Source organism: Enterobacter cloacae complex sp. 2022EL-00788, from assembly GCF_026627565.1.
Lineage (GTDB): Bacteria > Pseudomonadota > Gammaproteobacteria > Enterobacterales > Enterobacteriaceae > Enterobacter > Enterobacter pasteurii.
The window spans coordinates 57,672-171,594 of record NZ_JAPNMC010000002.1 but is presented as its reverse complement, the minus strand read 5'-3'; the positions used below and the strand labels follow the sequence as shown (position 1 = coordinate 171,594).

The 113,923-nt window shown below is 56.0% G+C and carries 108 protein-coding genes, 1 other RNA gene and 1 other annotated feature (1 of these 110 running past the window's edge); of the genes, 53 read left to right on the top strand and 56 right to left on the bottom strand.

Annotation, left to right across the window (positions count from 1 at the left end):
- Positions 1–66 precede the first annotated feature (66 nt).
- A complete protein-coding gene (gene fimZ, locus OWK27_RS03290; protein ID WP_148419380.1) occupies positions 67–699 on the top strand; it encodes a fimbria biosynthesis transcriptional regulator FimZ in 633 nt (210 codons plus the stop codon).
- A 50-nt stretch (positions 700–749) separates the two neighbouring features.
- Here fimZ and sfmF read toward each other — a convergent pair whose 3' ends face one another.
- The 6 genes from sfmF to fimA form a co-directional block, all read right to left on the bottom strand.
- Complete coding sequence (gene sfmF, locus OWK27_RS03285; RefSeq protein ID WP_267589808.1) at positions 750–1,271, bottom strand: fimbria assembly protein; 522 nt, start codon at positions 1,269–1,271, stop codon at positions 750–752.
- A 9-nt stretch (positions 1,272–1,280) separates the two neighbouring features.
- Positions 1,281–2,288, bottom strand: a complete 1,008-nt coding sequence (gene fimH, locus OWK27_RS03280; RefSeq protein ID WP_242173337.1) for a type 1 fimbria D-mannose specific adhesin FimH — start codon at positions 2,286–2,288, stop codon at positions 1,281–1,283.
- Complete coding sequence (locus OWK27_RS03275; RefSeq protein ID WP_267589807.1) at positions 2,281–4,839, bottom strand: fimbrial biogenesis usher protein; 2,559 nt, start codon at positions 4,837–4,839, stop codon at positions 2,281–2,283. The genes fimH and OWK27_RS03275 overlap by 8 nt, the downstream gene beginning before the upstream one ends.
- Positions 4,840–4,853: 14 nt before the next feature.
- Positions 4,854–5,546, bottom strand: coding sequence for a type 1 fimbria chaperone FimC (gene fimC, locus OWK27_RS03270; protein WP_176610997.1), 693 nt, complete (start codon positions 5,544–5,546; stop codon positions 4,854–4,856).
- Between the two features lie 34 nt (positions 5,547–5,580).
- Positions 5,581–6,123: a type 1 fimbrial protein subunit FimI gene (gene fimI / locus OWK27_RS03265; RefSeq protein WP_148419384.1), complete on the bottom strand. Its 543-nt coding sequence runs from the start codon at positions 6,121–6,123 to the stop codon at positions 5,581–5,583.
- A gap of 69 nt (positions 6,124–6,192) precedes the next feature.
- Positions 6,193–6,756: a type 1 fimbrial major subunit FimA gene (gene fimA, locus OWK27_RS03260; RefSeq protein ID WP_148419385.1), complete on the bottom strand. Its 564-nt coding sequence runs from the start codon at positions 6,754–6,756 to the stop codon at positions 6,193–6,195.
- A 310-nt stretch (positions 6,757–7,066) separates the two neighbouring features.
- On the opposite strand from fimA, the gene folD reads away from it, so the two are divergent.
- The 5 genes from folD to OWK27_RS03235 all read left to right on the top strand — a co-directional run bounded on the left by folD (position 7,067) and on the right by OWK27_RS03235 (position 11,582).
- A complete protein-coding gene (gene folD, locus OWK27_RS03255) occupies positions 7,067–7,933 on the top strand; it encodes a bifunctional methylenetetrahydrofolate dehydrogenase/methenyltetrahydrofolate cyclohydrolase FolD (RefSeq protein WP_148419386.1) in 867 nt (288 codons plus the stop codon).
- Positions 7,934–7,935: 2 nt separating this feature from the next.
- Positions 7,936–8,148, top strand: a complete 213-nt coding sequence (ybcJ, locus tag OWK27_RS03250) for a ribosome-associated protein YbcJ (RefSeq protein WP_023334767.1) — start codon at positions 7,936–7,938, stop codon at positions 8,146–8,148.
- 233 nt (positions 8,149–8,381) lie between these two features.
- Complete coding sequence (locus OWK27_RS03245; RefSeq protein ID WP_193355948.1) at positions 8,382–9,881, top strand: PTS transporter subunit EIIC; 1,500 nt, start codon at positions 8,382–8,384, stop codon at positions 9,879–9,881.
- Between the two features lie 83 nt (positions 9,882–9,964).
- Entirely contained in the window at positions 9,965–10,981 is a 1,017-nt protein-coding gene (gene malI / locus OWK27_RS03240; protein ID WP_176611000.1) for a Mal regulon transcriptional regulator MalI, read from the top strand.
- 73 nt (positions 10,982–11,054) lie between these two features.
- Positions 11,055–11,582, top strand: coding sequence for a metal-dependent hydrolase (locus tag OWK27_RS03235; RefSeq protein WP_267589806.1), 528 nt, complete (start codon positions 11,055–11,057; stop codon positions 11,580–11,582).
- Between the two features lie 88 nt (positions 11,583–11,670).
- Here OWK27_RS03235 and cysS read toward each other — a convergent pair whose 3' ends face one another.
- Entirely contained in the window at positions 11,671–13,056 is a 1,386-nt protein-coding gene (gene cysS / locus OWK27_RS03230; RefSeq protein ID WP_176611001.1) for a cysteine--tRNA ligase, read from the bottom strand.
- A 175-nt stretch (positions 13,057–13,231) separates the two neighbouring features.
- Between cysS and ppiB the strand changes: the two genes are divergently transcribed.
- The 5 genes from ppiB (at position 13,232) to mnmH (ending at position 17,302) form a co-directional block, all read left to right on the top strand.
- Entirely contained in the window at positions 13,232–13,726 is a 495-nt protein-coding gene (gene ppiB, locus OWK27_RS03225; RefSeq protein WP_000256009.1) for a peptidylprolyl isomerase B, read from the top strand.
- 3 nt (positions 13,727–13,729) lie between these two features.
- Positions 13,730–14,452, top strand: coding sequence for a UDP-2,3-diacylglucosamine diphosphatase (gene lpxH / locus OWK27_RS03220; RefSeq protein ID WP_267589805.1), 723 nt, complete (start codon positions 13,730–13,732; stop codon positions 14,450–14,452).
- A 119-nt stretch (positions 14,453–14,571) separates the two neighbouring features.
- Entirely contained in the window at positions 14,572–15,081 is a 510-nt protein-coding gene (gene purE / locus OWK27_RS03215; RefSeq protein ID WP_148419392.1) for a 5-(carboxyamino)imidazole ribonucleotide mutase, read from the top strand.
- Entirely contained in the window at positions 15,078–16,145 is a 1,068-nt protein-coding gene (purK, locus tag OWK27_RS03210) for a 5-(carboxyamino)imidazole ribonucleotide synthase (RefSeq protein WP_267589804.1), read from the top strand. The genes purE and purK overlap by 4 nt, the downstream gene beginning before the upstream one ends.
- 86 nt (positions 16,146–16,231) lie before the next feature.
- The gene (gene mnmH, locus OWK27_RS03205; protein ID WP_267589803.1) at positions 16,232–17,302 is read left to right on the top strand and encodes a tRNA 2-selenouridine(34) synthase MnmH; all 1,071 of its coding nucleotides are present in this window, start codon (positions 16,232–16,234) and stop codon (positions 17,300–17,302) included.
- 96 nt (positions 17,303–17,398) lie between these two features.
- Here mnmH and OWK27_RS03200 read toward each other — a convergent pair whose 3' ends face one another.
- From OWK27_RS03200 to ybbA, 3 genes are all read right to left on the bottom strand, one after another.
- Positions 17,399–18,544, bottom strand: a complete 1,146-nt coding sequence (locus OWK27_RS03200) for a porin (protein ID WP_148419395.1) — start codon at positions 18,542–18,544, stop codon at positions 17,399–17,401.
- Positions 18,545–18,726: 182 nt separating this feature from the next.
- Entirely contained in the window at positions 18,727–21,141 is a 2,415-nt protein-coding gene (gene ybbP, locus OWK27_RS03195) for a putative ABC transporter permease subunit YbbP (RefSeq protein ID WP_267589802.1), read from the bottom strand.
- Positions 21,138–21,824 carry a putative ABC transporter ATP-binding protein YbbA gene (gene ybbA, locus OWK27_RS03190; RefSeq protein WP_045339436.1) on the bottom strand — a complete coding sequence of 229 codons (687 nt, stop codon included), beginning with the start codon at positions 21,822–21,824 and terminating at the stop codon, positions 21,138–21,140. The genes ybbP and ybbA overlap by 4 nt, the downstream gene beginning before the upstream one ends.
- On the opposite strand from ybbA, the gene tesA reads away from it, so the two are divergent.
- The 3 genes from tesA to OWK27_RS03175 are packed head-to-tail and all read left to right on the top strand — an operon-like array spanning position 21,795 to position 24,130.
- Positions 21,795–22,427, top strand: a complete 633-nt coding sequence (gene tesA / locus OWK27_RS03185) for a multifunctional acyl-CoA thioesterase I/protease I/lysophospholipase L1 (protein ID WP_148419398.1) — start codon at positions 21,795–21,797, stop codon at positions 22,425–22,427. The two genes, ybbA and tesA, sit on opposite strands and share 30 nt — an antisense overlap.
- Complete coding sequence (locus OWK27_RS03180; RefSeq protein WP_176611010.1) at positions 22,408–23,217, top strand: SDR family oxidoreductase; 810 nt, start codon at positions 22,408–22,410, stop codon at positions 23,215–23,217. Before tesA ends, OWK27_RS03180 begins: the two co-directional genes overlap by 20 nt.
- A 58-nt stretch (positions 23,218–23,275) precedes the next feature.
- The gene (locus OWK27_RS03175) at positions 23,276–24,130 is read left to right on the top strand and encodes a co-chaperone YbbN (RefSeq protein ID WP_148419400.1); all 855 of its coding nucleotides are present in this window, start codon (positions 23,276–23,278) and stop codon (positions 24,128–24,130) included.
- Between the two features lie 40 nt (positions 24,131–24,170).
- Here OWK27_RS03175 and fetB read toward each other — a convergent pair whose 3' ends face one another.
- A complete protein-coding gene (gene fetB / locus OWK27_RS03170) occupies positions 24,171–24,953 on the bottom strand; it encodes an iron efflux ABC transporter permease subunit FetB (RefSeq protein ID WP_252004936.1) in 783 nt (260 codons plus the stop codon).
- On the bottom strand, positions 24,946–25,617 hold the full coding sequence (gene fetA / locus OWK27_RS03165; RefSeq protein ID WP_148419402.1) for an iron efflux ABC transporter ATP-binding subunit FetA: 672 nt from the start codon (positions 25,615–25,617) through the stop codon (positions 24,946–24,948). Before fetA ends, fetB begins: the two co-directional genes overlap by 8 nt.
- Positions 25,618–25,759: 142 nt before the next feature.
- Between fetA and OWK27_RS03160 the strand changes: the two genes are divergently transcribed.
- The 3 genes from OWK27_RS03160 to OWK27_RS03150 all read left to right on the top strand — a co-directional run bounded on the left by OWK27_RS03160 (position 25,760) and on the right by OWK27_RS03150 (position 28,132).
- On the top strand, positions 25,760–26,614 hold the full coding sequence (locus OWK27_RS03160; protein WP_252004937.1) for a hypothetical protein: 855 nt from the start codon (positions 25,760–25,762) through the stop codon (positions 26,612–26,614).
- A 154-nt stretch (positions 26,615–26,768) separates the two neighbouring features.
- Entirely contained in the window at positions 26,769–27,683 is a 915-nt protein-coding gene (locus OWK27_RS03155) for an SPFH domain-containing protein (protein ID WP_148419404.1), read from the top strand.
- Entirely contained in the window at positions 27,680–28,132 is a 453-nt protein-coding gene (locus OWK27_RS03150; protein WP_193355938.1) for an NfeD family protein, read from the top strand. The genes OWK27_RS03155 and OWK27_RS03150 overlap by 4 nt, the downstream gene beginning before the upstream one ends.
- Here OWK27_RS03150 and cueR read toward each other — a convergent pair.
- Positions 28,129–28,539, bottom strand: coding sequence for a Cu(I)-responsive transcriptional regulator (gene cueR / locus OWK27_RS03145; protein WP_267589801.1), 411 nt, complete (start codon positions 28,537–28,539; stop codon positions 28,129–28,131). The two genes, OWK27_RS03150 and cueR, sit on opposite strands and share 4 nt — an antisense overlap.
- A gap of 108 nt (positions 28,540–28,647) precedes the next feature.
- Between cueR and copA the strand changes: the two genes are divergently transcribed.
- The 3 genes from copA (at position 28,648) to ybaK (ending at position 32,669) form a co-directional block, all read left to right on the top strand.
- Positions 28,648–31,146 carry a copper-exporting P-type ATPase CopA gene (gene copA, locus OWK27_RS03140; RefSeq protein ID WP_267589800.1) on the top strand — a complete coding sequence of 833 codons (2,499 nt, stop codon included), beginning with the start codon at positions 28,648–28,650 and terminating at the stop codon, positions 31,144–31,146.
- 50 nt (positions 31,147–31,196) lie between these two features.
- On the top strand, positions 31,197–31,991 hold the full coding sequence (locus OWK27_RS03135) for a TraB/GumN family protein (RefSeq protein WP_267589799.1): 795 nt from the start codon (positions 31,197–31,199) through the stop codon (positions 31,989–31,991).
- A gap of 198 nt (positions 31,992–32,189) precedes the next feature.
- On the top strand, positions 32,190–32,669 hold the full coding sequence (gene ybaK, locus OWK27_RS03130; protein WP_176611017.1) for a Cys-tRNA(Pro)/Cys-tRNA(Cys) deacylase YbaK: 480 nt from the start codon (positions 32,190–32,192) through the stop codon (positions 32,667–32,669).
- 122 nt (positions 32,670–32,791) lie between these two features.
- Here ybaK and ushA read toward each other — a convergent pair whose 3' ends face one another.
- Positions 32,792–34,444 carry a bifunctional UDP-sugar hydrolase/5'-nucleotidase UshA gene (gene ushA, locus OWK27_RS03125; protein WP_267589798.1) on the bottom strand — a complete coding sequence of 551 codons (1,653 nt, stop codon included), beginning with the start codon at positions 34,442–34,444 and terminating at the stop codon, positions 32,792–32,794.
- Positions 34,445–34,608: 164 nt separating this feature from the next.
- On the opposite strand from ushA, the gene OWK27_RS03120 reads away from it, so the two are divergent.
- Positions 34,609–35,817 (top strand): MFS transporter, encoded by a 1,209-nt coding sequence (locus OWK27_RS03120; RefSeq protein ID WP_193355648.1) that lies wholly within the window; start codon positions 34,609–34,611, stop codon positions 35,815–35,817.
- A gap of 232 nt (positions 35,818–36,049) precedes the next feature.
- Positions 36,050–37,726, top strand: coding sequence for a YbaL family putative K(+) efflux transporter (ybaL, locus tag OWK27_RS03115; RefSeq protein ID WP_148420320.1), 1,677 nt, complete (start codon positions 36,050–36,052; stop codon positions 37,724–37,726).
- Positions 37,727–37,841: 115 nt separating this feature from the next.
- Here the strand turns inward: ybaL and OWK27_RS03110 are convergent, their stop codons facing one another.
- From OWK27_RS03110 to OWK27_RS03070, 9 genes are all read right to left on the bottom strand, one after another.
- On the bottom strand, positions 37,842–39,146 hold the full coding sequence (locus OWK27_RS03110) for an inosine/guanosine kinase (protein ID WP_148420319.1): 1,305 nt from the start codon (positions 39,144–39,146) through the stop codon (positions 37,842–37,844).
- 62 nt (positions 39,147–39,208) lie between these two features.
- Entirely contained in the window at positions 39,209–40,171 is a 963-nt protein-coding gene (hemH, locus tag OWK27_RS03105) for a ferrochelatase (protein WP_267589797.1), read from the bottom strand.
- Positions 40,172–40,295: 124 nt separating this feature from the next.
- Positions 40,296–40,940, bottom strand: coding sequence for an adenylate kinase (adk, locus tag OWK27_RS03100; protein ID WP_022647279.1), 645 nt, complete (start codon positions 40,938–40,940; stop codon positions 40,296–40,298).
- 229 nt (positions 40,941–41,169) lie between these two features.
- Entirely contained in the window at positions 41,170–43,044 is a 1,875-nt protein-coding gene (gene htpG / locus OWK27_RS03095) for a molecular chaperone HtpG (RefSeq protein WP_148420317.1), read from the bottom strand.
- A gap of 110 nt (positions 43,045–43,154) precedes the next feature.
- Positions 43,155–43,760, bottom strand: coding sequence for a recombination mediator RecR (recR, locus tag OWK27_RS03090; RefSeq protein ID WP_006809843.1), 606 nt, complete (start codon positions 43,758–43,760; stop codon positions 43,155–43,157).
- Entirely contained in the window at positions 43,760–44,092 is a 333-nt protein-coding gene (locus OWK27_RS03085; protein ID WP_003858972.1) for a YbaB/EbfC family nucleoid-associated protein, read from the bottom strand. The genes recR and OWK27_RS03085 overlap by 1 nt, the downstream gene beginning before the upstream one ends.
- 53 nt (positions 44,093–44,145) lie before the next feature.
- Positions 44,146–46,074: a DNA polymerase III subunit gamma/tau gene (dnaX, locus tag OWK27_RS03080; RefSeq protein WP_267589796.1), complete on the bottom strand. Its 1,929-nt coding sequence runs from the start codon at positions 46,072–46,074 to the stop codon at positions 44,146–44,148.
- Positions 44,752–44,816, bottom strand: a sequence feature (DnaX frameshifting element). It overlaps the preceding gene by 65 nt.
- Before the next feature lie 88 nt (positions 46,075–46,162).
- Positions 46,163–46,714 carry an adenine phosphoribosyltransferase gene (gene apt / locus OWK27_RS03075; protein WP_000127359.1) on the bottom strand — a complete coding sequence of 184 codons (552 nt, stop codon included), beginning with the start codon at positions 46,712–46,714 and terminating at the stop codon, positions 46,163–46,165.
- Between the two features lie 151 nt (positions 46,715–46,865).
- Positions 46,866–47,243: a DUF454 family protein gene (locus OWK27_RS03070; protein WP_148420315.1), complete on the bottom strand. Its 378-nt coding sequence runs from the start codon at positions 47,241–47,243 to the stop codon at positions 46,866–46,868.
- Between the two features lie 50 nt (positions 47,244–47,293).
- Here OWK27_RS03070 and priC point away from each other — a divergent pair, with 50 nt between their 5' ends.
- The gene (priC, locus tag OWK27_RS03065; RefSeq protein ID WP_252004945.1) at positions 47,294–47,821 is read left to right on the top strand and encodes a primosomal replication protein N''; all 528 of its coding nucleotides are present in this window, start codon (positions 47,294–47,296) and stop codon (positions 47,819–47,821) included.
- A 14-nt stretch (positions 47,822–47,835) separates the two neighbouring features.
- Positions 47,836–48,009: a pleiotropic regulatory protein RsmS gene (gene rsmS / locus OWK27_RS03060; protein ID WP_023334736.1), complete on the top strand. Its 174-nt coding sequence runs from the start codon at positions 47,836–47,838 to the stop codon at positions 48,007–48,009.
- A 32-nt stretch (positions 48,010–48,041) separates the two neighbouring features.
- Here rsmS and mscK read toward each other — a convergent pair whose 3' ends face one another.
- Positions 48,042–51,398, bottom strand: a complete 3,357-nt coding sequence (gene mscK, locus OWK27_RS03055; RefSeq protein ID WP_267589795.1) for a mechanosensitive channel MscK — start codon at positions 51,396–51,398, stop codon at positions 48,042–48,044.
- A 113-nt stretch (positions 51,399–51,511) separates the two neighbouring features.
- Entirely contained in the window at positions 51,512–52,165 is a 654-nt protein-coding gene (acrR, locus tag OWK27_RS03050) for a multidrug efflux transporter transcriptional repressor AcrR (protein ID WP_148420312.1), read from the bottom strand.
- Positions 52,166–52,306: 141 nt separating this feature from the next.
- On the opposite strand from acrR, the gene acrA reads away from it, so the two are divergent.
- The 6 genes from acrA to OWK27_RS03020 all read left to right on the top strand — a co-directional run bounded on the left by acrA (position 52,307) and on the right by OWK27_RS03020 (position 59,142).
- Positions 52,307–53,500, top strand: coding sequence for a multidrug efflux RND transporter periplasmic adaptor subunit AcrA (gene acrA / locus OWK27_RS03045; protein WP_148420311.1), 1,194 nt, complete (start codon positions 52,307–52,309; stop codon positions 53,498–53,500).
- A gap of 22 nt (positions 53,501–53,522) precedes the next feature.
- Positions 53,523–56,669 carry a multidrug efflux RND transporter permease subunit AcrB gene (acrB, locus tag OWK27_RS03040; protein ID WP_148420310.1) on the top strand — a complete coding sequence of 1,049 codons (3,147 nt, stop codon included), beginning with the start codon at positions 53,523–53,525 and terminating at the stop codon, positions 56,667–56,669.
- A 509-nt stretch (positions 56,670–57,178) separates the two neighbouring features.
- A complete protein-coding gene (gene tomB / locus OWK27_RS03035) occupies positions 57,179–57,553 on the top strand; it encodes an Hha toxicity modulator TomB (RefSeq protein WP_267589794.1) in 375 nt (124 codons plus the stop codon).
- A gap of 27 nt (positions 57,554–57,580) precedes the next feature.
- Entirely contained in the window at positions 57,581–57,799 is a 219-nt protein-coding gene (locus OWK27_RS03030) for an HHA domain-containing protein (protein ID WP_015571250.1), read from the top strand.
- A gap of 207 nt (positions 57,800–58,006) precedes the next feature.
- The gene (gene maa, locus OWK27_RS03025) at positions 58,007–58,558 is read left to right on the top strand and encodes a maltose O-acetyltransferase (protein WP_267589793.1); all 552 of its coding nucleotides are present in this window, start codon (positions 58,007–58,009) and stop codon (positions 58,556–58,558) included.
- Positions 58,559–58,674: 116 nt separating this feature from the next.
- Entirely contained in the window at positions 58,675–59,142 is a 468-nt protein-coding gene (locus tag OWK27_RS03020) for a YlaC family protein (protein ID WP_242173387.1), read from the top strand.
- A 35-nt stretch (positions 59,143–59,177) separates the two neighbouring features.
- Here the strand turns inward: OWK27_RS03020 and ykgO are convergent, their stop codons facing one another.
- Together ykgO and OWK27_RS03010 are read right to left on the bottom strand one after the other, a co-directional pair.
- The gene (ykgO, locus tag OWK27_RS03015; RefSeq protein WP_034458060.1) at positions 59,178–59,318 is read right to left on the bottom strand and encodes a type B 50S ribosomal protein L36; all 141 of its coding nucleotides are present in this window, start codon (positions 59,316–59,318) and stop codon (positions 59,178–59,180) included.
- A 2-nt stretch (positions 59,319–59,320) separates the two neighbouring features.
- Entirely contained in the window at positions 59,321–59,581 is a 261-nt protein-coding gene (locus OWK27_RS03010) for a type B 50S ribosomal protein L31 (RefSeq protein ID WP_148420306.1), read from the bottom strand.
- Positions 59,582–59,808: 227 nt separating this feature from the next.
- Here OWK27_RS03010 and OWK27_RS03005 point away from each other — a divergent pair, with 227 nt between their 5' ends.
- Entirely contained in the window at positions 59,809–61,377 is a 1,569-nt protein-coding gene (locus tag OWK27_RS03005) for an EAL domain-containing protein (protein WP_267589792.1), read from the top strand.
- Positions 61,378–61,417: 40 nt separating this feature from the next.
- Here the strand turns inward: OWK27_RS03005 and OWK27_RS03000 are convergent, their stop codons facing one another.
- The 3 genes from OWK27_RS03000 to OWK27_RS02990 all read right to left on the bottom strand — a co-directional run bounded on the left by OWK27_RS03000 (position 61,418) and on the right by OWK27_RS02990 (position 66,371).
- Positions 61,418–64,507, bottom strand: coding sequence for a beta-galactosidase (locus OWK27_RS03000; RefSeq protein ID WP_267589791.1), 3,090 nt, complete (start codon positions 64,505–64,507; stop codon positions 61,418–61,420).
- 104 nt (positions 64,508–64,611) lie between these two features.
- On the bottom strand, positions 64,612–65,682 hold the full coding sequence (locus tag OWK27_RS02995) for a LacI family DNA-binding transcriptional regulator (RefSeq protein ID WP_267589790.1): 1,071 nt from the start codon (positions 65,680–65,682) through the stop codon (positions 64,612–64,614).
- A 77-nt stretch (positions 65,683–65,759) separates the two neighbouring features.
- The gene (locus tag OWK27_RS02990; RefSeq protein ID WP_242174431.1) at positions 65,760–66,371 is read right to left on the bottom strand and encodes a YczE/YyaS/YitT family protein; all 612 of its coding nucleotides are present in this window, start codon (positions 66,369–66,371) and stop codon (positions 65,760–65,762) included.
- Between the two features lie 85 nt (positions 66,372–66,456).
- On the opposite strand from OWK27_RS02990, the gene OWK27_RS02985 reads away from it, so the two are divergent.
- Positions 66,457–67,878, top strand: coding sequence for a PLP-dependent aminotransferase family protein (locus OWK27_RS02985; protein ID WP_267589789.1), 1,422 nt, complete (start codon positions 66,457–66,459; stop codon positions 67,876–67,878).
- Between the two features lie 70 nt (positions 67,879–67,948).
- Here the strand turns inward: OWK27_RS02985 and OWK27_RS02980 are convergent, their stop codons facing one another.
- The 3 genes from OWK27_RS02980 to OWK27_RS02970 all read right to left on the bottom strand — a co-directional run bounded on the left by OWK27_RS02980 (position 67,949) and on the right by OWK27_RS02970 (position 69,273).
- Complete coding sequence (locus tag OWK27_RS02980) at positions 67,949–68,164, bottom strand: hypothetical protein (protein WP_148420302.1); 216 nt, start codon at positions 68,162–68,164, stop codon at positions 67,949–67,951.
- A complete protein-coding gene (locus tag OWK27_RS02975; RefSeq protein ID WP_148420301.1) occupies positions 68,161–68,412 on the bottom strand; it encodes a hypothetical protein in 252 nt (83 codons plus the stop codon). The genes OWK27_RS02980 and OWK27_RS02975 overlap by 4 nt, the downstream gene beginning before the upstream one ends.
- 291 nt (positions 68,413–68,703) lie before the next feature.
- A complete protein-coding gene (locus tag OWK27_RS02970; RefSeq protein WP_267589788.1) occupies positions 68,704–69,273 on the bottom strand; it encodes a hypothetical protein in 570 nt (189 codons plus the stop codon).
- 352 nt (positions 69,274–69,625) lie between these two features.
- On the opposite strand from OWK27_RS02970, the gene OWK27_RS02965 reads away from it, so the two are divergent.
- From OWK27_RS02965 to OWK27_RS02955, 3 genes are read left to right on the top strand one after another with little or no spacing between them, the layout of a single operon-like run.
- The gene (locus OWK27_RS02965; RefSeq protein ID WP_040236487.1) at positions 69,626–69,904 is read left to right on the top strand and encodes a type II toxin-antitoxin system HigB family toxin; all 279 of its coding nucleotides are present in this window, start codon (positions 69,626–69,628) and stop codon (positions 69,902–69,904) included.
- Positions 69,894–71,102: an ImmA/IrrE family metallo-endopeptidase gene (locus OWK27_RS02960; RefSeq protein ID WP_040236485.1), complete on the top strand. Its 1,209-nt coding sequence runs from the start codon at positions 69,894–69,896 to the stop codon at positions 71,100–71,102. Before OWK27_RS02965 ends, OWK27_RS02960 begins: the two co-directional genes overlap by 11 nt.
- Before the next feature lie 20 nt (positions 71,103–71,122).
- The gene (locus OWK27_RS02955; RefSeq protein WP_040236483.1) at positions 71,123–72,250 is read left to right on the top strand and encodes a beta family protein; all 1,128 of its coding nucleotides are present in this window, start codon (positions 71,123–71,125) and stop codon (positions 72,248–72,250) included.
- 251 nt (positions 72,251–72,501) lie between these two features.
- Here the strand turns inward: OWK27_RS02955 and OWK27_RS02950 are convergent, their stop codons facing one another.
- From OWK27_RS02950 to ffs, 3 genes are all read right to left on the bottom strand, one after another.
- Positions 72,502–73,455, bottom strand: a complete 954-nt coding sequence (locus OWK27_RS02950; protein WP_003847560.1) for a hypothetical protein — start codon at positions 73,453–73,455, stop codon at positions 72,502–72,504.
- 183 nt (positions 73,456–73,638) lie between these two features.
- Positions 73,639–74,727, bottom strand: coding sequence for a site-specific integrase (locus tag OWK27_RS02945; RefSeq protein WP_267589787.1), 1,089 nt, complete (start codon positions 74,725–74,727; stop codon positions 73,639–73,641).
- A gap of 108 nt (positions 74,728–74,835) precedes the next feature.
- An RNA gene (gene ffs / locus OWK27_RS02940) (signal recognition particle sRNA small type) lies at positions 74,836–74,932 on the bottom strand.
- A gap of 84 nt (positions 74,933–75,016) precedes the next feature.
- On the opposite strand from ffs, the gene OWK27_RS02935 reads away from it, so the two are divergent.
- The gene (locus OWK27_RS02935) at positions 75,017–75,415 is read left to right on the top strand and encodes an MGMT family protein (RefSeq protein WP_148420300.1); all 399 of its coding nucleotides are present in this window, start codon (positions 75,017–75,019) and stop codon (positions 75,413–75,415) included.
- A 36-nt stretch (positions 75,416–75,451) separates the two neighbouring features.
- On the opposite strand, the gene OWK27_RS02930 is transcribed toward OWK27_RS02935, so the two are convergent.
- The gene (locus tag OWK27_RS02930; protein ID WP_148420299.1) at positions 75,452–75,979 is read right to left on the bottom strand and encodes a YbaY family lipoprotein; all 528 of its coding nucleotides are present in this window, start codon (positions 75,977–75,979) and stop codon (positions 75,452–75,454) included.
- 203 nt (positions 75,980–76,182) lie between these two features.
- Between OWK27_RS02930 and tesB the strand changes: the two genes are divergently transcribed.
- Positions 76,183–77,043, top strand: a complete 861-nt coding sequence (gene tesB, locus OWK27_RS02925; RefSeq protein ID WP_148420298.1) for an acyl-CoA thioesterase II — start codon at positions 76,183–76,185, stop codon at positions 77,041–77,043.
- A 75-nt stretch (positions 77,044–77,118) separates the two neighbouring features.
- On the opposite strand, the gene amtB is transcribed toward tesB, so the two are convergent.
- The 5 genes from amtB to OWK27_RS02900 all read right to left on the bottom strand — a co-directional run bounded on the left by amtB (position 77,119) and on the right by OWK27_RS02900 (position 83,008).
- Positions 77,119–78,405, bottom strand: coding sequence for an ammonium transporter AmtB (amtB, locus tag OWK27_RS02920; RefSeq protein ID WP_148420297.1), 1,287 nt, complete (start codon positions 78,403–78,405; stop codon positions 77,119–77,121).
- Between the two features lie 35 nt (positions 78,406–78,440).
- Positions 78,441–78,779, bottom strand: a complete 339-nt coding sequence (glnK, locus tag OWK27_RS02915; RefSeq protein ID WP_006809867.1) for a P-II family nitrogen regulator — start codon at positions 78,777–78,779, stop codon at positions 78,441–78,443.
- Positions 78,780–78,990: 211 nt separating this feature from the next.
- Entirely contained in the window at positions 78,991–80,772 is a 1,782-nt protein-coding gene (locus OWK27_RS02910) for a SmdB family multidrug efflux ABC transporter permease/ATP-binding protein (RefSeq protein ID WP_267589786.1), read from the bottom strand.
- Positions 80,765–82,519, bottom strand: a complete 1,755-nt coding sequence (locus OWK27_RS02905; protein WP_193355663.1) for a SmdA family multidrug ABC transporter permease/ATP-binding protein — start codon at positions 82,517–82,519, stop codon at positions 80,765–80,767. The genes OWK27_RS02910 and OWK27_RS02905 overlap by 8 nt, the downstream gene beginning before the upstream one ends.
- Before the next feature lie 30 nt (positions 82,520–82,549).
- Positions 82,550–83,008 (bottom strand): Lrp/AsnC family transcriptional regulator, encoded by a 459-nt coding sequence (locus OWK27_RS02900; protein WP_023310581.1) that lies wholly within the window; start codon positions 83,006–83,008, stop codon positions 82,550–82,552.
- Positions 83,009–83,123: 115 nt separating this feature from the next.
- On the opposite strand from OWK27_RS02900, the gene OWK27_RS02895 reads away from it, so the two are divergent.
- Positions 83,124–84,170, top strand: coding sequence for a PLP-dependent cysteine synthase family protein (locus tag OWK27_RS02895; protein WP_148420331.1), 1,047 nt, complete (start codon positions 83,124–83,126; stop codon positions 84,168–84,170).
- 40 nt (positions 84,171–84,210) lie between these two features.
- On the opposite strand, the gene cof is transcribed toward OWK27_RS02895, so the two are convergent.
- Positions 84,211–85,029, bottom strand: coding sequence for an HMP-PP phosphatase (gene cof, locus OWK27_RS02890; RefSeq protein ID WP_267589785.1), 819 nt, complete (start codon positions 85,027–85,029; stop codon positions 84,211–84,213).
- Positions 85,030–85,130: 101 nt separating this feature from the next.
- On the opposite strand from cof, the gene OWK27_RS02885 reads away from it, so the two are divergent.
- Complete coding sequence (locus OWK27_RS02885) at positions 85,131–86,831, top strand: SgrR family transcriptional regulator (RefSeq protein ID WP_267589784.1); 1,701 nt, start codon at positions 85,131–85,133, stop codon at positions 86,829–86,831.
- 66 nt (positions 86,832–86,897) lie between these two features.
- Positions 86,898–87,593 carry a 7-cyano-7-deazaguanine synthase QueC gene (gene queC / locus OWK27_RS02880; RefSeq protein WP_267589783.1) on the top strand — a complete coding sequence of 232 codons (696 nt, stop codon included), beginning with the start codon at positions 86,898–86,900 and terminating at the stop codon, positions 87,591–87,593.
- Position 87,594: 1 nt separating this feature from the next.
- Here the strand turns inward: queC and OWK27_RS02875 are convergent, their stop codons facing one another.
- The 11 genes from OWK27_RS02875 to bolA all read right to left on the bottom strand — a co-directional run bounded on the left by OWK27_RS02875 (position 87,595) and on the right by bolA (position 98,673).
- On the bottom strand, positions 87,595–87,924 hold the full coding sequence (locus tag OWK27_RS02875) for an addiction module antidote protein (RefSeq protein ID WP_242173413.1): 330 nt from the start codon (positions 87,922–87,924) through the stop codon (positions 87,595–87,597).
- A complete protein-coding gene (locus OWK27_RS02870) occupies positions 87,911–88,264 on the bottom strand; it encodes a type II toxin-antitoxin system RelE/ParE family toxin (protein ID WP_148420290.1) in 354 nt (117 codons plus the stop codon). The genes OWK27_RS02875 and OWK27_RS02870 overlap by 14 nt, the downstream gene beginning before the upstream one ends.
- Before the next feature lie 47 nt (positions 88,265–88,311).
- Positions 88,312–88,710, bottom strand: coding sequence for a YbgC/FadM family acyl-CoA thioesterase (locus OWK27_RS02865; RefSeq protein WP_063451689.1), 399 nt, complete (start codon positions 88,708–88,710; stop codon positions 88,312–88,314).
- A gap of 97 nt (positions 88,711–88,807) precedes the next feature.
- Positions 88,808–89,185 (bottom strand): helix-hairpin-helix domain-containing protein, encoded by a 378-nt coding sequence (locus OWK27_RS02860; RefSeq protein WP_252004955.1) that lies wholly within the window; start codon positions 89,183–89,185, stop codon positions 88,808–88,810.
- A 148-nt stretch (positions 89,186–89,333) separates the two neighbouring features.
- Positions 89,334–91,205: a peptidylprolyl isomerase gene (ppiD, locus tag OWK27_RS02855; RefSeq protein ID WP_267589782.1), complete on the bottom strand. Its 1,872-nt coding sequence runs from the start codon at positions 91,203–91,205 to the stop codon at positions 89,334–89,336.
- A gap of 212 nt (positions 91,206–91,417) precedes the next feature.
- Positions 91,418–91,690 (bottom strand): nucleoid-associated protein HU-beta, encoded by a 273-nt coding sequence (gene hupB, locus OWK27_RS02850; protein WP_002444653.1) that lies wholly within the window; start codon positions 91,688–91,690, stop codon positions 91,418–91,420.
- Positions 91,691–91,900: 210 nt separating this feature from the next.
- Positions 91,901–94,255, bottom strand: coding sequence for an endopeptidase La (gene lon, locus OWK27_RS02845; protein WP_148420287.1), 2,355 nt, complete (start codon positions 94,253–94,255; stop codon positions 91,901–91,903).
- Positions 94,256–94,439: 184 nt separating this feature from the next.
- The gene (clpX, locus tag OWK27_RS02840) at positions 94,440–95,714 is read right to left on the bottom strand and encodes an ATP-dependent protease ATP-binding subunit ClpX (RefSeq protein WP_148420286.1); all 1,275 of its coding nucleotides are present in this window, start codon (positions 95,712–95,714) and stop codon (positions 94,440–94,442) included.
- Positions 95,715–95,841: 127 nt separating this feature from the next.
- On the bottom strand, positions 95,842–96,465 hold the full coding sequence (gene clpP, locus OWK27_RS02835; RefSeq protein ID WP_006809880.1) for an ATP-dependent Clp endopeptidase proteolytic subunit ClpP: 624 nt from the start codon (positions 96,463–96,465) through the stop codon (positions 95,842–95,844).
- Positions 96,466–96,725: 260 nt separating this feature from the next.
- A complete protein-coding gene (gene tig / locus OWK27_RS02830; RefSeq protein WP_148420285.1) occupies positions 96,726–98,024 on the bottom strand; it encodes a trigger factor in 1,299 nt (432 codons plus the stop codon).
- 331 nt (positions 98,025–98,355) lie between these two features.
- A complete protein-coding gene (gene bolA, locus OWK27_RS02825) occupies positions 98,356–98,673 on the bottom strand; it encodes a transcriptional regulator BolA (protein WP_148420283.1) in 318 nt (105 codons plus the stop codon).
- Between the two features lie 303 nt (positions 98,674–98,976).
- Here bolA and OWK27_RS02820 point away from each other — a divergent pair, with 303 nt between their 5' ends.
- The 8 genes from OWK27_RS02820 to OWK27_RS02785 all read left to right on the top strand — a co-directional run bounded on the left by OWK27_RS02820 (position 98,977) and on the right by OWK27_RS02785 (position 107,851).
- Positions 98,977–99,555 carry a lipoprotein gene (locus OWK27_RS02820; RefSeq protein ID WP_176611046.1) on the top strand — a complete coding sequence of 193 codons (579 nt, stop codon included), beginning with the start codon at positions 98,977–98,979 and terminating at the stop codon, positions 99,553–99,555.
- A 45-nt stretch (positions 99,556–99,600) separates the two neighbouring features.
- Positions 99,601–101,076 (top strand): muropeptide MFS transporter AmpG, encoded by a 1,476-nt coding sequence (gene ampG / locus OWK27_RS02815; protein WP_267589781.1) that lies wholly within the window; start codon positions 99,601–99,603, stop codon positions 101,074–101,076.
- A 479-nt stretch (positions 101,077–101,555) separates the two neighbouring features.
- Positions 101,556–102,503, top strand: a complete 948-nt coding sequence (gene cyoA, locus OWK27_RS02810) for a cytochrome o ubiquinol oxidase subunit II (protein ID WP_003859054.1) — start codon at positions 101,556–101,558, stop codon at positions 102,501–102,503.
- A gap of 16 nt (positions 102,504–102,519) precedes the next feature.
- Entirely contained in the window at positions 102,520–104,511 is a 1,992-nt protein-coding gene (gene cyoB / locus OWK27_RS02805; RefSeq protein ID WP_148420280.1) for a cytochrome o ubiquinol oxidase subunit I, read from the top strand.
- Positions 104,501–105,115, top strand: a complete 615-nt coding sequence (locus tag OWK27_RS02800) for a cytochrome o ubiquinol oxidase subunit III (protein ID WP_063451697.1) — start codon at positions 104,501–104,503, stop codon at positions 105,113–105,115. Before cyoB ends, OWK27_RS02800 begins: the two co-directional genes overlap by 11 nt.
- The gene (locus OWK27_RS02795; RefSeq protein WP_148420279.1) at positions 105,115–105,441 is read left to right on the top strand and encodes a cytochrome o ubiquinol oxidase subunit IV; all 327 of its coding nucleotides are present in this window, start codon (positions 105,115–105,117) and stop codon (positions 105,439–105,441) included. Before OWK27_RS02800 ends, OWK27_RS02795 begins: the two co-directional genes overlap by 1 nt.
- Positions 105,442–105,452: 11 nt before the next feature.
- Complete coding sequence (cyoE, locus tag OWK27_RS02790; protein WP_003859062.1) at positions 105,453–106,340, top strand: heme o synthase; 888 nt, start codon at positions 105,453–105,455, stop codon at positions 106,338–106,340.
- A 149-nt stretch (positions 106,341–106,489) separates the two neighbouring features.
- Positions 106,490–107,851: an MFS transporter gene (locus OWK27_RS02785; protein ID WP_148420278.1), complete on the top strand. Its 1,362-nt coding sequence runs from the start codon at positions 106,490–106,492 to the stop codon at positions 107,849–107,851.
- 29 nt (positions 107,852–107,880) lie between these two features.
- Here OWK27_RS02785 and OWK27_RS02780 read toward each other — a convergent pair whose 3' ends face one another.
- A complete protein-coding gene (locus OWK27_RS02780; protein ID WP_267589780.1) occupies positions 107,881–108,372 on the bottom strand; it encodes a YajQ family cyclic di-GMP-binding protein in 492 nt (163 codons plus the stop codon).
- 125 nt (positions 108,373–108,497) lie between these two features.
- Here OWK27_RS02780 and panE point away from each other — a divergent pair, with 125 nt between their 5' ends.
- Positions 108,498–109,409: a 2-dehydropantoate 2-reductase gene (gene panE, locus OWK27_RS02775; protein ID WP_176611052.1), complete on the top strand. Its 912-nt coding sequence runs from the start codon at positions 108,498–108,500 to the stop codon at positions 109,407–109,409.
- Entirely contained in the window at positions 109,372–109,962 is a 591-nt protein-coding gene (gene yajL, locus OWK27_RS02770; protein ID WP_267589779.1) for a protein deglycase YajL, read from the top strand. The genes panE and yajL overlap by 38 nt, the downstream gene beginning before the upstream one ends.
- An 89-nt stretch (positions 109,963–110,051) precedes the next feature.
- Here yajL and thiI read toward each other — a convergent pair whose 3' ends face one another.
- A complete protein-coding gene (gene thiI / locus OWK27_RS02765; protein ID WP_148420274.1) occupies positions 110,052–111,500 on the bottom strand; it encodes a tRNA uracil 4-sulfurtransferase ThiI in 1,449 nt (482 codons plus the stop codon).
- A 189-nt stretch (positions 111,501–111,689) separates the two neighbouring features.
- Here thiI and xseB point away from each other — a divergent pair, with 189 nt between their 5' ends.
- The 3 genes in view from xseB to dxs are tightly spaced (at most 24 nt apart) and all read left to right on the top strand, a layout consistent with a single transcriptional unit that may run on beyond the window.
- On the top strand, positions 111,690–111,932 hold the full coding sequence (xseB, locus tag OWK27_RS02760; protein ID WP_008503331.1) for an exodeoxyribonuclease VII small subunit: 243 nt from the start codon (positions 111,690–111,692) through the stop codon (positions 111,930–111,932).
- The gene (gene ispA / locus OWK27_RS02755; RefSeq protein ID WP_267589778.1) at positions 111,933–112,832 is read left to right on the top strand and encodes a (2E,6E)-farnesyl diphosphate synthase; all 900 of its coding nucleotides are present in this window, start codon (positions 111,933–111,935) and stop codon (positions 112,830–112,832) included.
- A 24-nt stretch (positions 112,833–112,856) separates the two neighbouring features.
- On the top strand, positions 112,857–113,923 hold the 5' portion of the coding sequence (gene dxs / locus OWK27_RS02750) for a 1-deoxy-D-xylulose-5-phosphate synthase (RefSeq protein WP_267589777.1). It continues 796 nt past the right edge of the window; only the first 1,067 of its 1,863 coding nucleotides appear in the window; its start codon is at positions 112,857–112,859; its stop codon lies off the right edge, out of view.

The following is a 113,923-nucleotide window of genomic DNA, read 5'->3' as shown; positions in this document are numbered from 1 at the left end:
CTTCCGGCTTTTCGAGAGTTTTTACAAAACTCAGCATAACGCTTTTAACAATCTGAGGCATAAAAAATGAAACCGGCATCCGTTATCATTATGGACGAACATCCTATCGTCAGAATGTCGATAGAAGTCCTGCTACAGAAAAATAAAAATATCCAGGTAAAGCTGAAGTCAGGCGACAGCCACGAAGTGCTTGACTGTATACGTAACCACCCTATCGACCTGGTCATTCTTGACATTGAAATGACAGGCACGGACGGGTTCGTTTTACTCAAAAGAATCAGGAACTTAAATAAAGATATTAAAGTGCTTTTCCTCTCTTCAAAATCGGAAGCCTTCTATGCCGGCCGCGCCATTCGCGCCGGGGCCAACGGTTTTGTCAGCAAGCGAAAAGATTTGGGAGAAATTTATAACGCGGTGGAAATGATCCTGATGGGCTATTCTTTTTTCCCGTCAGAAACGTTGAGCTTTATAAATCATCTGGGCTCCCGAACAGGTGCCGCTGCGGATATGCCATTATCGAACCGTGAGGTGACGGTGCTGCGATACCTGGCGAACGGATTATCAAATAAGGAGATTGCGGATCAATTATTACTTAGCAACAAAACAATTAGTGCCCATAAGTCTAATATCTATTCCAAGCTGGGTGTGCAAAGTATCGTTGAATTAATTGATTACGCGAAAGCGCACGAATTACTCTAACCGGATCCTCTCCCTGCAGCGAATAACCGTTACAGGGAGAGCTAACGTGATTAATTATAATTAATCATAAAGGTTGCATCCGCGTCGGCGCGGCCCGGCTGCGGGTTATCTGCCGTGGCGATATAATTGGCATAAAACGACAGCTCAGCATTTCCCTGCGCATCGATCGCTACCGGCTGGCTGGCCTGCTGCATCGCGAGGCGCGTCTTATCCCTGTCACGGATCTCCACCGCAACGTTGCTGGCCGCGCTGGCATCATTTAACGCGAGCAGGCTGCTGTCGCGCCCGTCAACCTTACCCGTAAACGTTACCGACGCCGCCCCGGGCGGACAGCCGGTTAGCTTAAGGGTGAACGGCACGGGCTGCGTTCGGCTGCCCGTGGTGCTGAGCTGTTTCGTCGGCCAGGTGCCGAGCGTGACGGTTTTATTGCTGTCGTCCCCCTCCGCCACGCAGGTAAAATCCACAATATTGCCGTAGAGCTGAATGTTAATTTCCCCAAGCGCCGTCTCTGCCTGCGCCTGCGCGCAAAGCGTCAGGAGCGCCAGAGAGATATACCGCATCCCGTTTCGCATACCTGCTCCTTAGTCGTAATCGACGCGCAAATAGCCGCGAGAGGTGAAGCGTCCCTCGGCCGGTTTTTTACCCGTGACGCTGACGGGCCACGCGCGGATCCCCACCTTTGCCTGAGCGCTGTCGTCCAGGCGGAACGGGATTTTGCTGGTCAGGTTGTTTGGCGTCAGCGGTACGCCATTTTCATTGGCTATCACAAACCCCACGTCCGCGTTATCGGAGACCAGCGTACTGCCCGACACCTTCTCCGCTTCGACGCGCATCGTGAGCATGGCGTTCGCCTCAACGTTGGTGCATTTGATGGCGATGGTTTTGCTCTGCGCCGAGACCCCCTCCGGCTTGTTCCCGATGCCCGCCTTGCTGAACAGGGACGCGCCAATATCGCCAAAATCGAACTCCACCACGTTCCCGGCATTAATTTCACAGCTCTGCGGCACCTGAATGATGCCGCTGTAGCTGATGGTATAAACCGGCGTGGTGAGCGGATCCGACGCCGTCGTCGTGACGTAGACCCGGAACATGGTCGCATGCGGAATAACCACCATATTGATAAAGCGCCGGGTGACCTTCAGACGGAATACGAGGCTGGAATCCTGTACGCCAAATGGTCTGTTTTTGGAAACATTTGGGTGGCTACCCATCTGAATATATTTTTTTGGGGGGTAAAAGACGCCAGCGTAGCTGTCGGTAATTTTCATGGCCCCGTCCAGATAGTCGTTAAGCTTCAGATACTGGTAGCCGTCGCTGGTGCTGGTGATCGGGTAATCGGTAACGTAGCTTCGCTTGGTGGTGTTCCCTGACGTTCCCTTGGGGCAGACGGCGTTGACGCCTACCCACTGAGATTTCTCGCTAAGCGTGACGACCTGCCCCACCTGGTTATTGGAGCTATTGAATTTGTCCGTCAGGTCGTAATGCACCTCGGTTGGCACGCCTTTTTCATTGACGCAGACGGTGGCGAAGGCGTTAGTCACGGGCATTAACGCCAGAAGGGATAACCCCAGATAACGGATTTTAATCACAGCGGATCCCCTTAAGTGTGATCGCCTGTTGCAGGCTCTGTTCCGGCAAGCTGTAAGGCGCACGGCACTGGGACTGCTTCCCGTCGCCCCACTGAATCAGCAGTTCCCCTTCCAGCGGCAGCCCGCTCAGGTAAATCTGCCCGTCATCTCCCACCATGCTGGTTACGCCGCTTTGCGTCTCGCGCACCACGGCGCCAAACGGCACGGGCTGGTTATCGCGCTTCACGGTGAGCAGCGCGCGCACGCCGATGCGGGTATCGAAGCTGGCGCGCACCAGCGCCCCGTTCGTCGGCACGACGCTGGAGACGTTATTTTCAATGTCGGTATTGTTGCTCATGGTGTTGGTGTCGAGCGCCACGCGGTTGTAGCGGTACACCGTGGCGTACGGCATCACCGCATAGCCACGCCAGTCCGTTTTGACCCCGGTCTGGTTTTCGACGCTTACCCCTGAGGCGCCCGGCGCTTTGATCAGCACGTTGGTATCCCCCAGCGGCTGGCTGAACGTCACGCCGTCTGCGTGCCCCACCACGCCGCCGGAAAGCTGCCAGTTGAAATCGTGACGGTCGCGGGAGTAGTTGTAGCCCGCGCCCAGCGTGCCGTACGTTGCCTGCCAGCTGGCGCTGGCGCTGCCGCTTGCGCCGTTGTTGCTGGTGTGGCCCTGCGTGACGCTGTAGTTCAGGTTCCGGTCTTCGAGCAGGGTGCCGCTCACGCCGGTCTGCCAGCTGGTATCGCCGTCGCTGCTACGGCTGGCGGATGCGGTGGCATAGGCCCGGTCGATCGCGCTATCGCGGCGGTAGCCGTGACGGGTGAACAGGCTGAACGGTACCGAGACATTGAACGAGGCGATACGGTCGGTTCCGTCAATCCCGACGGCCTTGTTCCACGACCACGACAAGGAGTAACTGACCCCCTTCACCCCGCCCGCATAGCCGAGCTGGTACCAGACGTTAGACTCGCTGGTGCCCCAGTAGCTTTGCTGGCTGCCTGACACGTAAACCGAGCCGTAATCCCCGAGCGACTGAGAAATGTTGAGCTGGAAACGTCCTTTTTTATTCAGCGTCAGGTTATGGTAGCTCTGCACGTCCGGCACGCCGTCATCATCCCGATCGTCGCCATACTGATAGCCTTCCATAGAGCGCCAGGCCACGTCGTCGAGGGTATAGAAGCCTTTGGTAGAGTAGCGGTACCCCAGCAGCTGGAAGTTGGTGCCGAATCCGTTAAGGGATTTGGCGTACAGGAAACGCAGGGACTGCCCTTCATGGCGGCTGTCGTCTGCCAGCTGGCTGCGGGCGTGGGTAAGATCGAGCGAGACCGCGCCCCAGTCACCGAGGTTTTTCCCGGCACCAATGGCAATCGCCGTATAACGCGAGGCCAGCTGCGTCCCGCCGTACAGCGTGTAGCCGTCGGCAAGACCCGCAATCATTGTCCCCTGCGCGAAGAACGGGGTGTCCTGCTCGCTGTTACCGCTGCGATAGTCCCCCGCCACCAGATCGTACTTCCAGCGTCCTTCACGCTGGAGCAGCGGAACGGTGGAGTACGGGACGGTGTAGCGCTGCTGGCTGCCGTCCTTCTCTTCTACCGTCACCTCCAGGTCACCGCTTGAGGAGGTCGGGTTAAGATCGGTAATGGCAAAGGCCCCCGGCTGCACGTAGCTCTGGTAGATAACGTATCCGTTCTGGCGGATGACGACCTTGGCGGGGGTGCGGGCGATCCCGCGCACGGTAGGCGCGTAGCCCTGAAGGCTGTCCGGGTACATGCTGTCGGACGAGTAGAGTCGCCCGCCGCGAAAACCGACGCTGTCGAAGACGTCGTTACCGGTGTTGCTGTCGCCGAGCACCAGCTCGCTTTTCAGCGGAATAACCGTACGCTGCGCCCAGGTGCCGATATTTTGCCAGCTGCTGTGCCGCTGGCCGTTGCTTTCGGTGTAGCGCCACGCGCCGTTGTTGCGTAATCGCCACGCACCGTAGTTCAACCCGCTTTGCAGGTTCAGATAATAGCTGTCGTCGTCGCTGCCGCGGTTGCCGGTAAAGCTGTAGTTTACCAGCGCGGCAGGAATGCCTTCATCCCACTGCTCGGGCGGGATGTAGCCCCGGGCGCTGTTTTGCATCGCCACCTGCGGCAGGCTGACGTTCAAACGCTGCGACGCGAAGTTGAACGCCGTTTCGCTGCCGGGAATAGCCGTGGCAAGCGGAACGCAGGTATCGCCCTGCACGTTGCTCAGCTCCGGGAAGGCGGCGATATTGACGCCAAAGCGGTCGAGCATCGCGCGCGTAATACAGGGCGCCAGACCGCCCGCGACCGGCGGCGTGTTGTCGGCTTGCTCAAAACGCACGTCCTGGGTGCCGATAAACTCATCGTTACGCCAGATATCGACGCGATAGACGCCCGGAGCCTGCTGGTGGCCCTTTTCAAAGCGCGACAAATCCGCCACGCTCGCCGCGTCATCGGAGAGAAACGCCGGGTTAAAGTAGCTCTCGCCCCAGCCGGCATGCGGCCAGAGCGTTGCCATCAGTGCCAGTGCAACCGGGCAGTAACGCCATTGAGTGTTCATCGCCCTGTCTCTGCTCACAGGCTGACGCTACGCGCCGGCGTAATGGCGCCATAGTCGTTTACGCTCTGCCAGGAGAGCGTGCCGCTGGCCGCGGACGGCAGCACCTGCTGGGCCGAGCTTTTCGGCGCGACCATCAGGTTGTCCAGCGTCTTACCGCCAAGCTTCAGATTGACCAGCGTGACGTAATACGGCGAGGCATTGCTCACCTTCAGGTGGTTGCCGGCGCGCTCAAAACGCAGCTGCGAGAGCGCCTCTTCTGGCGGCATCGCCAGGTTAGCCGGGCGAACAAACAGCTTGATGCGTGACAGAATGGCCAGCTGCAGTACGTTGTTGCCGTCCTGATTTTTTTTGCTGACGGACGGAATCGCTTTGACGTTCATGTAAAAGAGCGATTCGCGATCGGCGGGCAGCGCCGGGCCGGCGTAAATAATGCGCAGCGTGTTTTCGCTGTCCGGCTCGCTGACAAACAGCGGCGGCGTGACGGCAAAGGTTTTTTCTTTTTGCCCGTTCGCATTTTCAATCCACGCGTTAATTAAATAGCGCTCTTTTTTATTGCTGTTGGTGATCGCCAGGGACGTTTGTTTTGCATCGGCCGGATAAATAACGCGCGTCGCGCCCAGCGCAATTCCGCCGGACGCATTCGCGCTGGCAGAGATCGTCATCAAAATAAAAGTTAAAAACAGTCCAGGTTTAATCAGGGTGTTCATCACAACCGTACCTTTAATAATGGGTTCGCAGGCGTCAGGGATAAATTAGCGTAAACCAGACATTCGACTGAATATTGCCTGGCACAAGGTGTTCGGAAATTACGCGGTAGCGGGCGCTAAAATGAAATGCCAGCTCCGGGGCGTTAACGGGTAACCAGCTGACCGCCGTCGCGTTCGGGATGATCTGACGCTGTTGGTCGTCAAAAAGCGCCAGCCCGACCCCGCTGCTGACCGCGTTTTCTCCCGGCCGCGATGTCGCCAGGAAAACCTGCGGATCTTCTGCGGGCGTCACCCCCTGGAACTGGATCCCCACGGTGCGGGAGACATCCACGCTGCAATCCAGCAGCCTTACGGTGAAGGGCACGTTAACCGTGGAAAAACTGCCGACGCCGGAAAATGAGTTTGTGCGGTATTGCCCCATATCCACGCGCATGTTCTGGCTGTCCGGAGCCACGGCGCAGCCGCCGTTGACCAGTTCTCCTCTGAGGTGCACTTTGCCGCCGTCAATCACAACGGTATGTGCGTTTACCGCTGGGGCAATCGCAAGGGCAAACAGCAGTATCCCAGTCCTTGTCATCCTTCGCTCCCGGTATCAGCGATTAAAAGACCTCCTCCCTGAGGCCAGCCACGTCCCTGTAAACAGGCATTACTCGTATTTCATTACGAAAGTAGCGTCCGCGTTTGCCTGGCCTGGCGCGGTGGTCGCAGCCGTGGCTTTATAGCGCGCGGTGAAGTTCAGGATGTTGGTCCCTTCGATCAGGCTCTGCGCCGCAGAGAAGGAGGAGCCGTCTGGGGTCAGCGTGGTGGATTTGCTGTCGAGGATCTCAATGCCCACGCCTTTCGCGGAGTTGTCGTTGTTACCGGAGCTTACCGCCAGCAGGGTTTTGTCGGTTGCGTCGATCTGACCGGTGAACGCAACAGCAGCGGTTTTCGCTACCGCAGGATCGCAATCGTTCAGCTCGATGGTGAACGGAACGTTGGAAGAGGTATCACCGACTTTGGTGAATTTCGCGGTACGGTACTGACCGAGCTTAACCGTCTGCTCGGAAGAGTCAGTATTTACTGAACACGCGGCATTCACTAATTCACCTTTAAAATGCACGGTACCACCGTTAACGGTGACAGGGGTAACAGGATCTTCTGCGTGAGCGGCACCCGCGACCAGGGCCAAAGTTGCAATAACAGTAGAAGCAATGTTGCTGAGTTTCATGTCTATTCCTTTAAAATGTAAATAACCCTTCCCGTAAACGATCGGGAATAAGAAATACGTTCAATTAAAAAATTGAAGGCTTATTTCGGAGGAAACAAAGTAGCTCAGGAATGTATTTTGTAATATGTCAAAACGCTGCCATTTAGCCAGGTCACATCCTAATCCCGACTAAGAAATTGACCATGCCCCAGGAAGGGATTTTGCGGTTCGTTGATGAAATCTGGCAAAGGGTGACTGACAGCGGCCCTCGCTTCTGACAAAATACGGGCAATCCCCCCTTTCTAACGTTACAGACGGAATCTTCTCTCTGATGGCAGCAACGATTATTGACGGTAAAACGATTGCGCAGCAGGTGCGCTCTGAGGTCGCGGAAAAAGTGAAGGCGCGTAAAGCGGCCGGATTTCGCGCGCCCGGGCTGGCCGTTGTGCTGGTTGGCAGCAACCCGGCTTCGCAAATTTATGTCGGCAGCAAGCGCAAAGCGTGTGAAGAGGTGGGCTTCGTCTCCCGCTCTTACGATCTGCCGGAAACCACCAGCGAAGCGGAACTGCTGGAACTTATTGACACCCTGAATGCCGATAAAGCAATCGACGGCATCCTGGTTCAGCTGCCGCTGCCTGCGGGCATCGACAATGTGAAGGTGCTGGAGCGCATCGCCCCAGACAAAGACGTTGACGGTTTTCACCCGTATAACGTCGGCCGCCTGTGCCAGCGCGCGCCGCGCCTGCGTCCGTGCACGCCGCGCGGCATCGTAACGCTGCTGGAGCGCTATAACATCGACACCTACGGCCTGAACGCCGTGGTGATTGGCGCCTCCAACATCGTGGGCCGCCCGATGAGCATGGAGCTGCTGCTGGCGGGCTGCACCACCACCGTCACCCACCGCTTCACCAAAAACCTGCGCCACCACGTTGAAAACGCCGATCTGCTGATCGTCGCGGTCGGCAAGCCGGGCTTTATTCCGGGCGAGTGGATCAAAGAGGGCGCAATCGTCGTGGACGTGGGCATTAACCGTCTCGAAAACGGCAAGGTGGTCGGCGACGTGGTATACGAGGATGCCGCCGCGCGCGCGTCCTACATTACCCCGGTCCCGGGCGGCGTAGGCCCGATGACGGTAGCAACACTCATTCAGAATACCTTGCAGGCGTGCGAGGAGTATCACGACGTAGAGGACGCGTAATCATGGCAACTTTTTCTTTAGGTAAACACCCGCACGTTGAGCTGTGCGATCTGCTGAAGCTGGAAGGCTGGAGCGAAAGCGGCGCGCAGGCGAAAATCGTGATTGCCGACGGCCTGGTGAAGGTCGACGGCGTGGTGGAAACCCGCAAGCGCTGCAAAATTGTCGCGGGCCAGACCGTAAGCTTTGAAGGTCAGAGCGTGACGGTTACGGCCTGAGCTGTCTGATGCCCTCACCCTAACCCTCTCCCCCAGGGAGAGGGGATAGACATCCCCCCACACTCATCGCGGTTAATTATCGATCAACTTCAAATAATCACTTTTCCCTCTGGCGAAATGTGAAAATTAAGTTGCACGATTTTCAGACTTTCCCCACGATAAGTAGAACGTTCTACTAAAACGTTCTACTTACAATAACGGCGCTAAAAAAGCGCTACTCGGGGGAAGTCAGCATGAGTCTGATATCAGGGTTTGTTAAATCGTTGTCTAAGCTATCGATGATTGGTCGCGCCTTAATGCTGCCAATTTCACTGCTTCCCGCCGCTGGCCTGCTGCTGGCCTTCGGCGACAAGTTCCACCTGCCGCTAATGATGAACGCTGGCGGGGTTATTTTTGATAACCTGCCGATGCTCTTTGCTATCGGCTCTGCCGTGGGACTGGCATCGGAATCGGGCATCGCTGCCCTCTCTGCGGCGGTCTCGGTGTTTGTCACCAACATCACCATTAGCACGGTGCTGAGCATTACGCCGGAAATGGCCGCTCAGGGCGGGAAATACGCCATGGTGGTCGGGATACCGACCTTGCAGATGGGCGTCTTTGGCGGGCTGATCTGCGGTATTCTCGCCGCAGGGTGCTATAACCGCTTTCATACCATGCAGCTGCCGGAGTTTCTCGGCTTCTTCTCCGGCAAGCGTTTTGTGGCAATTGCGACGGCGTTTCTGTCGTTCCTGCTTGGCCTGCTGCTGCCGTACGTCTGGCAGCATATTCAGTCCGGGATAGACGCCCTGTCCGTAGTGGTGAATGGTGATAACCAGGCGGCCTCGACCTTTATCTTCGGATTCGTGGAGCGCGCGCTGATCCCGCTCGGCCTGCATCATATCTGGTATCCGTCCTTCTGGTACTCGTTTGGCGATTACACCACTCAGGCGGGACAGGTGATCCACGGCGACCAGACCATCTGGTTCAAGATGCTTGAAGAGGGGGTGAAATCGTTCAGCAGCGACACCTACCAGAACGCCGGTAAGTTCATGCAGGGTGAGTTCCCGCTCATGCTGTTTGCGCTCCCTGCGGCGTGCCTGGCGATGTACCACGAAGCGCACACTAAAAACAAAAAAATCGCGGCCGGTATTCTGTTCTCGGCGGCGCTGACCTGCTTCCTGACGGGGATCACCGAGCCGGTAGAGTTCACCTTTATTTTCGTGGCCCCGATCCTGTACATCTTCAACGCCGTCATGGCGGGCCTGGCGTACATGACCATGTACCTGATGCACGCGCATATCGCCAAATCCTTCTCGGCGGGCTTTATCGACTACCTGTCGTTCGGGATCCTGCCGTCGTTTAACGGCTATCAGACCAACTTCCTGAACGCCATCATCATCGGCATTCCGATGGCGCTGATCTACTACTTCACGTTCCGCTTTGTGATCCGCCGTTTCGACGTAAAAACACCGGGTCGTACCGAAGTGACCGCTAACGTGAATGACAAGTCCGATTCCGAACTTGCCACCGAAATCATCACACTGCTTGGCGGCGCGCAGAACATCGACTCCGTCGGCGCCTGTATCACCCGCCTGCGTCTTGAAGTGGCGAAGAGCGAGGCGGTGGATAAGGATGGTCTGAACGGGCTTGGCGCGCGCGGCGTGGTATTCGTCGGCGACAACGGCATACAGGTGATTTTCGGTGCCAGAGCACAGTTTATCGCCCAGACCATGTCCACGATGATTGGCAAATAATAAGATGCCTGAAGGAGGCGTCTCCTGTACGCTGGGGGACGCGTCTTATCCGGCTGATATTCGGTACATTTCAGGGAGCGGTTTTGAAGAAAGTCAGCATTATTGATGTTGCAAAGCATGCGGGCGTGTCGGTCTCCACCGTCTCGCTGGTGCTGCGCCAGAAAGGAAAAATCTCAGAAGCGACGATCGGGAAGGTCAATGCTGCCATCGATACGCTGGGCTATGTTCATAACGTCGCCGCTGCCAACCTCCGCGCCAACACCTCCAACGTAATCGGCCTGATCCTGCGAGACTTTAGCGACAGCTTTTCCATCAAGGTGATGGCGAGCATCGTCCAGGAGCTGGAGAAGCAGGGCTATATGGTTTTTCTCGGTCAGCCGCTGAACGACGGTGAACACCTTGAGCGGACCCTGCTCTCTTTTAAGCAGCAGGGCGTGGCGGGTGTTATCTACCTGGCGTCGGATACCCGCACCGCAGCGCTGCCGGAACACATTCGCCAGTGCCCGCTTCCGCTTGTCGCGGTGTCGCAGTCTTTGCTGGACGAGAAATGCAACCTGGTCATGCGCGATAACCGCCAGGCGGCGAGCCTGGCCGCTCGTTACCTAATCGGGCGCGGGCACCGCAACATCGCCTACATCGGTGGGCGCGACGGCTGCCGCATCCGCGAGGAACGTCTGCTCGGTTTTCGCAGCGCGATGACGCAAAACGGGCTGGTCTGGCGTGACGACTACTCCCCGGCCTGCACCGACGACACGCGGGCGGCTGCACTGGTGACTCGCCAGCTGCTGGAGAAGAACAATACGATTACCGCCCTGCTCTGCCACTCGCCCGATGCGATGATCGGCTCGATAACCGGCATTCACCAGGTGGGGCGTACGGTGGGGAAAGATGTCTTCTTGACGCAGCAGGTGGCGCTGATTGGTTTTGAAGATATGCTCCACGTTAACCTCACGTCACCGTCGTTTACCTACGTTTCGTCTGCCAGTGAAGAGACGGGCCGCCAGGCCGCGGGGTTGATGATCCGCAAGCTAAAAGCACCTGAGCTGCAAACCCAGCGCATTACCCTCTCCGGGCAGCTTATCGCGCGCGAGTCGGCGTAAAATCAGAATTTAGCACGGGTTTGCCGGAAGGCAACTGCTGCTATATTTCCATGATTTGCCATGGATAAATGCAATGCCTACCGTTATCACCCACGCCGCTGTTCCCCTGTGTCTGGGCTTAGGGCTCGGAACAAAAATCATCCCTCCCCGCCTGTTGTTTGTCGGGATCGTCCTCGCCATGCTGCCGGATGCCGACGTGCTGGCGTTTAAATTCGGCGTTGCCTACGGCAATATTTTCGGCCACCGGGGCTTTACCCATTCGCTGCTGTTTGCCTTTGTGGTGCCCATACTCTGCGTGCTGGCGGATCGACGATGGTTTAGGGCCAGCCTGACGCGCTGCTGGCTGTTTTTAACCGTGTCGCTGCTGTCGCACAGCCTGCTGGATTCTGTTACCACCGGCGGGAAAGGCGTCGGCTGGCTGTGGCCATGGTCAGATGAACGCTTCTTTGCGCCGTGGCAGGTCATAAAAGTCGCGCCGTTTGCGCTGTCGCGCTATACCACGCCGTACGGGCATCAGGTCATTATTTCGGAACTGCTGTGGGTGTGGCTGCCGGGGGCGGTACTGATGGGATTGCTGTGGTGGAGAAAGCGTGCGCGCTGATGCCCTCACCCCGGCCCTCTCCCACGGGGAGAGGGAGAAAACCTAACAATTCCCTCTCCCTGTGGGAGAGGGTTAGGGTGAGGGGAAATTACTTACGACGCCAGGTGGTACCCTGCGGGCCGTCTTCCAGAATAATACCCATCTCGGTCAGACGGTTACGCGCCGCATCCGCTGCCGCCCAGTCTTTCGCCTGACGCGCCTCGAAACGCGCCTTAATCAGCGCTTCGATTTCCGCCACTTCGCCGTCGTCCGCCTGCGCGCCGCTTTGCAGGAACACGTCCGGCTCCTGCTCCAGCAGGCCGAGCACGGAAGAGAGCTTACGCAGATGAGACGCCAGCGCATTGGCCGCTGCCATGTCCTCTGACTTCAGGCGGTTCACCTCACGCGCCATGTCGAACAGCACCGAGTAGGCTTCCGGCGTGTTGAAGTCGTCGTTCATAACCTCAATGAAGCGGGCTTCGAACGCCTCGCCGCCTGCGGCCGGAACAGACCGGTCGGTGCCGCGCAGGGCGGTGTACAGACGTTCCAGCGCAGAGCGCGCCTGCTTCAGGTTCTCTTCGCTGTAGTTCAGCTGGCTGCGGTAGTGGCCGGACATCAGGAAGTAGCGCACGGTTTCCGCGTCGTAATACTTCAGCACGTCACGCACGGTGAAGAAGTTGCCCAGCGATTTAGACATCTTCTCGCGATCCACCATCACCATCCCGGAGTGCATCCAGTAGTTCACGTACTCGCCGCCGTGCGCGCAGGTAGACTGCGCGATTTCGTTTTCGTGGTGCGGGAACATCAGATCCGAACCGCCGCCGTGAATGTCGAAATGGTTACCCAGCTGTTTGCAGTTCATCGCTGAACACTCAATGTGCCAGCCCGGACGGCCTTCGCCCCACGGGGATGGCCAGCTTGGTTCGCCCTCTTTGGACATCTTCCACAGCACGAAGTCCATCGGGTTACGCTTCACGTCAACCACGTCAACGCGCGCACCGGCCTGGAGCTGCTCCAGATCCTGACGGGAAAGCGCACCGTAGGTTGGATCCGTCGGCACCGAGAACATGACGTCGCCGTTGTCCGCCACATAGGCGTGACCGCGCGCGATCAGCTTTTCGGTGATCTCGATAATTTCATGGATGTGGTGGGTTGCACGCGGCTCGCTGTCCGGGCGCAGAATATTTAAGGCGTCAAAGTCCTTGTGCATTTCAGCGATCATGCGATCCACCAGCGCCACAAAGCTTTCGCCATTTTCATTAGCGCGCTTAATGATCTTGTCGTCGATGTCGGTGATGTTGCGCACATACTTCAGGTTATAGCCCAGGAAGCGCAGGTAGCGTGACACCACATCGAACGCGACAAAGGTACGGCCATGGCCGATATGACAGAGATCGTAAACCGTAATACCACACACGTACATGCCGACTTCCCCGGCATGGATAGGTTTAAATTCCTCTTTTTGGCGCGTCATTGTATTAAAGATTTTTAACATCGAAGATTCCATGTAAACACGTGTGTGGATTGTTTGTTCCTTATAATACCCATAATTGGGAGCACGGTCAGCACACAATGCAAGGTGATCGTGTCCTGTGGTTATGCTATAACAAGCCCCTATATGTGACCCGAGCACGGGTCGACGCACCACAATAACGGAACAGGATGCAAAAATGGTTACTTTCCACACTAATCATGGCGATATCGTAATCAAAACCTTTGATGACAAAGCGCCTGAAACAGTTAAAAACTTCCTGGACTACTGCCGCGAAGGTTTCTACAACAACACCATCTTCCACCGTGTGATCAACGGCTTTATGATCCAGGGCGGCGGTTTCGAGCCTGGCATGCGCCAGAAAGAGACCAAAGAAGCGATCAAAAACGAAGCGAACAACGGCCTGAAAAACACCCGTGGTACGCTGGCAATGGCCCGTACTCAGGCCCCGCACTCTGCAACCGCACAGTTCTTCATTAACGTGGCGGACAACGACTTCCTGAACTTCTCTGGCGAAAGCCTGCAGGGCTGGGGCTACTGCGTATTCGCAGAAGTGGTTGAAGGAATGGACGTGGTCGACAAGATCAAAGCCGTTTCTACTGGCCGCAGCGGCATGCACCAGGACGTTCCTAAAGAAGACGTTGTGATCACAAGCGTGACCGTCAGCGAGTAATTCGTGGCGACACTCTTTATTGCGGATCTGCATCTGCAAACGGAAGAACCGGCGATAACCGCCGGTTTTCTGCGTTTTTTACGCGGTGAAGCGAAAAGCGCCGACGCGCTGTACATTCTGGGCGACCTGTTTGAAGCCTGGATCGGCGACGACGATCCGAACCCGCTGCACCGTGAAATGGCAGCCGCCATCAAAGCGCTGGTTGATGCCGGTGTGCCCTGCTATTTCATTCACGGCAACCGTGATTTTCTGATCGGCAAGCGCTATGCCCGCGAGAGCGGCATGCTGCTGCTGCCGGAAGAACAGGTGCTCGACCTCTATGGCCGCAAGGTGTTGATCATGCACGGCGACACGCTTTGCACCGACGATACCGGCTATCTGGCGTTTCGCGCCAGGGTCCACACCCCGTGGATCCAAAAACTGTTTCTCGCTCTGCCGCTCTTTATCCGCAGCCGCATCGCCGCCAGAATGCGCGCGGGCAGCAAAGCCGCCAACAGCAGTAAGTCGATGACCATCATGGACGTTAACCCGCAGGCGGTGGTTAGCGTGATGGAGAAGCATCGCGTCCAGTGGCTGATCCACGGTCATACCCATCGTCCCGACGTGCACTCCCTTGTCGCCAACGGCGAGCCCGCCCATCGCGTGGTTTTAGGCGCGTGGCACAGCGAAGGATCGATGGTAAAAGTCACGCCGGAAGGTGTGGAGCTGATCTCCTTCCCGTTTTAACGGCTTCTCGTCTTTTCGCCCATTTCTCAACTACGCAACCGTTTTCCTTGCCGGTATTACATGCTATTCTCTGTGCCCTCGAAAGCAGTGTGTTCCGCACCACAGGAGTTTTAAGACGCATGTCTTCCCGCAATAATCCGGCGCGTGTCGCCATCGTGATGGGGTCCAAAAGCGACTGGGCTACCATGCAGTTCGCCGCCGAAATCTTTGAAATCCTGAATGTTCCGCACCACGTTGAAGTGGTTTCCGCACACCGTACGCCGGACAAACTGTTCAGCTTCGCCGAAAGCGCCGAAGAGAACGGTTACGAGGTGATCGTTGCCGGTGCGGGCGGCGCAGCACATCTGCCGGGCATGATTGCCGCTAAAACGCTGGTGCCGGTACTGGGTGTGCCGGTACAGAGCGCCGCATTAAGCGGAGTCGACAGCCTCTATTCTATCGTCCAGATGCCGCGCGGCATTCCCGTCGGCACGCTGGCAATTGGCAAAGCGGGTGCGGCAAACGCCGCGCTGCTGGCGGCGCAGATCCTTGCCACCCACGATAAAGACCTCCACCAGCGCCTGGCGGACTGGCGTAAAGCCCAGACCGATGAGGTGTTGGATAACCCGGATCCGCGGGGTGCGGCATGAAGCAGGTTTGCGTTCTCGGTAACGGTCAGCTTGGCCGTATGCTGCGCCAGGCCGGTGAACCGCTGGGTATTTCCGTCTGGCCGGTCGGGCTGGATGCCGAACCGGAGGCCGTGCCGTTCCATCAGAGCGTGATCACCGCCGAGATTGAACGCTGGCCGGAAACCGCCCTTACGCGTGAACTGGCGCGCCATAACGCCTTTGTAAACCGCGACGTGTTCCCGATCGTTGCCGACCGCCTGACGCAAAAGCAGCTTTTCGACAAGCTCGGGCTGGCAACCGCGCCGTGGCAGCTGTTGTCCGATAAAAGCGAGTGGAGCGACGTCTTCGCGATGCTGGGCGAGCTGGCGATTGTGAAGCGTCGCGTCGGCGGCTACGACGGTCGCGGGCAGTGGCGTCTGCGCGCGCACGAGACCGCAGAGCTGCCGGATGACTGCTATGGCGAGTGCATCGTTGAGCAGGGCATTAACTTCAGCGGCGAAGTGTCGCTGGTTGGCGCGCGCGGCTACGACGGCCGTACGGTGTTTTATCCCCTCACGCACAACCTGCATCAGGACGGCATTCTGCGCACCAGCGTCGTCTTCCCGCAGGCCAATGCTGACCAGCAGGCGCAGGCGGAGGAGATGCTTTCAGCCATCATGCACGAGCTGGGCTACGTGGGCGTTATGGCGATGGAGTGTTTCGTCACGCCGTCGGGTCTGCTGATTAACGAACTGGCCCCGCGCGTGCACAACAGCGGACACTGGACACAAAACGGCGCCTCCATCAGCCAGTTTGAGCTGCACCTGCGCGCCATTACCGACCTGCCCCTGCCGCAGCCGGTGGTAACCAGCCCGTCGGTGATGATCAACCTGATCGGCACCGATCTGAACTACGACTGGCTGAAGCTGCCGCTGGTGCACCTGCACTGGTACGACAAAGAGGTTCGCGCGGGCCGTAAGGTGGGTCACCTCAACCTGAACGACACCGATACCGATCGCCTGAGCGCCACCCTGGAAGCGATCGTCCCTCTGCTGCCGCCAGAGTACGCGAGCGGCATTGTCTGGGCACAATCAAAGCTCAGGTAAGCCCTATCTGCGCCGGGGAGTTGACCTTCCCCTTCCCCGGCGTACAATTCCCGCCCATTGCTGCTCAGTTTTCTTCTGGAATCACCATGAACGATGGAACGGACTATCGCGCGATCCTCGCGTCTGATACCCCATTAATCGACGTTCGCGCGCCGATCGAATTTGCCCAGGGTGCGATGCCTGGCGCACTCAACCTGCCCTTAATGAACGACGACGAGCGCGTCGCCGTCGGCACCTGCTACAAGCGTCAGGGTCCCGACGCCGCGCTGGCGCTCGGCCATAGCCTGGTAAACGGCGAAACGCGTGAGGCGCGGATCGGCGCCTGGCGCGAAGCCTGCCTTGCTCACCCTGAGGGCTACCTGTGCTGCGCGCGCGGCGGCCAGCGCTCGCATATTTCACAGGCCTGGCTGAAGGAGGCGGGTATCGACTACCCGCTGATCCGCGGCGGCTATAAGGCCCTGCGTCAGACGGCGATTCAGGTCACCGCCGAGCAGTCGCAAAAGCCGATGGTGCTTATCGGCGGCTGCACCGGAAACGGAAAAACGCTGCTGGTGAAGCAGCATGCGCAGGGTATCGATCTGGAAGGGCTGGCGCACCACCGCGGCTCATCGTTTGGCCGCACGCTCACGCCGCAGCTTTCACAGGCGAGCTTCGAGAATCACCTTGCCGTCGAGCTGCTGAAAAAAGATGCCGCGCGCTGGGTGCTGGAGGATGAAGGCCGGATGATTGGCTCTAACCACCTGCCGGAATGCCTGCGTGACCGCATGGCTGAAGCCCCTATCGTGGTGGTCGAAGATCCGTTTGAGATCCGTCTTGAGCGCCTGCGCGAGGAGTATTTCGACCACATGTGGGCGGATTTTTCTGCCGCCTACGGTGAAGAAGCGGGCTGGAAGGCGTACAGCGAGTATCTGCACCACGGCCTGTTCGCCATTCGTCGCCGCCTCGGGCTGCAACGCTTCGCGGAGTTTACGGCGCTGCTGGACGCAGCCCTAGCCGAGCAGCAGCGTACCGGCAGCACTGACGCGCACTTCAGCTGGCTTGTGCCGCTCCTGAACGACTATTACGATCCGATGTACGGCTATCAGCTGGAGAAAAAGGCGGAGAAGATTGTCTATCGCGGGACGTATGGCGAGGTCGCTGACTGGCTTAATCGCTAAAAGACGGCAACCACGTTGCCGCTTTAAGCGTTTGTTCCCTCTCCCCGTGGGAGAGGGCCAGGGTGAGGACGTCAGCCCATACCCTGTGGTTCGACCTTAGAAGTCGTAACGCAGACGCACCAGGTTCATATCGCCCAGGTTGTCGGTGCTGGACGTGAACACGTGTTCGTAATCCACGCGGAAACCGTAGTCCAGCTGGAAGCTGATGCCCACGCCGTTGTCGGTGCGCTGGTAGTTACGGCCGTTCACGTACTCAATGCGGTCGCCCATGAAGTACGGCTGGATGGATTTCACCGCGTACTGACCGACCGGGAATTTATAGCCGGCAAAGTATTCAATACCCCATGCGTCACCGGCGAAGTAGTCGTTAACCGACACTTTTTTGGTGGTCATAAAGTTCTGATACCAGCCGCCGCCCGCGGAGAAGGTCCAGTTATCCGGCGTCCAGCTCAGCGCGGTACCGAGGATATTCTGGTCGTAGGTTTTGCTGTCGCCGTTGTCCGGGTTACGCATGTCGGCACGGGTGTAATTCCACGCGGCGCCCCAGGTCAGATCGGTGGTCAGGTGGTAATCGATACCCAGTGAACCGCCGCCTTTACGCTTGTAGCGCAGGCCGTTGCCCGGCAGGTATTCGCTGTCCTCAAACAGGTAAGAGGCATAGATATCTGCATCGCCGACGGTTTTCTTGTATTTCAGCATCTGACGTGAACGATAAGAGCCGTCGTAGTCGCCGTTGATCCCGTTACCCGGTGCCTGACCGATCATGTCGTAGTCCCAGATATCGGTTTTTGCGCCCACCACGTCATAGTACACGCTGTTCTGCTGGCCGAAGGTCAGCGTACCCCAGGTGTCGCTTTTCAGGCCGGTATAGAGCATGCGGCGAGAGGTGTCGTGCGCGCCGTCGGCGTAGTGATTATCCCAGTTAAACTGCGCCGGAATGTTCACACCCAGCTCGTAGTAGGTGATCCAACTGATGTCATCAAACAGGTAGTAGTCCGCTGCGAAACGGAAGCGAGTGCCGCCGTCAAAGCCGTTACGCTTGTAGCTGTTTTTGCCGTCATCGCCGGTCATGTTCTGGAACTGTGGACGGATACTGCCGCCAACGGTGAAGTTCAGTCGGCTCAGCGGGTTACCCGCCTGCGGATCCTGTTTCAGAATGGTGATTTCCGCCTGAGATGCGAAAGAAGCCAATGCCACTGCTGCGCCGATCGTTGTCGCCAGCGCTGTTTTTCTTATAGTCATTATTTTTCCTTGATAGACACGCTGCTAAATATTTAGCTGGTGAATATTAACCGGAAATATTCGCGCCGTGTGGGCGGGTTTTTAATGTTTTGTGCTACTAAACGTAGGGTGATTAACGATTTGTGCCGTTAAAGGGTTACGCACCAGCACATAAGCCGGCGCGTAACCATCACGAGGGTAAACTAGCTCACAAACTGGCGGAACAGCGCTTTTCCTTTTAACAGGCGCGTACCGAGCCAGCCGCCGCACAGGGACAGCAGAACGGCGCCGCAGACAGGGAGCGTGAGCCACAGCCGCCAGTCAGGCTCCCACGGGAAGTCGAACACTTCCGACTGGAGCACCGCCAGCGCGGTTTCCGCGCCGATGGCCGCCACCAGGCCCGCCACCAGCCCAAGCAGGGCGAACTCGCTCCAGAGCGTGGCGCGCAGCAGTCGCTTGCCCGCGCCCAGCGTGCGGTAGACCACCAGCTCCTGGTGACGCTGACGCATGCCGACCTGCACCTGCGCCAGCAGCAACAGCACGCCGCAGACCGTCACCAGCACCACCATCACCTCCAGCGCGCGGCTCACCTGCTCCAGCACCTGCCCGACCTGTCTGAGGATCGCGCCGATGTCCAGCAGGCTCACCGTCGGAAACTCCCGGTTAAGCTGCGTCAGCATGCCGTTGCCGTTTTCCCAGCGGAAGCTGGTCAGCCAGCTCTGCGGCTGCCCGTCCAGCGCGCCCGGCGGGAAGATGAAGAAAAAGTTAGGCCGCAGGCTTTCCCAGTCGACCTTGCGCAGGCTGGTAACCCTGGCGCTGAAGTCCTGCGTGTCGCCGGTAAAGGTCACGGTATCCCCCAGCTTCACGTTCAGGCGCGTCGCCAGCCCCTCCTCCATTGAGACTTCTCCCGCTTCAGGCGGCCAGCTGCCGGCGACAATCGGGTTGTGGTCCGGCCGCTTCGCCTGCCAGGTCAGGTTCAGCTCGCGGTTGAGCGACTCATCTTTATTTCCCTCCGTCGACTGGCCGTTGATCTGCGTCAGCCGGGCACGCACGATCGGGTAGAACGACTCGGGAATAATGTGATGCTCGGACAGGAAGCCCTTCAGCGGCGTCACCTGCTCAGGAGCGATGTTGATCAGGAAATAGTTCGGGCTTTCCGGCGGAAGCTGCTGCTGCCAGCGGTCCAGCAGATCCCCGCGCAGCACCAGCAGAAGCGCCAGCAGCATAAACGACAGCGAAAACGCCGAAAGCTGGCTGAGGGTGGACCACGGCTGATGCAGCAGACGGTTCACCGCCAGCCGCACGGGCAGCGATTTCACGGTCAGCTTTTTGAGCAGGCTGAGCAGCAGCCAGCCCAGCGCGCCGCACAGGAGCGCCAGCACCACCGCGCCCGCCAGCACCGCCCACAGCAGCGTGCTGCCGCCCATCAGCCAGGCCAGCAGCCCGACCGCCACCGCAATAATCACCGGCAGGTAAAACTTCAGCGGCCAGACGTTCGCCACCACATCGCGGCGCAGCACGCGCAGCGGCTGCGTTGCAAGCAGCAGCCGGTACGGGCGTAACCCCACCAGCAGGGAGATCACCGTCATCGCGCCGATGGCCCAGAGCCACGGCCAGAGGCTGGCCGGGGGCAGCGCGGCGGGCAGCACCGGCTTGAGCAGCACCATCAGCAGCTTTTCAAACAGCAGCCCTATCGCCCCGCCGGTAACGGCCGACAGCGCCAGCACCATCAGCCACTGGCCGACGATCAGCCTGCGCAGCTGCGCACGTCCCGCGCCGAGGGTTTTGAGGATCGCCACCAGATCGTAACGGCTGCGGCAGTAGTGCCCCATTGCCACCGCAACGGCCGCTATGGCCAGCAGCAGGGTCAGGAGTGCCGACAGCAGCAGGAACTGCTGAGAACGTTCGAGGGATTTGCCGAGCGCCCCTTCATCCTGCTCCAGCCCGTACCAGCGGTGTTCCGGCTTGAGCTGGGGCAGGAGCCATTTTTCATACGCCTCCAGCTGCGCAGGCGTGCCGCCAAACTTATAGCGCCATGTAACGCGGCTTCCCGGCTGAACGGCACTGGTTTTCGCCACGTCGGCGGTGTTCATCAGCAGACGCGGCGCGAGCTGAAACGGGTTAAACCCGGAGTCGGGCTCCTGCACTACCTCCCCGGCAATTTTGAGGGTTGCGTCGCCAACGTCGATACTGTCGCCGGGCTTGAGGTTCAGCAGCGCCATCAGGCGCGATGCCAGCAGCACCGTACCGGTGGTCGGTTTTAGCCCCGGCGGGCTGGTTTGTAATTCACCGTACATCGGATAGATGTCGTCCACGGCCTTCACGCTGGCAAGCTGCGGCGTATCACCGGCGAAGGTCATGGTCTGGAAGGTGATCTGCTCCCCTACCTTCAGCCCCTCCTTGCGCGCTGCCTCGATCCAGCCCGGCGGCACGGGGCGAGAGCTTTGCAGCGTCCTGTCCCCGGCCATAAATTCCCGGCTCTGCTGGCTGAGCCCTTTTTCCATGCGATCGCTTACGCTGCCGAGCGCCAGCACGCAGGCTACCGCCAGGCTTAACGCCAGCCAGACAATCAGCAGCGAGGGCGAGCGCCATTCGCGCCAGAACCAGCGGGCAATCATGCTTCCTCCTGAAGAATACCGTTCACCAGCCGCAGGCGGCGGTCGCAGCGGGCGGCCAGCTGCGGATCGTGGGTGACCAGAATCAGCGTGGTGCCGTGCTCGCGGTTGAGCGAAAACAGCAGGTCGGCAATCTTATCGCCGGTTTTACGGTCGAGGTTCCCCGTAGGCTCATCGGCAAACAGCACCTCCGGGCGTCCGTTAAACGCCCTGGCCAGCGCCACGCGCTGCTGCTCACCGCCGGAAAGCTGCGCCGGAAGGTGGTCGAGACGTTTCCCCAGCCCCAGCTGTTCCAGCAACGCTCTGGCGTGGTCGCGGCTTTCACGGGTATTTTCACCGCGCAGCAGGCCCGGCAGCTCGACGTTTTCAAGCGCGTTCAGGGTTGGGATAAGCATGAAGGACTGAAACACAAACCCGATATGCCGGGCACGCAGCGCGGCGCGTGCCTCTTCATCCAGCGCGTGAAGGGGCTGGCCGACAAGGTTCACTTCCCCACTGCTGCCGTCGTCCAGACCGGCCAGGATCGCCAGCAGCGTGGACTTGCCGGAACCGGATTCACCAATGAGGGCGATGGTTTCGGCACGTTTGACAACGAGTTCAACTCCGGTGAGGATGGAAAGCTCGTGTTCTCCCTGACCGACGGACTTCTTAAGACGATGAACTTCAACAATGTTTTCCGCTGGCATTTGCCCTTCCTGTTTTTGATGCTGATGACCTTCCGCGCGGCGGCTGCGGACACGTTATTGATTCTGGGCGATAGCCTGAGCGCGGGCTATCGCATGGCTGCCAGTGCGGCCTGGCCCGCCCTGCTCAATGACAAATGGCAGTCCCGGACGTCTGTCGTTAACGGCAGCATCAGCGGCGATACGTCGCAGCAGGGCTTATCGCGCCTGCCTGCCCTGCTTAAGCAGCATCAACCGCGGTGGGTGCTGGTTGAACTGGGCGGCAACGACGGCCTGCGCGGCTTCCAGCCGCAGCAGACGGAGCAAACGCTGCGTACCATTCTGCAGACGATTAAGGCCGCTAACGCCCGGCCGCTGCTGATGCAAATTCGCCTGCCCGCTAACTACGGCCGTCGGTATAATGAGGCGTTTAGCGCGATCTATCCTAAGCTTGCCAAAGAGTTTGATATTCCGCTGCTGCCATTTTTCATGGAGGAGGTCTACCTCAAGCCCCAGTGGATGCAGGACGATGGCATTCACCCCAATCGCGATGCCCAGCCGTTTATTGCCGACTGGATGGCAACCCGGCTGGCACCTTTAGTAAAACATGACTCGTCAAACAGCTGAGAACCTGACAGGTAAAGTTATGCAAAAATCGGTCTTAATAACAGGATGTTCCAGCGGAATTGGCCTTGAAAGCGCCCTTGAACTGAAGCGTCAGGGGTTTTGGGTGCTGGCAGCCTGCCGCAAACCCGATGATGTGGAACGCATGAGAGGGCTTGGCCTTACCGGCATCCTGCTGGATCTGGATTCGCCAGAGAGCGTGGACCAGGCCGCCGATGAGGTCATCGCCCTGACCAACAACCGTCTTTACGGCCTGTTCAACAACGCGGGCTACGGCGTGTACGGTCCGCTACAGGCCCTCTCACGGGAACAGCTGGAGCAGCAGTTCTCCGCTAACGTCTTCGGCGCGCATCAGCTCACCATGCGCCTTCTCCCCGCCATGCTGCCGCACGGCGAAGGGCGCATCGTGATGACCTCCTCGGTCATGGGCCTGATCTCCACGCCGGGCCGCGGTGCTTACGCTGCCAGCAAGTATGCCCTTGAAGCGTGGTCCGATGCGCTGCGCATGGAGCTGCGCCACAGCGGGATCAAGGTCAGCCTGATTGAGCCAGGCCCCATCCGCACCCGCTTTACGGAAAACGTTAACCAGACGCAGGCGGACAAACCGGTCGAAAACCCCGGTATTGCCGCGCGTTTTACGCTTGGGCCGGAAGCGGTTGTCGCCAAAGTACGCCACGCTTTCGAGAGCGACAACCCAAAAATGCGCTATCCGGTCACGCTGGTGACCCATGCCGTCGGCTGGTTAAAACGCCTGCTGCCGGGACGGATGATGGACAAAATTTTGCAGGGTTGAGTTGAAGCGACGACGCTTACCCCCATGTAAAGAGTAAACCGACAAAAGAGAATGCCGCATGTCCGTACAGAATATCGTCAACATCACTGAAGCTAACCTGCAACAGACGCTCGAACAGTCGATGACTACACCGGTGCTGTTCTACTTCTGGTCTGAACGCAGCCAACACTGCCTGCAGCTGACGCCAGTCCTGGAAAGCCTTGCAGCGCAATACGGTGGTCAGTTCATCCTGGCGAAGCTGGATTGCGATGCCGAGCCGATGGTGGCCTCCCAGTTTGGCCTTCGTGCGATCCCAACCGTCTACCTGTTCCAGAACGGGCAGCCGGTCGACGGCTTCCAGGGGCCGCAGCCGGAAGAGGCGATCCGCGCCCTGCTGGACAAAGTCCTGCCGCGCGAAGAAGAGCTGAAGGCGCAGGAAGCCATGGCGCTGATGCAGGAAGGTAAATACGACGAGGCGCTGCCGCTGTTAAAAGACGCGTGGCAGCTATCGAATCAGAACAGCCAGATTGGTCTGCTGCTGGCTGAGACCCAGATTGCGCTGCACCGCCCGGAAGACGCGGAAGCGGTTCTGAAAACGGTGCCAATGCAGGATCAGGACACCCGTTATCAGGGGCTGGTGGCGCAGATTGAACTGCTGAAGCAGGCGGCCGATACCCCGGAAATTCAGCAGCTCCAGCAGCAGGTGGCGGATAATCCGGCGGATGCCGCGCTGGCAAGCCAGCTTGCGCTCCAGCTGCATCAGGTCGGCCGCAACGAAGAGGCGCTGGCCCTGCTGTTCGGCCATCTGCAAACGGATCTGGCCGCCGCAGATGGGCAGGCGCGTAAGGTATTCCAGGATATCCTGGCCGCGCTCGGCACCGGCGACGCGCTGGCGTCGAAGTATCGTCGTCAGCTGTACGCGCTGTTGTACTGATGCCGAATGCCCGGTAGCGCTCGCGCTTACCGGGCACCCCTCACCGCACTTTTTTCAACGATGACGCCACCAGCTGGTGACGTGAGTTGTAGAATTTCCGATAGGTTAAGTAGCAGGCAACGATCGTCGACAGGCTCGCCGTTGCGAGCAGCATGAACGTTACCATAATCTGATACTTAATCGCTTTGACCGGATCGATGCCGGCAAAAATCAGCCCTGACATCATCCCCGGTAAGCTCACCAGCCCCACCGTTTTTGCGGAATCCACGGTTGGGATCAGCGATGAACGAATGCTGTCGCGGATCAATTGCGCCGAGGCCACCTTCGGCGTTGCCCCCAGGCTCAGCTTTTCCTGAAGCTGCTGCTGCTCGCTGCTGAAGCGCTGCCCCAGGTTGTTGTAGCACAGCCCCACCGCTACCATCGCGTTACCCGCAATCATCCCGGAAATGGGGATCACCTGCATCGGGGTAAACTCAATCGATCCGGACAGTACCAGCACGGCCAGCGTTAATGCGGTTCCGGTAGTAATGGCGATAAGCGAAGAGATAAAGGCTTTATCGATATATTTACTGCGCTTTTGCGCGTTCCACGCCGCGTTAAAGCAGATAAACAGCACCATCAGTAGGGTCAACACCGCATGGTTGACGTTGAAGATGTATTTCAGCACATAGCCAACGATGATGAGCTGGATCACCGCGCGGGCGATACTCCACAGGATGTCTTTTTCCAGCCCCAGCTTTTCCCGGTAGCTCACCACAATCGCCACCAGCACCAGCACCATCGACAGCGCCAGCGATTCGTTTGTTATATTATGTTCACCCACGGCCAGCCTCCTGCATTTTTCCGCCCTGCGGCACGAGCGTGATGACGTCATCCGCATGGGTAATTTCGTTAGAATCGTGCGTCACCCAGAGCACGGCAATATGCTGTTCCCGGGCGTAGCGATGAATAATGTCGTTGACGTTGCGCTTGTTGGCGTCATCCAGCGCGCTGGTGATCTCGTCCAGCAACAGCACCTTCGGCAAGAACTGCAGGTTACGGATCAGCGATACGCGCTGTTTTTCCCCGCCCGACAGTTCATTGATCGATTTGGTCAGCGTCTCCTTCGAAAGCCCAAACCGGGCCAGATCGGCGGTAAACTTTTCAGGTTCAGGCGTTTGGCTGCGGATTTGCCAGGGAAAAATCAGATTGTCGTAAACCGTATTGCCAAACAGCGACGGCGTTTGCACGCAGTAGGACACCTGCTGGCGATAGCGTTCCGGTGAAAGCGTAGCGATATCCTTGCCTTCAAACAGGATCGTTCCCTCCGTTGGGCTCAGTAACGACGCCACGATTTTGAGGAGCGTGCTTTTGCCGCAGCCGGATGGCCCGGTAATAAGCTTGAACTCACCCGGTGAAAGGCAAAAATCGACGTGCTGAAGGATCGTGTTGTCCCCCACGCGAAACCCAACGTCCCTGATATCCAGAAGATTTTTTTTATTATCCATTCCGATTCCATTAACCGCTTTTGTATGAACAGCCTGTAGCATAATCCTTTCAGGTTCACAGTGCGAATAGCCTTAAGCTATGGCTAGTGTTAAACTTTTTGTTTGCTAATTGTCACCTCTATCACTACAGGTAGTAAGCCGCATGACACATATCTTTTACGAGTTTTCTTCCCTGAAGCCAGGCGTTCCTGATGTCGAAACATTAATGGAAGTCATCAATTCTTCGGAACTCACGCGTTTTGTTATGGGTGCAGAGGTGGTCGATTTTGTTAAGAAGGCGCTCATCGTCAACACCACGATTGGCAGCTTTAAGAACTGCTATTTTGCTTTCGATGACGGGGCCTACTTTCTGGAATTTGACGGCAAGGGTAAATCCAGGCGCTTTACCGACGTGCCGGACTGGTTCGTCACGCCTGCGGAATTTGCCCGCTCCCAGTGGCTGATCAACCATGACCTGGCCGAGGTAAAGGCGACCGAGTTTATCGAGGTGCTGATGTCCTACCCGCTCAAAGAGCGCCGCGCGCACTGCAACCTGCTGTTTGGTCTGGACCTGCATAAGGTCAACGTGGTGCCGGCACCCGCGGCGCCTGCCGGAAAAATGGGGAATAAAAACGGCAAAACCACCAAGCCTCGCGTTACGGATCTCGGCTCATTCGAGCTTTTCACCGCGTTCTTCGCGCGTATGAAAGCGGCCGTTAACGCTAACGAATTTCCGACCCTACAGGTGCTGACCGGCCGGGAGGATCTCGCCAGGGCACCGCACAGCTTAAAGCAGGGGATCAGAACCTGGTTTAAGGCGATCGCGGGGGATCTGCCGCCCAATAACAAACGCGTCGGCGCGGGTAACGCAATCCTGTTTTGCGCCCCCATTCGCGAGCAGATCCGCCAGATAGAGGCCATCGGGCTGGAAAAATACTATCAGGGGTTGTCGAAAGCCATTGCTGACGCCGGTGACGGGTTTATCAGCGACTTCAGTTACACCCACTCAGAAAACTAATATTCTGCGCCCTGCTCTCCGGGCGGGGCGTTTTATTTTTACCAGTCCGGTTCCCACCTCTTTACAGGGGCGAAATCCAGCCCGTTAGCCGATATACTTACGTTCAACAATTACGCCGTTTTTCTCGTTACAGCATGCAAAACAGGAGGTTTTTATGCTCATCGTTATACCCGTACTTATTTTCGTTGCGCTGGTTATCGTTGGCGCAGGCGTCAAGATTGTTCCGCAGGGCTACCAGTGGACCGTTGAGCGCTTTGGCCGTTATACCACCACCCTTCAGCCTGGGTTAAGCCTGATCGTCCCGTTCATGGACCGAATTGGCCGCAAGATCAACATGATGGAGCAGGTGCTGGATATCCCTTCGCAGGAAGTCATTTCGAAGGATAACGCCAACGTCACCATCGACGCGGTCTGTTTTATTCAGGTCATTGACGCGCCGAAAGCGGCCTATGAGGTGAGCAACCTGGAGCTGGCCATCGTCAACCTGACGATGACCAACATCCGTACCGTGCTTGGCTCGATGGAGCTGGATGAGATGCTCTCCCAGCGCGACAGCATTAATACCCGCCTGCTGCATATTGTCGATCAGGCAACCAATCCGTGGGGGATTAAGGTCACCCGCATTGAGATCCGCGACGTGCGCCCACCGGCAGAGCTGATCGCCTCCATGAACGCCCAGATGAAGGCCGAGCGCACCAAGCGTGCCTATATTCTGGAAGCCGAAGGGGTGCGTCAGGCCGAGATCCTCAAAGCGGAAGGGGAAAAACAGTCGCAGATCCTGAAAGCCGAGGGCGAGCGGCAGTCCGCCTTTCTGCAGGCGGAAGCGCGTGAACGTTCGGCAGAAGCAGAAGCGCGCGCCACGCAGATGGTGTCAGAGGCGATCGCCGCCGGGGACATTCAGGCGGTGAACTACTTCGTCGCGCAAAAATATACCGATGCGCTGAAGGAGATTGGCTCCGCGAACAACAGCAAGGTGGTGATGATGCCGCTGGACGCCAGCAGCCTGATGGGCTCTATCGCGGGGATTACCGAACTGATCAAAGACAGCGGAAACGAGCGTAAAAAATGATTGAGCTCATCGTTGCACATCCTCATGCGTTCTGGCTAAGCCTTGGCGGCCTGCTGCTGGCCGCCGAGATGCTTGGCGGCAACGGTTACCTGCTCTGGAGCGGCGTTGCCGCGGTGATTACCGGGCTGCTCGTCTGGCTGCTGCCTGTCGGCTGGGAGTGGCAGGGCGCCCTGTTTGCCGGCCTGACGCTGGTGGCCGCCTGGCTGTGGTGGCGCTGGCTGAACAAACGGGTACAGGCGCAGAAACCGGTCGATGCGCATCTCAACCAGCGCGGGCAGCAGATCGTGGGTAAACGGTTTACGCTCGATACCGCGCTGATCAACGGACGCGGCCATATGCGCGTGGGCGACAGCTCGTGGCCGGTGATGGCCGACGATGACCTCAGCGCCGGAACGCGGGTTGAGGTCATTGCGGTGGAAGGGATAACCCTGCGGGTTAAGGCCTGTTAAGCATGCGTTTTACGATGGCAGCAGCCGGAAAGATTATCGATAATCGGGCATTCGGCGCTGTCGTCCCCCGGGCAGGATTCAGCCAGCAGCAGCAGCTGTTCGCGCATCGCCTGTAGCTCGATGATGTGGCGTTCAATCTCCGCCACCTTTTCCAGCGTGCGTTTTTTCACGTCCGCACTGTGGCGCTTCGGATCGTTAAACAGGTTAACCAGTTCGCCGCACTCTTCGAGGTTAAACCCCACCTGTCTTGCCTGGCGCAGTAACGTCAGTTCATCAAGGTGCAGTTGCGTATAGCTGCGGTAGCCGTTCTCACTGCGCAACGGTGGCGTCACCAGCCCTTTTTCTTCATAAAAGCGAATCGCTTTGCTGGTTAAGCCGGTTTTTTTCGCAACATCACTGATATTCACATTTCCCCCTTGACCTTCCCCTTGATGGAAGGTTTAACCTTCATAACAGTTAGCGAAAAGCGTTACTCCGGTCAACAACTGACCAGACTATTATACGGGAGTTTTGTTATGTCTCACACTATTGACCTGACGCTGGATGGCCTCTCCTGCGGCCACTGCGTCAAACGCGTTAAAGAAAGCCTGGAACAGCGTCCTGACGTCGAAAGCGCAGAGGTGACTATCGATCGTGCCGCCGTAACCGGCAGCGCCAGCGCCGACGCGCTGATTGATACCATTAAGCAGGCCGGTTACGGGGCGGAGTTAAGCCACCCAAAGGCTAAACCGCTGGCAGAGTCATCATCCCCGTCGGAAGCACTGACAGCGGCCACTCCTGAGCTTCCGGCAGCGGATGATATTGATGACAGCCAACAGCTGCTGATCAACGGTATGAGCTGCGCCAGCTGCGTTTCACGCGTACAGAATGCCCTTCAGGCGGTTCCGGGCGTCGCACAGGCACGGGTAAACCTTGCGGAGCGCACCGCGCTGGTGATGGGCAGTGCCTCCGCCGCAGATTTAGTGCAGGCCGTGGAAAAAGCGGGCTACGGGGCTGAGGCCATCGAAGACGATGCCGAGCGCCGTGAGCGCCAGCAGGAAACGGCTATTGCTACCATGAAGCGCTTCCGCTGGCAGGCGATTGTCGCCCTGCTGGTCGGTATCCCGGTGATGGTGTGGGGCATGATGGGTGACAACATGATGGTCACCGCTGATAACCGCACGCTGTGGCTTGTGATTGGCCTCATTACCCTTGCGGTGATGGTGTTTGCAGGCGGCCATTTTTATACCAGCGCCTGGAAAAGCCTGAAAAACCGCACGGCGACGATGGATACGCTGGTCGCGCTCGGAACGGGCGCCGCCTGGCTGTACTCGATGAGCGTAAACGTCTGGCCCCAGTGGTTCCCGATGGAAGCCCGCCATCTCTATTATGAAGCCAGCGCGATGATTATCGGCCTGATTAACCTGGGCCATATGCTGGAAGCGCGCGCTCGTCAGCGCTCGTCGAAGGCGCTGGAAAGATTGCTCGATTTAACCCCGCCGACGGCCCGCGTGGTGACGGACGACGGGGAGCAAAGCGTGCCGCTCGCCCAGGTACAGCCGGGTATGACGCTGCGCCTGACCACCGGCGACCGCGTGCCCGTTGACGGTGAAATCACCCAGGGCGACGCGTGGCTTGATGAAGCGATGCTGACCGGGGAACCCGTCCCTCAGCAGAAATCGCAGGGCGACGCGGTGCATGCGGGTACGGTGGTGCAGGACGGCAGCGTGCTGTTCCGCGCCAGCGCCGTCGGTAGCCACACCACCCTGTCGCGCATCATTCGCATGGTCCGCCAGGCCCAGAGCAGCAAGCCGGAGATTGGTCAGCTTGCCGATAAAATTTCCGCCATTTTTGTGCCGGTGGTAGTCTGTATTGCCCTGCTGAGCGCGGCAATCTGGTATTTCTTCGGCCCGGCACCGCAGATTGTCTACACCCTGGTAATCGCCACCACGGTGCTGATCATCGCCTGCCCTTGCGCGCTTGGCCTGGCAACGCCGATGTCGATTATCTCTGGCGTCGGGCGCGCCGCCGAGTTTGGCGTGCTGGTCCGTGATGCCGATGCGCTGCAGCGGGCGAGCACGCTGGATACGATTGTCTTTGATAAAACCGGTACGCTGACCGAAGGCAAGCCGCAGGTGGTGGCGGTAAAAACCGCTGGCTTCCCGGAGGCTGACGCGCTGCGCCTTGCCGCCGCGCTGGAGCAAGGTTCCAGCCACCCGCTGGCCCGCGCCATCGCGGAGAAGGCCGGAACTATCCGCCTGCCGCAGGTAAGCAACTTCCGCACGCTGCGAGGTTCAGGCATCAGCGGTGAAGCCGAAGGGCACGCGCTGCTGCTGGGTAATCAGGCGCTGCTGAATGAAAACGGTGTTGATACGTCCGCGTTCGAAGATGAGCTGAACGCCCAGGCTTCTCGGGGCGCGACGCCGGTTCTGCTGGCGATTGATGGTCAGGCGGCGGCGCTGCTTGCCGTGCGCGACCCGCTACGCCAGGACAGCGTGGACGCCCTTCAGCGCCTGCATCGTGCGGGCTACCGCCTGGTGATGCTGACCGGCGATAATCCGACCACCGCTAACGCCATCGCCAAAGAAGCAGGCATTGACGAGGTAATCGCTGGCGTACTCCCGGATGGCAAAGCGGATGCCATCAGGAAGCTGCAGGACGAAGGTCGTCAGGTGGCGATGGTGGGTGACGGCATCAACGATGCTCCGGCGCTGGCTCAGGCTGACGTGGGAATTGCCATGGGTGGCGGGAGCGACGTCGCCATTGAAACTGCCGCGATAACCCTGATGCGCCACAGCCTGATGGGCGTGGCGGATGCGCTGGCGATATCGAAAGCCACGTTGCGCAACATGAAGCAAAACCTGCTCGGCGCGTTCGTCTATAACTCGCTGGGCATTCCGATTGCTGCCGGCATTTTGTGGCCGCTGACCGGCACCCTGCTAAACCCGGTGGTTGCGGGTGCGGCGATGGCGCTCTCGTCAATTACCGTGGTGAGTAACGCCAACCGTCTGCTGCGGTTTAAACCGAAGGATTGAACCTTGTTCTCCTACGCGCTAGCATGAACCTTTCCGTTCATGGAGCGCGTATGGGTCTGTTTAATCGTATAAAAGCATCGTTTCGCGCCCTTTTCCCCCGTCGCTATCCCTGGCCCGGTATGGATATCTCTCTTCCCGGCGGGCAACATCTGCACCTCGTTGGCAGCATCCATATGGGCACGCAGGACATGTCCCCGCTGCCAGCCGGCCTGATAAAACTGCTCAGGAATGCCGACGCGCTGGTCGTTGAGGCCGATATATCGGGTCATGAGTCACCGTTTGCGGGGCTGGAGAGCGACCGCCCTCTTGCGGAACGCCTCAGCGAAGCGCAGCTTAGCGAACTGACGCGCCTCGCGGACGAAACCGGGGTCTCGCTCTCCATGCTCGACACCCTGCCCCTGTGGCAAATTGCCATGGTGTTGCAGGCGACACAGGCGCAGCGCCTTGGGCTACGCGGCGATTACGGAATAGACTATCAGCTGCTTAACGCGGCAAGGGCGCGCAACCTCCCGGTCATCGAACTGGAAGGCACGGACAGCCAGATCGCTCTCCTGCGACAGCTTCCCGATGACGGCCTGATGCTGCTGGATGACACCCTGACCCACTGGCACACCAACGCGCGTCTGCTGCAAACGATGATTGGCTGGTGGCTGGATGCACCGCCCACGGGAAGCAGGCTTGCGCTACCGTCGACGTTCAGCGAATCGCTGTATGACGTACTGATGAACGCGCGCAACCGCGCATGGCGGGAAACGCTGCACGCCCTGCCTGCCGGTCACTATGTTGTCGCGGTTGGCGCGCTGCATTTGTACGGAGAAGGGAACCTGCCTTCGCTGCTGAAATAAAAAAATGGCCAATATCGCTATTGGCCCGTCAAAGAGGAATTTCATCGTTTTTATTATGCCGAAGTGACCTTCGGTTGAGCCGATTGTCGCTCAAAGTGACCATCACTGCCAATACTATTGCGCAAGATGGTGCTATTTTTTAGACAAACGTCAGGCGTATGCTGCTGGCATTAATCGTCTGTCGCAGGAAGGATAGCCATGACTCCCGCCGTTAAATTACTCGAAAAAAACAACATTACTTTCCGGATCCACACCTACGATCACGATCCGAACGAAACCAACTTTGGTGATGAAGTGGTGCGCAAGCTGGGGCTGAACGCGGACCGGGTTTATAAAACGCTGCTGGTCGCGGTGAACGGGGACATGAAGCACCTCGCCGTGGCGGTAACGCCCGTCGCCGGACAGCTTGACCTGAAGAAAGTCGCCAAGGCGCTGGGTGCGAAAAAGGTGGATATGGCGGACCCGACGGTTGCGCAACGTACCACCGGCTACCTCGTGGGCGGCATCAGTCCTCTGGGGCAGAAAAAACGCCTGCCGACGCTGATCGATGCCCCTTCACAGGAATTTGAGACGATCTATATTTCTGGCGGCAAACGCGGGCTGGATATCGAGCTGGCCGCCGGCGATCTGGCGAAAATGCTGGACGCGCAATTTGCGGATATCGCGCGCCGGGATTGAGGACGTTGCCCGGTGGCGGCTGCCAGGTAAAAAAAACGGTAACAGGCGTTACCGTTTTTTGTGTTCGCGCCCTCTTCTCCCGGTGGGAGAGGGTTGGAGTGAGGGCATCAGGCCGCACAACGCTACTGCCAGCTCACCTCGCCCTTCGGCTCGTACGCGTTCACGTCAATCGGAGAATTTTGCTGGATATACTGCTTCAGCACCTCCGCATCGATAAACCCGGTATTCACGTAGCCCGGTTTGTTATCAATATGCGGATAACCATCGCCGCCGGTGGCGTTAAAGCTTAGCGTTGCCAGACGGTAGGTTTTCGCCGGGTCGACCGGCTCGCCTTTGATTTTGAGATCGTTGAGCTTGCCGTCCTTCGCCACGAAGCTGACGTTAGCGAACTGCGGATACGCCCCGGAGTCCGGCTTCATCTGCGCCACGGCGGTGAGGTAGTCAATGACCTCTTTCCCGCTCATATCCGCATACACCACCACGTTGCCAAACGGCTGCACTTTGAGCACGTCTTTGTAGGTGATGTTTCCGCCTTCTATGGAATCGCGGATACCGCCGCCGCTCATCACGGCGAAGTCCGCATTCGTGCGCGCCATTTGCGCGGCCAGCACCAGATGCCCCATGTTGGTCTGCACAAAGCGAACTTTGCTGCGATCGCCCTCCAGCCGACCGTTAAGCGTACCGATCTTCACATCCAGCTGCGCTTTACCCTTGCTCTGGAACGGCATCAGCAGGGAGAGCATCTGCTGGTTTTCAGCGATTTCCGGGGTATAAAGCACGCGCTCGCTTTTGCCGTCCGGGTAGGTCACTTTTTTCTTCAGGTTGACCGGGATAAGCTGATAGTGCACCAGCTTCATCTCGCCGTTACGGAACTCGAAATCCGCGCGGCCAACATATTTGCCCCACTCGTGGGCCTGCACAATCCAGATCCCGTTCTGACGATCCGGCGCGCACGGCGTGCCCGGCACATAATCCACCTGCTTTTTGTTCTCAGAGGCCATACAGACCGGATCCTGAGAGTGACCGCCCACAATCATCGCCAGCGAGCCAGCCGGGAGGCTGCGCGCCATCTCCACGTCGCCCGGCGCGTTAGAGCCGTGCTGACCGTTGTCGTAGTGCCCCATGTGGGTGGTGGCGATAATCACGTCCGGTTTTTCATTCTGCTGCAATTCCTGAATAACCAGCTTCGCCTCGTCCGCCGGTTTACGGAATTCGATATCGGTAAAATATTCAGGGTTGCCAATTTTAGCCGTGTCGTCGGTCGTTAATCCGATAACCGCAATCTTCAGATCCTGACGCTTGAACAGCGCCCAGGGCTTAAACAGGCGTTCGCCGGTGCTTTTCTGATAAATATTGGCGGAAAGGAACGGGAATTTGGACCACTTCTCCTGCTGGCGCAATACGCTCAGCGGATTATCAAACTCGTGGTTTCCGACGGCCATCGCGTCGTAACCGATTAAATTCATGCCGCGGAAATCAGGCTCCGCATCCTGTAAGTCGGATTCCGGTACGCCGGTATTGATATCCCCGCCCGACAGCAGCAGCACGCTGCCCCCCTGGGCCGCCACCTCTTTGCGAATGCCGTCCACCAGCGTTTTTTGCGCCGACAGGCCATATTCACCGTATTCGCTGCGCCAGAAATGGCCGTGATGATCGTTAGTATGCAGAATGGTTATTTTATAGGTTTTATCTTTTTCATACGCCTGAGCGGGCAGGCTTGCCAGCCCCCATGCGGCGATGAGCGCCAGCGCGACGCCACGCTTCATTAACTTCATCTTCTCTCTCCCTGACCAATAGACAAACGCAAAAATTACAGTGACTCACAAGAATAGACAAATAAGTTTTCAGAATTGCGACTTTCTTCAAATGTCACGGACGGGTATGTTAGTCGGATAATAATTACACCCTGCATCTCTAATAACAAATCGACGTGGTATTTATGGCAATCAGTGAATCAACCCAGCCCGTCCAGGGCGCTCCGGCGTCGCGCACCTCCTTTAAGGTCTTAGGCGCCATCAGTCTCTCACATCTGCTCAACGACATGATCCAGTCGCTGATTCTGGCGATTTATCCGCTGTTGCAGTCCGAGTTTTCCTTAACCTTCGTCCAGATCGGCATGATCACCCTGACCTTCCAGCTCGCCTCTTCGCTGCTGCAGCCGGTGGTGGGCTACTGGACGGACAAATACCCGATGCCGTGGTCGCTGCCCATCGGCATGTGCTTCACCCTGAGCGGGCTGGTGCTGCTGGCCATGGCGGGCAGCTTTGAGGCGGTGCTGGTTGCCGCGGCGCTGGTGGGAACCGGTTCATCGGTATTCCACCCGGAATCGTCCCGCGTGGCGCGGATGGCCTCCGGCGGGCGGCACGGGCTGGCGCAGTCGCTGTTCCAGGTGGGCGGCAACTTTGGCAGCTCCTTAGGCCCCCTGCTGGCGGCGGTGATTATTGCCCCTTACGGTAAAGGCAACGTCGCGTGGTTTGTGCTGGCCGCGCTGCTGGCGATTGTCGTCCTGGCGCAAATCAGCCGCTGGTATGCCGCACAGCATCGCGTGAACAAGGGTAAGCCGGTGGCGAAGGTCGCCAATCCGCTCCCGCGCAATAAGGTGATCCTCGCGGTCAGCGTGCTGCTGGTGCTGATTTTCTCCAAATATTTCTACATGGCGAGCATCAGCAGCTATTACACCTTCTATCTGATGCAAAAATTCGGATTATCGGTACAAAACGCTCAGTTCCACCTGTTTGCCTTCCTGTTCGCGGTGGCGGCAGGCACGGTGATTGGCGGGCCCGTGGGAGATAAGATTGGGCGTAAATACGTAATTTGGGGCTCTATCCTCGGCGTTGCGCCGTTTACGCTTGTTTTACCGTACGCCAGCCTGGAATGGACCGGCATTTTAACGGTGATCATTGGATTTATACTGGCATCGGCCTTCTCAGCCATTCTGGTTTACGCGCAGGAGCTGCTGCCGGGACGTATCGGTATGGTTTCCGGGCTATTTTTCGGCTTCGCCTTCGGCATGGGCGGCCTTGGAGCCGCTGTGTTAGGGATGGTTGCGGACCATACCAGCATCTTCCTGGTTTACAAAATCTGCGCTTTCCTGCCACTTCTGGGGATGTTGACCATATTCCTGCCTGACAACCGTCATAAAGCGTAGTTTCCCGGCTGCCAAAGTTAAACTTTGGCAGCCGGATAACCTGATGCCATAAGGCTTTCCTCTCCCTCCCCTCTGCAAATTTACCAAAACCTGCCCTTTTTCACGCTTATTGCTCTTTTATTCTGATTTCAACAATTATTCATAAACATAAGCGTAAAAATTGTCATAAACTATTACTCGGCTTTTTGGTATTTACGCCAAAAATGGATCACTCACCACGAAAGGAGACGGAATGCACCACGCCACACCGCTTATTACCACCATTGTTGGTGGACTTGTGCTCGCTTTTATTCTCGGCATGATTGCCAACAAACTGCGTATCTCCCCTCTCGTCGGCTATCTGTTAGCGGGTGTACTGGCGGGGCCCTTCACGCCCGGTTTCGTGGCAGATACCAAGCTGGCACCTGAACTGGCGGAATTAGGCGTGATCCTGCTGATGTTTGGCGTAGGTCTGCATTTTTCACTCAAGGATCTGATGGCGGTAAAGTCGATCGCCATACCGGGAGCTATCGCTCAGATAGGGGTAGCAACGCTGCTGGGGATGGCGCTTTCCGCGGTGCTGGACTGGTCGCTGATGACCGGTATCGTATTTGGGCTGTGTCTTTCAACCGCCAGTACCGTGGTGCTGCTGCGCGCGCTTGAAGAGAGGCAGCTGATAGACAGCCAGCGCGGACAAATCGCGATAGGCTGGCTGATTGTGGAAGATCTGGTGATGGTGCTGACGCTGGTGCTGCTGCCCGCCGTCGCCGGAATGATGGAAAAAGACAACGTCGGCTTCGCCTCGCTGGCGCTGGATATGAGCATTACCATCGGTAAGGTTGTCGCGTTTATCGCCATCATGATGCTGGTGGGCCGCCGTCTGGTGCCGTGGATCATGTCCCGCAGCGCCGCCACCGGTTCGCGTGAGCTGTTTACGCTCTCCGTCCTTGCGCTGGCGCTGGGTATTGCCTTTGGCGCCGTAGAGCTGTTTGACGTCTCCTTCGCGCTGGGCGCGTTCTTTGCCGGGATGGTGCTGAACGAATCCGAGCTGAGCCACCGCGCCGCGCATGACACCCTGCCGCTGCGTGATGCGTTTGCGGTGCTGTTCTTTGTCTCCGTCGGGATGCTGTTTGACCCGATGGTGCTTATCCAGCAGCCGCTGGCCGTGCTGGGCACGCTGGCGATCATCATCTTTGGTAAGTCCGCTGCCGCCTTCTTCCTGGTGCGGATGTTCGGCCACTCGCCGCGCACGGCGCTGACCATCGCCGCCAGCCTGGCGCAGATTGGCGAGTTTGCCTTTATTCTGGCCGGTCTGGGTATGGCGTTAGACCTGCTGCCGCAGGCGGGACAAAACCTGGTGCTGGCGGGGGCGATCCTCTCCATCATGCTGAACCCAGTGCTGTTTGCCCTGCTGGAGAAATACCTCGAGAAGACCGAAACCCTCGAAGAGCAGACCCTGGAAGAGGCAATCGAGGAGGAGAAGCAGATCCCCGTGGATATCTGCAACCACGCGCTGCTGGTCGGTTTTGGCCGCGTCGGCAGCCTGCTGGGTGAGAAGCTAATCGAGCAGGGTATTCCGCTGGTGGTCATTGAAACCTCCCGTACCCGCGTGGACGAGCTGCGCGAGCGCGGTATCCGTGCGGTGCTCGGCAATGCGGCGAACGAAGAGATTATGAATCTCGCGCACCTCGACTGCGCCCGCTGGCTGCTGCTGACCATTCCGAACGGCTATGAGGCCGGCGAGATTGTGGCCACGGCGCGAGAGAAATGCCCGAATATTGAGATTATTGCCCGCGCCCATTATGACGACGAAGTGGAGTACATTACCGAGCGCGGCGCGAATCAGGTGGTGATGGGCGAGCGTGAGATCGCGAACACGATGCTGACGCTGCTGGCGAAACCGCCGGTTGCTGAGGCGGTGACGGGTTAAGTTTTGCTGCGGATCCCCTAACCCCGTCCTCTCCCCAAAGGGGCGAGGGAGAAAAGACGGCTCTGTGCTATCCCCTCTCCCCTGTGGGGAGAGGGTTAGGGTGAGGGGTCTTCTTTTACCTGTCCCAGTACGCCTCTTCGAGGCTGTCTTCCCGCTCCGGCAGTCCGCGCGTTAAGCGCGGCGAATGCTGGTTCAGCACCTGATAGCTCACGCGGTTCGCGTACTTACACACCTGCGCCAGCGAGGAGTAGGTCAGCCAGCTGAACCGGTGCTTGCTGGAGTTTGGCACGTTAGTTTTATGGTAGGCGTTAGCGGTAATGTCGTGCAGCAGCGCGGCCAGCGCGCCATCGCCCGCGCCGTTGGTGTTCATGATCTTCTCAGGTCCGCCCATATACGGTGCGATGTGGGAGAAAATGCGCAGCGGGTTGATGCAGTCTTTATGACGCATGGCGCGGCTGAACTCGTACTGGTTAAATTCGGCAATCGCTCCCGGCAGCAGCGGATGTTGGGTTTTGCGCTTGCTCTCCTCTTCCGTGAAGCCCGCCATGTACAGCCCGACCGGGCCGGCAGTGCAGAGCACCAGATCCACCCAGTCCAGCGCCTTATCAGACGCCAGCAGCGGATCGCTCTCGCCGGTCAACGCTTCGGCTTCTTCTTCGTTCATCGCCAGAATGGAGACGTGCTCTTTCAGGAAGGCCTGCCACCACTCCGGGTTGTCGGCGATGACAAATTTCGTGCCCAGCGTCAGCACCACCGGCACGTTGTATTTCTTCGCATACTCTACCGCCTTCATGGTCGCTTCCGGCATCGGCTCGCCCGGCTTGCAGCGCACCAGATAGGAGGTCAACACCAGTGCAGACGCGCCCGCAATCACCTCTTCAGGAATGCTGTCAGCGCGCAGCTGGTTCATATGGCCCGGGCTGATGGCAAACGTACGTTCGCCAGAATCGCTAATCAGCGTAAAGCAGCGGCCAATCGGCCCGTCAACGCCCTGCAGATAGTTCAGATCGGTACGGCTGGAGGTATTGCACAGGTAGCGGTAGGCATAGCCACCGATTTCGATATTGCTGCACATCACGCCGAGCAGGACCGAGCGGTCATCAGCCAGTACGGAATAGTTGTGCATGGTGTTGCCGATGGTTCCGCCGGCAAACTGGTGGGTAATGAGATTTTCGCGCACCAGCTCCTGGTACAGCGCCTCGGCAACGTCGTCCTCAATCACCAGCGAGTGCCCGGCGCTCAGACCGTAACGTGCGACAAACGCATCATCCACTTTGGCTTCAATATCCACCAGCGTCTGATCGATACCGACCACCCAGGCAGCGCTGGTTTCGCTTTCTGGCTGAATTTGCTGAAGCAGTGGATCGCGGGCATCGACAGGGAAATAGTGTTTGGACTTGCGTTTACCGGGAAATTTCATGGTCTGAACTGTGCATTGAATACGGGCCGGGAATGGTAGCACAAACCCGGCCGTTAACGCGATCAGCGGCTGGTGGTGACCAGCGACACCATCATGTCAATGTGTTCAGGGGAATCGTTAAGCGCCGGAATATACTCGTATTTCGTTCCGCCAGCCTCCATGAAGAACTCTTTGTTCTGGACAGCAATCTCCTCCAGCGTTTCCAGACAGTCCGCCGAGAAGCCCGGCGACATCACCTGAATATGCTTCACGCCCTTCTCGCCCAGCATCTTGAGGGTTTCATCGGTGTACGGGGTTAGCCACGGCTCGCGCCCGAAGCGCGACTGGAAGGTCATCATCACCTTCTCCGGCGGCAGGCCGAGGGCGGACACCAGCTCGCGGGTGGTATCGCGACAGCGCTGAGGATAATCATCCCCTTCGTTAGCGAAACGCTGCGGAATGCCGTGATAGGAGAGCAGCAGCAGATCCGGCTCGCCGTGTTTTTCAAACGACGCGCGCGCGCTGCTGGCAAGGGCTTTAATATACAACTCGTTATCAGCGTAGTCGCGAATAAAGGTAACCCCCGGAATACGGCGACGGGTCGCCAGAATGCGGGCCAGTTCGTCCCAGACTGCCGCTACCGTGGAGCAGGAGTACTGCGGATACAGAGCCAGCACCACGATATGCTCTACGCCCTGGGCCAGCAGCGCTTCTACGCCGCTCTCAAGGGAGGGCTTGCCGTAGCTCATGCCGAGGGCTACGGGCATGTCCGGCAGGCGGGCGGCCAGCGCTTTCTCCTGACGACGGCTGTAGACCATCAGCGGCGAGCCCTCTTCCATCCACACGGACTGGTAGAGCTTTGCCACGCGCGGCGAACGAATCGGCAGAATGACGCCTCGCAGCAGTGGCCACCACAGCAGCCTTGGCGTATCCACGACGCGCGTGTCGCTTAAAAATTGTCGCAGGTAGCGTTTTACCGCCGCTGGAGTAGGTGCTTCTGGGGTACCCAGATTGGCAAGCAGGATGCCGGTTTTCGCCTGACTCATTCACGCCTCTTAACCATTTGATAGGTTGTCAATTGTAGCGGAAATGCGTTTAAACGAAACCCATTGCTGTAATAGGTAAGATGAGAATTTTTCTCACCCGGGAGTCCGGGTGAGAGGGATGCCGTTAGCCGAGGATCTTTTCCAGCTCTGCACGTACGTCAGCCACGGCTTTGGTGCCGTCAACTTTTGCGTATTTGGTGTTACCCGCCTGCGCTTCTTTGGAGTAGTAGCCGATCAGCGGAGCGGTCATCTGATGGTATTCCACCAGGCGCTTACGCACGGTCTCTTCCTGATCGTCTTTACGGGTGGTCAGCTCTTCGCCGGTCACGTCGTCTTTGCCTTCAACCTTTGGTGGGTTGAATTTGATGTGGTAAACGCGGCCAGAGGCAGCGTGCACGCGACGGCCAACGATACGGTCAACGATCAGCTCGTCCGGCACGTCGAACTCCAGCACGTAGTCCACGTTGATGCCCGCTTCTTTCATGGCGTCAGCCTGAGGAATGGTGCGCGGGAAGCCGTCCAGCAGGAAACCGTTGCGGCAGTCTTCCTGCGCAATGCGCTCTTTAACCAGCGCGATAACCAGTTCATCGGTTACCAGCTTGCCTGCGTCCATGATGTCTTTAGCTTGTTTGCCCAGCTCGGAGCCAGATTTAACAGCGGCACGCAGCATGTCACCGGTAGAGATTTGCGGAATACCGTATTTCTCCATGATGAACTGAGCCTGAGTTCCCTTACCCGCGCCCGGAGCGCCAAGCAGAATAATACGCATTGCGAAAATCCCCTCAAATGTCGATTCAATTTTTCAAAAGCGCTAAACAATACCACCAGAACGGGTATCGCTCAAGGAAGGCGGGGAAGCTGAAACGGTTAACGGGGGGAGATTATTTGGGGGAGTGCGAGAATGCCCCCTCACCCTAACCCTCTCCCCAAAGGGGAGAGGGGACGATTATACCCTCTCCCCTTTGGGGAGAGGGCCAGGGTGAGGGGCAGGTGTTGAATTACGCCAGCAGCAGCGCATTCACGCGTTTAATGAACAGGTTAGGATCTTCCAGCGTGCCGCGCTCGGCCAGCAGAGACTGATCCAGCAGCAGTTCAACCCACTCGGCGAAGCGCGCGTCGTCCTGGGTATCCGCCGCGCGTTTCACCAGCGGATGATCCGGGTTCAGCTCGAAGATATATTTCACTTCCGGCACCGCCTGGCCCGCCGCCGCGAACAGTTTCGCCATCTGGGTGCTCATTTCATCCGCATCGGTCGTGACGATGGCCGGGGTATCGGTCAGACGGTGCGTGAAGCGCACCTCTTTCACGCGGTCGCCCAGCAGGGTTTTCACGCGCTCAACGAACGGCTCCAGCGCCTTCTCGGCTTCTTTCGCGCTTTCATCCACCTCGTCCGCCAGCTTGTCGATAGATTCGTCGGCTTTGGCAACGGACTGGAAGGATTTACCGTCGAACTCGGTCAGGTAGTTCATCATCCATTCGTCGATGCGGTCAGAAAGCAGCAGCACTTCGATGCCTTTCTTACGCAGCAGCTCCAGATGCGGGCTGCTCTTCGCTGCCGCGTAGCTGTCGGCAGTGATGTAGTAGATCTTCTCCTGCCCTTCCTTCATGCGGGAAACGTACTCTTCCAGCGACACGGTCTGGGCGGAGGAGTCGTTGTGCGTAGAGGCGAAGCGCAGCAGCTTAGCGATAGCCTCCACGTTCGCGGTGTCTTCCGCCGGGCCTTCTTTCAGCACCAGGCCGAACTGTTTCCAGAAGGTCTGGTATTTTTCCGCATCGTCTTTCGCCAGTTTTTCCAGCATCTGCAGCGCACGCTTGGTCAGGGCGTTACGCAGGTTGCGGGTGACGGTGCTGTCCTGCAAAATTTCACGGGAGACGTTCAGCGGCAGATCGTTGGAATCTATCAGGCCACGTACAAAGCGCAGGTAGTTCGGCATGAACTGCTCGGCATCGTCCATAATGAACACGCGCTGCACGTACAGCTTCAGGCCGTGCTTGTGATCGCGGTTCCACATGTCCCACGGCGCCTGCGCAGGGATATAGAGCAGGCTGGTGTACTCCTGCTTGCCTTCCACGCGGTTGTGGCTCCAGGTCAGCGGATCGGTAAAGTCGTGGGCGATGTGCTTGTAGAACTCGTTGTATTCTTCGTCTTTAATCTCAGACTTGCTGCGCGTCCACAGCGCCTGGGCCTTGTTGATTTTCTCCCAGGAAACCACGGTTTCACCGTCTTTTTCTTCCTGTTTTTCAATCTCTACCGGCAGCGCAATGTGGTCGGAATATTTGCTGATGATGGAGCGCACGCGCCAGTCGTTCAGGAAATCATCTTCGCCTTCACGCAGGTGCAGGGTGATTTCGGTGCCGCGATCCGCTTTGGTGATGTCATCAACGGTGTATTCGCCTTCCCCTTTGGATTCCCACAGCACGCCGTTCTCGGCGCTATCGCCCGCCGCACGGGTGCGCACGGTGACTTTGTCCGCCACGATGAACGCCGAGTAGAAGCCAACGCCGAACTGGCCGATCAGCTGGCTGTCTTTCGCCTGGTCAGAGCCCATGGACTCGAGGAACGCTTTGGTGCCGGATTTAGCGATGGTCCCGAGATGGTCGATCACCTCGTCGCGGTTCATACCAATACCGTTATCGGCAATGGTCAGGGTGCGGTTCTCTTTATTGAAAGAGACGCGCACGCGCAGCTCGCCGTCGCCTTCATACAGATCCGGGTTGGACAGCGCGCGGAAGCGCAGCTTGTCCGCCGCATCGGAGGCGTTGGAAATCAGCTCACGCAGGAAAATTTCTTTGTTGGAATACAGGGAATGGATCATCAGATGCAGAAGCTGTTTTACTTCTGACTGGAAACCACGGGTTTCTTGTCCTTTCATCTAAGTCGACCTCAACAATGCCATTTAATGGGGTTGTAAAACGTTGAGTGAGAGATGGGGATAAGGGGGGAAATTTTCAAGCGGAGGCCGCGCGCGCAGCCTCCGTTTGGTCAGAAAATAATCTTGTGGCGTCCGGCCAGAGAGTGCGACAGCGTGGTGCCGTCGACCATCTCCAGCTCTCCGCCAACCGGCACGCCGTGGGCGATGCGGCTGGCGTCAACGCCGTACTGCGCGCACAGCTCGGCGATATAGTTGGCCGTGGCTTCCCCTTCCACCGTTGGGTTGGTGGCGAGGATCACCTCTTTGATCGTTTCCGATTCAAGGCGCTGTTCCAGGCGATCGAGACCGATATCGTCCGGGCCGATGCCGTCCAGCGGGGAGAGATGCCCCATCAGCACGAAATAGCGGCCGGAAAACTGCCCGGTTTGCTCAATGGCGTAGATGTCCGCCGGACTCTCCACCACGCAAATCTGGCCGTTTTCCTGACGGCGCGGGTTCGTGCAGATGTTACACACGTCCTGCTCGGTAAAGGTACGGCAGTCCGCACAGTGACCAATTTCTGACATGGCGCGGGTCAGAGCCTGCGCCAGGCGCATCCCGCCGCTGCGGTCGCGCTGCAATAGCGTAAACGCCATGCGCTGCGCCGACTTCGGGCCAACGCCCGGCAGGCAGCGCAGCGCTTCCATTAACTGCGTGAGCAGCGGACTGGTTTGCATCAGAATGGCATCTTAAAGCCCGGCGGCAGCTGCATACCGCTGGAAACAGAGGCCATTTTCTCTTTCTGGGTTTCGTCGATACGGCGAGCGGCATCGTTGAATGCGGCTGCAACCAGATCCTCCAGCATCTCTTTGTCGTCTTCGAGCAGGCTTGGGTCAATTTCAACGCGACGGCAGTTGTGCGCACCGTTGATGGTCACCTTGACCAGACCGGCACCGGATTCGCCCGTGACTTCCAGCTGAGCGATCTCTTCCTGCATCTTCTGCATTTTTTCCTGCATCTGCTGAGCCTGCTTCATCAGGCCACCCAGACCGCCTTTTCCACCAAACATAGGCTTCTCTCTTCTTTCACGTTAAGGATTACAACCGTAAGTCAGACTCACGATCAAATGGGGCGAATACTCTCTTCATCCAGGTCCGCGTCGAAGAACCGGCGCAGGGTCTGGATGTTGTTATCCGCGATAATCGACTCGCGCGCCTGCGCGAGCTTCTCTTCATAAATGGCCTGTCGCCACTCCAGCGGCGTGCGCACCGCCGGATTATCATCTTCAATGATAGTCAATTCAACCGGCGAGCCCTGCAATGTGGCGAGCGCCTCGGCCAGCGCCTTTTGTGCGCCGGGGGAATTGAGGTGCCGCTGGCCCGGGCGCAGGTGCAGACGCACCTGATTGCCGTCCTGCTCTTTCCAGGCGTTCAGCGCGACCTGCTCCACCAGCTTCGGCAGCTGAAGTTTGCTGACCTCAGCGGCCCAGGCGTCGCGCTCGATGGACTCTTCGGCCAGCTTCGCGGACAGCTCCGGCGTTTTTTCATGCTCCAGCGCCTTTTTCAGCGCCTTCGGCGTGGCGACCACTTCCTTGACCGTTTCAACAACGGTGGTCGCCTTCCAGCGGTAAGCCTCTTCTTTTGCCGGGGCTTTCTGCTCGAGCGCGGACGGCGCCGGGCGCGACTGCACGCGCTCCGTTACCGAGGCCAGTCGTTCAAGCGCGGCGTTGTTCACCGGCCGCGCTCTTCCTGGCGCTGCCGGTTCACTCTTTTTTGGTTTGGTTGCTCCCTGCGCACGCTGCAGCTGGCTTCGTGCGGCAAGCACCGAACTGGTGGCATCCGACAGCGGCACTTTTTGCGGCGGAGGCGGCGTCGGCTGCGGTGGCACCTGCTGCGGTGACATCACCGCGGTCGGGGCGACCGGCGCAAAGGACTGCCGGGGAACTTCCGGCTCCGGCAACGGCATGCGCGGATGGAAGGCCAGCGCGCGCAGCAGCGTCATTTCAACGCCCATCCGGCGATCCGGTGCAAACGGCAGCTCTTTGCGGCCAATCAGCAGCGTCTGATAATAAAGCTGTACGTCAGCCGGCGGCACGGTTCGCGCAAGTTCACGCATACGCTGTTCAATGGTCGCCATGTCCGCGCCGATGGCCGACGGAGACAGCTGCAGCATCGCCACGCGGTGCAGCAGGCTGAGCATCTCGACCAGCAGCGCTTCCCATTCAACGCCACGGGCAGCGGCGGCGTTGACGAGCGACATCACCCGCTCACCGTTGGCGGCAATCATCGCTTCGATAAGCGAGAGCGCCTGGTCGTCATCCAGCGTGCCGAGCATGGTGCTGACCGCGTCGGTAGAAAGTTTACCGTCACCGCTGGAAATGGCCTGGTCGGTGAGGCTCAGCGCATCACGCAGGCTGCCGTCAGCCGCGCGGGCCAGCAGCTGAAGCGCGCGCGGCTCGTGGACAATCTTCTCTTCATCGAGAATGTGCTCAAGCTGAGCGCGGATCTGCTCGACGTCCAGCGCCTTCAGATGGAACTGCAGGCAGCGCGACAGGATCGTGACCGGCAGCTTTTGCGGATCGGTGGTCGCCAGCAGGAACTTCACGTGCGCAGGCGGCTCTTCCAGCGTTTTCAGCAGGGCGTTAAAGCTGTGGCGCGACAGCATGTGCACTTCATCGATCAGATAGACCTTGAAGCGGCCGCGCGCCGGGGCGTACTGCACGTTGTCGAGCAGATCGCGGGTGTCTTCCACCTTGGTGCGCGAGGCGGCGTCAATCTCGATCAGATCGACAAAACGCCCCTGCTCGATCTCTCGGCAGTTATCGCATACGCCGCACGGGGTGGCGGTGATCCCGGTTTCGCAGTTCAGACCTTTTGCCAGCAGGCGGGCAATAGAGGTTTTACCGACGCCGCGGGTGCCGGAAAAAAGATAGGCGTGATGGATGCGACCTAGCGACAAGCCGTTCGCCAGGGCCGTCAGCACATGTTCCTGACCGACAACGTCAGCAAAGGTTTGTGGTCGCCATTTACGGGCTAACACCTGATAACTCATGGGCAGGCTCTGCAACGCTGGAAGGTGAATTAATGGAGGGGAATGCTATCACAACCTCACCCATTGAGCGAGGTTGTGAGAAACGGGATTAATGACCCGGGAATGGCACCAGGCTGTAGCTGGTAATGCCCTGTTTTTCCAGGCGCTGTTCGCCGCCAAGATCGAACAGGTTGATGATGAATGCCGCGTCGGTCACTTCACCACCCAGACGACGGATCAGCTTCACGGTCGCTTCGATAGTACCGCCGGTTGCCAGCAGATCGTCCACCACCAGCACTTTGTCGCCTGGCTTGATAGCGTCAACGTGGATTTCCAGCTGATCGGTGCCGTACTCCAGCTCGTAGCTCTCAGCGATGGTTTCACGCGGCAGTTTGCGCGGCTTACGCACCGGCACAAAGCCCACACCCATTGCCAGCGCAACCGGAGCGCCAAACAGGAAGCCACGGGCTTCGGTACCTACTACTTTGGTGATCCCGGCGTTTTTATAACGCTCGACCAGCAGTTCAATGCTGAGCGCGTACGCTTTCGGGTCTTCCAGCAAGCTGGTGACATCGCGGAAAAGAATGCCAGGTTTCGGATAGTCCTGGATACTTTTGATGCTGTTTTTCAGATATTCAAGCTGCTGTGCAGTTGCGGTCATCGGTTTGTGCCTAAATGAAACAGTGTTACTCACGGCGCGCGACGAGTCGGTCAAAGTAAAAGTTGTTTAACCTTTGACCAGGCGCACCTGTGCTCGAAAACGGTCGAATTTACTGGCTGTGCGCCATAATTGCAACAGCCATGATGAGGCTTCAGTGCTTTTGTTGCTTTTCATCAACCACCGGGATCCGCCACATAAAGATCAGCAGACAGGCCAGGATCGCCAGCAGCAGAACGCGTACCCACATCATTTTCACCAGCCATAGCGAGACGGCGAAGGTGATAAGTATGAAGACAATGGCGCGCGGCTTGGCTCCGGGCGGCATTGCCCGGTGTTTTTGCCAGTAGCGCAGGTAGCCGCCAAACCAGGAGCGGTACAGCAGCCAGTGGTGAAAACGCGGCGACGAGCGGGCGAAGCACCAGGCCGCCAGCAGGATAAACGGGGTGGTCGGCAGCAAGGGCAAAACCACGCCCAGCGTACCCAGCACTACCGCGAGCCAGCCAATGATGATTAAAATAGTACGCTGCATAATGCGAATCGTTATCAAACTGAACGGCTACTTTACCACTGGAGAGCGCATTGAAAACAGCACTGCTTCTTGAGAAGCTGCAAAATCAGCTGATCGCTCTGCGCGCGCAGGCCACACCGCTGATGGGACATGCCACGCTGAAACCGCGCTTTGACCGACAGCTTTTCCGCACCCGCAGCACCGTCCTTCAGGATTACCTTGCTGAGGCGCAGACGAGCCTTGACGAGCTTCGCCATGCGGTTGAGGGTGAACAGCGGGAACAGGTGGCGTGGCTTGCGGAGCATCTTGCCGAGCAGATCGCTGCCCTGCATCGCGAAATCGCCGCCTGGCCGCTACGCGCCTGGGACAGCGCCTCGCCGGGCCTCGGCAAATGGCAGCACAGGCGGCTGGAAAACCAGGAGTTTGAGCGCCGTTTGTATGAGATGAAGCGCGAGCGCGAAGCCCGACTGAACGACAGCGAAACGCTGGAAGAGCAGCAGTTGTTAATGCGTGAAATCAGCGCGCTGGAAGGCCGCATCGTCCGCTGCCGCCAGGCGCTGGATGAGATTGAACGCGTGATTGAACGCCTGACCCGTTAACAGGAGCCACACTGATGTCACTGGAAAATGCACCCGACGAGGTCAAGCTGGCCGTCGATTTAATTATGCTGCTGGAGAATCATGAGATCCCGGCGGAGACGGTGCTTAAGGCGCTGGAGATTGTGCGGCGTGATTTTGAGGGAAAATTACCCCCTCACCCTGCCCTCTCCCCTGAGGGGAGAGGGTAAAAGCAGCCCGCACCGGATTATTCCCTCTCCCTTCAAGGGAGAGGGTTAGGGTGAGGGTCGTCACCCTTAATCTCGCGCTTCACTTCCGTATGTTCGTCACCTTTTTCGTTACGCAGGTGAACTTCCAGCTGGTTGAAGGCGATATTAATGTTGTTTTCACGGCACAGACGGTCAATGGTGCGGTTCAGCTCATCGACGGTATAGCTGCGGTCGCGCAGCTCGCGTACGTATAGGCGCAGCTCATGATCCAGCGTGCTTGGCCCGAAGGTGGTGAAGAACACGTCTGGCGCAGGATCGTGCATCACTTTCGGGTGCGTATTCGCCGCTTTCAGCAGCACCTCTTTGACCTTGTCCAGATCGGAGCCGTAGGCCACCCCAAGTCGGATCACCACGCGGGTGGTGGTGTCAGAGAGCGACCAGTTGATCAGACGCTCGGTCACAAAGGCTTTGTTCGGAATGATCACCTCTTTGCGATCGAAGTCGGTGATGGTGGTCGCACGAATACGGATCTTGCTGACGGTCCCGGAGAAGGTGCCGATGGTGACGGTATCGCCAATACGCACCGGACGTTCGAACAGGATTATCAGGCCAGACACAAAGTTACCGAAAATCTCCTGCAAGCCGAAGCCCAGGCCCACCGACAGCGCGGCCGCCAGCCACTGGAGCTTATCCCACGAGACGCCGAGCGAGCCGAATACCGTCATCGCCCCGACGATAATAATGACGTAATTGAGGATGGTGGTAATGGCATACGACGCCCCCTGGCGCAGGTTCAGCCTTGAGAGCACCAGCACTTCCAGCAGACCCGGCAGGTTGCGAATCAACGCCCACGCAACCACCGACGACACCAGCGCAAAAAGCAGGCTGCCCATGGTTACGCTTTTCATTACCGCCGCGCCCGCTTCGGTACCGTTGTACTGCCAGAGGGTAATGCTATCGAGATAGGCGAAGACGGTAATTAAATCAGACCAGATAGCCCAGAACATCACCGCAAACAGCGCGATCATCACCAGCATGGTGATACGCAGGGTTTGCTGGTTGACCTGCTCCAGCGCAATGGTCGGCTCTTCCTGCGGCTCGGCCCCTTCCGCTCCCTCTTTCACCTGATTCTGACGACGCGCGACGGCGCGGCGATAGGCGATACGGCGCGCCGCTACGCTCAGGCCGCGCAGCACGGTCTGGTAGAGCAGGTTCCAGATAATGACCAGATAGACGGTTTCAATCCAGCGGCCGGACAGGCGCAGCGTGGTATAGAAGTAGCCCGTTGCGGTGAGCACCATCAGCGCCAGCGGAACAATCGCCAGCACCGTCACGGTGAGCAGCCGAATGTTGTGCGACTCTTTATCGCGCCAGCTTTCGCGGCACATCGGCCACATCAGGACGGCAATCAGCAGCAGGTTCAGCATGATCGCCAGCTGGCCCAGCACGTCGTCCATTAAATGCAGCGGAGAAAGCTCCGCAACCACGGACCAGAAGTGCAGCGGCAGCAGCGCGAGGCTAATGCGCACAATCTGGCGACGCCAGTGGCTGGTGAGTTTCTCCGGCATGTTGAAGTGGCGAACGGCGACCCCGTCTTTTTCGAGCACTTTCCAGCACACGCCAAACACCAGCCAGAACAGCGCCAGCTTCTTGCTGAACGCCCACAGCAGATCGCTGATATTAAGCTGCATGGTCAGCAGGATCAGCCCGGCGGCAAGGATGAGCAGGCAGACCGGCAGGGCTCGAACGAGATCGATAAGGATCGCTTTCGGCGTGTGCAGCTGGCTGTCGTTACGCAGCTGCCCTACTTCCGAGGCCAGCTTCGCCTGGTACTGCTTCAGCCACTTCAAACGCCAGCGAATTAATCCGGCGATGAGCAATAGCGGCAGGCCAGCAAGGAAGGCAATCATCACCGCAGGCCAGGCTTTCTCCCAGTTCACGGTGATTTTCATGCCCTGAATCTGGGATTTCAGCGTTTCAGGGAAAGATTTAAACCAGTCCCAGTCCATCGGTTTATTGCTGTTCACCCAGAAAATCTGCTGGGTCAGGATCTCCTGCAAGCTTTTGGAGACGCTCACCAGCTGCTGCTGGTTGATTTGCAGGTTGATCGCCATCATCAGCTGGTTGCCCAGCTGCTTGTTGAGCTGATCCAGCAGTTCGCGGCGCATATCCACCACCTGCAACAGCGCGTCGTGAACCTCTGCGTTCACTTCACCTGAATGGCCCTCCTCCACTTTGGCGACGAACGCGTCGGTCTGGAAAAGCGCATCGCGCTGCTGGTTGATGTCAAACTGTTCAAGGCGCAAATCCGCAATGCGGTTGGTCATGTCTTCCAGCTCGTCGGCGGACGGCAGCGTCTGCTGCTGCTGGTAAAGAATACGCGACAGCAGCAGGCTGCCCTTCAGAACGGCAATCTGCTCCTTAACGTTGCGCTCGGCCTGCAAGGCGCGATCCAGCCAGTTTTTGACTTTGATATTCTGCTGCACCAGGGTGCTGCCGTTTTCCGTCGCCTGAATCAGACGCTCGCTGAGCTGATGGTTAATCTCCAGCTCCTGCTTCACCAGCGGGTTGGCCTGAATGCGCGCCGTTTCATCCGGCGATACCGCCTCCTGCGCCGTTTTTTCGGTGAGCGTCAGGCGCTTGCTGTTTACCGCTTCCTGCAGCAGCTGGAGCTGATGCTCAAGGCGGTTGATGTTTGCGGTCACGTAGTCACGCTGCTTTTGCAGCGCGTCCTGCAATACGGTATTGCCTTCCAGGCTCTTACGCTGCTGTTCAATCTCAGCATTGAGCAACGTTTGCTGAATGGTCAGCAACGTTTGCTGCGTCGGGCGGAGCGACCCTTCCCCAACGGTGGTGCCGTTCAGTCGGTTACGAATTTGCTGTAGCTGCTGCGACGCGGAATACATCGCGTTCTGCACGCGCTCCGGCTGGGTTTGCAGGGAAACCAGCTGGCTGTTGTAGGTTGAAAGATCGGACTGGGCCGTTTGCAGATCGTCCAGCAGCTGCGCCACGCGCGACTCAAGCTGGCGCAATGACAGCGTGGCGAGCGTTTTCCGGGTCTCTTCGTCATTATCGACGTCGCTGAGCGCGCTTAGGGCCTCGGTGGCCTTACGCATGTTTTCCGGCGCCTGAGCAACCTTCTGGCGCAGCTGGGCCGTTTCGGTTTTTATGCGTTCGATCTTATCAAGCGTATCCAGAGTTTCCGTCAGATCCTGCTGAACGAGTTTGTCCTGGGCGGTGAGATCTTTCTGCTTATTCAGGGTGTCGAGTTGCGACTGGACCTCGGCACGGGTGGGAACGTCACTGCCGTTGTCTGCACGGGCGTATGAATGCGGTGCGGCTGCAAAGAAAAACAGCAGGATCAAAAAAACGGCCAGAACAGGATGTTTCGAGCGATTGGTGTGCAGCATAGTCGTGAATGTGATCTGAGAAATGACCGAAAATAGTCGGGCGTGAAGAATATCACGCCCGGCTGAAGCAGAATAGTACGACGGAAAGGGTCTGCGAATTTTCTCAGGCGCGCTCAGGCAGAATGCTGAGGATGCTTGCCCTGAAGGGTCGGACAGAGCCGGCACATCTCCAGGAATATCTCGACGTAGCTGCGCGCCTCCGCGTGCAGATCGAACGACTGCGGCGCGAAAAGCCAGTTTTCCATCAGGCCGGAAATATAGCTGCGCATCAGGATCGCTGCCCGGCGGGTCAGCAGCGTGGCGGGAAGCATGTCGGCCTGCATGCATTCCGTGAGAACCTGCTCGATGCGATCGTAGCTTTCCAGACACAGGTCGCGCTGCGCCTGCTGAACCACCGCCATTTCGCCAACGAACTCACATTTATGGAAGATGATTTCCATCATCAGACGGCGACGCTCTTCAACAACTGTCGCTTCAAGGATATATACTAGAATTTCTCTTAGCACTGAGAGTGGATCATGAGGGAATTTTGCCCGATACTCACTCTCAAGATCGCTAATGCTGGACTCTGAAAGCTCCCAGATTTCACCGAACAGATCTGACTTGTCTTTAAAATGCCAGTAAATCGCTCCCCGCGTGACGCCCGCGGCCTGAGCAATCTGTGCCAGCGAGGTTGACGAAACACCCTGCTGTGAGAACAAACGCATTGCCACATCCAGAATGTGTTGTCGGGTTTCCAGCGCTTGTTGTTTGGTTTTTCGTGCCATACGTTGATGAATTTACAGGAGTCAGATTTACATACATTTATGAATGTATGTACCATAGCATGACGATAATATAAACGCAGCAATGGGTTTTTAGACTCAGGACCCTTGATCAATTTGAAATCGGACACTCGAGGTTTACATATGAACAAAAACAGAGGGTTAACGCCTCTGGCGGTCGTTCTGATGCTCTCAGGCAGCTTAGCGCTTACAGGATGTGACGACAAACAGGCTCAACAAGGAGCGGAGCAGGTGCCAGAAGTTGGCGTCGTGACGCTCAAATCCGAACCTCTCCAGATCACAACAGAACTACCGGGCCGCACCAGCGCTTACCGCATTGCGGAAGTGCGTCCTCAGGTGAGCGGCATCATCCTGAAACGTAACTTCACCGAAGGCGGTGATGTGAAAGCAGGTGAGTCTCTGTATCAGATTGATCCAGCAACCTACCAGGCGTCTTATGAGAGCGCTAAAGGCGATTTGGCGAAAGCAGAAGCGGCAGCCAAAATTTCGCAGCTGACGTTGAATCGTTACAAGAAACTGCTCGGCACGCAGTACATCAGTCAGCAGGATTACGATACTGCACTGGCCGATGCACAGCAGGCCAATGCGGCCGTTGTGGCAGCGAAAGCGGCGGTAGAAACCGCGCGCATTAACCTGGCCTACACCAAAGTGACCTCCCCTATCAGCGGTCGCATTGGTAAGTCCGCCGTCACCGAAGGTGCGCTGGTACAAAACGGCCAAACCAACGCGCTGGCCACCGTGCAGCAGCTTGACCCGATCTACGTTGACGTCACGCAGTCCAGTAACGATTTCCTGCGTCTGAAACAGGAACTCGCCAGCGGCCAGCTGAAACAGGAAAACGGCAAAGCCAAAGTTGAGCTGGTTACCAACGACGGTATCAAGTTCTCACAGACCGGCACACTGGAATTTTCTGATGTGACCGTCGATCAGACCACCGGCTCTATCACTATCCGGGCCATTTTCCCGAATCCGGATAAAACGCTGCTGCCGGGTATGTTCGTACGCGCCCGCCTTGAAGAAGGGACTAACCCAACCGCACTGCTGGTTCCTCAGCAGGGTGTAACCCGTACGCCACGCGGCGATGCGAGCGCGCTGGTTGTGGGTGCCGATAACAAAGTCGAAACGCGCAATATCACTGCAACGCAGGCGATTGGCGACAAGTGGCTGGTGACGAAAGGTCTGAAAGATGGCGATCGCGTGATTATTACTGGTTTGCAAAAAGTTCGTCCTGGCGCGCAGGTAAAAGCGCAGGAAGTGAAATCTGACGACAAACAACAAGCGTCTGCCGCTGGCCAGTCAGAACAAACCAAGTCTTAACTTAAACAGGAGCCGTTAAGACATGCCTAATTTCTTTATCGATCGCCCCATATTTGCGTGGGTGATCGCCATTATCATCATGCTGGCCGGGGGACTTGCGATCCTGAAGCTGCCTGTTGCGCAATATCCAACGATTGCGCCACCGGCGGTCACGATCTCCGCAACCTACCCGGGTGCTGATGCGAAAACGGTGCAGGATACTGTCACGCAGGTTATCGAACAGAACATGAACGGTATCGATAACCTGATGTACATGTCCTCAAACAGTGACTCAACCGGTACGGTACAGATCACCCTGACGTTTGAATCCGGTACGGATGCGGACATTGCGCAGGTTCAGGTGCAGAACAAACTGCAGCTGGCGATGCCGCTGCTGCCGCAGGAAGTACAACAGCAGGGTGTGAGCGTCGAGAAATCGTCCAGCAGCTTCCTGATGGTTGTCGGCGTAATCAACACCAACGGCACCATGACGCAGGAGGATATTTCCGACTACGTAGGCGCCAACATGAAGGACGCCATCAGCCGTACGTCTGGTGTGGGTGACGTTCAGCTGTTCGGTTCCCAGTACGCGATGCGTATCTGGATGGACCCGAACAAGCTGAACAACTTCCAGCTGACGCCGGTTGACGTGATTAACGCCATCAAAGCGCAGAACGCCCAGGTGGCGGCCGGTCAGTTGGGCGGCACGCCGCCGGTGAAAGGCCAGCAGCTTAACGCGTCTATCATCGCGCAAACGCGTCTGACCTCGGCGGATGAGTTCAGCAAAATTCTGCTGAAGGTGAATCAGGACGGTTCTCAGGTTCGCCTGCGTGACGTGGCGAAAGTGGAGCTGGGCGGCGAGAACTACGACGTTATCGCGAAGTTCAACGGCAAACCGGCTTCTGGTCTGGGTATCAAACTGGCGACAGGCGCTAACGCCCTGGACACCGCGACGGCTATCCGTGCAGAGCTGAAGAAGATGGAACCTTTCTTCCCGTCAGGTCTGAAAATCGTTTATCCGTATGACACCACGCCGTTCGTAAAAATTTCGATTCACGAAGTGGTAAAAACGCTGGTTGAGGCGATTATCCTCGTCTTCCTGGTAATGTACCTGTTCCTGCAAAACTTCCGCGCGACGCTGATCCCAACCATCGCCGTGCCGGTGGTACTGCTCGGGACCTTCGCGGTTCTGGCGATATTTGGCTACTCGATAAACACCCTGACGATGTTCGGGATGGTGCTCGCCATCGGCCTGCTGGTGGATGACGCCATCGTGGTGGTTGAAAACGTCGAGCGTGTGATGGCGGAAGAAGGCCTGCCGCCGAAGGAAGCAACCCGTAAATCCATGGGCCAGATCCAGGGCGCGCTGGTCGGTATCGCGATGGTACTGTCTGCGGTATTTATCCCGATGGCCTTCTTCGGGGGGTCAACCGGTGCGATTTACCGTCAGTTCTCAATCACCATCGTTTCAGCGATGGCGCTGTCGGTGCTGGTTGCGCTGATCCTGACGCCAGCCCTGTGTGCAACCATGCTAAAGCCGATTAAGAAAGGCGGTCACGGCGAGCACAAAGGGTTCTTCGGCTGGTTTAACCGCATGTTTGACAAGAGCACGCACCACTACACCGACAGCGTGGGTAATATCCTGCGCAGCACCGGTCGTTACCTGCTGCTCTACATCATCATCGTGGTAGGGATGGCCTTCCTGTTCGTTCGTCTGCCAAGCTCGTTCCTGCCAGATGAAGACCAGGGCGTGTTCCTGAGTATGGCCCAGCTTCCGGCAGGTGCGACGCAGGAGCGTACGCAGAAAGTGCTGGATGAGATGACCGACTACTTCCTGACGAAAGAGAAAGACAACGTTGAATCCGTGTTTGCGGTTAACGGCTTTGGCTTCGCGGGTCGTGGTCAGAACACCGGTATTGCCTTCGTTTCTCTGAAAGACTGGTCTGAACGTCCGGGCGATGAGAACAAAGTTGAAGCCATCACCGGTCGTGCAATGGCTACCTTCTCGCAGATTAAAGACGCGATGGTCTTCGCCTTTAACCTGCCAGCGATTGTTGAGCTGGGTACGGCGACCGGCTTCGACTTCCAGCTGATCGACCAGGGCGGTCTGGGCCACGAAAAACTGACCCAGGCGCGTAACCAGCTGTTTGGCGAGGTGGCAAAACACCCTGACCTTCTGGTGGGCGTGCGTCCTAACGGTCTGGAAGATACGCCGCAGTACAAGATCGACATCGACCAGGAGAAAGCTCAGGCGCTGGGCGTTTCCATCAGCGACATCAATACCACGCTGGGCGCAGCCTGGGGCGGTAGCTACGTCAACGACTTCATCGACCGCGGTCGTGTGAAGAAAGTGTACGTGATGTCTGAAGCGCAATACCGCATGTTGCCGAACGATATCAACAACTGGTACGTTCGCGGCAGCAATGGCCAGATGGTGCCGTTCTCCTCCTTCTCAACCTCGCGCTGGGAATACGGTTCGCCGCGTCTGGAGCGCTATAACGGCTTGCCGTCCATGGAAATTCTCGGTCAGGCGGCTCCGGGCCGAAGCACCGGTGAAGCCATGAACCTGATGGAAGAGTTAGCCAGCAAGCTGCCAGCAGGTATCGGCTATGACTGGACCGGCATGTCCTATCAGGAACGTCTGTCCGGTAACCAGGCCCCTGCCCTGTACGCCATTTCACTGATCGTGGTGTTCCTGTGTCTGGCAGCGCTATACGAGAGCTGGTCGATACCGTTCTCCGTTATGCTGGTGGTGCCGTTGGGGGTTATCGGTGCGCTGCTTGCCGCAACCTTCCGCGGGCTGACCAACGACGTTTACTTCCAGGTGGGCCTGCTCACAACCATTGGCCTGTCGGCGAAGAACGCGATACTTATCGTTGAATTCGCCAAAGATCTGATGGAGAAAGAAGGTAAAGGCCTGATTGAAGCAACGCTGGAAGCGGTTCGTATGCGTCTGCGTCCAATCCTGATGACGTCCCTGGCGTTTATCCTCGGCGTTATGCCGCTGGTTATCAGCTCAGGCGCAGGTTCCGGCGCGCAGAACGCGGTAGGTACCGGCGTAATGGGTGGTATGGTCACCGCGACCGTTCTCGCCATCTTCTTTGTACCGGTGTTCTTCGTGGTGGTACGTCGCCGCTTTAGCCGCAAAAATGAGGATGTGGAGCACAATCATTCGGTAGAACATCACTGATACCGGTTTCACATGATAAAAAGGCCGCATTTGCGGCCTTTTTCATTTTCAGAAAAATTCATAAAATAGACTTATTGTGGTTTTATTTATTTTCACCCGTCCTGATAAGTCTTATCATAATAATCCGATAAGCTAATCGTAGAATTCAGCGTTGTTTTATTATCAATTCATCGCCTAAAATATTCGGACAATTCCTAAACCATCGTAAATACCGAAGATATCTGAATCCGGACTTCAAATGAAACGTTGCGCTAACTCAATGAATCTTAAGGAACGGATTAAAAAAAGTGTTTTTCAGGATAAAATTGTTCGCGTGAGTGGCCACATTTGCGTAAGCGCTCGCAGGGTAACGTTTTAATTGTAATTTTTCGTAATAGCGCGATGAAATCTTGATCAGAGTGGCTTATAGTTAGAGTTATCAGGAACACAGCACCCGTGTGGCTAAGCAAGTTGTATCCATCCCGACATGATGTTCGGTGAGTAAGAAATCACTCAAAAGGGGATGCGCTATGGACGAGTACTCGCCAAAAAGGCATGATATCGCGCAGTTGAAATTTCTCTGCGAATCCTTGTACCATGACTGCCTCGCCAATCTTGATGAAAGTAACCATGGCTGGGTGAACGATCCAACGTCTGCTACCAACTTACAGCTCAACGAGCTGATTGAGCATATCGCGACCTTCGCACTTAATTATAAAATTAAGTACAATGAAGATAATAAGTTGATAGAGCAAATTGATGAATACCTGGACGACACCTTTATGTTGTTCAGCAGCTACGGCATTAACGCACAGGATTTGCAGAAATGGCGTAAATCAGGAAACCGTCTATTTCGCTGCTTCACGAATGTCAGCAGAGCTAATCCGGTTAGTCTTTCCTGTTAAAATTATTACAAATACTAAGGTGAATTTATGTCTGATAAACCATTAACTAAAGTCGATTATTTGATGCGCCTGCGACGCTGTCAGTCAATTGACACGCTCGAACGCGTTATAGAAAAAAATAAATATGAGCTGTCTGATAATGAACTGGCTGTATTTTATTCAGCCGCCGACCATCGTCTTGCAGAACTGACGATGAATAAACTGTATGACAAGATCCCCTCTTCGGTATGGAAGTTTGTCCGTTAATCCCTGAAGAGGCAGTATAGGCATTACGACCATTGTTAAGCTGAATTTACCTTTCGAATTACGCTTCACGTGCAAAAGCCAGGCTCCCGTGTAAAACGTCTGTACCCGCAATAATGTTGTGACTTCCGTCACAGCCATTTTTAGGGAACGTTCCCTTTCTGGTTAATCCTCATTACGCTACGTAAAACGATCCCAGAGAGGTTTCCCATGAGTGAAGAAAAACAGAAGATGATTGCGGGTCAATATTACCGCCCTGGCGATAACACGCTGAGGTCAGACCGTTTACGCGCGCGTCATCTTGTTCACCGCTATAATCATACCGCGCCCGATGAGAAAGCCGAGCGTAGCGCACTGCTGGCCGAGCTGCTGGGGCAAAGTGAAGGTGCCTACATCGAGCCGAGCTTCCGCTGCGATTACGGCTATAACATCTATCTGGGTAAAAATTTTTACGCCAACTTCGACTGCGTCATTCTGGACGTCTGCCCTGTTCATATTGGTGATAACTGTATGCTCGCGCCGGGTGTCCATATTTACACTGCCACCCATCCTCTGGATGCGGCCGAACGCAACAGCGGGCTTGAGTACGGTAAGCCGGTCACTATTGGGCATAACGTGTGGATCGGCGGGCGTGCGGTTATTAACCCGGGCGTGACGATTGGTGATAATGCGGTTGTGGCCTCCGGGGCCGTGGTGACCAAAAGCGTGCCGGCCAATGCCGTCGTGGGCGGGAATCCGGCGAAAATCATAAAAATGCTCTAAACGTTCCCTGAGTAACTGTTATGCATTTTCCCGGCATAACTGTTACTTTCTTCGCGCAGATCCCTCTCATAAAATAGGCAGATCACCTGTATTTTCAACAATCATAAAGGCAAAAAATGACCGAGATACAGCGCCTGCTCATCGCCACCATCGACGATCTTAATATTCGCGAAAAACGTGACAACCGCCCGCGCTTTAGCATCAGCTTTATTCGTAAGCATCCCGGTTTGTTTGTCGGCATGTATGCAGCCTGGCTGGCAACGCTTATCGTGATGCTGAGGTCCGACACGCTGGCAGATTCCGTCTGGCTGCTGGTTGTTCTGTTCGTGGCGTTTAACGCGTTCTTCTTTTTCGACGTCAATCCGCGTTACCGGTATGAAGACATCGACGTACTCGATTTCCGCGTGTGCTACAACGGGGAATGGTATAACACGCGCTATGTGCCGCCTGAACTTATCGACACCATAATGCGCTCACCTTCAGTCGAACCCGGTCTTAAGGAAAAGCTGAAAAAAATGGTTTCGACCAAAGGTGAACTCTCGTTTTATGACGTTTTCACGCTCTCCCGCCCTGCCAACGGCTAGCGGGACCCTCCCTGGAAGAGGCGCGAAGCGTTCGTTTAGCGCCTTTTTTTACCCCCCTGAACCGCTTTAAAGCGCGGGTTGGATTTGCAAATAACGTACAGACGCCCTTTGCGCTTCACGATCTGACAGTCAGGATGGCGCTGTTTTGCGCTGCGCAGCGAGTTAAGTACCTGCATGGCTAGCCTCGCTTCGCGTCAAGAAAACCGCCAAAACGCTTGCGGAAGCGTGCCGCGCTACCGTCCGTCGAGAAGGTCTTCTGCTTCCCGGTATAGAACGGATGTGACTTTGACGAGACGTCAAGGGTGACGTAAGGATACGTGTTGCCATCGAGCTCAATCTCGCGGTCTGTCTTAATCGTCGAACCGACCTTAAAGAATTCATTGGCCGTGGTGTCGTGAAACACAACGGTACGATAGGTTGGATGGATATTGGGTTTCATTTCAGGCTCTCATGTATTGTTATAACATAACAAAATACTATCCGAGCCTTGATGCAAAAACAACCCTTCTGATAATGCAGCGGATCGCGGTATTTTTATGAAAGGCTTATCCGAGTACCTGCCTGAGAATTTCGCATGCTATAACTATATCATTTAGCGATAAAATCTTTCTTCACTGGCGAGCAGACTCAGAGCCTCCGACGGGCAGATGAGAAGGAAACAGCAGCATGAAAACCCGACACCTGGTCAGTCTGGTAACAGGCGTACTGATCTTTTCTGTGCTGGTCCCGGTTTGCCTCAGCATCTGGCTGGCTCATCGCCAGGCAGAGGAAAAATTTGTGGATGCGCTGGACAACTATGCCTCACGCGTTCTGGTACGTACCGACAGGGTTGTCGCTCAGGCAAAGCAGGCGCTTACACACCTGCAAACCTTTAACGCCCCGCCCTGCAGTCCCCTGCATTTACATGAAATGCGTCGGGTCGCCTTTTCATGGCGCTACGTTCAGGAAGTCATGTACATCGACAGCCTGAAACCGCTCTGCTCTTCGCTTGAACAGTCCAGTAATACCGCGACCTTACCGCCCCCTTTGCGCATCACCGGGGATGGCTACAGCGCGTGGCTCACCTCGCAAAACGATCTGGGCATTCACCGCTATATGGTTGTGATGGGGAAAGGACACTACGTGGTAATGATCGATCCGGCGTCGCTTGTGGACGTCGTCCCGTTCGGCGAAATTACGACGGATGCGGCTCTGGTGGGCAGCACAACCCATCTTATCTTCGCAAGCAGCAACCGCCTCGATCCGCATCTTCTCAGGTATGTTAAGGATCGGCAGGATGTGACGAGCGTCCAGTACAACGGCTCAATGTACATTCTTAAGCCCGTACCCGAGCTGGGCTTTACGGTGATTGCCTGGGCGTCGCTAAAACCCCTGGCGGAAACCTGGCACCAGCAGCTGTTCATCTGGTTACCGGTGGGTATGCTGATAAGCCTGCTCGCAGCCCTTATTGTCCTGCGGATCCTCCGCCGCCTGCAGTCCCCGCGCAACCGCCTGATCGACGCGATCAACAACCGCGAGATCCAGGTTCACTACCAGCCTATCGTGGCGCTTTGCAGCGGCAGGCTGGTGGGGGCTGAAGCCCTGATGCGCTGGCCGCAGCCGGACGGCAGCAACCTGGCGCCGGATCTTTTTGTGCCCCTGGCCGAGGAAACGGGGCTCATCTCTCAGCTGACGCAGCTGGTGGTCAGCAGGGTATTTGAGGATCTGGGATACTGGCTGCATCTTCACCCGGAGCTGCACATATCGATCAACCTTGCGCCCGGTGATTTAACCTCTCCCGAGCTGCCCCGTCAGTTGAGCAAGCTTCTGAACAAATGGGAAGTTCATCCGCAGCAAATCGCCCTTGAATTAACCGAGCGCGGGTTTGCCGATCCCGCCGTCAGCGCGCCTGCCATCGCCGCGTTTCGCCGTTCCGGGCACGCCATCTATATTGATGATTTCGGTACGGGCTACTCCAGCCTGAGCTATTTGCAGGATCTGGATGTGGATATCCTGAAGATCGATAAATCCTTCGTGGATGCGCTGGAGTATAAAAACGTCACGCCGCATATCATCGAAATGGCAAAATCGCTAAAGCTGGCGATGGTGGCGGAAGGGATTGAAACGGAGGGGCAGCTGGCATGGCTGCACCGCCACGGCGTGCAGTACGGACAGGGCTGGTACTACAGCAAGGCGCTGCCAAAAGAGGATTTCATCGTCTGGGCCGGGCAAAATATCAGCAAGCCTTCCTCCTGAGCGGAGTGACGCGGCCACTGGCGTGGCCGCGCGTTACGTCTCAGCCGTTCTGCTGCCAGCTAAAGCTGTAGCGCAGCTGGCGGTTTTGCAGGATGAAGGCCGGCGCCACGCTCGGGCTCCAGGAGTCATCTCCCCCAACGCCCATGTGGAAGGCATCCAGGTTCAGCCAGCAGCCCGCCTCTTTCCGCAGCAGATGCTGATGCGTTGCCTCAGTCAGCTGCCGCTGGCCGTAGCGGCTCAGGGAGAAATGGAACCGCCCCTGCAGCTGATGCGAACCAAACGACAGCTCGCGGGTGTCGCAGCGCAGGCCGTTTTCCGACGGAAAGATATACGGCGTATGCATAGCCTTCAGCGGTAACGCCCACCGTCCCTGCTGCGCCGCCAGCTTTCTGTCCGGATAGTTTTCCAGCGGACCCAGCCCCAGCCAGCGTACCGTTTCCGGAATATCCACCAGCATAACGCTCAGGCCTACCCGGGCAGGCTCCGGAATATCGGACGCCACCGTCACCTGCACTTCACCGTGCAGCACGCCGTGGTCATCAATCCGCCAGATCTTGCGGCTCACGAACAGCGCTCTGTCCCGGTATTCCCAGACGTGCTGCGTGGTCACCACGGCTTCACGCTCGTGCTGCTCCGCATCACACCGGAGCAGGCGTGGCGACATCTCATACATACCCGCCACCTTCCAGCGCTCCACCCATGCGTTCGGATCGATGCGGGTCGCCTCGCTGACGCCAATATCATTGTCCAGCGGCGCGCGGGTAAAGTTATCCGTGACAGGAGTAAGCAGCGTTTCAGCGCCCGCATTCCACCACTGGATCAGGTTCCCGGTGATGCGGCAAAACTGCCAGCGCTGCTGCTGATGGATGATATCCAGCACCTCGTCCTGCACCGTTAGCTGCGGGGCCGTCCCGCCCGCTTCCGGTGGCGCAACGTACAGCGGAGCCGGAAGCGGCCATTGATCCCAGGCACAGCGGTGGCCGGACGGCGACCATGGCGTGCTCTTGGGTTGAACGATCTCAACGTTGAGCCAGACCTCACCCGGCCCGGCGGCAAGCGCAGGCAAAGGGATCTCAACGCGCTGTACTTCCTGCGGCGCGACAGAGAGCGCAATCTCGCCGGAGGCCACCGCCGCCCCGTCACGCGCTACGGACCAGTGCAGCTGTTCGTTGTCGGTATGACGGAACAGATAGTCGCTTTGAACCTCAACCACCAGCGGAGAAGTACTCACCAGCGTAAAGGTGAAAAACTGCTGGGCACGCTGCGCCTCGTAAAGGGCTGGATGCGGAGTGCGGTCCGGGAACACCAGTCCATTGAGGCAGAACTGACGATCGTTAGGCTTATCGCCAAAATCCCCGCCGTAGGCCCAGAATGGCGTGCCGTTCTCGTCTTCCTTCGTCAGCGCCTGATCGACCCAGTCCCAGACAAAGCCTCCCTGCAGCCGGGGATGGCTGCGGAACGCCTGCCAGTAGCTGGCGAAGCCGCCAAAGCTGTTGCCCATCGCGTGCGCATACTCGCACAGGATCAGCGGACGCGCTTCGTCCGGCATGCCGATCCACTTTTTAATCGACCACTTCGGCACCGCCGGGAACGGCTGATCCCAGTCGACGCGGGCATACATCGGGCAAACGATATCGGTTGCCGCCGTATTGGCCCCTCCGCCTTCATACTGCACCGGACGCGTGGGATCGGTGGTTTTCAGCCAGCGGTACAGCGCGTCGTGGTTCGCTCCATGACCCGACTCATTGCCCAGGGACCAGATGATAATTGACGGGTGATTACGGTCACGCTGGACCATACGGGTAACGCGCTCGCTCATGGCAGGCAGCCAGCGCGGATCGTCCGCGAGGCGGCTCATCGGCACCATGCCGTGGGTTTCGATATTCGCCTCGTCGACCACGTACAGGCCATAGCGATCGCACAGCGTGTACCACAGAGGATGGTTCGGGTAGTGCGAACAGCGCACGGCGTTGAAGTTATGCTGCTTCATCAGCTCAATGTCGCGGCGCATGGTGGCTTCGTCCATCACCTGACCCTTTTCAGGATGATGTTCGTGGCGGTTCACGCCGCGGATCAGCAGCGGTTTGCCGTTGAGCTTCAGCAGGCCGTTGCTGATTTCAACGCGCCTGAAGCCGACATCGCAGGCTTCGGTCTCCAGCACGGTGCCCTGCGCATCCCTGAGCGTGATGGTCAGGCGATAAAGTGCCGGCGTTTCGGCGCTCCACAGCGCGGGGTTGTTTACCGGTATCGCAACCGTAAGCCGCTCCGCCCAGCTGCCGCGCTCGTCCACGACGGCCGAGCCTGGCTTTTGGACGGCGCGCGCGCAGGCTTCGCCATTACGCCACAGGATAAACGCCACCTCGCCCCCGGCGTAGCGTGAGCCTTCCAGCGCAACGTCTGCCCGGAGTACCGCCCGATCGTATTCGGCATTCAGGTCGGTCACAATCCGGTAATCGGCGATCCGCGTTTCTGGCTTGTGCAGCAGCGAGACGTCGCGGAATATGCCGCTCATCCGCCACATATCCTGATCTTCCAGATAGCTGCCGTCGCACCAGCGCAGCACCATCACCGCCAGGCGGTTCTGGCCCGGGCGCAGCACGGCGCTGAGATCGAACCCGGCAGGCAGGCGGCTGTCCTGTGAATAGCCAATCCACGTGCCGTTACACCACAGATGAAAAGCCGAATTAACTCCGTCAAAGACGATGCGGGTTTGCCCGCCCTGCAGCCAGGCCTCCTCCACGTCAAATGTGAGCGAGTAACAACCGGTTGGGTTTTCAGCCGGAACATACGGCGGGTTCACCGGAAATGGGTAGGTGACGTTGGTATAAATGGGGGTATCGAACCCCTGCATCTGCCAGTTTGACGGCACGGGCATCCCGACGGCATCAGCGAGATCGTCCGTCACCCACGCCTCGGGCACCAGCTCTGGCGCGGCGTAGAAATTAAATCGCCAGAGCCCGTTAAGCGAGCGCTTGCTCAGCGAAGGCTTATCCTCACGGGCGAACGTTTCTTCACGCCAGCTGTGAAAAGGCGCGTGTGCGGGCAGACGGTTCCACTGCGTCACGCCGGGGTTTTCCCAGTCACGACGAGCGAGAAGTGCGCTGAGTGTCAGCGGGGGGATAGAAGACATATTAACCTCTTTGCGAAGCGCTCACAATTTACAGCCAACATGCCCTGGTAAACGGTCGCCGTAAAGGCCGAGATCGTCACCAGGCGAGCCCGATCACAAAAGCGTCAGCCTCGGGCCAGCTTCTCCGCCAGCAGCGCCAGCGCTCTGAGCTGTTGCGCCAGCGCTTCACGATCGGCCTGCTGCCCGGCGCGCGGTGCAGTGGAATGGCGAACGATCAACGTAACGGGAAGTTGTTTCTGCCAGCGCGCTTCGCTACGGGCTGGTGCCAGAAGCCATTCCACGCTGCGCTCGCCGGCTTCACGGAACGCCTGCCGCACGGTGGTAAGCGGGGGTGAAAACCAGGCGCTGTCGGCGGTATCATCAAACCCGACCACCGAAATCTGGCCCGGTATCGCTACGCCTTTTTCCGCACAGGCGCGCATGACGCCGAGCGCCATCTGATCGTTTGCAACGAGTATCGCCTCCGGCAGCGTCGGGCCCGCCAGCAGGTGATGCCCTTTCTCATAGCCAGAGGCCGCGCTCCAGTCACCGTGCGCCACAGCCAGCGCGTCCACGCCTGCCTTAGCCAGCGTGGTTTTCCATCCCGCCAGACGTGCCCGGGCAGAGACAGAACTTTCCGGCCCGGCGAGCAGAGCGATTCGCCGGTGCCCGAGCGAAAGCAGATGCTCCGCCCCCAGGCTGGCACCCTGCCCCGCATCGAACACGAGGCTGTTCACCCGCGCGGAAGGGGACACGTCGAGAAAAAGCACCGGAACCGGCGAAGCCATGTCCTGTAGCGCTTCTGCCTGCGTATCCTCCAGCGGAACGTTCACCAGCAGCGCCTCCACGCGCTGGGCCAGCAGCTCCTGCAGGGCGGCCCCGCACCGGGCAGGCCGATCCACCATCGAGATAAGCACGCTTGCCCCCTGCTCCACCGCGCGGGATTTTACGGCTGAAGCAATTTGCGACGGCGCGTGCAGCGCAAGATCGGCCGTGATCAGCCCCAGCGTGCGGGTGCGCTTTCCGGCCAGCTGCTGCGCGCCGCGGTTAGGCACATAGTGCAGCTCCGCCATGGCCTGCCGGACCTTTTCCCGCGTGCGGGGAGAAACGTGCTCCGCGTCGTTAATCACGCGGGAAACGGTCTGATAAGAAACGCCCGCCACGCGGGCAACGTCATAAAGAGTGATGGCTTTCATGCATTCTGACATCGCAAAAAGAGAAGCCGCTATTTTGGCACAGTTACGCCATTAAAGCCTGTGAGCGCTTCGCAAAATCAAACAATGCGCTCCGGCCGCGGTGCGGTCAGCCCCCGTGGCTTCTGGCGAAACCACGGCAAACAGAGCTGGATCAGCGGGCCGATGGTTAACGCATACAGCACGGTTCCGACGCCAAACGCTCCGCCGAGCAGGCAGCCGATGAGTAACACGCTCACCTCAATGGCGGTGCGCACGCTGCGAATCGACCAGCCCAGCCGGGCGTGAATGCCGGTCATCAGGCCGTCGCGCGGGCCTGCGCCAAACCCCGCGCCGATATACATCCCGGTGGCAATGGCGTTCACCACGATGCCGGATACCAGCAGGGTAATGCGGACGGGCATCGAGGTAAGTTCCGGCAAAAGCGCCATCGACGCGTCTGCCGCCAGGCCGATACAAATGACGTTGCTGAGGGTGCCGAGACCGGGACGCTGGCGCAGCGGGATCCACAGCAGCAGCACCGCGGCCCCGGTCAAAATAATCACCGTGCCGATGCTTAACCCGGCCTGGATTGCCACTCCAAGGTGAAACACGTCCCAGGGATCGACCCCGAGATCCGAGCGTATGAACATGGCGGTTGATAGCCCGTAGAGGCCTAAGCCGACATAAAGTTGTACCAGACGACGTACCATTTCATCTTCTCCGAAGAACCAGGCTTCCATCTTCGGTGAAAATGGCACTATGATTAATGTCCAGTTTTCAAATAGTGGACTGCACATGTCATCACGTCGTTTTGGGAGCCAGTCTCTGGCACGTCTGTTAGGCCACTGGCAGCATGCCGCTTCCCGTACTCCGCTGTGGCGCCAGCTGGCCGATGCGCTACGGCTGTTAATTCTCGACGGCAGGCTGGCGCTGTATACCCGTCTGCCCGGCGAGCGGGAGCTGGCAGCCGCGCTTGACGTCAGCCGGACCACCATCAGCAGCGCGCTGGCCCACCTGCGGGACGAAGGGTATCTGGAGAGTCGTCACGGCAGCGGTTCGCGGGTGATCCTGCCAGACAGCCGCGCCGTGCCCACCCTCTCTACGGCAAGCGCCGCGCTCGATCTCTCTACCGCCGCACTCAACGCGGGGCCCGAGATCCATCAGGCTTACACCCACGCGCTTGCGGCCATCACGCCGCATCTGGCGCTGACGGGGTACGAAAGGCTTGGCCTGCCGGCGCTGCGTGAGGCCATCGCCATCCGCTATACCGCGCGTGGACTGCCAACCCGGGCAGACGAAGTGATGGTGGTAAACGGCGCCGTCAGCGGCTTTGCCCTGGTCTTACGCATGTTGACCGGCCCCGGCGATCGCGTGGTGGTAGATCATCCAGGCTACCCGCTGGCGATAGCCGCTATTCAGGGCGCGCTCTGCCGTCCCGTGGGCGTCTCGCTTCCTGAGACAGGCTGGGATACCGATGGTTTTGCCGCAACGCTTGCCCAGACCGCTCCTCGTCTGGCCTATCTGATGCCGGATTTTCATAATCCGACGGGGCGCTGCATGGACGCCGCAACGCGCCAGACGCTAGCCGACATCGCCGCGCAAACCCGCACCACGCTGGTGGTGGATGAAACCATGGTCGATCTCTGGTTTGACGCGCCCCCGCCGCCGCCGGTGGCCGCGTTTAACCCGGAGGCGGACGTGATTACGCTGGGTTCCGCTGGAAAAAGCTTCTGGGGCGGGCTACGCCTCGGCTGGATCCGCGCCTCGTCCCGCACTATCGCCACGCTCGCCCAGACGCGCGACGCGCTGGATCTGGGCTCGCCTGTGCTCGAACAGCTGGCCACGCTCTGGCTTATCGAAAACGGAGAGACGTTCCTGCCCGCTCGCCGAAAAATGCTGGCTGAACGGCGCGACCGCTGCGGACAGATGCTGCGGGAACATTTTCCCGAATGGCGCTTTCATAAGGCGGAAGGCGGGCTTTCATACTGGATTGAGCTACCCGGCCCGCTGGCGACCCAGCTGGCCGCGCGTGCGGAATCAATCGGGATCACCATGGGCACCGGCACGCGCTTTGGGCTTTCAGGGGCGTTTGACCGCTACCTGCGGATGCCCTTCTCGCTCAACCCGCCCGAACTTGAAGCGGCATTACTGCGGATCAAACCCCTGTGGCTTGCCCTAAATAACAGCACGCCACCGGTAAAGCGGAGCCTGGTGTAAATTATTCGACAGAAACAATAAAAACTGCTGACTGTAACGCATGCAGTCAGCAGTTTTCATAACGGCAAGCTTAATGTTGAGGAGGGATCGGGAAGCCTTTCAGGGAAATAATAAAATTATCCCCTTCTTTCTTTATTTTTGCACCAGTATCACACCAGTCAGATGCAATTCTAAAGAACTCATCGCTTCCTACATTCCAGCCGAGACGGACGTGCTTCACGTAGCCGGAACGCAACAGGCTGCAGGCCTCGTTGTAGTCACTGGCAGTCGACAGTTGTTGTTTCATTTTCTCTTCTTCAGAAGTTTACGTAGTGCTTTGATTTCTTTAGGAGTAAATGGAGTTACGCTCTCTTCTTCCGTATGCTGATTATCAATATCCTCTTCCGATACTCCCGCCTCTTCTACTGCTTCAAATGCCAGCAGCAGCAGTTTCTCCGTGGTCACGCTTAAATTCTCATTATTTACTTCCGCATAGTGACGAAGTCTTTCTTTTAGCGCTTCATCAATTTTAACATTTAATACCGCAGTCACCATGATTGTCACATCCCTTCGGAATACGTGTTTTATTTAATACACGAAGATAACATTCTTATCCAGATATATATTTTTTGCTTATAACAACAAAAAGACGCCCGATAATAAAATGACAGTCTATTATTACAGGTTTATGACAATGTTATTTCAATTGAATGAAAGATATATTACGCAGCCCGTAACAGGCACAGTAATAACAGGGATATTCTGAAGAAAAGACTGGGGAAGCACAAATGGGTGGGGGCCCTGCCAGCTAAGCTTTTTCTAACAAAACCTATGTATTTCAATGCACTAAAAAGCGGTGAGGCAATGATTTTGTATCACCAAAAGTATACACTGGCAAGCCGTTTTCTCATGCGACAGACACAAAAAAACCGGGGCTGACACGGCTTTGTATGGCTTTTGACCAAACTCCATCTCAGCTACATTTTCCACTACCATGTAGGATCGCCCAACCTCATCAATCAGTGGTTGGAGGTTCGTATTACTGCCTTTGACTATAAATAGGTCTTCTGGCTGTTCATCTTTTACGGCTTTTTTAACATAACCATAATACGGACGACTAACCGCAGTCCTTAAAGATACCTCCGTACAAGAAGATAAAGCGACCACATTTTCCCCTGTATACTTGAACACTGGCGGCTCATAGTTTTTGATCACGCTCCGGCAAGAGTTCACAAATTGTGTGAACGCTTCAATTTTACCTGCTAGAGCCAAACGACGGGCATGTTCGATCTCATCTACCGTGAGATCGGGAGCGGAAATCTGGACCACCTCGTCTTCACGCGACAATCCGTTACACAATTTCAAATGATAGTACAGATTATTGTCTTTCAGTTGGTTAGTGGTCAAAGCCGTCATCCTTTCATGCTGTGAAGTAAAAATTTCAGGCACCCACTTTAACCAGTTTTATGAATTATTTAGATCTTATCGATAATTTTTATCGATCGATAAGATTAGATTATTTTCATAGGGACACTCAACAATGAGTCGGCAGTGAGAACAACGAGGAGATGTGTGTAGGAGCATAATGTGGTGTTCACATTTTTCTCTTGCGTCCGTAGGTAGCTCTTTACATTGATGAATTTTTATTCTCAGTATGGTATATGTGGGTATTGAGATGAAGAAATGTCATCATGTTCCATTTTTGGGAACATAGGTTGACAGTGTCGATTATGAACATTATGATGTTCCCAGATTAGGAACAAAGTGCATGGCTATGCGGCTACTCGGAAGAGATAAGTTGGAAGAACTTAAGCGCTATGAGCCTTCCAGTAAAAACTGGATTGATGCGTGGTCAACAGAGCTAAGTTTAAGCAATTGGAAATCAAAGGAAGAAGTGAAAAAGCACTTTCCCAAAGTAGAAAATATTGGTGATCAAACCTTTGTTTTTAAGGTGGATTGCTGTGCTTCTTATGTTGAAACGATCATTGATTTCAATCGGTTGTTGGTTTTTGTTACCTCTGTGAAGGGTAATGATAATGGATATTAGAGTAATTAGAACAGATAGGCAGCATCAGGAGTATTTGGAACGTATACATTCGTTATTAGTTATGATGCCGTCTCCTGGAACTGATGAAAATGAGGAGTTAGAGTTACTTATCACACTTGTAGAAGCATACGAGAACTCTAAATATCCTATAGAGCCACCAGATCCAATCGATGCTATTACGTTCCGTATGCACGAGAAAGGGTTAAAACAAGTGGATCTTGTACCCTATTTGGGAACAAGAAGTAGAGTTTCTGAAATTTTGTCAAGGAAAAGACCTTTGACTGTTCCGATGATAAAAGCACTTTCAATCGGACTTGGCATTTCTACTGATACGTTGATAGGTATAAATGCTGATCAGAACAAAACAGGTGATGATAATGTTGACTGGTCTAAGTTTCCGATTAAAGAAATGATTGGGAGAGGATGGATTTCTGAAGCCAGTGATACGATAAAAAAATCCACAGAAGAACTAATTAAAGGATTTATTAATCAAATTGGCTGGCAAACAGGTAATGTCGCATTTAAGAGAACCCTTTCTGGGGATGCGTATTCTCCTTCGACAAAATATGCACTTTATGCATGGGTTAGTAGGGTTGTGCAGCGAGCGCGTGAACGTAAAAATCTGCTTGGGAACTTTGACCCAGCAATTTTTTCTACAAGCTTCTTGAGGGATTTGGCACAACTAAGCTGGTTCGAAACAGGTCCCTTACTTGCTCTTGAATTTCTTGAAAAACATGGAATAGCCGTTGTTATCGAACCAAGCTTAAAAGGCACTCGCATAGACGGAGCAGCATTAAAGGATATTGACGGCATGCCGATTGTTGGTTTGACATTGAGACATGACCGTCTCGATAATTTTTGGTTCACACTACTCCATGAAGTTGCTCATATATGGAAACACGTTCATTCTGAAGAGACATTTTTAGATGATATTGATGCTACTTCTGACGATAGGCAGGAATCTGAAGCAAACCGGCTTGCTAGGGAAGCATTTATACCTAGGGCAGTCTGGAAGAGAAGTGATGCATACTCTTCTCCGTCTAAAGAAACCATCGATTGTCTTTCTAGGGAACTGAAGATTAATCCGGCAATCATTGCTGGAAGAATAAGACGTGAAAGTGGTAACTACCGCCTGTTTGCTGATCTCATAGGGCAAGGCGAAGTAAGTAGAATATTAAACGCTTCAAACATGAATTGAAACCTCAGGAGAACTGAACCATGTACCCTACATACGTGCCGATCCTAAGAGCAAAAGCTGGTGAGTTTGAAGCATTGAAAAGACTGAAACCTGTTTACTCGCAAAAAATTTGGCCATTTTTTGAAATTCCCCAATTAACTGAGAACGATAAGAAATCTAAGGCCTTAAGCGGCTCATCTCAGATGAAAAAGGATTTTCTTACTAAAATTGCGGATGGAATCAATAACGCGAATTCATCATCATCAATATTTTTCGACTTTTTTGATTGGAAAGCAGATAGCTACATTGAAACAGGTGAGCATGTTTTGAGCTACATGTACAGAGCATTAGCCTCAAGTGGATCACTTGTACATCCAGTTATAGGATTCGACCGTTGGGATATCCTAGACTATCAAAATGCCTTGAAAGGATTAGTTGTACCCGAAGGGACAATGTACTGTTTACGTATTGATTCTACATCTATAGATGATGCTTACGACGTAGATTATTTTACAGATACGATTCATGAGATTCTGGATTCGCTTGGGCTTTCCGGTGCTGAAGTGATGGTAATGTTTGATTTTGGAGATGTTACTCATAAGTCTATTGTATCAATGCATGCCGATATGCAGCATCTCATTACCGCCGTTGATGAGTTTGGCTTTGCTAGTATCATGATAGCGGGTTGCTCGTTCCCAATAATCATAAATGATGCAGTAAAGGAAGTGGATTCAACAGACCTCGTTGAACGTAAGGAAATGCATGTTTGGAAGGCAATTTATTCTGATATGAAATCACCATTTCTTTTTGCTGATTATGGTATTCGGAATCCCAAAGGTGCTGATGGTGTAAAAGCAATTCATGCTAACGGGAAAATTAGGTATACCATTGAAAATAAATATTTTGTTGCAAGGGGTCACTCTAAGCAAAAAGGTAATAAAGGGGCGCAAATGTATGACTTGGCAAGAGTCATTGTCAAATCTCCTTACTATTTAGGGGCTGGCTTTAGTTGGGGGGATGAGAGAATTGAGGCTTGCAGCAGAGAAGAAATTAAGGGTGGCCCGACCCAGTGGATTAGCTACGATACCAACCATCATATGAGTTTTGTTGTTGAGGAAGTCTCAGAGTTTCAACGCAGTCGTATTACGCCAAGAATTGTTACCGCATAAATCATCTTAAAATTATGGTAGCGTACTGTAAATAGAATGGCTGGGCTTTGTCCCGGCCGTTCTTTTGTCTGTTAACCTGCTTTATCTGTCACACAAAGTGAGATACAGTCTGCGACACAAGACAAATCCAGCGCCGCAGATGCCTGACGTATGGTTGAACGAAGCCGCCTTATCGGTCAACTTTACACATAAAAAAACCCTGCTTCAGCAGGGCTTATAATCTTGTCGATTTCATCACAACCAATCGAAAATTAATGATTGTCCTTACGAGATGACGCATAATCACTGATTAAAAAATCATCATATTTTGCAGGCAAAAGTGCCACCTCCCCCCACCCTAACTGGGGTGTCATATACCCCATGCCGACCTCATCTACTCGACTATAAAAAACAGTTATCCTCCCACGATTTTTATCATTAAAAAATCCTCTCCCTTCAGCTGTATCATTAGTGATACGTACTCTGAAATCCCTAAATGATGTTCCTTGGTTGATCTTTAACCAGACATTACTATGGCCTGTAAACTTCTCAATTTTCCAAAACGTACCAAAAAAGAATGCTGGATCAGAAGAACCCTCAGTTATGTCATTGATTTCTTTTAGTGAGTCACAAAATCTGTAGCGCTTTGCTTTACCATCTGCGCCAACAAGGTAAATCTCACGATAATAATTATGATCGAAATTAACGCATAAAGACTGGACACTAGTTACTTGGCTCGGAACCTTGAAAGACTCACCATGATGGCGGGAAATAGGCAATGAAACCTCTTTGCCATTTTTTCTCTCAAAATGAGAATCGACAGGTACCTCACTGCCCTCAGAATCGATCCTTGGATTGTTATCAGGACGAGACTCGAGAAAACCGCTTATGACTATAAGCTCTTCATCTTCAACGGCTTTTTTTGCATCTTCTTGAGATGAATATTTTTTGTACTGAATGGGGCCACATCTCAAACTACAGAAAGGCGCATTATCATCTTTAAGGTGTTTGTAATAGGCCGGAACTTCATTCGTAGTCATGCCCTTGTCAGGATCGGCAGGCACTCGAGTTATATGTTCATAGCAAGAAGGACAAAAAATATATCCTTTCATAGACAGTGAATAAGCAAGCGGCTCGACAGTATTCCTTTTGAGGGCGAGAAGCGTATGCTCGCCTTTAATCCAATCAGGATCGTAGTATGCGTAAGCGATTCTACGACTTGGCATAATTATCCTACCCCATCAATAGTGCATTAGCATGATTTCCAGACTATCACTTTTGGAAACCTCGCTAAAACAACACGGATCACAAAACCTCTATATTTAAAGGGGTTATAATTTGCACTCAAGATTTTCGAAGCGTATTTATCCCCTTTGGAACCATCGTGAATTTGCTTATCCGGATAACTTTTAGAGTACCTCAATTAACTCGACGAGCGTCCTAACAGCAGTCCCCTTCCCGTATCGGTTGTACGTGATCGTTGCGTTCGAATGTCCGAGCACCTGCGAAGCGAACTGTTCAGGGAAGCCATTCTGTTTAAATGTTGTGGCGGCATAGTGGCGCAGTGAATGATATTCAGGCAGGCTATGCTTGCCTCTGAACCTCGTAAACCAACGGCTGAAATAGTGTCCATAACTGCCGAGATGCAAGGTAAGCTCAGGGAACAAATGCCCTTTTCTGTCAGTGATGAAATCAAGCAGGCCAAGCGTAAGAAGCTGCGAATGTATCGGAACGAACCGCCGCGAGCTGTCCGTTTTTATCGTCTGATTTGGATTCAAGTTATCAACGCGGAAACACCAAACCCCGTCAACTTTCATCACGTCATTGTGGTAAAGCTGGCAAATCTCATTCTGCCTCATACCAGAATAACGACCGATTAAGATGATCCACCGCTTCCAATCCTTCACGCCATGTAAAGCAATGTACAATCGTTTCAGATCGTTGAGCGTGTATGCTGGACGGCGATCCATTGGTGCGGTTGTTTCCTTAATACCCATCCCCTCAAATGGGTTTCGAATCTCATCATCCGTGCGAGTTGCAAGCCATTTGAAAAACGCCGAGTTCTTTTTGATGTAACGGTTTCTGGTGGATGCTGAACCTTCAAGGCCATCAACAAACGCCGCCGCGCTTCTTTTGCTGAAAGGCTCTTTTGTAGAATTCAGATATGCATTTATGCATCTGTTGATCGTCAATATTTCCCGTTCACCAACCTCTCCTGTTTTAGCGCTGGTGTACTTATCAAGCTCACTCTTCAGGCTCTTGAAAGGCTTTTTCTGTTGTGGTTGTTGGAAGGAAGCAGACGGGGTTGCAGTGTGTGCCGGGATGGACTGCGGAACGCAGTGGAAAGGTCGTGAGGCGAGATATTTCTCCACACGGAGCAAAGCTTCACGCTTGGAACGTGTGCTAAGAGAAATACGAATTTCACGGCGTTTCCGAGGTGTCAGGTAGACCCTACGGTAGTACCAGATCCCGTGACGGGAAAGCATCAGATGCGACATTGATTAGCGTCCTAAGTGATACACAAAAGTTGTATCACCGCCGTTTCAATGCACGAACATACAGGGTTACATGATGGATATCATGCACTTAGCACAAATGGGTGGGGGCCCTGCCAGCTACATCCCGGCACCCACGTCGTCTGCCCTGGCTGCTTCCTTCCGGACCTGACCTGGTGAACAGAGTAGCGTTGCGGGAGAACCAACAGAGCCCCCATTGAGAGCGTTGATAACCAACGCGCTGGCGCATTATCCCTATGGTGCACCTCAATTGCAAGCCGTCGGCAACCGGATGCTGGATTATTGCGCAAACTGGCGAAGCAATCCGCGTTATCTTCGTTTACCATTGCCCTTCGCGGATTATTCCTCAGGAGTAACGATGGACGAACATGACACTTTTCCGCAGCGAGTATGGCAGATTGTGGCCTCTATCCCCGAAGGCTGCGTGACTACCTACGGCGAGGTCGCCCGGCTGGCGGGTTCTCCACGCGCGGCGCGTCAGGTAGGCGGTGTGCTGAAACGGCTGCCGGAGGGGAGCACGTTACCCTGGCATCGGGTGGTCAACCGACATGGAGAAATCTCCCTGACCGGGCCAGATTTGCAGCGTCAGCGTCAGGCTTTACTGTCTGAGGGGGTGCAGGTAACCGGATCGGGCAGGATTGATATGCAGAGGTATCGCTGGGAGTACTGACGCCCTCTTCAGAAAGATGAAGAGGGCGAGAGGAAATTACAGCTGCGTTGGCGCCGTTGGCAGCGTCGGCTGATTGGTCTGCGTTGCAACAGGCACTTCAGTTTGCTGTACCGGGACCAGGGTCAGGTCGATTTTAGTGCCGCCTTTGTTGACCGCTTCCTGCACGGTATCGGTGATAAAGACCAGCTTATCGTTGATCGTTACCGCCGCGCTCAGGAGGATACGCGCGTTTGGCTGCACGTCAGACGGGTTGTACGGCAGTACGAAGCTGAACGGTGCCTGTTTACCCTCTGTACGAACTGCACGCTGTGCAAGCACTTTAGACGGTGCATCCGCCAGAGACGCATCGGATAACGTGACCGTTAAAACCGCGTCCGGCGGCAGAGCAACTTTCTGTTTGATCCAGATAGTACCGGACACGTTAGGCTGTCGAATAGCTTGCTGTGAAAGGGTGTTAATCCCGTTTGGGGTCGCCGTTGGTACCGCTACATCGGCACTCTTATCCGCACAGGCGGACAACGCCACCGCCATTGCAACACCACTTAGCATAGGCACGAGTTTCATTGAAGTCTCCTTATCATCAATGCACCGGCGGGATCGATCCCATCCGATGTCGTTTTATTCACATAACGTAAACAAGTGTGGCACAAATCACGGATTTATGCCTAATTTTGCCCAGGTATTAAGATAATTCCACCCATCGGACCACTATCGTTTCTGCGTTATACTCAGCCTATCTTTCGCCACGGCGTTTATTGAGGACGACTATGAGTCAGGCACTGAACAATCTGCTGACATTACTGAACCTGGAAAAAATAGAAGAAGGGCTTTTTCGCGGGCAGAGCGAAGATCTGGGGTTACGCCAGGTATTTGGCGGCCAGGTCGTAGGACAAGCGCTTTATGCAGCAAAGGAGACGGTTCCGGCAGACCGACTGGTGCACTCGTTCCACAGTTATTTTTTACGCCCCGGTGACAGCGCTAAGCCGATTGTGTACGACGTGGAGGTTCTGCGTGACGGCCAAAGCTTCAGCGCGCGCCGCGTCGCCGCCGTTCAGCATGGAAAACCCATCTTTTACATGACCGCCTCGTTCCAGGCGCCAGAGCCGGGTTATGAGCATCAAAAAACGATGCCCCCTGCCCCGTCGCCGGACGATCTGAAATCGGAAACCGACATCGCCCGGGCGCTGGCCCACCTGCTGCCTCCGCAGGTGAAGGAGAAGTTTCTGTGCGATAAGCCACTGGAGATCCGCCCCGTCGAATTTCATAACCCCATGAAGGGGCACACCGCTGAGCCCGCTCGCCAGGTGTGGATCCGCGCCAACGGCAGCGTACCGGCAGATTTGCGCGTGCATCAGTACCTGCTGGGCTATGCGTCAGATTTCAACTTCCTGCCGGTTGCGCTACAGCCCCACGGCGTCGGTTTCCTGGAAAAAGGGATGCAGGTCGCCACCATCGACCACTCCATGTGGTTCCACCGCCCGTTCGACATGAACGAGTGGTTGCTCTACAGCGTGGAAAGCACCTCAGCGTCCAGCGCCCGCGGGTTTGTTCGCGGGGAGTTTTATACCCAGGATGGCGTGCTGGTAGCGTCGACGGTTCAGGAAGGGGTCATGCGTAACAGGGGATGATGTTGCCCTCACCTCTCCCGCGGGTAAGTGAATACAGACTAAAACGGCAACCAAAGGTTGCCGTTTCGCTTTTTATTATGCGTTATACGCATTCTCACCGTGGCTGTTGACGTCCAGACCTTCGCGCTCCTGCTCTTCCGGCACGCGCAGCCCGACGGTCATATCCGCCAGCTTGTAGCCGATAAAGGCCACAACCCCCGACCAGACAACGGTAATGGCGATGCTTTCCAGCTGTACCAGCACCTGATGCATCATGGTCACGCCTTCCGCGTAGCCGACGCCGCCCAGGGACTGCGCGGCAAAGATGCCTGTCATTATGCAACCGATGATGCCGCACACGCCGTGCACGCCGAATACGTCACACGGATCGTCCACGCGCAGAACGCGTTTCAGCGCGGTAACGCCCCACAGCCCTGCCAGTCCGGCGACGATGCCAATCAGCAGCGCGCCGCCGACGCCCACGTAGCCACACGCAGGGGTGATACCCACAAGGCCGGCAATCGCCCCTGAGCAGGCACCCAGCAGCGAGGGCTTGCCGCGAACGGCCCACTCGCCGAATACCCAGGAGAGGATTGCGCCAGCCGTTGCCACAACGGTATTCACGAAGGCCAGCGCGGCGATTTCGTTGGCGGCACTGGCGGAACCGGCGTTAAAGCCGAACCAGCCAAAGTAGAGGATAGCGGTACCGGTGAAGACCATCGGCAGGTTGTGCGGCTTGAACGCCTCTTTCCCGAAGCCCACGCGTTTGCCAATCAGGTAGGCGCCCACCAGGCCTGCTACCGCGGCGTTAATATGCACAACGGTACCGCCCGCAAAGTCCAGCGCGCCATGAGAGGCCAGCAGACCACCGCCCCAGACCATGTGCGCGATCGGGATGTAGGAGAGGGTCAGCCAGACCACCACGAAAATCAGTACCGCAGAGAAGCGAATACGCTCGGCCAGCGCCCCCACAATCAGCCCCACGGTGATGCAGGCGAACGAGCCCTGGAACGCGACATGGATATACTGATAGAAGCTGCCCATCACCGCGGTCAGCTCGATGTTTTTCAGCATCGCCCAGTTAACGTTGCCGAAGAAGGCATTACCCTCGCCGAAGGCCAGCGAGTAGCCATAAACCACCCACAGCACGCACACCAGCGCGAACGTGACGGCAACCTGCGTCAGCATGGAGAGTACGTTTTTGCCGCGGATCAGGCCGCCGTAAAACAGCGCGATGCCCGGAATAGTCATGAACAGCACCAGCGCGGTGCAGATCATCATAAAGGCGTTATCGGCTTTGTCTGCCACGGCAGGTGCCGCCATTGCCAGGCCCGGCAGCAGCGCCAGCGACCCCAGACCCGTTTTGATTGTTGCTATCTTCATTTTCTCGATCCCTATCACTGTGTGCCAGGAGTTACTTACAACGCCGCTTCGTCGGATTCGCCGGTACGGATGCGAATGACGCGCTGAAGTTCGGCAACGAAAATTTTGCCGTCGCCAATTTTGCCGGTGTAGGCCGCTTTGCTTACGACATCAATCACTTCATCGAGCTGATCGTCCGCAATCGCCACGTCAATCTTCACTTTTGGCAGGAAGTTAACGCTGTATTCTGCCCCGCGATAAAGCTCGGCATGACCTTTCTGACGCCCAAAGCCTTTCACTTCGGTGACAGTCAGTCCCTGAATACCCATGGAAGACAGCGCTTCACGCACGTCTTCGAGTTTGAATGGTTTGATTACCACCGTAACCAGCTTCATAAATCCTCTCCTGTCAGAATTCGGTAATGGCCGCAGCTAACACGAAGGGGATATTGCAAAGGGTGTGCCAGAAATGAAATACGAGCAGGAAAGCGGCGCGGTGCGCGGTGCCCGGAGAAAGGCGAAAAAAAACGCACCATGACGGTGCATGGCGCGTTTCGGTTTTGCACCAACAGTTGAGTCTGTTAGAGCATTGCCTTGTTATGGTGCATCAGGCGCTGAGCGACTCTTCCTCGCGCGCGCTGGCGGCCAGCTCGTCGCCTGCCAGCTGCAACTGATACATCTGCCAGTAGCGTCCTTTTGCCTCCAGCAGCTGGCGGTGCGTTCCCCGCTCAACGGCCTGTCCGCGGTGCAGCACCAGAATAGTATCCGCATCGACGATCGTTGAGAGGCGGTGGGCGATCACCACAAGCGTAGTGCGATCCCGTACGGCAGCCAGCGCCTGCTGGATCGCCTGCTCGGTGCCGGAGTCGATGCTGGCGGTGGCTTCGTCCAGAATTAACACCTGCGGCGTATCAATCAGCACGCGCGCCAGCGCCAGAAGCTGCTTTTGCCCGACGGACAGGTTGTTGCCCTGTTCACCCAGTCTGGTATTGATTCCCTCGCTTAACCCGCGCGCCAGATCCGCCAGCTGCACGGTTTCCAGCACTTCCCAGACCTGCTCCTGGGTAAAGGGCCGCCCCAGCGTAACGTTGGCGTAGAACGTATCGGCAAGCACCACCGGATCCTGCTGCACCATCGCGACGCCCCTGCGCAACGCGGCGTGGCTAAGCGACGAAAGCGGACGTCCATCCAGACGGATCTCCCCCTGCGTCAACGGATAGTAGCCCATCAACAGGCTGGCGAGCGTGCTTTTGCCGCTGCCGGTGTGCCCGACCAGCGCGACGAACCCGCGCGACGGCACGTTAAGGTTGATATCCTGCAAAACAAGCTGGTCGTCGCGGTAGGCGAACGAGACATTATCAAACGCGATGGATCCGCTTTCCAGCGGGCGTTCGTCACTGCCGTAAGTCTGGCGCGGCCTGTCCATCAGTTCGAACACGCGCTCGCCCGCAACCACCGCCTGTTGCAGCATCGATTGCTGCGTGGTGAGTTCAATCAGTGGTTCATTAAGGCGGCCAAGGTAGCTGATAAACGCGTACAACACCCCAACTTCAATGGTTCCGCGCGTCGTCAGGCCGAACAGCATCAGCAGCCCGCACAGCACCAGCGCCGAGAAGAGGCTCAGCAGCGGGCGTAAAAGGAAACCGTCCAGACGTAACGTCTGCATCCGCGCCATATAGTGCGAGCGGCTGGCTTCCCCCATTCGCTCGCCAAAACGCGCCTGCTGGCGAAACTGCTGAATAACGCTCATGCCGTTGATCACTTCGTTGAAGCCATCATTGATATCCGCAAGGTAAGCGCGCACGCGGCGCACGATCGGCGTGCTGTAGCGCTGGTAAATCACCATCACGATCAGGACCGCCGGGAAAATGGTGATTGCCACCAGCGCCATCCGCCAGTCCAGGCTGAACATCGCCACCAGCATCGCGCCAATCAGCGCGGCACTGCGCAGTACCGTTGCGACAACGGTGACGTACAGGTCGCGGATCACTTCGGTGTCGTTGGTGACGCGCGAAATCACCTGCCCGACCGGCTGGGTATCAAACTCGCTCAGCGGCTGGCGCAGCGCGGCATCCATCACGTCCGTGCGCAGCTGCTGCACCACGCCCACGGCGGCCCGGTTAAACAGCAGTGACTGCGCGTAATGCAGCCCCGCCGCCGTCAGCTGTAGCCCGACGTACGCCACGCCCAGCCCGGCGACCAGGCCGAGAGGCAAATAGCTCTTCGCCACCATGTTATCGATGAAATAGCTGATAAGCAGCGGGCCGGTCACCTCCGCAATCGCGGCGATCCACAGCAGCAGCACGGCGATGGAAAGCGGCTTACGCCACGGTGAGCCGTAGGCCAGCAGACGTTTTAGCGTCGGCCACATCTTTCCAAACTTACGCATCGACGACCTCCTCATCCAGCGCGGCCTCAAGCTGCTGATAGCGGTACATATCCCGATACCAGCCGGCCTGCTCTGCGAGCTGGTCATGCTGACCGCGCTGGGCAATATGCCCGTGCTGAAGCACCAGAATTTCGCTAGCTTCGGTAAGCGCCGACAGACGGTGCGCGCTGATGATGACCGTGCGCCCCTCCCCCCACTGGCGAAGGTTATGCAGAATTTGATGCTCGGTACGCCCGTCAACCGCCGACAGCGCGTCATCCAGAATCAGGATCTCAGCGTCCAGCAGCAGCGCGCGGGCAATGGAGATGCGCTGCTTTTGTCCGCCGGAGAGCATCACGCCCCGCTCTCCGACCTCCGTATCGTAGCCCTGCGGCAGGCGCAAAATATCCTCGTGAACGCTGGCCAGGCGCGCAACATGCTCGATCTCCTGCCGGGTGGCCGTTGGGCACCCGAGCGCGATGTTATTGGCAATCGTGTCGGAAAACAGGAACGGCGTCTGGCTGACGACCGCCAGGCGGCTGCGCCAGTCGTCCAGCAGCAGCCGCGGCAGCGGGACATCGTGGAAGCGAATATCGCCTTCGCTCACGTCAAAATGGCGCTGAATAAGCGACAGGATCGTGCTTTTACCGGCCCCCGTCGGGCCGCAGATGCCCAGCATCTGACCGGGCTGCAGCGTGAAGCTGACGTTTTCGAGCACCGGCTGCTCCGTTTGCGGATAGATAAAGGCGCGGATATTGGCCTTCAGCACCCCCGGCCCTTCCGGCACCGGCTCGCTGCCATCGTTCACCACCGGCACCTCTGCCAGCATGGCGCGTATGCGGCTGTAGGCGGCGCTCCCGCGCTCAACGATGTTAAACATCCAGGCCAGCGCCAGCATCGGCCAGATCATCAGCCCGAGGTACATCGCAAAGCTGGTTAACTGCCCGAGGGTCATGGTGCCTCGCACGACCATCCAGCTGCCGCCACCCACCGCCAGCAGGTTCGCCATGCCAATCGCTACGTAGATTGTCGGATCGAAACGGGCATCGATGCGCGCCACGCGCATGTTTTTCGCGCCGGTGTCGGCGGCGTCTGCGGCAAACAGCGCCGACTGCCGGTCTTCCAGACCAAACGCCTTGATCATGCGGATGCTGGTCATACTCTCCTGGGTGCGATCGTTGAGCGATGAAAACGCCGCCTGCGCCAGCTTAAAGCGTTCATGAAGCTGTTCGCCGTAGCGGTTAATCGCCAGCGCCATCAGCGGCATCGGCAGCAGCGCCAGCAAAGTAAGCTCCCAGCTGATCTGGGTAGACATTACAATCAGTACCGCACAGCCCATCACCAGTGAATCCACCAGCGTTAACACCCCTTCTCCGGCGGCAAACACCACGCGGTCCACGTCATTCGTGGCGCGGGCAATAAGGTCTCCGGTACGGTGACGCAGATAAAATTCGGGGTGCTGGCGGCTCAGCTGACGATAGAAATCTTCGCGCAGCTCAACGGCGAGCTGGTAGGACGCGCCGAACAGCAGCACGCGCCAGACGTAGCGCAGCAGGTAAACCACCACGGCCGTCAGCACCAGCGTACCGACCCACATCATCACCCGTGCGGCGGTGTAATGTTGTTCCGTAACGCCATCGACGACGTATCCCACCACTTTTGGCGGGATCAGCTGCAGGACGGCAATGATAATAAGCAGGGCCACCGCGCCGAGGTAGCGTTGCCACTCCCGACGAAAGTACCAGCTTAATTGGGCAAATAATCGCACGCGGTATTTTCCTGAAGGTATTTTACGAAGTTATTCAATGGGTAATGCTGTGGTGTATTTAATCTGTTCCATAGCAAAGCTGGAGGTGACATCGGACAAGCCCGGTACGCTGTTGACCAGCCGCTTGTAAAAATCATCGTAGCGCTTCATGTCCGCCACCTGAACGCGCATCAGGTAGTCATATTCCCCCGCCATCCGCCAGAAGCCGAGCACTTCCGGCATTTCGGATACCTGCGTGACAAAACGACAGTACCATTCGCTGCTGTGATGCTGCGTTTTTATCAGGACGAAGGCGGTCAGCCCAAGCCCCAGTTTTTCAGGATCCAGCAGCGCCACGCGTCCCAGCAGAATGCCATCATCTTCCAGCTTTTTGAGGCGCTTCCAGCACGGGGTGGTGGTCAGATTAACGGCATCTGCCAGCGCCTGCAAAGAGAGGGTGCAGTCGTTTTGCAGCAATGAAAGCAGCTTGCGGTCAATTTTATCTAGCATGTCCACCTCGCAGAGAAAATTTTTCTCCCTTCATTCTATTTTAAAGGCCAGATAGCAACAATTTTTTCTGTGCTTTTCGCTATGCTGGGCACAAAATGACAAACGGATAATCACGATGAATAGCACCTGGGTTAAACATGCCATCAGCGAAATAAACGCCGACTATCAGCGCTCGGCAGATACCCACTTAATCCGCCTGCCTCTGCCCGGATTTCCCGGTATTCAGCTTTACCTGAAGGATGAAAGTACCCATCCTACCGGCAGCCTGAAGCATCGCCTGGCGCGTTCACTCTTTTTATACGGCTTATGTAACGGCTGGATTAAAGAGGGCACCACGATTATTGAATCCTCGTCCGGTTCAACGGCCGTTTCCGAAGCCTACTTTGCCCGCCTGCTGGGCCTGCCGTTCATCGCCGTCATGCCTTCCTGCACGGCAAAGCGTAAGGTAGAACAGATCGAATTTTACGGCGGGCGCTGCCACTTTGTGGAAAGCGCCTGCGAAATCTATGCCGCCTCCGAAATGCTGGCCCGCGAGCTGAACGGCCACTATATGGACCAGTTCACCTTCGCCGAGCGCGCCACCGACTGGCGCGGCAATAACAACATCGCGGACAGCATTTTCCGTCAGATGACCCACGAGCCGCACCCCGTTCCCGCTTACATCGTCATGAGCGCGGGCACGGGCGGCACCTCCGCCACCATCGGGCGTTATATCCGCTGCCAGGGTTATGATACGCAGCTGATGGTCGTTGATCCGCAGAACTCGGTATTCCTCGACTACTGGCAATCACGCGACGCCAGCCTGCGCAGCCCGGTGGGCAGCAAGATCGAAGGGATTGGTCGCCCGCGCGTCGAACCCTCGTTCATTCCGGACGTGGTGGATGAGATGCTCCGCGTCCCGGACGCCGCCAGCGTCGCAACGGCGCACTGGCTGGAAACACAGCTTGGCCGCAAGGTCGGGGCCTCTACCGGCACCAATATGTGGGGCGCGCTACAGCTGGCCGCGCGGATGCGCGAAGAAGGCCGTACCGGCTCCATCGTTACGCTGCTGTGCGACAGCGGGGAGCGCTACCTCGACACCTACTACAATGCAGACTGGGTGCAGGCCAATATTGGCGACGTTGAACCGTGGAAAGCGCAGATTGCGCAGCTGGTGAAATAAAAAAAGCCAGGCCGAAGCCTGGCTTGCTGGAAGGGTCTCGCTATTCGGGGGAATAAGGGAGGTTGTTATTGTCCAGCCAATGCGTCAAAAAATGGGACACCGCTTCGTTACGGCAGTGTCCGATAACCGGAAGATGGGGGAGCGCGGCAATAAGCTGCGGCATCGCGTTCCCCATGATCAAACCACGGCCAACGCTGCTCAGCATCTCGTGGTCGTTCATGGCGTCGCCAAACGCCATACAGTCCTGCATCGTCAGCCCGAGATGGTCGCTCAGAACCGCAAGCGCGGAACCTTTGTTACAGCCCACCGGCAGCACTTCGAGACAATCCACCGCTGAGAAAGTCAGATGCGCCCGGACGCCCAGCGCCTCGTTCAGCTGAATGCGCAGGCGGCAGAGATCGTCATGATCGCCGCAGAAGCAGATCTTGGTCACCTTATATGCCGGGATCCGGCGCAGATCGATAAGCTGATACCTGAAGCCGCTATAAACATGAGCGTGCAGCAGGTCCGGAATGTCGCGTCCGGTAAACCAGCCCTCGTCGTTAAATACGTGCACGCTGGCCCGCGTATCCCATGAGCTATGCAGGACAATATCCGCCACTTCCGGATCAAGATCCTGACGGTGCAGCACGTCACCGTTGACGGCGTGGATCCTCGTCCCGTTACCGGTTATCAAAAACGCGTTCAGGGAAAAGGCTCCCAGCAGATGGCGCATCTCCAGCACGTGGCGACCGGTAGCAAACGTCAGGGTAACGTCACGCTCGCGCAGGCGCTTAAGCGTGCTCAGGGTTTTCTCCCCCAAACGGTGATCCGGCATTAACAGCGTGCCGTCCATATCAAATGCAGCGAGCCGAGCCATGAATACTCCCGAAATGTGATGCGGTTAACTTGTGCATCAGTATTGCGTGGGATATACGGAAGTAATAGTGAATAGATGATAATTATTGTTCCGGGTTTATCATGCGCCAGCTCAACCGTCTTAACCAGTATCAACGCCTGTGGCAACCTTCCGCTGGCGCTCCGCAGCAGGTGACCATCAGCGAGCTTGCCAGCCGCTGCTTTTGCAGCGAGCGACACGTTCGCACCCTGCTGCGCCAGGCGCAGGACGCGGGCTGGCTGAGCTGGCACGCCCGGTCCGGACGAGGGAAGCGCGGAGAGCTAACCTTTCACGTGACCCCGGATTCGCTGCGTAATACCATGATGGAAGATGCGCTTAAAAGCGGACAGCAGCACAACGTGCTGGAGCTGGCTCAGCTTGCGCCTGAAGATTTGCGCTCGCTGCTGCATCCGTATCTGGGGGGGCAGTGGCAAAATGATACGCCGACGCTGCGTATCCCCTACTATCGCTCGCTGGAGCCGCTTCATCCGGGGTTTTTACCCGGCCGTGCCGAGCAGCATCTGGCGGGACAGGTGTTCTCGGGCTTAACGCGTTTTAACGGTAACTGCAGCGAGCCCGCGGGCGATCTGGCGCATCACTGGGACGTTTCTCCTGACGGCCTGCGCTGGCATTTTTACATCCGCTCCACCCTGCACTGGCATAACGGCGATAAAATCGCGACGGCGCAGCTCCAGCGAAGCCTGACGGCGCTGCTGGCACAGCCCGTCATGCGCACGCTTTTCCAGAGCGTCTTGCGTATCGAAACCACGCATCCCCAGTGCCTGACGTTTATTCTGCATCAGCCGGACTACTGGCTGGCGCACAGGCTGGCAACCTACTGTAGCCGTCTGGCGCATCCCGATATTCCCGGTGTCGGCAGCGGTCCCTTCCGTCTGAGCGTTTTTGAGCCTGAACTGGTGCGCCTGGAAAGTCACGAGCAGTATCACCTGAGCCATCCGCTGCTCAAGGCTATCGAGTACTGGATCACCCCCCAGCTTTTTGACTACAGTCTGGGCACCAGCTGTCGCCACCCGGTGCAAATCGCCATAGGCGAAGCCGATGAGCTGGAAAGCCTGCGGCTGGTCAGCAACAGCACCAGTCTGGGCTTCTGTTACCTCACGCTGAAGCAGAGCCCCCGTCTGAGCGAGCTACAGGCGAAGCGGCTTATCAACATCATTCATCTCTCCCGGCTTCTGCGCACGCTTCCGCTGAACGAAGGGCTTATTACCCCTACCGGGGAACTGCTTCCCGGCTGGGCGATCCCGCAATGGCCTGATTTAACGGACGTTGCGCTGCCGGAGTCATTGACGCTGGTCTACCACCTGCCGGTTGAGCTTCACACGATGGCCAGCCAGCTTAAGGCCTACCTTGCGCTACAGGGCTGTGAACTGACCGTCATCTTCCACGACGCCAAGACGTGGGACGGATGTCAGCAGCTTGCCGATGCAGACATCATGATGGGAGACAGGCTGATTGGCGAAGCGCCGGAGTATACGCTTGAGCAATGGCTCCGCTGCGATGCGCTCTGGCCGCATCTGCTGAGCGCACCGGCATACGCCCACTTGCAGGCCACGCTGGACGCGGTGCAAACGCAGGCCAGCGATCGCGACCGACACGCGGGCCTGCAGGCTATTTTCAGCCGGTTGATGGAAAATGCCGTCCTGACGCCGCTGTTTAACTACCAGTATCAAATCAGCGCCCCGCCGGGCGTGAACGGTATCCGTCTTAACACCCGTGGCTGGTTTGACTTCACCGAAGCCTGGCTTCCGGCCCCCAAAGCGTGAAGAAGCTGGTCGTCGCTTTAGCCAGGCGTTAACATGACGCTTTTACCGTAACTGTCGAGATGATTTATGAAACGTGCCGTCGTCGTGTTCAGCGGAGGACAAGATTCCACAACCTGCCTGATTCAGGCGCTTCACCAGTATGATGAAGTTCACTGCGTCACTTTTGATTATGGTCAGCGTCATCGTGCTGAAATCGACGTTGCCCGTGAACTGGCCCTGAAACTGGGGGCCCGCGCGCACAAGGTGCTGGACGTGACGCTGCTGAACGAACTGGCCGTTAGCAGCCTGACCCGCGACAGTATTCCGGTTCCAGATTACGAACCGGACGCCAGCGGCATTCCGAACACCTTCGTACCGGGCCGCAACATTCTCTTCCTGATCCTGACGGCAATATACGCTTATCAGGTAAAGGCCGAAGCGGTCATTACGGGCGTGTGCGAAACCGACTTCTCTGGCTACCCGGACTGCCGGGACGAATTTGTCAAAGCGTTAAACCACGCCGTGGATCTGGGAATGGCAAAAGAGACCCGCTTCGAAACGCCGCTGATGTGGCTGGATAAAGCAGAAACCTGGGCGCTGGCCGACTACTGGGGCAAGCTGGACGTGGTTCGCAACGACACCCTCACCTGCTACAACGGTATTAAAGGGGATGGCTGCGGTCAGTGCGCCGCCTGCAACCTGCGCGCAAACGGGCTGAATCACTATCTGGCGGATAAAGCGGGCGTAATGGCCGCAATGCAGAAAAAAACCGGGCTGAAATAAGTTACTTCACCGTGCTGTCGAACAGTTTAACGCCGGCAGCACGCGTCACTTTCATGAGCGTTGTTAGCGTTGGGTTGCCGTTATCAGACAAGGTACGGTATAGCTGCTGACGTGATAAACCCGACTTAGCAGAAATTTCTCCGATGCCGCCACGGGCCTCAATGACCTGACGAAGCGCAATGAGATAGGCAGGGATCCCCTGATCTTCATAAATTTCTTCCAGCGCTATCTGAAGATACAGTTGAGCATAGGAAGGGTTCTCGCGAAGCATTTTCACAACCGCATCGTGATGACTGACAGAACTTGAATATTTTCGTTTAGGCGCGCCCATCTGTTTTTCCTTGAGATAGATGATCTTTCAGATATTCTACCGCCTGCTTAACATCTGCTCTTTGACGCTTCTTGTCGCCACCGATGAGTAACAATAAGACATTCCGATGCTCTACGGCAAAATAGATCCTGTAACCGGGACCACAGTCAATTCGCATCTCCCAAACACCTTCTCTTAGGTATTTGTAATCGCCAAAATTACGTTTTATTGCACGGTTAACGCGCATAAGGATTCGTAAAACGGTCTCCGGATCCTTACGCCTCGTTTTTGCCACCCACTCCTCAAACGGCACTTTTCCGTCACGGGTCCGGTAGCGTTCAACAACGTAGTCCCTGTTCATTATTTTATCCCTGAAAAACCTTTTTGTCTTTTATAAAAGACAAAAATTTACGCGATCATCAGCTCCAGCTTTTCGCGCAGCTCCCCTTCCAGCGGCAACGCTTTCTGGGTTTTAAGATCGATACAGACAAAGGTGATTAGCGCATCGGCCACCACCTGCCCTTCTGGCTCCAGCGTTACGACCTGGCTCAGTACACCGCTTTTTCCATTCAGCTGCTGGACCTGGCTGGTCACGGTAAGTACATCCCCCAGCACGGCCGGGCGACGGTAGTTGATATTGATATTGGCGACCACAAACGCGATGTTGTGAGCGGTCAGCCACTGAAAGCTTTCGCTGTTCTCCAGGCCGTCCCAGCGCGCCTCTTCCAGAAATTCAAGGTAGCGGGCGTTATTAACGTGCTGGTAAACATCGAGGTGATAACCACGGACTTTGATTTGTGTCTGCATAGCGCAATAGCCTTTCGTTGTTATAGGTTCAGAGGTCATAACTGGTATGACCTCTTTATCCTGGCAAATTTTTGCCGCAGTGCAAGTTATTGCGCGATTACAACGTCAGGTGTGCGAGGTTGCGCTCAACCAGCGCGCTTCCCATACCCGGCACCTGTTTGAGATCGTCAACGGTTTTGAAAGGACCATACTCTTCGCGATAGCTGACGATGGCCTGCGCTTTTTTGAGACCTACGCCATTCATCGCCCGGGCCAGCTCTTCTGCGGAGCCAGTATTGATGCTGACCCGCGTACCCTCCTCTTCTCCAGCTTTCGGGCTGGTCGTCGCGTTAGCTTTAGCATTTCCCTGGGGCGCTGCCTCCGCCTGGTTTTGGACGGCCTGCGCCTTAGCCGCAGGTGCCGCCAGCGCTCCCGCGCTCATCCCGCAGGTGGCAATAGCCAGCGTAATAAAGAGTGCTTTGATTCCACGTTTCATGCTGTTTTCTCCTTGTTTGTTGACAGCCACGCCACGATAGCCGCAAGGAAAAACCGGGACAAACAGCAGATTGCAGAAATGGAAAAGGCCGCGAAAGCGGCCTTTGGTTGTTGCAGAGCGTTACGAAAATCTGCGAGCAGACACGTAATTATTGCTCCTGAGTGACCACATCACCCAGCTTGATTTTGGCTTCTTTACGCAGGTTGCTCATCATCGCTTCGAAAGCAATCTGGGCATTGTTCTGGGTAATTCCCTGAACCATAGCCTTCTTCTGCGCTTCTGGCAGCGTGCCGGCCTTCACTTCGTCCAGCGCCAGAAGAACAACGTTACCCTGCATATCGGTCGTGGTGCCGAAGACAGGTTTGTCCTTCGCCGGCAGGCTAAGACCAAACGCCGCCTGGCTGACAGGATCCTGACCGGTACGGCTCAGCGTTTTCGGCTCGCCAAAGCTCAGGCCAGCCGCTTTCAGCGCATCACTCTTACCTGCTTTCAGCTCGGCTACGATCTCCTCGGCATCCAGTTTTGCCTGCTGTTCCGCTTTATTGTGCTTCACCAGCGCCACAATCCGATCTTTCACTTCCGCCAGTGGTTTCACTGCTTCAGCTTTATGCTCGCTGACGCGCAGAACGAACGCACGGTCACCGTCAACGGTGATGATATCTGAGTTGCTACCCGGCGTACCGTTCTCGCCCACCAGACCACCATTGAAGATGGCGTCTGAAACCGGCTTGAAGTTCAGCTCTTCAGGCAGGTTTTCGTGGCTGAACCAGCCAGTCTCAACCGCCTTCACGCCGGCAGCCTGCTCAGCTCCCGCCAGAGATTCATTGTCGTTACTCGCGGCATCGCTTACTTTCTGCTGAAGGGCATAGAAGGCGTCCAGCGCTTTCTCCTGCTTCACTTTCGCAGCGATATCATCACGAACCTCAGCCAGCGGCTTGGTTTTCGCAGGCGTGATATCGTCCAGGCGCGCCACCAGGAAACCGACGGAGGATTTGATCACGCCAGACAGCTGGCCTTTTTCTTTCAGGCCCGCATTTTTCAGCTCGTCCGGGGTGGTAGCGTCTTCCAGCCAGCCCATATCACCGCCGTTTTTGGCAGAAATGATGTCGGTGGATTTTGCTTTCGCCACGGTTGCGAAATCCGCGCCCTTGTTCAGCTCGTCAAGCACGGCTTTAGCTTCAGCTTCCGTTTTGGTCTGGATCACGCTGTAGCGGTTACGCTGCGGCTGAGTAAACTGATCCTGATGCTGGTCGTAGTAAGACTGGATATCCGCGTCAGTCGCGTTTTCCTGCATCGCAGCCGCATCCAGCTTGATGTAGCTTACGCGGAACTGTTCAGGAGAGACGAAGTTGTTCTTGTTCTGCTCGTAGTAAGCATTAACTTCAGCGTCGCTGACCTGCTGCTTCGCCGCCAGCGCGTTAACATCAATCGTCGCTTCACGCACTACGCGCTGCTGAGCCACCAGCGCCGCCAGCTCTTCGGTTTCGCCTTTCAGCATGAAATCGGTGCCCACGACGGCATTGATCAGCTGCTGCGTGGTCAGCTGGTTACGCAGCGCCTGAGCGTACTGGTCAGCCGTCATGCCCATCTGGTTTACGATGCTGTTATAACGCGCGTTGTCGAACTTGCCTTCAGACTGGAAAGCCTGCGTTGAGAAGATGGCTTTTTTGACCTGCTCATCGCTGATGCTCAGCCCCAGACTTTTCGCGTACTGGTCCAGCAGCGCTTCGTCGATAAGGCGGTTCAGCGTCTGCTGACGCAGGTTTTTCATATAGCCTTCGTTGGCTGCCAGTTCAGAGTATTGGTCGCCCAGCTGTTGCTGCATGCGGTTACGTTCCCCGGCAAAAGCGTTCTCGAACTGCCCACGGCTGATTTCCTGGCCATTCACTTTTGCGGCGTAGTTCGCGCCACCGCCGATGAGGTAACTACTCACACCGGTCAATATGAACGACACGATAATGATACCGAAAATAATCTTGAGCACGAGACTGTTAGCAGCCGTGCGTAAGCTGTCCATCATGGTGTAACAACACTCCGCTGTAGGTGACTGGTTACCTGACGCTGACGGAAAATCCTGACCGTCGCGCGTAAAGGCGTATTGTGACAAGAAAACAGGGCAATTGTCAGCCCACAACTCGCATAAACTCGCACAAATCAGGTCTGGACAAACAAAAAAGGCACATCAAATGATGCGCCCTTGTACTTTTCAGCTTCCCTGAAGCGGGAAAGCAATCAGTTTACTGCGTCTTTCAGCGCTTTACCTGCACGGAAACCCGGCACTTTAGCGGCAGCAATGGTGATCTCTTTACCGGTCTGAGGGTTGCGGCCAGTACGGGCAGCACGCTCTTTAACCGCGAAAGTACCGAAGCCTACCAGTGCAACGTCGTCCCCAGCCTGCAGAGATTCAGTAACAGAAGCAATTAAAGCATCTAAAGCACGTCCAGCTGCAGCTTTAGAAATATCAGCACCCGCAGCAATTTTGTCAATCAGTTGAGATTTATTCACTGTTCTCTTCCTCTCTTTATAATTTATATCGCACCTGAATCCTTCACAGCGCGACCGCGCAGCAGTTATATCAGTCCTGCTATGACCTTACAACACCCGTTGTTGATGGCTTACCCAATCAGCAATCTAAATTAGCTATACAAAAAAAGGCTGGCAAGTACGAAATGACTTACCAGCCTTGTTTTTATTGACGCTCTTTGCGCGAGGTCACTATTTTGCGGTTACAACCTGCATTCCGGACGGCTCATTTTGCAGTGCGAGAGTCAGAACTTCCTCAATGCGCTTCACCGGATGGATCTGAAGATCGGCAATAACGTTGTCCGGAATCTCTTCCAGATCGCGTTTATTCTCGTAAGGAATCAATACGGTTTTGATCCCACCACGGTGTGCCGCCAACAGTTTTTCTTTTAACCCACCGATTGGCAGTACCTGACCACGCAGGGTGATTTCACCAGTCATTGCCACATCAGCGCGTACCGGGTTACCTGTCAGACAGGAGACCAGTGCCGTACACATGGCAATACCCGCGCTTGGACCGTCTTTAGGCGTCGCCCCTTCCGGAACGTGAACGTGGATGTCGCGTTTCTCGTAGAAATCCGGGTTGATGCCCAGTTTTTCCGCGCGCGCGCGCACCACGGTCAGCGCAGCCTGAATAGACTCCTGCATTACTTCACCGAGCGAGCCGGTGTAGGTCAGCTTGCCTTTGCCCGGTACGCAGGCGGTTTCGATGGTCAGCAGATCGCCACCCACTTCCGTCCATGCCAGACCAGTAACCTGGCCCACGCGGTTTTCGTTGTCCGCACGGCCATAGTCGAAGCGCTGAACGCCCAGATAAGCGTGCAGATTATCGCCGTTAATCACAATGTGTTTCAGGCTCTTATCCAGCAGCAGCTGTTTCACCGCCTTACGGCACAGTTTTGAGATTTCGCGCTCAAGGCTACGCACGCCCGCTTCACGGGTGTAGTAACGAATGATGCCAACAATAGCGCTGTCCTCAACGGTCAGCTCGTTAGCTTTCAGCGCGTTGCGCTCAATCTGCTTCGGCAGCAGGTGCTGTTTAGCGATGTTCAGCTTCTCGTCTTCGGTATAACCGGACAGACGGATCACTTCCATACGGTCCAGCAGGGGTGCTGGAATGTTCATGGAGTTCGAGGTCGCCACGAACATCACGTCGCTGAGGTCGTAGTCCACTTCCAGATAGTGATCGCTGAACGCGACGTTCTGCTCTGGATCGAGCACTTCCAGCAGCGCCGACGCCGGATCGCCACGCATGTCCGAGGACATTTTGTCGATCTCATCGAGCAGGAACAGCGGGTTTTTGACCCCCACTTTCGCCATCTTCTGGATCAATTTGCCCGGCATCGAACCAATATAGGTACGACGGTGGCCGCGGATTTCCGCTTCATCACGTACGCCGCCCAGCGCCATACGGATGTACTTACGTCCGGTCGCTTTGGCGATGGACTGGCCCAGAGACGTTTTACCTACCCCCGGTGGCCCTACCAGGCACAGGATTGGGCCTTTAATTTTGTTCACGCGGCTTTGTACCGCGAGGTACTCAAGAATGCGGTCTTTCACGCGTTCCAGGCCGTAGTGGTCGGTATCCAGGATCTCCTGGGCCTGACGCAGGTCTTTTTTAACCTTGCTGCGGGTGTTCCACGGAACCTGTACCATCCACTCAATGTAGCCGCGCACAACGGTTGCTTCTGCCGACATCGGAGACATCATTTTCAGCTTCTGCAATTCAGCTTCCGCTTTCTCTTTCGCCTCTTTCGGCATCTTCGCCGCGTCGATCTTGCGCTTCAGCGCTTCGTTTTCGTCCGGAGCGTCGTCCATCTCGCCGAGCTCTTTCTGAATGGCTTTCATTTGCTCGTTCAGATAGTACTCACGCTGCGATTTTTCCATCTGCTTTTTAACGCGGTTGCGAATGCGCTTCTCAACCTGCAGCAGATCGATTTCTGACTCCATCATCGCCATCAGATATTCCAGACGTTCGTTAACGTCGGACATTTCCAGCACGGACTGTTTGTCAGCCAGCTTCAGCGGCATATGTGCAGCGATGGTGTCAGCCAGACGCGCCGGATCGTCGATGCTGTTCAGCGACGTCAGCACTTCTGGTGGGATTTTCTTGTTCAGCTTGATATAGCCTTCGAACTGGCTGATCGCGGTGCGCACCAGCACTTCCTGCTCGCGCTCATCAAGCTCAGGTGAATCAAGGTACTCTGCCTTCGCAGAGAAGTGCTCGCCATCATCTGACAGAGTGGTAATACGCGCACGCTGCAGGCCTTCCACCAGTACCTTGACGGTACCGTCTGGCAGCTTCAGCATTTGCAAAATAGAGGCCACGGTCCCGACGGTGAAAAGATCGTTTACACCCGGCTCATCCGTAGATGCTTCCTTCTGCGCGACCAACATGATTTTTTTATCATGATCCATGGCGGCTTCGAGGCAACGGATAGATTTTTCCCGCCCTACAAATAAGGGTATGACCATGTGCGGATAAACCACCACATCGCGCAACGGCAATACGGGGATTTCAATGCGTTCAGAACGCTCAGGATTCATAGAGCTCTCTCTTAGTTTAGTGTCCGCCAGGTAAACTGGTCATGTAACTGTGCTTCACACAACCATTAACATGTAATCCAGTATATGGGGATGTTTCCCATACATTCAACGCCACGAATACGGAAAAAGTAAAGGGGAGATAAAATCCCCCCTTTTTGATTAACTGATTGTATGAATTGGTGAATTATTCGCCAGATGCCTGCTGCGCTTCCGGTTTACCGTAAATCAGTAACGGCTTGGTCTGGCCACCGATTACGGACTCGTCGATAACCACTTTTTCGACGTCTTCCATAGAGGGCAGATCGTACATCGTGTCGAGCAGGGCTGCTTCGACGATAGAACGCAGGCCACGTGCACCGGTTTTACGCGCCATCGCTTTCTTGGCAATCGCGTCCAGCGCTTCGTCACGGAATTCCAGCTCAACGCCTTCCAGATTGAACAGCGCCTGATACTGTTTGGTCAGCGCATTTTTCGGCTCTTTCAGGATCTGAATCAGCGCGTCTTCGCTCAGTTCGTTCAGGGTTGCCACTACCGGCAGACGACCAATGAACTCTGGGATCAAACCGAACTTGATCAAGTCTTCCGGTTCCACCTGAGCCAGCAGTTGGCCTTCGTTTGGTTTTTCAGACGTGGATTTTACCGTCGCGCCAAAACCAATGCCGGAGCCGGTTTCAACGCGGTGAGAAATCACTTTGTCCAGGCCTGCAAACGCACCGCCACAGATAAACAGGATCTTGGAGGTATCAACCTGCAGGAACTCCTGCTGCGGATGCTTACGTCCGCCCTGAGGTGGAACAGCCGCGACCGTACCTTCAATAAGCTTCAGCAGCGCCTGCTGCACGCCTTCGCCCGACACGTCACGGGTGATGGACGGGTTGTCAGATTTACGGGAGATCTTGTCGATCTCATCAATATAGACAATCCCGCGCTGGGCCTTCTGCACGTCATAATCGCATTTCTGCAACAGCTTCTGGATGATGTTTTCAACGTCTTCACCCACGTAACCGGCTTCGGTCAGGGTGGTGGCATCCGCCATGGTAAACGGCACATCCAGCAGGCGCGCCAGGGTTTCAGCCAGCAGCGTTTTACCGGAGCCGGTTGGCCCGATCAGCAGAATGTTACTTTTACCCAGCTCCACGCCGTTGCTGGTATCGCCGTTACGCAGGCGCTTATAGTGGTTATATACCGCCACCGCCAGCACTTTTTTCGCCTGTTCCTGACCAATGACGTAGTCATCCAGATGATGGCGAATTTCGTGTGGCGTTGGTAACGCGCTGCGCTCGCGGTGCGGCGCGACTTCTTTAATCTCTTCGCGAATGATGTCGTTACATAAATCGACGCATTCGTCGCAGATATACACGGACGGCCCGGCAATCAGTTTACGCACTTCATGCTGGCTTTTGCCGCAAAAAGAGCAGTACAGCAGTTTGCCCGAACCATCTTTGCGTTTATCTGTCATGAGTCCAAACCTCTTTTTAAGTTCTATGTGCCGCACATGACGACGCAAATGCCATTTTCAGACGCAAGCTGCTTACTGGCAACGTGCCGCCCTACCTTAGTATAGCGGCACACTCGCGTCGCGGGCATCAATTACGATGGGTCAAAATGGAGTCGACTAAGCCGTACTCAACTGCCTCTGGTGCAGAGAGGAAGCGATCGCGCTCGGTATCGCGCTCGATCTGCTCAAGAGGTTGACCCGTATGCTGCGCCATAAGTTCATTCATGCGCGCTTTTACTTTCAGAATTTCTCGGGCGTGGATTTCGATATCCGTCGCCTGGCCCTGGTAACCACCCAGCGGCTGGTGAATCATCACGCGGGAGTTTGGCAGGCAGAAGCGCTTGCCTTTCGCCCCTGCGGTTAACAGGAAGGCGCCCATGGATGCCGCCTGTCCCATACAGATGGTGCTGACATCCGGCTTGATGAATTGCATGGTGTCATAAATAGACATACCCGCCGTAATAACACCGCCTGGCGAGTTGATGTACAGGTAAATGTCTTTTTCCGGGTTTTCCGCTTCCAGGAACAGCATCTGCGCCACGATCAGGTTAGCCATATGGTCTTCCACCTGGCCGGTCAGAAAGATAACGCGTTCCTTGAGCAGACGGGAGTAGATATCGAAAGAGCGCTCACCACGTGAGGTCTGTTCAATAACCATCGGCACCAGCGCCATATGGGGTGCAAAGTTATCTCGTTCGCCACTGTATGACATTTCCGTCTCCTGGTTCAAAATTGAAAACACCTGCTGTACTGATTGTAACCTTATGGACGGATTATCAGCCAGTCTCAATCATCTCGATTACATACTTATGGGGTTCGCCACGCCCTATTTCAAGCATAACAATCTTTTGTTGTAACGCTAACACTGAAAAGGCGTTTTAGCACCCTTCCAGGACTCAAGCTGTGATAAAAAAAACCCGTCGCCGGAGGGCAACGGGTTTTTTGTTCAAACTTTAAACCGTTGGGGCGAAATTACGCCTGCTGGTTCATCAGCTCGTTGAAAGAGGTCGCTTTTTCGGTCACTTTCGCTTTCGCCAGTACCGCTTCAACAGCCTGCTCTTCCAGTGCGACGTTGCGCATGTTGTCCATCAGCTCTTTGTTCTTACCGTAGAACTCGATCACTTCTGATGGATCTTCGTATGCAGACGCCATCTCTTCGATCAGGCCCTTCACACGCTCTTCGTCAGCTTTCAGCTCGTGGGTGCGAATCACTTCGCCCAGCAGCAGGCCAACAACAACGCGGCGTTTCGCTTGCTCTTCAAACAGCTCGCGTGGCAGTTCCATCGCTTGCTGCTGGTTGCCACCGAAACGCTGTGCAGCCTGACGGCGCAGAACGTCGATTTCGCTGTCGATCAGGGCTGCTGGAACGTCGATGTCGTTCGCTTTCACCAGACCGTCAATCGCCTGAGACTTCACACGGTTACGTACAGCACCGTTCAGCTCGCGCTCCATGTTTTTACGCACTTCGGTACGCAGGCCAGCGATAGAACCATCCTCAACGCCGAAACGCTTGATGAATTCTTCCGTCAGTTCTGGCAGTTCGCGCTCTTCCACTTTCTTCAGGTTAATCACGAACTTCGCTGCTTTACCCTTCAGGTTTTCAGCGTGGTATTCTTCTGGGAAGGTCACGTCGATAGTGAACTCTTCACCCGCTTTGTGGCCTTTGATACCGTCTTCGAAGCCTGGGATCATACGACCCTGGCCCATCGCCAGTACGAAGTCAGACGCTTTACCGCCTTCGAACTCTTCGCCGTCTACGGAACCGGTAAAGTCGATAGTTACGCGGTCTTCTGCGTCAACTGCACCTTCTTTCTCTTTCCAGTTCGCCTGCTGCTTGCGCAGGGTATCCAGCATGCCGTCAACGTCTTCGTCAGTTACGGAAACGATCGGTTTTTCAACTTCGATAGATTCCAGACCTTTCAGCTCAACTTCCGGGTACACTTCGAACTCTACGGAGTAGGTGAAGTCTTCGCCCATTTTGTATTCGCCCGGCACGTAGTTTGGCGCGCCAGCTGGATTGATTTTTTCTTTGATGATCGCGTCGATAAAGTTGCGGCTCATCAGTTCACCCAGCACATCCTGACGCACGGAAGCGCCATAACGCTGAGCAACAACATTCATTGGTACTTTGCCCTTACGGAAGCCGTCAATACGTACTTTCTTTGCTACGTTGACCAGCTCGCTTTTCACAGCAGTTTCGATGCTGTCAGCAGCGATAGTAATCGTTACACGGCGGCCAAGGCCTTGAGTGGTTTCAACTGAAACTTGCATCTTGTTACCTCAAAAAAATCACAGTGCTCGGTCAACTCTGAATCTGTCTGTTATACCGGGATGCTCTCTTATGTGCAGATTCACATTCCCTGTCGCCAGAATCATCCCGAAGACATTCATTAAGACGCGGCATTATAGCGGCATCACTTAGGTGAGTCGAGAACGGTTGGAGCATGTTGCTGCGGCTTTTTTCACACTTTAAGGCTATTTTTAGCCTTAAAATCGCGCCATCCGCTCAAAACTCAGACAAAACAAAACGGCCCGAAGGCCGTTTTGAGGAAATCTGTAAGCAACATACTGGAAAAACTCCGGCGGTTGCAAATCCGATTTATCAGGCGATGGTGCCTGCACCACGACAAGGCGGTGATGCGAATACCGTATCCTGCAGCCCTTCCCATTCCTTAATGGTGTAGGTATGCAGAGCAAGCGCATGTACGGTTGTGGAGAGTTCTTCCGTCAAGGTGCTGTAGATCAGGCGGTGTCGGTTCAGGAAACGTTCTCCCATGAAGCGATCGCTGACCAGAACCACTTTGAAGTGGCTTTCAGAACCTGCCGGCACGTTATGACGATAGCTTTCGTCGACAACTTCGAGAAACACAGGGTTGAACGCTGCCCTTAATTTTTCTTCTATCTGCTCACGTATCATCATGAAATCACTCCTCCGACAACGCTAAGATGTCACCCATCCCTTTAAATATTAGCCGCTTTTACCGGTTCCATTACAACAAGACAACAAATATTTAGCTTTCGTCCGATTTTCTCATTCAAACGAATGAAGTTCACTATGAGACTCATACGTTTTGTCACTCATGCGTGGAGAAAAGCGGAAAGCTGGTCAGTTTTCAGACAAGGCGATGAATTTACATGCGTTGACCACTTCCCCTGGCCGTTGGCGATGTTATGATGGCGGCAATTTTTCTCTATTTGCTTACGATTCGTTGAGAACCCGAAAATGTTAAAAAAACTCTTCTTTCCGTTGGTAGCGCTCTTTATGCTCGCCGGCTGTGCAACCCCGCCGACGACCATTGATGTTTCCCCAAAAATTACCCTGCCTCAGCAGGATCCAAGCCTGATGGGCGTAACGGTCAGCATTAACGGCGCCGATCAGCGTCAGGACCAGGCGCTGGCGAAAGTCACTCGCGACAACCAGCAGGTCACCCTGACCGCATCCCGCGACCTGCGTTTCCTGTTACAGGAAGTGCTGGAGAAGCAGATGACCTCCCGCGGCTACATGATTGGCCCAAGCGGCGCGGTTGACCTGCAAATCATCGTGAACAATCTGTACGCTGACGTGTCCCAGGGCAACGTTCGCTACAACATCGCAACCAAAGCCGATATCGCCATCATCGCGACCGCGAAGAACGGCAATAAGATGAACAAAAACTACCGTGCGAGCTATTCCGTTGAGGGCGCGTTCCAGGCCTCCAACAAAAATATCGCTGACGCGGTTAACAGCGTGCTGACTGACACCATTGCCGATATGGCACAGGACACCAGCATTCACGAATTCATCAAGCAGAACGCTCGTTAATCCTGCTGACTGGCCCGGTGCTTCACCGGGTCAGTTCATAAGAACATGTCCAGTCACTACTTACGCATTTTCCAGCAACCGAAATCAGCTATTCTGCTGATCCTTGGTTTCGCCTCCGGTTTACCGCTTGCGCTCACCTCCGGCACGCTGCAGGCGTGGATGACGGTCGAGAACATCGACCTGAAAACCATCGGCTTCTTCTCGCTCGTGGGCCAGGCCTACGTCTTTAAATTCCTCTGGTCGCCGGTCATGGACCGCTATACCCCGCCGTTCCTCGGGCGGCGTCGCGGCTGGTTAGTGATGACGCAGGTGCTGCTGCTGCTGGCGATTGCCGCCATGGGCTTCCTTGAGCCGTCAACGCAGCTCCGCTGGATGGCCGCGCTTGCGGTAGTTATCGCCTTTTGTTCCGCCTCCCAGGACATTGTTTTTGACGCCTGGAAAACGGACGTCCTGCCTGCGGAAGAACGCGGTGCTGGCGCGGCGATCAGCGTGCTCGGCTATCGTCTCGGTATGCTTGTCTCCGGCGGGCTGGCGCTGTGGCTCGCCGACCGCTATCTCGGCTGGCAGGGTATGTACTGGCTAATGGCGGCCCTGCTGATCCCCTGCATTATTGCCACCCTCTTCGCACCAGAACCGAGCGAGGTCATTCCGGTTCCGCGCTCGCTGGAGCAGGCCGTGGCAGAACCGCTGCGCGATTTCTTTGGCCGTAATAATGCCTGGCTGATCCTGCTGCTTATTGTCCTTTATAAGCTCGGCGATGCCTTTGCCATGAGCCTGACGACAACCTTCCTGATCCGCGGTGTCGGGTTTGATGCGGGGGAAGTCGGCGTGGTCAACAAAACGCTGGGGCTGTTTGCCACGATCGTCGGCGCTCTGTACGGCGGCGTACTGATGCAGCGCCTGACGCTGTTCCGTGCGCTGCTGATCTTCGGCATTCTTCAGGGCGCATCGAATGCCGGTTACTGGCTGCTGTCGATTACCGACAAGCATATGATCAGCATGGCGACGGCCGTATTCTTTGAGAACCTGTGTGGGGGTATGGGCACGGCAGCATTTGTTGCACTGCTGATGACGCTGTGCAATAAGTCATTTTCCGCCACCCAGTTTGCCCTGCTCTCTGCCCTCTCCGCCGTCGGGCGCGTGTACGTAGGTCCCGTCGCGGGCTGGTTTGTTGAAGCCCACGGCTGGCCGACATTTTATCTCTTCTCGGTGGTGGCCGCCGTGCCGGGGATTTTATTGCTGCTGGTCTGTCGCCAGACGCTGGAATATACCCAGCGCACGGAACACTTCATGCCGCGCACGGAATACCATGCCGCCTATCGGTTTGCCCTCCGCCTGCTGATGGTGGGCTGCGTTGCGCTGGTTCTGTGGCTCGTGGTGCTCATTATTAACGCCACCACCGGGCTATCGCTGCCCTATGAAACCGTGCTGCTTGATGCAGGCGTGCTTCTCGCCGTTGCAGGTATCCTGACAGGCGGAACGCTGGATTTCATGTCCTTGCGGAAAACGCAGATGACCTGAAGCAAAAAGCGAAAGGTTATTTCCCGTTGTAATAACCGTGCGAAATTATAACGGTGAAATAACCGCCATCGGATAAAAAAAATATTTGTTGTTTTGTGCGGGATAGCATTCGGAAATTATTGGAGCTTAATTCGCTACGCTATTTTCCGTTAAACGATTCAGCTTTCGAAAGATTGTATTTTCGTTTTTTATTTGTCTTTTTATTGATAATTAATTGTTAATTATTTGTATATTTTTAGCAATGGTTATACCAATTGCCCCATTTGGGGTAGGCTAAAGCGGCCTTTCGTTATAACGCCCACGCTGTGCGGCTTTCCTCCAAAAATGCGACATAATTTGCAACACATGTGACATGTGCGGCAGAACCCAGTAACACCTTCCTGACACAGGGCTAATGATGTTTACAGTAATGTAACCTTCCCGTAAAATGCCCCCACACTTTAAACGCCACCAGACTCCCGTGGAATTGAGGTCGTTAAATGAGACTCAGGAAATACAATAAAAGTTTGGGATGGTTGTCATTATTCGCAGGCACTGTATTACTCAGTGGCTGCGATTCTGCACTACTAGACCCCAAAGGACAGATTGGACTGGAACAACGTTCATTGATACTGACGGCTTTTGGCCTGATGTTGATTGTGGTTATTCCTGCCATCTTGATGGCTGTTGGTTTCGCCTGGAAGTATCGTGCGAGCAATAAAGATGCGAAGTATAGCCCTAACTGGTCACACTCCAATAAAGTGGAAGCTGTGGTCTGGACGGTACCTATTCTGATCATCCTGTTCCTTGCCGTACTGACCTGGAAAACCACTCACGCACTTGAGCCGAGCAAACCGCTGGTTCACGATGAAAAACCGATTACCATTGAAGTGGTCTCCATGGACTGGAAATGGTTCTTCATCTACCCAGAGCAGGGCATTGCTACCGTGAATGAAATCGCCTTCCCGGCGAACACTCCGGTTCAGTTCAAAGTGACCTCCAACTCCGTAATGAACTCCTTCTTCATCCCACGTCTGGGCAGCCAGATTTACGCGATGGCCGGTATGCAGACTAACCTGCACCTGATCGCGAATGAAGCAGGCACCTACGACGGTATCTCCGCCAGCTATAGTGGCCCGGGCTTCTCGGGTATGAAGTTTAAAGCTATCGCTACGCCAGACCGCGCGACTTTCGACCAGTGGGTTGCAAAAGCGAAGCAGTCTACCAACACCATGTCTGACATGGCGGCGTTCGAAAAAGTGGCTGCACCTAGCGAATACAACAAGGTGGAGTACTTCTCTAACGTGAAACCGAATTTGTTTAAAGACGTTATTGGCAAATTTATGGACCACGGTATGAGCATGGACATGACCCAGCCTGAAGGCGAGCACAACACGCACCAGGGTATGGAAGGCATGGACATGAGCCACGCGGAAACCGCTCACTAAGGGGCCGAGGAAGAAAATGTTCGGAAAATTGACATTGGATGCGGTGCCGTACCATGAACCCATTATCATGGTTACGATTGCTGCAATTATCATTGGTGGCGCAGCCCTACTGGGCCTGATTACTTACTTCGGTAAGTGGAGCTACCTGTGGAATGAGTGGCTGACTTCGGTTGACCACAAAAAACTCGGCATCATGTACTGCATCGTCGGTATCGTCATGTTAATTCGTGGCTTTGCGGATGCGATCATGATGCGTAGCCAGCAGGCGCTCGCTTCTGCGGGTGAAGCAGGTTTCCTGCCGCCGCACCACTACGATCAGATCTTTACCGCCCACGGCGTTATCATGATCTTCTTCGTAGCAATGCCGCTGGTTATCGGTCTGATGAACGTTGTCGTTCCGCTGCAAATTGGCGCACGCGACGTTGCCTTCCCGTTCCTGAACAACCTGAGCTTCTGGTTCACCGTTGTTGGCGTTATCCTGGTTAACCTGTCGCTGGGCGTGGGCGAATTTGCTCAGACCGGCTGGCTGGCTTATCCACCGCTCTCGGGAATTGAGTACAGTCCGGGCGTAGGGGTCGATTACTGGATTTGGGCGCTTCAGCTCTCCGGTGTTGGTACCACCCTGACCGGTATCAACTTCTTCGTGACCATCCTGAAGATGCGTGCTCCTGGTATGACGATGTTCAAGATGCCGGTATTTACCTGGGCATCTCTGTGCGCCAACGTACTGATTATCGCGTCGTTCCCAATTCTGACCGTCACCATCGCGCTGCTGACCCTGGATCGTTATCTGGGCACCCATTTCTTCACGAATGATATGGGCGGCAACATGATGATGTACATCAACCTGATTTGGGCCTGGGGTCACCCGGAAGTGTACATCCTGGTTCTGCCAGTCTTCGGTGTCTTCTCCGAAATCGCGGCAACCTTCTCGCGTAAACGCCTGTTTGGTTACACCTCACTGGTGTGGGCAACCGTGTGTATTACCGTTCTGTCGTTCATCGTCTGGCTGCACCACTTCTTCACCATGGGTGCGGGCGCGAACGTAAACGCCTTCTTCGGTATCACCACGATGATCATCGCCATCCCAACTGGGGTGAAGATCTTCAACTGGCTGTTCACCATGTACCAGGGCCGTATTCAGTTCCACTCAGCAATGCTGTGGACTATCGGCTTCATCGTTACCTTCTCCGTAGGTGGGATGACCGGCGTACTGCTGGCGGTACCGGGCGCTGACTTTGTACTGCACAACAGTCTGTTCCTGATTGCGCACTTCCATAACGTTATCATCGGCGGCGTCGTTTTCGGCTGCTTCGCGGGTGTGACCTACTGGTGGCCTAAGGCGTTTGGCTTCACGCTGAACGAAACCTGGGGTAAACGCGCCTTCTGGTTCTGGATTATCGGCTTCTTCGTGGCGTTTATGCCGCTGTACGTGCTGGGCTTCATGGGTATGACCCGTCGTCTGAGCCAGCAGATTGACCCGCAGTTCCACCCAATGCTGATGGTTGCAGCGGGCGGTGCGGTTCTGATTGCGTGCGGTATCGCGTCTCAGCTGATTCAGTTCTACGTTTCTATTCGCGACCGCGATCAGAACCGTGACCTGACCGGTGACCCATGGGGTGGCCGTACGCTGGAGTGGGCGACCTCTTCTCCACCTCCTTTCTATAACTTCGCCGTTGTGCCGCAGATCCATGAACGCGACGCATTCTGGGAAATGAAGGAAAAAGGTGAAGCGTACAAGCAACCTGAGCATTACGAAGAGATCCACATGCCGAAAAACAGCGCGGCGGGCATCGTGATTGCCGCTTTCGCGACGGTATTTGGTTTCGCAATGATCTGGCACATCTGGTGGATGGCGATTGTTGGCTTCGCTGGCGTCGTAATCAGCTGGATTGTGAAAAGCTTTGACGAGGACGTGGACTACTACGTACCAGTCCGTGAAGTTGAAAAGCTGGAAAATCAGCATTTCGACGAGATTTCTAAAGCGGGGCTGAAAAATGGCAACTGATACTCTGGCGCACTCAACTGCCCACGCGCATGAACATGCGCACCACGATGCAGGACCGAACAAAGTCTTCGGTTTCTGGATCTACCTGATGAGCGACTGCATCCTGTTCTGCTGTCTGTTCGCGACCTATGCCGTTCTGGTGAACGGCACAGCGGGCGGCCCGACCGGTAAGGACATTTTTGAGCTGCCGTTCGTTCTGGTTGAAACCGCACTGCTGTTATTCAGCTCCATCACCTACGGCATGGCGGCTATCGCCATGTACAAAAACAACAAGAGCCAGGTTGTCTCCTGGCTGGCGTTGACCTGGCTGTTTGGTGCTGGATTTATCGGGATGGAAATCTATGAATTCCATCACCTGATCGCGGAAGGTTTCGGTCCGGATCGCAGCGGCTTCCTGTCAGCGTTCTTCGCGCTGGTTGGTACCCACGGTCTGCACGTTACCTCGGGTCTGATCTGGATGGCAGTGCTGATGTTCCAGATCTCCCGTCGTGGCCTGACCAGTACTAACCGTACCCGTATCATGTGCCTGAGCCTGTTCTGGCACTTCCTTGACGTGGTATGGATCTGTGTGTTCTCTGTTGTCTATCTGATGGGGGCGATGTAATGAGTCATTCTAACGATCATGGCGCTTCCCACGGCAGCGTAAAAACCTACATGACAGGTTTCATCCTGTCGATCATCCTGACGGTGATCCCGTTCTGGATGGTGATGAGCGGTTCTGCATCCAAGCCGGTTATCCTGGGCGTAATCCTGGTAACCGCGGTGGTTCAGATTCTGGTGCATCTGGTTTGCTTCCTGCACATGAACACCAAGTCCGATGAAGGCTGGAACATGACGGCCTTTATCTTTACCGTGATTATCATCGCTATCCTGGTAGTCGGTTCCATCTGGATTATGTGGAACCTCAACTACAACATGATGGTTCACTAAGAGCGGCGAGTATGTTTAAGCAATACCTGCAAGTCACGAAACCAGGCATCATCTTTGGCAACCTGATCTCCGTAATCGGAGGGTTCCTGCTGGCCTCTAAAGGCAGCATTGATTACACCCTCTTTATTTACACGCTGGTCGGTGTGTCACTGGTGGTTGCGTCCGGTTGTGTATTTAACAACTACATCGACATGGATATCGACAAGAAGATGGAAAGGACCAAAAATCGGGTGCTGGTTAAAGGCCTGATTGCCCCTTCCGTCTCGCTGGTGTACGCCACCTTGCTGGGTATTGCTGGCTTTATGCTGCTGTGGTTTGGTGCTAATCCGCTGGCCTGCTGGCTGGGGGTGATGGGGTTCGTGGTGTATGTAGGCGTCTACAGCCTGTATATGAAACGACACTCCGTCTACGGCACGCTGATTGGTTCTCTCTCCGGCGCTGCGCCGCCGGTGATTGGCTACTGCGCCGTCACGAACGAGTTCGATAGCGGTGCGCTCATCCTGCTGGCTATCTTTAGCCTGTGGCAGATGCCGCACTCCTACGCCATTGCGATTTTCCGCTTTAAGGATTATCAGGCAGCGAACATTCCGGTTCTGCCGGTCGTGAAAGGTATCTCGGTTGCCAAGAACCACATCACGCTGTACATCATCGCCTTTGCCGTGGCAACCCTGATGCTCTCTCTGGGCGGTTACGCCGGATATAAATATCTGGTAGTAGCGGCTGCGGTGAGCGTCTGGTGGCTCGGCATGGCCCTGCGCGGCTACAAAGTGGAGGATGACAAAGTCTGGGCACGTAAGCTGTTTGTGTTCTCGATTGTCGCCATCACCTCGCTGTCCGTGATGATGTCCGTAGACTTTATGGTGCCGGATTCACAAAACCTGCTGACTTACGTCTGGTAAGCCATAGCAAGGACATAAAGGGGTGCTTCGGCACCCTTTTTTATTCATGAAATCTATTAGTTACGCATGTAATATTTGTTAAATAACCCTTTATTTACCCCGCCCCTTCCCCGCACTACACTATGGCCTGCTTTTGAACTGAGGTGGTAATGAACGATTATAAAATGACGCCAGTCGAGCTGCGCGCGACATGGGGTTTAGGGACTGTTTTCTCGCTGCGGATGCTTGGCATGTTTATGGTCCTGCCTGTTCTGACCACGTACGGTATGGCGTTGCAGGGTGCCAGCGAAGCGCTGATTGGCCTGGCGATCGGTATCTACGGCCTGGCGCAGGCCATTTTCCAGATCCCCTTTGGTCTGCTCTCCGACCGCGTGGGCCGTAAGCCGCTGATCGTCGGCGGGCTGCTGGTATTTGTGCTCGGCAGCGTCATAGCCGCCCTCTCCCACTCCATCTGGGGCATTATTCTTGGACGCGCCCTGCAGGGTTCCGGGGCCATTGCTGCCGCCGTGATGGCGCTTCTGTCAGACCTGACCCGCGAGCAAAACCGCACCAAAGCGATGGCGTTTATTGGCGTCAGCTTCGGTGTCACCTTCGCCATCGCCATGGTGCTTGGTCCGATTATTACCCATGCGCTCGGCCTGCACGCCCTGTTCTGGATGATTGCCGTCCTGGCGACCGTCGGGATCGCGCTTACGCTGTGGGTCGTGCCGGACAGTAAAAACCACGTCCTCAACCGCGAGTCCGGGATGGTCAAAGGCTGCTTCAGCAAAGTCATCGCCGAGCCGCGCCTGCTTAAGCTCAACTTCGGCATCATGTGCCTGCACATTCTGCTGATGTCGACCTTTGTCGCCCTGCCCGGCCAGCTTGCCGCTGCGGGATTTCCGGCGGCTGAGCACTGGAAAATTTATCTGGTGACCATGCTCATCTCGTTTGTTTCCGTCGTGCCGTTCATAATTTACGCCGAAGTGAAGCGCAGGATGAAGCGCGTCTTCGTGGGCTGCGTCGCGTTACTGCTGATTGCCGAGATTGTTTTGTGGGGCTCCGGCCCGCACTTCTGGGAGCTGATCGCAGGCGTACAGCTATTCTTCCTGGCGTTTAACCTGATGGAAGCCCTGCTGCCGTCGCTTATCAGCAAAGAGTCTCCGGCAGGATACAAAGGCACCGCGATGGGCATTTATTCCACCAGCCAGTTTCTCGGCGTGGCGATAGGCGGCTCTCTGGGAGGCTGGGTAGACGGCCTGTTTGATTCGCAAACCGTATTCCTGACGGGCGCGCTGCTGGCGATGGTCTGGCTGTTTGTGGCCAGCACCATGAAAGAGCCACGCTACGTGAGTAGCCTGCGGGTAGAAATTCCGGATGACGTAGAGGTTAGCGACGCCTTAAAACAGCGTCTGGAAACGACGGCGGGGGTGAGCGAGGTGCTGGTTGTTCCGGAAGAGCGCAGCGTTTACGTTAAAATTGACAGCAAGGTGACTAACCGCTTTGAAGTGGAACAGGCGCTGAAGGCCTGAAAAAGCCCGGTGAAACCGGGCTTTTTAGTTTAATCGCGGAAGTTTTTGAACTGGAAAGGCTGACCCAGATCGCCGCCGCGCACCAGCGCCATGACCGACTGGAGATCGTCGCGGGATTTCCCCGTCACGCGGATCTCTTCCCCCTGAATCTGCGCCTGCACCTTCAGCTTGCTGTCTTTGATGAGCTTAACGATCTTCTTCTGCACCGCGCTCTCAATGCCCTGCTTCAGCTTCGCTTCCACAAACCAGGTTTTGCCGCTGTGGACGAAATCGTCCGGCACATCGAGCGACGTGCCTTCAATGCCGCGCTTCAGCAGCTTGGCGCGCAGGATATCCAGCAGCTGGTTAACCTGGAAATCAGACTCGCTCAGCACCTTGATGGTCTTGTTCGCGTCGTTCAGCTCAATGGTCGCCTCTACGCCACGAAAATCGAAACGTGATTCAACCTCACGGATAGCATTATCTACGCCGTTACGCGCTTCCTGCAAATCAACTTCAGAAACAATATCGAAAGATGGCATCTTTTCTTCTCCCTTCATTTTTGTTGCGTTGCATAATACCTGCAACGAGGCATAACGAGAAGCTTAGCTGATGCCGCTATACTTAGCGTCATAGCACCTGGCGCAGTTCCGGGTGAGGAGGAACAATGAAAGTAACAGTGCTTGGATGCGGCGCACTTGGTCAACTCTGGCTTAGCGCGCTATGCAAACAGGGACATAGCGTTCAGGGCTGGCTGCGTATTCCCCAGCCCTATTGCAGCGTGAACGTGATTGGAACCGACGGCTCCATTTTTAACGAGTCTTTGACGGCAAACGATCCGGAATTTCTCGCCAGCAGCGACCTGCTGCTGGTCACGCTGAAGGCCTGGCAGGTTTCCGATGCGGTGAAAAGCCTTGCCGCTCAGCTGCGTGAGAGCACGCCCATCCTGCTGATCCACAACGGAATGGGCACCATTGAAGAGCTGAAAGCCGTCCGTCAGCCGCTGCTGATAGGCACCACGACCCACGCGGCGCGTCGTGACGGTAACGTCATCATTCATGTTGCCAGCGGCGTCACCCATATCGGCCCGGCGCGTGAACAGCGCGGCGATTACAGCTACCTTGCGGATACCCTGCAAGGCACGTTGCCAGACGTCGCCTGGCACAATACTATCCGCGCCGAACTGTGGCGCAAGCTGGCGGTAAACTGCGTGATTAACCCGCTTACCGCACTGTGGGATTGCCCCAATGGCGAGCTGCGCCATCATCCCGATGAGGTTGCGCTGATTTGCCGGGAGGTCGCCGCCGTGATTGAACGCGAAGGCCACCACACCTCCGAGGACGATTTACGCTATTATGTCGACCAGGTCATTGAGAGTACGGCAGAAAATATCTCCTCGATGTTGCAGGATATCCGGGCTATGCGGCATACCGAAATTGATTACATCACCGGTTATCTGTTAAAGCGTGCCCGGGCACACGGTATTACCGTTGCGGAAAACAGCCGTCTGTTTGAGTTAGTAAAACGAAAGGAGAGTGAGTATGAGCGCATCGGCACTGGTATGCCTCGCCCCTGGTAGCGAAGAGACGGAAGCGGTTACTGCCATCGATCTGATGGTACGTGGCGGCATTAAAGTGACTACCGCCAGCGTCGCCAGCGACGGAAGTCTGGCGATTACCTGCTCGCGCGGGGTGAAGATCCTGGCCGATGCACCGCTTGTACAGGTAGCGGACGGTGATTACGACATTATCGTTCTGCCGGGTGGCCTGAAGGGTGCAGAGTGTTTTCGCAACAGCCCGCTGCTGGTTGAAACCGTTCGCCAGTTTCACCTTTCCGGCCGCATCGTCGCGGCCATTTGCGCTGCCGCAGGTACGGTGCTGGTTCCGCACGACATTTTCCCCATCGGAAATATGACCGGTTTCCCTGGGCTAAAGGACACGATCCCGGAAGACCAGTGGGTGGATAAGCGTGTGGTCTGGGATCCGCGCGTTAACCTGCTCACCAGCCAGGGACCGGGCACCGCCATTGATTTTGGCTTGAAGATTATTGACCTGCTGGTCGGGCGCAAGAAAGCGTACGAGGTGGCGTCATCGTTAGTGATGGCGGCGGGTATTTATAATTATTACGAATGAAGCAAAACGGCAACCGCACAGGTTGCCGTTTTTAATGTTTGCGCCAGAGGGGCGGAGTGAGGGCATCAGGCCGCCCCCCCGACAATGAACTACGGGCGATACACCTTCACATTCGCAAAGCCCTGCTCGCGCAGGTACAGCGCCTGTAAGCGGCTCATCACACCGCGCTCGCACCACAGCAGATAGGTTTTGCTCTGGTCGAGGTCGCCAAATTTGGTGCTCAGCTTGTAGAACGGCAGAGAAACCACCTCCACGCCATCCACCTGCAGCGGTTTGTCATCCTGCTCATCAACAGAGCGAATATCCAGAATTGCATCGTTAGCGCCGAAGCCGCTGACGGTTTCCACCTCAACCACGTCCTGCTCGGTCTGCTGGGCAATCTCGCGGATGTCGATGTTGGTCGCTTCCGCCACCACGTTGTCCAGGATGCTGAAATCGAAGTTCTCTTCTTCCGCTTCGATCTTCGCCTTCACCGCTTTCACGGTCGGGCTTTTTGAGATCACGCCGCAGTATTCCGGCATGGTGCGGGCAAAATCTTCGGTACCGATTTCGCGGGCCAGATCGATGATGTGCTCTTTATCGTGAGAAATCAGCGGACGCAGGATCAGGGTATCGGACACGTTGTCGATAAGACGCAGGTTGGTCAGCGTCTGGCTGGAGACCTGGCCCAGCGCTTCGCCGGTGACCAGCGCCTGCACGCCGTAGCGCTCGGCCACTTTGGATGCCGCGCGCACCATCATACGCTTGAGGATGACGCCCATCTGGCCGTCATCCACTTTTTCGAGGATTTCGCCCACCACCGGCTCAAAGTTAATTGCCACAAAACGCACGCGGTGGGAGCTACCGAAGCGGTTCCACAGGTAATGCGCCACCTGACGAACGCCGATTTCATGCGCCGCGCCGCCCAGGTTGAAGAAGCAGTAGTGCACGCGACAGCCGCGACGCATCAGCATATAGCTGGAGACGCCGGAGTCGAACCCGCCGGAGATCAGCGACAGCACATCTTCCTGCGTACCGATTGGGAAACCGCCAATACCCTCGTAGCGGCCTTTTACCAGCAGCAGACGGTCGTTCTCGATCTCAAGGTTAACGGTCACGTCCGGATTCGTCAGACGCACGCGCGCCGTCTCAACGTGCTGGTTCAGACCGCCGCCGACGTAGCGCTCGACTTCAATCGAGCTAAACTCATGCTTACCGCGACGCTTCACGCGCACGCAGAAGGTTTTGCCTTCGATTTGGTCGCGGTACTGCACCAGCGCTTTTTCGAAGATGTCATGCATATCGGTGAACGGAACATCTTCCACTTCCAGGATATGGTGAATGCCCGGGATACGGGTCAGCGCGTCGCGGATATCCTGACGTTTGTTTTCGTCTTTCGCGCGGACTTCAACGTGGTCCCAGTGGCGCACCACGGCGAGGGTGTCGTCGTAGTGTTTTAATACGTTACGGATGTTCCCGGTGAGAATTTTAATAAAGCGCAAACGCACAGATTGGCTTTTGATGGTGATTTCAGGGAACAATTTAATGATAAACTTCATGGCGGCAATGTTTCTTAGGCAAGCGGTTGGGCTTGTAATGGAAAAGTACAGCAGCCCCTATAACCGAAGACTGCTTCCAGGCGCGCAAGTATACCACCATCGCGCGGCTCCTGTGCACATTGCGCGTTATTTGATAATTGCCCCGAGTCCGTTACCATGGCGGGGCTAAAAGATAAGAGTCAATTCACTATGCCGAAGAAGAACGACGCACCGGCCAGTTTTGAAACTGCGCTGAGTGAGCTTGAGCAGATTGTTACCCGCCTTGAGAGCGGCGATTTACCGCTGGAAGAGGCGCTGAACGAATTTGAACGCGGCGTGCAGCTAGCGCGCCAGGGGCAGGTAAAGCTCCAGCAGGCCGAGCAGCGCGTGCAGATCCTGCTTTCCGACAGCGAAGACGCTAAAACCACGCCATTCACACCGGACGCCGAGTAAATGGATTTTGCCAACGCGCTTCAGGCGCGCGTCGCTCGCGCCAACGACGCCCTGCGCCGTTTTATTGAGCCGCAGCCTTTTCAGAACACTCCACTGGTTGAAGCCATGCACTATGGCGCACTCTTGGGTGGTAAACGTCTGCGCCCGTTCCTCGTCTATGCCACGGGAAATATGTTCGGCATCAGCGATAGCACGCTGGACGCCCCGGCAGCCGCCGTGGAGTGCATCCATGCCTACTCGCTGATCCACGACGATTTGCCGGCCATGGACGATGACGATTTGCGACGCGGTCAGCCAACCTGCCATATCAAATTTGGCGAAGCGAATGCGATTCTGGCGGGTGATGCCCTGCAAACCCTGGCCTTCTCGATTCTGAGCGATGCGCCGATGGTTGAGGTAAGCGACCGTGACCGTCTGGCGATGGTGTCCGAACTGGCCATGGCCAGCGGCGTCGCCGGCATGTGCGGCGGTCAGGCGCTGGATTTAGAGGCTGAAGGTCGTCAGGTTAATCTGGAACAGCTGGAGCGTATTCACCGTCATAAAACGGGCGCGCTGATTCGTGCAGCCGTTCGCCTGGGCGCACTGAGTGCGGGTGAACGCGGGCGGAAAGCCCTGCCGATTCTGGACAGATACGCAGAAAGTATCGGTCTGGCATTCCAGGTTCAGGATGACATTCTGGATGTGGTGGGCGATACTGCAACATTGGGAAAACGTCAGGGTGCGGATCAGCAGCTTGGCAAAAGTACCTACCCCGCCCTGCTGGGCCTTGAGCATGCCCAACGTAAAGCCCGGGATCTGATTGACGATGCCCGCCGCTCGCTGAACGAGCTGGCCGCGCAATCGCTGGATACCTCGGCACTGGAAGCGCTAGCGGACTACATAATCCAGCGTGATAAATAAACTATATATCTCGATGAGCCTTTGATGAGTTTTGATATTGCCAAATACCCGACACTGGCGTTAGTTGACTCCACTCAGGAGTTACGTCTGTTGCCGAAAGAGAGTCTGCCGAAGCTGTGTGACGAGCTGCGTCGCTACCTGCTCGACAGCGTTAGCCGCTCCAGCGGCCACTTCGCCTCCGGACTTGGCACGGTTGAGCTGACCGTGGCGTTGCATTACGTCTACAACACGCCGTTCGATCAGCTAATCTGGGATGTGGGCCACCAGGCCTACCCGCACAAAATTCTGACCGGTCGTCGCGATAAAATTGGCACCATTCGCCAGAAAGGTGGCCTGCACCCGTTCCCGTGGCGCGGCGAGAGCGAATATGACGTGCTCAGCGTCGGCCACTCCTCTACGTCCATCTCGGCGGGTATCGGGATTGCCGTTGCCGCCGAAAAAGAAAATAAGCAGCGCCGCACGGTCTGCGTGATTGGCGACGGGGCGATCACCGCCGGGATGGCTTTTGAAGCCATGAACCACGCGGGCGATATCAAGCCGGACATGCTGGTTATCCTCAACGATAACGAAATGTCTATCTCCGAGAACGTCGGCGCGCTGAACAACCACCTGGCGCAGCTGCTTTCCGGCAAGCTTTACTCCTCGCTGCGCGAAGGCGGTAAAAAAGTCTTCTCCGGCGTGCCGCCGATTAAAGAGCTGCTCAAGCGTACCGAAGAACACATCAAAGGCATGGTCGTGCCGGGTACGCTTTTTGAAGAGCTGGGCTTTAACTATATTGGCCCGGTTGACGGCCACGACGTGCTGGGGCTGGTGACGACGCTTAAGAACATGCGCGACCTGAAAGGCCCGCAGTTCCTGCACATCATGACCAAAAAGGGGCGTGGCTACGAGCCGGCGGAAAAAGATCCGATCACGTTCCATGCGGTACCAAAATTCGACCATACCAGCGGCTGTCTGCCGAAAAGCAGCGGCGGCATGCCGAGCTATTCAAAAATCTTCGGCGACTGGCTGTGCGAAACGGCGGCGAAAGACAACAAGCTGATGGCGGTCACCCCCGCCATGCGCGAAGGCTCCGGCATGGTGGAGTTTTC

What these genes read in the sequence shown, in the direction of transcription:
- OWK27_RS03245 (WP_193355948.1), top strand. Translation starts at nt 8,382, where the DNA reads ATGAGTCTGATATCAGGGTTTGTTAAATCGTTGTCTAAGCTATCGATG.
- OWK27_RS02935 (WP_148420300.1), top strand. Translation starts at nt 75,017, where the DNA reads ATGCTGGATTATTGCGCAAACTGGCGAAGCAATCCGCGTTATCTTCGT.
- OWK27_RS03010 (WP_148420306.1), bottom strand. Translation starts at nt 59,581, where the DNA reads ATGAAACCCAATATCCATCCAACCTATCGTACCGTTGTGTTTCACGAC.
- fimC (WP_176610997.1), bottom strand. Translation starts at nt 5,546, where the DNA reads ATGAACACCCTGATTAAACCTGGACTGTTTTTAACTTTTATTTTGATG.
- OWK27_RS03000 (WP_267589791.1), bottom strand. Translation starts at nt 64,507, where the DNA reads ATGTCTTCTATCCCCCCGCTGACACTCAGCGCACTTCTCGCTCGTCGT.
- OWK27_RS03085 (WP_003858972.1), bottom strand. Translation starts at nt 44,092, where the DNA reads ATGTTTGGTGGAAAAGGCGGTCTGGGTGGCCTGATGAAGCAGGCTCAG.
- ykgO (WP_034458060.1), bottom strand. Translation starts at nt 59,318, where the DNA reads ATGCAGGTACTTAACTCGCTGCGCAGCGCAAAACAGCGCCATCCTGAC.
- OWK27_RS03235 (WP_267589806.1), top strand. Translation starts at nt 11,055, where the DNA reads ATGCCTACCGTTATCACCCACGCCGCTGTTCCCCTGTGTCTGGGCTTA.
- copA (WP_267589800.1), top strand. Translation starts at nt 28,648, where the DNA reads ATGTCTCACACTATTGACCTGACGCTGGATGGCCTCTCCTGCGGCCAC.
- fetA (WP_148419402.1), bottom strand. Translation starts at nt 25,617, where the DNA reads ATGGATAATAAAAAAAATCTTCTGGATATCAGGGACGTTGGGTTTCGC.
- mnmH (WP_267589803.1), top strand. Translation starts at nt 16,232, where the DNA reads ATGAACGATGGAACGGACTATCGCGCGATCCTCGCGTCTGATACCCCA.
- OWK27_RS02980 (WP_148420302.1), bottom strand. Translation starts at nt 68,164, where the DNA reads ATGAAACAACAACTGTCGACTGCCAGTGACTACAACGAGGCCTGCAGC.
- OWK27_RS03150 (WP_193355938.1), top strand. Translation starts at nt 27,680, where the DNA reads ATGATTGAGCTCATCGTTGCACATCCTCATGCGTTCTGGCTAAGCCTT.
- OWK27_RS03180 (WP_176611010.1), top strand. Translation starts at nt 22,408, where the DNA reads ATGACTCGTCAAACAGCTGAGAACCTGACAGGTAAAGTTATGCAAAAA.
- sfmF (WP_267589808.1), bottom strand. Translation starts at nt 1,271, where the DNA reads ATGCGAAACGGGATGCGGTATATCTCTCTGGCGCTCCTGACGCTTTGC.
- ybaK (WP_176611017.1), top strand. Translation starts at nt 32,190, where the DNA reads ATGACTCCCGCCGTTAAATTACTCGAAAAAAACAACATTACTTTCCGG.
- OWK27_RS02985 (WP_267589789.1), top strand. Translation starts at nt 66,457, where the DNA reads ATGTCATCACGTCGTTTTGGGAGCCAGTCTCTGGCACGTCTGTTAGGC.
- OWK27_RS03070 (WP_148420315.1), bottom strand. Translation starts at nt 47,243, where the DNA reads ATGCAGCGTACTATTTTAATCATCATTGGCTGGCTCGCGGTAGTGCTG.
- OWK27_RS02895 (WP_148420331.1), top strand. Translation starts at nt 83,124, where the DNA reads ATGAATAGCACCTGGGTTAAACATGCCATCAGCGAAATAAACGCCGAC.
- dnaX (WP_267589796.1), bottom strand. Translation starts at nt 46,074, where the DNA reads ATGAGTTATCAGGTGTTAGCCCGTAAATGGCGACCACAAACCTTTGCT.
- OWK27_RS02785 (WP_148420278.1), top strand. Translation starts at nt 106,490, where the DNA reads ATGAACGATTATAAAATGACGCCAGTCGAGCTGCGCGCGACATGGGGT.
- yajL (WP_267589779.1), top strand. Translation starts at nt 109,372, where the DNA reads ATGAGCGCATCGGCACTGGTATGCCTCGCCCCTGGTAGCGAAGAGACG.
- cyoB (WP_148420280.1), top strand. Translation starts at nt 102,520, where the DNA reads ATGTTCGGAAAATTGACATTGGATGCGGTGCCGTACCATGAACCCATT.
- OWK27_RS02875 (WP_242173413.1), bottom strand. Translation starts at nt 87,924, where the DNA reads ATGGGCGCGCCTAAACGAAAATATTCAAGTTCTGTCAGTCATCACGAT.
- cysS (WP_176611001.1), bottom strand. Translation starts at nt 13,056, where the DNA reads ATGTTAAAAATCTTTAATACAATGACGCGCCAAAAAGAGGAATTTAAA.
- fimI (WP_148419384.1), bottom strand. Translation starts at nt 6,123, where the DNA reads ATGACAAGGACTGGGATACTGCTGTTTGCCCTTGCGATTGCCCCAGCG.
- ampG (WP_267589781.1), top strand. Translation starts at nt 99,601, where the DNA reads ATGTCCAGTCACTACTTACGCATTTTCCAGCAACCGAAATCAGCTATT.
- OWK27_RS02995 (WP_267589790.1), bottom strand. Translation starts at nt 65,682, where the DNA reads ATGAAAGCCATCACTCTTTATGACGTTGCCCGCGTGGCGGGCGTTTCT.
- OWK27_RS03120 (WP_193355648.1), top strand. Translation starts at nt 34,609, where the DNA reads ATGGCAATCAGTGAATCAACCCAGCCCGTCCAGGGCGCTCCGGCGTCG.
- OWK27_RS02865 (WP_063451689.1), bottom strand. Translation starts at nt 88,710, where the DNA reads ATGCAGACACAAATCAAAGTCCGTGGTTATCACCTCGATGTTTACCAG.
- purE (WP_148419392.1), top strand. Translation starts at nt 14,572, where the DNA reads ATGTCTTCCCGCAATAATCCGGCGCGTGTCGCCATCGTGATGGGGTCC.
- tomB (WP_267589794.1), top strand. Translation starts at nt 57,179, where the DNA reads ATGGACGAGTACTCGCCAAAAAGGCATGATATCGCGCAGTTGAAATTT.
- purK (WP_267589804.1), top strand. Translation starts at nt 15,078, where the DNA reads ATGAAGCAGGTTTGCGTTCTCGGTAACGGTCAGCTTGGCCGTATGCTG.
- glnK (WP_006809867.1), bottom strand. Translation starts at nt 78,779, where the DNA reads ATGAAGCTGGTTACGGTGGTAATCAAACCATTCAAACTCGAAGACGTG.
- OWK27_RS03020 (WP_242173387.1), top strand. Translation starts at nt 58,675, where the DNA reads ATGACCGAGATACAGCGCCTGCTCATCGCCACCATCGACGATCTTAAT.
- OWK27_RS02795 (WP_148420279.1), top strand. Translation starts at nt 105,115, where the DNA reads ATGAGTCATTCTAACGATCATGGCGCTTCCCACGGCAGCGTAAAAACC.
- tesB (WP_148420298.1), top strand. Translation starts at nt 76,183, where the DNA reads ATGAGTCAGGCACTGAACAATCTGCTGACATTACTGAACCTGGAAAAA.
- OWK27_RS03160 (WP_252004937.1), top strand. Translation starts at nt 25,760, where the DNA reads ATGACACATATCTTTTACGAGTTTTCTTCCCTGAAGCCAGGCGTTCCT.
- OWK27_RS02950 (WP_003847560.1), bottom strand. Translation starts at nt 73,455, where the DNA reads ATGCCAAGTCGTAGAATCGCTTACGCATACTACGATCCTGATTGGATT.
- ppiD (WP_267589782.1), bottom strand. Translation starts at nt 91,205, where the DNA reads ATGATGGACAGCTTACGCACGGCTGCTAACAGTCTCGTGCTCAAGATT.
- OWK27_RS02820 (WP_176611046.1), top strand. Translation starts at nt 98,977, where the DNA reads ATGTTAAAAAAACTCTTCTTTCCGTTGGTAGCGCTCTTTATGCTCGCC.
- acrA (WP_148420311.1), top strand. Translation starts at nt 52,307, where the DNA reads ATGAACAAAAACAGAGGGTTAACGCCTCTGGCGGTCGTTCTGATGCTC.
- cyoA (WP_003859054.1), top strand. Translation starts at nt 101,556, where the DNA reads ATGAGACTCAGGAAATACAATAAAAGTTTGGGATGGTTGTCATTATTC.
- panE (WP_176611052.1), top strand. Translation starts at nt 108,498, where the DNA reads ATGAAAGTAACAGTGCTTGGATGCGGCGCACTTGGTCAACTCTGGCTT.
- OWK27_RS03030 (WP_015571250.1), top strand. Translation starts at nt 57,581, where the DNA reads ATGTCTGATAAACCATTAACTAAAGTCGATTATTTGATGCGCCTGCGA.
- tesA (WP_148419398.1), top strand. Translation starts at nt 21,795, where the DNA reads ATGAACTTCAACAATGTTTTCCGCTGGCATTTGCCCTTCCTGTTTTTG.
- OWK27_RS03135 (WP_267589799.1), top strand. Translation starts at nt 31,197, where the DNA reads ATGGGTCTGTTTAATCGTATAAAAGCATCGTTTCGCGCCCTTTTCCCC.
- queC (WP_267589783.1), top strand. Translation starts at nt 86,898, where the DNA reads ATGAAACGTGCCGTCGTCGTGTTCAGCGGAGGACAAGATTCCACAACC.
- recR (WP_006809843.1), bottom strand. Translation starts at nt 43,760, where the DNA reads ATGCAAACCAGTCCGCTGCTCACGCAGTTAATGGAAGCGCTGCGCTGC.
- clpP (WP_006809880.1), bottom strand. Translation starts at nt 96,465, where the DNA reads ATGTCATACAGTGGCGAACGAGATAACTTTGCACCCCATATGGCGCTG.
- ybbA (WP_045339436.1), bottom strand. Translation starts at nt 21,824, where the DNA reads ATGCCAGCGGAAAACATTGTTGAAGTTCATCGTCTTAAGAAGTCCGTC.
- htpG (WP_148420317.1), bottom strand. Translation starts at nt 43,044, where the DNA reads ATGAAAGGACAAGAAACCCGTGGTTTCCAGTCAGAAGTAAAACAGCTT.
- OWK27_RS02860 (WP_252004955.1), bottom strand. Translation starts at nt 89,185, where the DNA reads ATGAAACGTGGAATCAAAGCACTCTTTATTACGCTGGCTATTGCCACC.
- ybaL (WP_148420320.1), top strand. Translation starts at nt 36,050, where the DNA reads ATGCACCACGCCACACCGCTTATTACCACCATTGTTGGTGGACTTGTG.
- ppiB (WP_000256009.1), top strand. Translation starts at nt 13,232, where the DNA reads ATGGTTACTTTCCACACTAATCATGGCGATATCGTAATCAAAACCTTT.
- OWK27_RS02885 (WP_267589784.1), top strand. Translation starts at nt 85,131, where the DNA reads ATGCGCCAGCTCAACCGTCTTAACCAGTATCAACGCCTGTGGCAACCT.
- acrB (WP_148420310.1), top strand. Translation starts at nt 53,523, where the DNA reads ATGCCTAATTTCTTTATCGATCGCCCCATATTTGCGTGGGTGATCGCC.
- OWK27_RS02800 (WP_063451697.1), top strand. Translation starts at nt 104,501, where the DNA reads ATGGCAACTGATACTCTGGCGCACTCAACTGCCCACGCGCATGAACAT.
- OWK27_RS02900 (WP_023310581.1), bottom strand. Translation starts at nt 83,008, where the DNA reads ATGCTAGATAAAATTGACCGCAAGCTGCTTTCATTGCTGCAAAACGAC.
- OWK27_RS03275 (WP_267589807.1), bottom strand. Translation starts at nt 4,839, where the DNA reads ATGAACACTCAATGGCGTTACTGCCCGGTTGCACTGGCACTGATGGCA.
- clpX (WP_148420286.1), bottom strand. Translation starts at nt 95,714, where the DNA reads ATGACAGATAAACGCAAAGATGGTTCGGGCAAACTGCTGTACTGCTCT.
- OWK27_RS03155 (WP_148419404.1), top strand. Translation starts at nt 26,769, where the DNA reads ATGCTCATCGTTATACCCGTACTTATTTTCGTTGCGCTGGTTATCGTT.
- acrR (WP_148420312.1), bottom strand. Translation starts at nt 52,165, where the DNA reads ATGGCACGAAAAACCAAACAACAAGCGCTGGAAACCCGACAACACATT.
- thiI (WP_148420274.1), bottom strand. Translation starts at nt 111,500, where the DNA reads ATGAAGTTTATCATTAAATTGTTCCCTGAAATCACCATCAAAAGCCAA.
- OWK27_RS02990 (WP_242174431.1), bottom strand. Translation starts at nt 66,371, where the DNA reads ATGGTACGTCGTCTGGTACAACTTTATGTCGGCTTAGGCCTCTACGGG.
- OWK27_RS02975 (WP_148420301.1), bottom strand. Translation starts at nt 68,412, where the DNA reads ATGGTGACTGCGGTATTAAATGTTAAAATTGATGAAGCGCTAAAAGAA.
- OWK27_RS02930 (WP_148420299.1), bottom strand. Translation starts at nt 75,979, where the DNA reads ATGAAACTCGTGCCTATGCTAAGTGGTGTTGCAATGGCGGTGGCGTTG.
- OWK27_RS02965 (WP_040236487.1), top strand. Translation starts at nt 69,626, where the DNA reads ATGGCTATGCGGCTACTCGGAAGAGATAAGTTGGAAGAACTTAAGCGC.
- OWK27_RS03200 (WP_148419395.1), bottom strand. Translation starts at nt 18,544, where the DNA reads ATGACTATAAGAAAAACAGCGCTGGCGACAACGATCGGCGCAGCAGTG.
- OWK27_RS02870 (WP_148420290.1), bottom strand. Translation starts at nt 88,264, where the DNA reads ATGAACAGGGACTACGTTGTTGAACGCTACCGGACCCGTGACGGAAAA.
- ybcJ (WP_023334767.1), top strand. Translation starts at nt 7,936, where the DNA reads ATGGCAACTTTTTCTTTAGGTAAACACCCGCACGTTGAGCTGTGCGAT.
- ispA (WP_267589778.1), top strand. Translation starts at nt 111,933, where the DNA reads ATGGATTTTGCCAACGCGCTTCAGGCGCGCGTCGCTCGCGCCAACGAC.
- OWK27_RS03005 (WP_267589792.1), top strand. Translation starts at nt 59,809, where the DNA reads ATGAAAACCCGACACCTGGTCAGTCTGGTAACAGGCGTACTGATCTTT.
- ybbP (WP_267589802.1), bottom strand. Translation starts at nt 21,141, where the DNA reads ATGATTGCCCGCTGGTTCTGGCGCGAATGGCGCTCGCCCTCGCTGCTG.
- mscK (WP_267589795.1), bottom strand. Translation starts at nt 51,398, where the DNA reads ATGCTGCACACCAATCGCTCGAAACATCCTGTTCTGGCCGTTTTTTTG.
- OWK27_RS02970 (WP_267589788.1), bottom strand. Translation starts at nt 69,273, where the DNA reads ATGACGGCTTTGACCACTAACCAACTGAAAGACAATAATCTGTACTAT.
- OWK27_RS02955 (WP_040236483.1), top strand. Translation starts at nt 71,123, where the DNA reads ATGTACCCTACATACGTGCCGATCCTAAGAGCAAAAGCTGGTGAGTTT.
- hemH (WP_267589797.1), bottom strand. Translation starts at nt 40,171, where the DNA reads ATGAGTCAGGCGAAAACCGGCATCCTGCTTGCCAATCTGGGTACCCCA.
- ushA (WP_267589798.1), bottom strand. Translation starts at nt 34,444, where the DNA reads ATGAAGTTAATGAAGCGTGGCGTCGCGCTGGCGCTCATCGCCGCATGG.
- OWK27_RS02910 (WP_267589786.1), bottom strand. Translation starts at nt 80,772, where the DNA reads ATGCGTAAGTTTGGAAAGATGTGGCCGACGCTAAAACGTCTGCTGGCC.
- OWK27_RS02960 (WP_040236485.1), top strand. Translation starts at nt 69,894, where the DNA reads ATGGATATTAGAGTAATTAGAACAGATAGGCAGCATCAGGAGTATTTG.
- cof (WP_267589785.1), bottom strand. Translation starts at nt 85,029, where the DNA reads ATGGCTCGGCTCGCTGCATTTGATATGGACGGCACGCTGTTAATGCCG.
- adk (WP_022647279.1), bottom strand. Translation starts at nt 40,940, where the DNA reads ATGCGTATTATTCTGCTTGGCGCTCCGGGCGCGGGTAAGGGAACTCAG.
- fimZ (WP_148419380.1), top strand. Translation starts at nt 67, where the DNA reads ATGAAACCGGCATCCGTTATCATTATGGACGAACATCCTATCGTCAGA.
- OWK27_RS02780 (WP_267589780.1), bottom strand. Translation starts at nt 108,372, where the DNA reads ATGCCATCTTTCGATATTGTTTCTGAAGTTGATTTGCAGGAAGCGCGT.
- lon (WP_148420287.1), bottom strand. Translation starts at nt 94,255, where the DNA reads ATGAATCCTGAGCGTTCTGAACGCATTGAAATCCCCGTATTGCCGTTG.
- maa (WP_267589793.1), top strand. Translation starts at nt 58,007, where the DNA reads ATGAGTGAAGAAAAACAGAAGATGATTGCGGGTCAATATTACCGCCCT.
- xseB (WP_008503331.1), top strand. Translation starts at nt 111,690, where the DNA reads ATGCCGAAGAAGAACGACGCACCGGCCAGTTTTGAAACTGCGCTGAGT.
- OWK27_RS03110 (WP_148420319.1), bottom strand. Translation starts at nt 39,146, where the DNA reads ATGAAATTTCCCGGTAAACGCAAGTCCAAACACTATTTCCCTGTCGAT.
- OWK27_RS03175 (WP_148419400.1), top strand. Translation starts at nt 23,276, where the DNA reads ATGTCCGTACAGAATATCGTCAACATCACTGAAGCTAACCTGCAACAG.
- OWK27_RS02945 (WP_267589787.1), bottom strand. Translation starts at nt 74,727, where the DNA reads ATGTCGCATCTGATGCTTTCCCGTCACGGGATCTGGTACTACCGTAGG.
- rsmS (WP_023334736.1), top strand. Translation starts at nt 47,836, where the DNA reads ATGTCACTGGAAAATGCACCCGACGAGGTCAAGCTGGCCGTCGATTTA.
- bolA (WP_148420283.1), bottom strand. Translation starts at nt 98,673, where the DNA reads ATGATGATACGTGAGCAGATAGAAGAAAAATTAAGGGCAGCGTTCAAC.
- amtB (WP_148420297.1), bottom strand. Translation starts at nt 78,405, where the DNA reads ATGAAGATAGCAACAATCAAAACGGGTCTGGGGTCGCTGGCGCTGCTG.
- folD (WP_148419386.1), top strand. Translation starts at nt 7,067, where the DNA reads ATGGCAGCAACGATTATTGACGGTAAAACGATTGCGCAGCAGGTGCGC.
- apt (WP_000127359.1), bottom strand. Translation starts at nt 46,714, where the DNA reads ATGACCGCAACTGCACAGCAGCTTGAATATCTGAAAAACAGCATCAAA.
- fimA (WP_148419385.1), bottom strand. Translation starts at nt 6,756, where the DNA reads ATGAAACTCAGCAACATTGCTTCTACTGTTATTGCAACTTTGGCCCTG.
- cyoE (WP_003859062.1), top strand. Translation starts at nt 105,453, where the DNA reads ATGTTTAAGCAATACCTGCAAGTCACGAAACCAGGCATCATCTTTGGC.
- tig (WP_148420285.1), bottom strand. Translation starts at nt 98,024, where the DNA reads ATGCAAGTTTCAGTTGAAACCACTCAAGGCCTTGGCCGCCGTGTAACG.